This window comes from Rhizobium sp. SRDI969, assembly GCF_025152725.1.
GTDB lineage: Bacteria > Pseudomonadota > Alphaproteobacteria > Rhizobiales > Rhizobiaceae > Rhizobium > Rhizobium leguminosarum_I.
The window spans coordinates 3,673,943-3,789,285 of the sequence record NZ_CP104035.1 but is presented as its reverse complement, the minus strand read 5'-3'; the positions used below and the strand labels follow the sequence as shown (position 1 = coordinate 3,789,285).

The following is a 115,343-nucleotide window of genomic DNA, read 5'->3' as shown; positions in this document are numbered from 1 at the left end:
CGCGACACTACACAGACTTGTCGAGAGGTCAAAGGCAGGCTTCAACTGATCTGTGTAAATCAACGATGTAAACCTTTACACGATCTATGTAAAGGTTTACATAAGGCTTCAGAGCGGATGGGATGCCGCTTTGGGAGGGTCAGATGACTGTGGAAGCTGCCGACACCGCACCTGTGGTGCTGTCCGCCAGGCGCATATGCAAATCCTTCAGTGGAGTGCAGGTCCTCTTCAGCGTGAACTTCGATCTCCGCGCCGGCGAAATCCATGCCCTTATGGGTGAAAATGGCGCCGGCAAATCCACGCTCGTCAAGGTTTTGTCCGGTTTCGAGCAGCCGAGTTCCGGTGAAATCCTGCTCGACGGCAAGCCCGTCGTGCTGCCGCCTAATGGCGCCGCCGAGGCGCTCGGCATCGTCATCATTCACCAGGAATTCAACCTCGCCGAACATCTGACCGTGACGGAGAGCCTCTTTCTCGGGCGCGAAGTCACGCGCTTCGGCATGCTCGACCGCAAATATATGCGGTCGGAGACACGCAAGGTTCTCGACGTGCTCGGTTCGCATGTCGATGAGAACGCGCTGGTCAGCACGCTTTCCATCGCCGACAAGCAAATGGTCGAAATCGCCAAAGCGATCAGCCGCGACGCGCGGGTGGTGTTCATGGACGAGCCGACCGCGGTGCTGTCGCGAGAAGAGACCAATATGCTGTTCAAGCAGGTTCGCAAGCTTCGCGACCAGGGTACCAGCTTCGTCTTCGTGTCCCACAAACTCGACGAGGTGATGGAATTGACCGACCGCGTCACGGTGCTGCGCGACGGCCAATGGATCAAGACTTCGCCGACGTCCATTCTGGACGGGGAATCGATCGCGCAGCTGATGGTCGGCCGCGAACTCTCCAGCCTCTATCCCGCTAAGGTCGAGCCCGATGTCGACGAGGAGGTCGTCCTCAGCGTCGCCTCGGTGTCGACGGGTTATGTGAATGATGCGAGCTTCGAGGTGCGCAAGGGTGAGATCATCGGTTTCTCAGGCATGATCGGCTCCGGCCGCACCGAGCTGATGGAAGCGATCGCCGGGTTGCGAACCCGTCTCGAGGGCGAGGTGGTCATCAAGGGGGAAACGGTTCCCTCCGGCGACGTGCATGCCGCCAATCGCTGCGGGCTCGCCTACATGACCAAGGACCGCAAGTCGAAGGGCCTCTTGCTGCGCTCCGGCATGGTCACCAATCTGACATTGCAATCGCTCGGCAGGCACGCGCGTCACGGCTATCTCAGCCCGGGCAGCGAGGCGGCCGCGATGGCAAAGGCCAAGCGTCGTTTCGATATCAGGGTTCGCGACGGCAATATCGTCGCCGGCCGGATGTCGGGGGGAAACCAGCAGAAGCTGCTGCTCGCCAAGGTCATGGAGACCGATCCTGATATCATCATCATCGACGAGCCGACGCGCGGCATCGATGTCGGCACCAAGCAGCAGATCTATCATTTCATCTCGGCGCTCGCCCGGGACGGCCGGTCGATCATCGTCGTGTCGTCGGAGATGCCGGAGGTCATCGGCCTCTGCACCAGAGTGGCGGTGATGCGCGAAGGGCGTATCGTCGGCGTGCTCGAAGGAGACGAGATTTCCGAACAGGAGATCATGCGATACGCCGCCGGGCTCAAGAGGAAGGCGGCCGCCTGAGGGCTAGCAGGGCTTTGCCTGATCAGAACGATAGATAAGATTCCCAGAAAATATGGGACGGGAGGTTGGTTTTGGAAATGAGTGTCAACGAGGAGACCAGGGAAATCCGGCGCCGATCCTGGCGGGATGTCGACCTGCGTGCGGTCGCGCCCTTCGTCGCCCTGGCGCTGCTGCTGATCGTCGGAGCCCTGGTCAATCCCAATTTCATCGGCATCACCAACCTTGCCAATGTCGCGACGCGCAGTGCCTTCATCGCCATCATCGCGGTCGGTGCGACCTTCGTAATATCAGCAGGGGATCTCGATCTGTCGGTCGGCTCGATGGTGGCCTTCGTCGCCAGCCTGATGATCCTGCTGATGAATTCGGGCGCCATCGCAAACCCGGCTTTGATGCTCGTGGTCGCGGTCGTCTTCACCATCGTCGCCGGTTCGCTGTGCGGCCTGGCGAACGGCCTGATCACGACCGTCGGCAAGATCGAGCCGTTCATCGCAACGCTCGGCACAATGGGCATCTATCGCGGCCTGACGACATGGCTGTCGCAAGGCGGCGCGATCACGCTTCGCTCCGCCGATATCCAGACGCTCTATCGCCCTGCTTATTTCGGCAATGTCGCCGGCATACCAGTGCCGATCGTGGTGATCCTGGCGGTGACGGCAGTCGCGGCCTTCATCCTCTATCGCACCCGCTACGGGCGCCATGTCGTGGCTGTGGGATCAAACAGCGACGTTGCCCGCTATTCCGGTATTGCGGTCAACCGCGTGCGCACGATCGCGTTCGTCATCCAGGGACTGTGCGTTGCCATTGCCGTGCTGCTCTATGTTCCCAGGCTTGGGTCGACATCGGCGACGACGGGCATCCTGTGGGAGCTGCAGGCGATCACGGCCGTCGTCGTCGGCGGTACGGCGCTCAAGGGCGGCGCGGGCAGGGTCTGGGGCACGATCTGCGGCGCCTTCATTCTCGAACTGGTCGGCAACATCATGCTGCTTTCGAATTTCATCAGCGAGTATCTGATCGGCGCCATCCAGGGTGCGATCATCATTATCGCCATGTTCGTTCAGCGCTCGCTGGTGCGCAAATCATGAGTTGACCGGGCTTGCAATTGATCGGGCTTACAGGGCGTCCGGTCCCGATATGGAAAAGTCCCTGAAGTTATGGGAGGAAATAGCATGCGTAAATTAATGTTGGGCCTGGCGGTTGCGGCGGTGACGTTCGCCGGCGCCGCTCACGCCCAGGACAAGAAATTCACGATCGGCGTCTCCATTCCGGCCGCCGACCACGGCTGGACGTCGGGCGTGGTGTTCCATGCCGAACGCGTCGCCAAGCTGCTGATGGCCGAACATCCCGGTCTCAACGTCATCGTCAAAACTTCGCCGGACGCCGCAAGCCAGGCCAACGCCGTGCAGGATCTCGATACGCAGGGCATCGACGCCCTCGTCATCCTGCCGTCGGATCCGGATCCGCTCGTCAACGCCATCAAGGAAGTCAAGGGCAAGGGCAAGTTCGTCGCCCTCGTCGACCGCGCGCCGAGCAACAACGATAATTCCGTGCGCGACCTCTATGTCGCCGGCAACAATCCGGCTCTCGGCGAAGTCGCAGGCAAGTACATCAAGGACACCACGCCGGACGCCGAAGTGGTGGTCATCCGCGGTCTGCCGATCCCGATCGACCAGCAGCGCCAGGACGGCTTCGACAAGGGCATTGCCGGCTCGAACGTCAAGGTTCTCGACCGCCAGTACGGCAACTGGAACCGCGACGATGCCTTCAAGGTCATGCAGGACTACCTGACCAAGTACCAGAAGATCGACGTCGTCTGGTGCCAGGACGACGACATGGCCGTCGGCGTTCTGCAGGCGATCGAGCAGGCCAAGCGCACCGATATCAAGTATGTCGTCGCCGGCGCCGGCTCCAAGGACATGGTCAAGAAGGTCATGGACGGCGACAAGCTGATCCCGGTCGACGTTCTCTATCCGCCGGCAATGGTCGGCACGGCAATGGAGCTGACGGCTGCGGCCCTCTACGATCAGGTTCCGGTTCATGGCAGCTACATTCTCGATGCGACGCTCGTCACTAAGGAGAATGCCAAGGACTTCTATTTCCCGGATTCGCCGTTCTGATCGATTGACTGGAGATATGCGCCCATTCGAAAGGATGGGCGCATTTTATATGCTTCCACTACAGCGGCTAGCCGAAAATGCTGCACGTACCTCTTGCCCGTCAAAGCCCATCATGATTAGCTCGCAGCCATATCGCATTTGGCCTCGCGCCAAATTCGACGCAAGGGCGAGGAGGCGCCTTGCTCCCGCTAAATAGCGTGCTACAACACTTCAGAAACGTTTACGGTCGATATTCAGGGAGGAATCTGACATGAAGGCGATCAAGGGCCCCGGCCTTTTCCTTGGCCAGTTCGCGGGCGATACCGCGCCGTTCAACTCGTGGGACGCGATCACCAAATGGGCGGCCGACATCGGTTATAAGGGCGTCCAGGTGCCGACATGGGCCAGCCGGCTGATCGATCTCAAGAAGGCCGCCACGTCCAAGGATTATTGCGACGAATTCGCCGGCAAGGCCCGCGAAAACGGCATCGAGATCACCGAACTCTCTACCCATCTGCAAGGTCAGCTCGTCGCCGTTCACCCGGCCTATGACGAAGCCTTCGACGGGTTTGCGGCACCCGAGGTGCGGGGCAATCCGAAGGCGCGTCAGGAATGGGCGGTCGAGCAGGTCAAGATGGCGCTGACGGCATCCAAAAACCTCGGTCTCAAGGCGCATGCGACCTTTTCCGGCGCGCTTGCCTGGCCCTTCATCTATCCCTGGCCGCAGCGCCCTGCCGGTCTGGTCGAGACGGCCTTCGACGAACTCGCCCGCCGCTGGACGCCGATCCTCAATCATGCGGATGAGAACGGCGTCGACGTCTGCTACGAGATCCATCCGGGCGAAGACCTGCATGACGGTATCACCTTCGAGATGTTCCTCGCGCGCGTGAAGAACCATCCGCGCGCCAACATGCTCTACGATCCCTCTCACTACGTCCTGCAGTGCCTCGATTATCTCGACAATATCGACATCTACAAGGACCGCATCAAGATGTTCCACGTCAAGGATGCGGAGTTCAATCCGACCGGGCGCCAGGGCGTTTATGGCGGCTATCAGGGCTGGGTGGAACGCGCCGGCCGCTTCCGCTCGCTCGGTGACGGTCAGGTCGATTTTGGCGCGGTGTTCTCGAAGATGACAGCGAATAATTTCGACGGCTGGGCCGTGGTCGAGTGGGAATGTGCGCTGAAGCATCCGGAGGATGGCGCCCGCGAAGGCGCCGAATTCGTTGCCGCCCATATCATCCGCGTCACCGAGAAAGCGTTCGACGATTTCGCCGGCAGCGGTACGGACCAAGCGGCGAACCGGCGGATGCTGGGGCTCTAACGCATAGGGGTACCGTGATGCTGCCCCTCACCCTAACCCTCTCCCCGTTTGGCGGGGAGAGGGGACTTGCCACACCAGACGGCAGAGATGGGCATAGACATCGCGGCATATCCCTTCTCCCCTTTGGCGGGGAGAAGGTGGCGGCAGCCGGATGAGGGGCCGCGTCCGCACCAAATTAAATTTCAGGAGGAATCATGGCAATCGAAGCATCATCCGAACAGACCCGCGAGCCGCGCATCCGGCTCGGTATGGTGGGCGGCGGCGCGGGCGCGTTCATCGGCGCGGTGCACCGTATCGCGGCACGCATCGACGATCAGTACGATCTCATCGCCGGCGCGCTGTCGTCGACGCCTGATAAGGCGATCGCATCCGGCCGCGACCTCGGCCTCGATCCGTCGCGGACCTATTCCAGCTATCGCGAGATGGCGATCCGCGAGGCGAAGCTGAAGAACGGTATCGAGGCGGTGGCGATCGTCACGCCGAACCATGTGCACTACGATGCAGCCAAGGAATTCCTGAAGCGCGGCATCCATGTCATCTGCGACAAGCCGCTGACGTCAAACCTTGCCGATGCGAAGAAGCTGAAGAAGATCGCCGACGAGAGCGGCGCACTCTTCGTGCTGACGCATAATTACACCGGTTATCCGATGGTCCGCCAGGCGCGCGAGATGATCGCGAATGGCGAACTCGGCGATATAAGAGTCGTCCAGGCCGAATATCCGCAGGACTGGCTGACGGAAGCGGTGGAGCAAACCGGCCAGAAACAGGCCGCATGGCGCACCGATCCGGCGCAGTCCGGCGTCGGCGGCTCGACCGGCGATATCGGCACGCATGCCTATAATCTCGCCTCCTTCATATCGGGCCTGGAACTCGACAGCCTCGCCGCCGATCTCGATAGCTTCGTTCCCGGCCGCCGGCTGGACGATAATGCGCATGTCATGCTGCGCTTCAAGGCGAAGGGCTCGGAGAAGCCGGCCAAGGGCATGCTCTGGTGCAGCCAGGTGGCGCCCGGCCATGAAAACGGCCTGATGGTGCGTGTCTACGGCACCAAGGGCGGGCTGGAATGGACTCAGAAGGACCCGAACTACTTGTGGTACACGCCTTTCGGCGAGCCGAAGCGGCTGATCACTCGCGGCGGCGCCGGTTCAGGCGCGGCTGCCGGCCGTGTCACGCGCGTGCCATCAGGGCATCCGGAAGGTTATCTCGAAGCCTTTGCGACGATCTATACGGAAGCCGCGCATGCAATCAACGCCCGCAAGAAGGGTAAGGCCGTCGACAAGGTAGTGGTCTATCCCACAGTCGATGACGGCGTGAAGGGTGTGGCTTTCGTCGAAGCCTGCGTCGCGTCTTCCAAGAAGAACGGCGCCTGGGTCAAGGTCTGAATTGCCGATCTGGATTGCGCCATGAAAGCGCCGAGGCGGGGTCAAGCCGCCTCGGCATTTGCTTATTTGGTCAGGCAGTAGCAGTGCGGCCGCGCTTGAGCAGGCTGTCTACGCTCAACGGTCCGGCTCCCGCCGCCACCAGATAGAGAAACACGAAGCAGAACAGGATCGCCGCGACGCCGCCGTTCTGCGCAGGGTAGATGCCCTTCGATGCATGCCCGATGAAATAGGCGAAGGCCTCAGGCCCGAGAGCACGAAGGCTGCGATACGGGTCTGGAATCCGACGAGCACCAGGAAGCCGAAGGTGAGTTCGAGCAGTCCGGCAATCCAGGAGAGCGATCCCGCCGGCGGCACGCTTGCCGCAGCCGGAAAATGCAGGATCTTCTGTGTTCCGTAGCTGAAAAGCACGAGTGACGAGACGATGCGCAACAGGCTCAGCAGATGAGGCTGCAGCGAATGGACCGAAGAGAGCATTGGATTGCTTTCACATTTGTGATGCCATTTCCCGTGTAAGGATCTCGGTCTCAACGGCCAAGTCACGACTGCTGACATTGCCGTTTGATGTCGGCTGCGCGGTAAAGGAAGGGCGGTTGCAGCTGTTCTGGCTTCCCTCCTGCAACGTTGCAGTTTTTCTCGCCGTCAGCCTGTACTTTGCCTTCAGGCTTGGCTAAATCCGGCGCAAACGGCTCAACCTGAGAGATAGGACTTGCAGATGATCGATCCGAAGAAACTCGCGGAACGCTTTCCCGGCGACTTCACTTTCGGCGTTGCCACCGCTGCCTTCCAGATTGAAGGCGCCAGCAAAGCCGATGGCCGCAAGCCATCCATCTGGGATGCTTTCTGCAATATGCCCGGCCGCGTCCACAATCGCGATAACGGCGATATCGCCTGCGATCACTACAATCGCCTGGAACAGGACCTCGATCTCATCAAGGAGATGGGTGTCGAAGCCTACCGGTTCTCGATTGCCTGGCCGCGCATTATCCCCGACGGCACGGGTCCGGTGAACGAGGCCGGCCTCGATTTCTACGATCGGCTGGTCGACGGCTGCAAGGCGCGCGGCATCAAGACCTTCGCGACGCTCTACCACTGGGATCTGCCTCTGTTGCTCGCCGGCGAAGGCGGCTGGACGGCGCGCTCGACCGCCTATGCGTTTCAGCGTTATGCCAAGACGGTGATGAACCGCCTTGGCGACCGCCTCGACCGGGTCGCGACCTTCAACGAACCCTGGTGCATCGTCTGGCTCAGCCACCTCTATGGCATCCATGCTCCGGGCGAGCGCAACATGCAGGCCGCCCTTCACGCCATGCATTACATGAACCTCGCCCACGGCCTCGGCGTCGAGGCGGTTCGCTCGGAAGCCCCTGGCGTGCCCGTCGGGCTTGTGCTCAACGCCGCCTCGATCATTCACGGCTCCGACAGCCCGGCCGATCTTGCCGCCGGCGAGCGTGCGCATCAGTTCCACAACGGCGCGTTCTTCGATCCTGTCTTCAAGGGCGAATATCCGAAGGAATTCGTCGAGGCGCTCGGCGACCGCATGCCCGTCGTCGAGGATGGCGACCTGAAGCTGATCAGCCAGAAACTCGATTGGTGGGGCCTGAACTACTACAAGCCCGAGCGCGTCACCGACGACGCCGAACGCAAGGGCGATTTCCCCTGGACGGTGGAAGCGGCGCCGGCAAGCGACGTCAAGACTGATATCGGCTGGGAAATCTATGCGCCTGGCCTGAAACTCTCGATAGAGGATCTCTACCGTCGCTACGAACTGCCGGAATGCTACATCACAGAGAACGGCGCCTGCGACAACACCGATGTCGTCGACGGCGAGGTCGACGACACGATGCGCCTCGACTATGTCGGCGATCACCTCGACATCGTTGCCGGTCTCATCAAGGACGGCTATCCCCTACGCGGCTACTTCGCCTGGAGTCTGATGGACAATTTCGAATGGGCGGAAGGCTATCGCATGCGCTTCGGCCTCGTGCATGTCGACTATCAGACCCAGGTACGCACGGTGAAGAAGAGCGGCAAATGGTACCGCGAACTTGCGGCCCAATTTCCGAAGGGCAATCACACGCCGGGTTAGGGGCGCGCCTTCCGACGGCTGCAGGCACAAAAATAGCGCGTCAGAAAGCTGCAACAGGCGGTTGCTTAAACGTTTTTGAACCGTTGACTGGCAAAGTCCGACGGTCAGGGAGCCGTAATGCAGACAGTCGGAAAGTCGCAGAGCAAGGGATTGGGAATAGGCCGTCACATCACCGTTACCGGCGTGCTTTTCTCCTTCGCGGTCATCGTCGCCGTCGTCACCGTCATGGTGCTGACTGCGCTCGAACGCGTGACCGAAAACGCCAATCTCCTCGATGACGAGCGCTCGCGCGAAACGACGATCGGCGCGGTGAAGACATTCGAGGATCAGCTCGGCGCGACGCTGGACGATTATGCCGCCTGGGACGATGCCGCCGCCAACGTCTACGCGCCGGACGGTATGGCCTGGACGGTGAGCAATTACGGCGAGATGTCGGTCAATAGCTCGCTGTTTGACATGGCGATCGTCGTCGATGGCGAGAAGAAGGCGATCATGACCTATCGCGACGGCAAACCGATGGAGGAGCCGCTCACGGATTTCTTCGCGCCGTCGCTCTGGATCCTGCTCGACAGAGTGAAGGCGGTCGGCCCGGCCGATCGTCCTCAAGCGGTGGGTTTCGTTACCACCAAACGGGGCATTGCCGCTGTCGGCGTGGCATTGGTGCGGGAAAAGTCCGGTGCGCTGGATGCGCCCGCCGGCCAGCACCGCTATCTTATTTTCGCCCGCCATCTCGATGACGACAGAGTGACCGCGCTCGGCCAGACCTATGTCATCGGCGGGCTGAGGCTGGCGCCGCCGAGTTTTGCTGCCGACTATCGCGTACCCATCGTTGATCCGATGGGGGCAACGCTCGGCAAGCTCGTCTGGACTTCGCGTTCACCCGGCGATATCGCCTATGCGCAAGTGCGGCCGATGGTCATCCAGGCGCTCGGCCTCGTCGGATTGTTCTTCGTGGTGCTGCTGGTCATCGGCTGGCTTGCCGGCCGCCGCCTGAAAGCGGAGGAAAACAGCGCTCGCAAGGAAGCGCTGCGCGACAGACTGAGTGGTCTTTCCAATCGCGACGGCCTCGGGCTCGCCGTCGATCGTTTTGTCGTCGAGGCACGCCAGACCAAGCGCAACGTGCTGCTCCTCTACCTCGACCTCGATGGCTTCAAGGAGGTCAACGACAGCTATGGCCACGGCACCGGCGACCAGCTAATCCGGGCGGTCGCGGCCGGGCTCGCTGTGCTCATTCCGCAGGGTGCGGTTCTCGCCCGCATCGGCGGCGACGAATTTGCGATCGCCTTTCTCTCCGACAGCGAGAATGCCGCCGCTCTGCAGTTGGCCGAGCAGATCCTCGATTTTCTTGTCGAGCCGCTGGAGATCGGTCGCCGTGTCGTCGTCGTCGGGGCAAGCATCGGCATCGCCATGTCGCCTTCCGGCGCGATTGGGCGTGAGGAACTGGTGCGCCGCTCCGACCTTGCCATGTACAAGGCGAAGGAGGCCGGCCGCGCGCGCATGATGCTCTACGATCCGTCGATGGATGCGGATCGGGAGCAGCGCAATGCGCTGGAACTCGATCTCCGGATCGCTATCGAAAGCGGCGACCTGACGCTCGCCTACCAGCCGCTGATCGATGCGGCGACGCATGCGATGACCGGCGTCGAGGCATTGGTGCGCTGGAACCGTCCGGGCCATGGTCCCGTCTCGCCTGAGCTGTTCATCCCGATCGCCGAGACCAGCGGCCTCATCGAATCGCTTGGCTTGTTCGTGTTGCGCAAAGCCTGCGAGACGGCCAAACAATGGCCGAACCTCAACGTCTCGGTCAACGTCTCGCCCGGCCAGTTCCGCAATCCCGCGTTTACCGACTATGTGCGCTACGTGCTGAAGCAGACGGAGATCGAGGCCGGTCGCATCACGCTGGAGATCACCGAAGGCTACATGATCCAGAACCCGCAGCGCACCCGCCAGTCGATCGAACGGTTGAAGGGGCTGGGGGTCAAGGTGGCGCTCGACGATTTCGGTTCCGGCTTCTCCTCGATCGGTTATCTCAGGCAGTTCGGTTTCGACCGCATCAAGATCGACCGCTCGCTGGTCTTGGGCGTGAACGACAAACGCCAGCGCGAGATGCTGCAGGCGACGGTGGCGCTCGCCCGCTCGCTCGATATTCCGGTGACGGCCGAAGGCATCGAGACCGAGGAGCAGGCGATAGCCATGCGCCTTTTCGGCTGCGACTGCCTGCAGGGCTATTGGTTCGGAAAGCCTATGACATCAGATCTCATCACCGAGATGCTGAATGAGCAACGTGCAGCGCAGCCGGAAGCTCGGCGATGCATCGGCGCAGCCTGACCGGCGGCCCCGACCCTCAAACAGCAAGGCTGACCCCAACAGAATCCCGGCTCAACTGCCGATATGTCGCTGGCCGCGCTTTTTCGCGAGGGCTATCTGGTGCTGCCGCTGACGGTAACGCAGCCGGTCTTCTTCCGTGCGCGTATGATAGCAGTGACTGCAGGAAACCCCCTCTTCGTAAAGCGGGGAGGTGATTTCTTCCGCGGTGATCGGGTTCCGGCAGGCGTGGCACAGCCGGTGTTCGCCTTGCTTCAGCCCGTGCTCGACGGAGACGCGCTCGTCGAAAACGAAGCAGGCGCCGTCCCAGAGACTTTCCTCCTGCGGCACTTCTTCGAGATATTTCAGGATGCCGCCCTTCAGATGATAGACCTCGTCGAAACCCTCAGCCTTCATGAAAGCGGTGGCCTTCTCGCAACGTATGCCGCCGGTGCAGTACATGGCGACCTTCGGCTTGTTGTGCAGGCTGGTATTGTTGCGCACCCAATCGGGAAATTCACGGAAAGTCTTGGTCTTCGGGTCGAGCGCGCCGCGAAAGATGCCGATTGCCGTCTCGTAATCGTTGCGGGTGTCGATGACGATGGTATCAGGATCGGAAATCAAAGCGTTCCAGTCCTTGGCCGCCACATAGGTGCCGACCACCTTGTTGGGGTCGATGTCCTCGACGCCCATGGTGACGATTTCCTTCTTGAGCTTCACCTTCATGCGCAGGAAGGGCATTTTCGAGGCGCGGCTTTCCTTGTGCTCCAGGCCCGAAAATTCCGGCTGGACGCGCAGGAAGGCGAGCGCGGCGTGAATGCCGGCATCCGGGCCTGCGATCGTGCCGTTAATGCCTTCATGCGCCAGAAGCAGCGTTCCCTTGACGCCGTTCTCCTCGCAAAGCGTCTGCAGCGGCGCTTGCAGGCTGGCAAAGCGCGGCACGGAAACGAAATGGTAAAGTGCGGCCACGAGAAACGGGCTGGTGTGTGTCAGGCTGTCGGTCATGGGCCGGAAATACAGAAAATCGGCGGGCCGCGCAATTGCCTTCACCAGCGGCGGCCTTGATCCCTGACCGATTACGCTCGCGCCTGCCACGCGGAAAACGGCCGCACGCCGAAGCTCCGGTCGGGGATGTCGTCGAGAACGTTGATGAACTCGATCGAGTGCCCGTCCGGATCCTTGAAATAGATCGACAGCGCCGGCATCCAGCCGAGAACCACCGGTTCCGTCACCGGTTCACCGGCAAAGCCGAGAGGTTCCACACCTTTTGCCCTGAGAATGGCGGGCGCTTGCAGCACGCCGCTGGCGGTCATGCGGAAGGCGATATGCAGCCGCATCTTCATCGGTCCGGTTCCTGTTTCCCAAAGGCCGAGCATGCCGGTCTTCCTGTCGTCCACCCAGAGGAAAGCAACTTTACGCTCCTCGAATGAGGCGGCAGTTTCGAGCCCGACGACATCGCGGTAGAAATCCGCGGAGGTCTTGAGATCGGCAACGGTCAGATGGGTCTCGTAGAGCCCGAGCACCTTCGGCATCGTGGTATTTTCGGCGGTCATTTTTTCCTCGCGGATCAAGTCGTTAGCTTGTTCGACCACCGCAGGCTAGGACCTCAAGTTTGGTTGAGGTCAACGGGTTTCCTCGCGAAATCTTCAGATGCTGAAGCAATCGGAAATGCAGAGCAGCGCAGAAGCACTTCCGGTTTCGCCGCCTCTCAACTCCCGGCCATCAGCCAGAGAAGCTCGATGCGTTGGGCTTCCTCGTCGGCATCGTCGGCGAAGACTGCTTCGGCTTTGATCAGCGCTTGCCGTCGGTCTTCCTGCTGGCGGAAGATGATGATGTCGAGCAGATGCGCAAGATCATCATTGCGGGTGAAGAGCTGCGGTTCGGACTCGACCAGTTCGGAGAGCACGGTGAGATCGTGGATGTGGCCGAGATCCTCGACGAGCTCCTTGGCCGCATCGCGTTTGGCCTTCATCGCGCCCGGCCAGACGTCACGCAAAAGGGCATGGTAGAGCCGATAGTCGTAGGTGCGTTTGCGCAAAGTATGGAAATCATCGGCCGATGCCTCGCCGTGGCAAGCCGCAAGCGCGGCTTTGGCCTTGCGCGCAGTGCGGCGCCAGCTCTTCGCCAGCATGCGGGCATTCTTGCGATGGCCGCCATTGAACGAGACTTCATCCAGTGCGGCGATCGCCTCCTTCAGAGCGTCGGATGTTTCCGTCAGCCGCTGTTCCAGGCCGCTTTCGGCTTCCGCCATCCATTCACGGCGTCCTTCGAGAATGTTGACGATGCGGCCGAGCGCCTCGTTCTCCTCGTTCCCGCGTGCCGAGTGCTGCAGATATTGCCCGGTGCCGATCAGGGCGGCAGCGTCGCGGATCGCCGAAAGCGAATGTGCGGCATCGCGCAGCCTTGCATTTTCATGGGTCTGGAAATCCGGAACCTCGCGGGCCACGAGGCGGTAGAGCGACCGTAGTCGTTTCAGGTTCTTGCGGAAGGAATGGATTGCCTCGTGCGCGCCGTCCGGCCGCTTCTCGAGAACCGTGACGGCGTGTTCCAGCTGCTCGATGGCGACCTTGCGAAACGCCTCGGTAAAATCGGCGTCAGGCCGAATGCGATAGGCCATGCCTGTCGTGCCCGTATTCTGTGGCAAGGGCCTGATTGGAATATCGGAAATCGCCGGTCACCTCGCGGCCGAGCCAGGTGGGCAGCGCCGGACTGTCGGTCTCGGCCGTCATCTCCACCTCGGCGATCACCAATCCGCGGTGCTCGCCGGCAAAAACGTCAACCTCCCAGACGAAGCCCTCATGTGGAACGCGGTGGCGCGTCTTCTCGATGACGACGCCGATGGCTGCCTGCAACAGCTCCTCGGCGTCGGCGATCGGGATGTCGTATTCGAATTCGTCACGGGTGATGGCGCTGCGGCCGATCTTGATCGTCAGTTTCGCTTTCCTGCCGTCGAGGATGCGCACCCGCACGGAACGATCGTCCATCGACGCGATGTAACCCTGTCTGAGGACAGACTTCGTCTCGACGGCGGAACGCCATCCATCGCTGCGTACAAGAAACTTCCGCTCGATCTCTTTCGCCATACCGGTGAACCTTTTGTGACGATTGCGGCACGGTAGCCCAATTTCCACGCATTTCATACCCTTCTCGGCATGCGGTCCGGTTTTATCTCGACAAGGTTCCGCAGGGGCGTTATTCGGGTCCGAATTCAATCGTTTCAAGGAGGTCGCGTGACCATGGGCGAGAAAACAGAGAAACTCCTTTCCATCCTGAAACTCCAGCCTGTCGTTCCGGTCTTGATCGTCGACGATGCGAAGACGGCGGTGCCGCTGGCTCGCGCGCTCGTCGCAGGCGGTCTGAAGGCGATCGAGATCACCATGCGCACCCCGGCGGCACTCGAGGCCGTGCGCGCCGTCGCCGCAGAGGTCGAGGGCGCCGAAGTCGGCGCCGGCACGATCCTCAATGTCGCTCATTGGGAAGCCGCCGTCGCGGCCGGTTCGAAGTTCATCGTTAGCCCGGGTACGACGCAGGAACTGCTCGATGCCGCCGCCGATTCCGACGTGCCGCTGCTTCCAGGGGCTGCGACCGCCAGCGAAGTCATGGCGCTGCGCGAGGAAGGCTACCAGGTGCTGAAGTTCTTCCCAGCGGAGCAGGCCGGTGGCGCCGCCTATCTCAAGGCGCTGTCCTCACCGCTTGCAGGCACGCTGTTCTGCCCGACCGGCGGCATTTCGCTGAAGAACGCCAATGATTATCTCTCGCTGCCGAACGTTATCTGCGTCGGCGGCTCGTGGGTGGCGCCGAAAGAACTGGTCGCGGCCGGCGACTGGGCTGGCATTACCAAACTCGCGGCAGAAGCGGCGGCGCTGAAGGCCTAAACCTTTGTTCGGTGGGGGGACACCCCCTCTGTCCTGCCGGACATCTCCCCCACGAGGGGGGAGATCGGCAAGAGACCAGCTCTTTCTCCCGATCCGCCGCTTGAGCCAATTGTTTGAGGAAACCCTCACGCCCAGCCAATCTCCCTCCTCGTGGGGGAGATGCCCGGCAGGGCAGAGGGGGTGGCAACTCGGCACGTCGCATTTGTATTTCAGCCGTCGCAAACCTATGTTCTCCTCCAGCTTCAAACAGGGAGACGACGAGGAATGTTCGACGCAAAGAAGCTTCTCGACCAGTTCTTGGGTTCGCAGGTGCCGGGTCTCGGCGGCTCGGTCCGCGACAGGGCGGGCGATGCTATGCAGACGGCCAGGAACAATCCGCTGGCGACCGGCGCCATTGCTGCGGTGCTCCTCGGCACCAAGACCGGTCGTGGTCTTGCCGGCAATGCGCTGGCGGTTGGCGGTCTTGCCGCCATTGCCGGCCTCGGCTACCAGGCCTACAAGAATTACCAGGCGGGGCAGGCGCCCGCAGCCCCCTCGGATGCACCCTCGGCAAATAATCCGGTTCTCCTTCCGCCGCCTGCCGAATCCGGTTTCGGGCCGACGTCGCCTGCCGGCAGCAATGAATTCGTCCTGGTGCTGATCCGCGCGATGATCGCCGCCGCCAAGGCCGACGGCCATATCGACGATGCCGAACGCGCCCTCATCATGGAGAAGGTCAAGGCCGCCGACGTCAGCGGCGAGGCTGCGGCCTTCATCGAGAATGAACTCGCTTCGCCGACGGATATCGATGCGCTCGTTGCCGCCGCGACGACGGAAGAACAGCGCGTCGAGCTCTACACCGCCTCGCGGCTCACCATCGAGCCGGATTCGCGCGCCGAGCGCGGTTATCTCGATTTGCTTGCCGGCCGCCTCGGCCTTGCCGACCAGCTGGTCGACCATATCGAGGCGACGGTGTCGTCGGCCAAGACGACCTTGTCACAGTGACATCTAGGCCGGTTGCCTTTGCTGGGCGGCTGGCCTATCCACTCTTCGGAAAAGAGGAGTGAACATGCGCGATCTTGCAAATTTCAAGGGCTGCCCGGCGCCGAAGCCGGTCACGCTGAAGGGCCGCTTCGTTACCGTCGGGCCCTATCGGCGCGCGGAACATCTCGAGGCGCTGTGGGACGGGCTCGGCGGCATGGGCATCAACCCGCTGCTTCTCTATTTCGCACAGGATGATTTCTCCGGTATCGACGATTTCGCTAACTGGCTGGAAACCGTCAATACCAAGTCCGGCTGGCTCACCCACATCTTCCGCGACAACGCCACCGGCAAGATTGTCGGCATGGCGAATTACATGCGCGCCGACCCGGCAAACGGCGTCGTCGAGATCGGAGGGGTGGCGCACGGGGCCGAGATGAAGCGGTCGCCGCTGTCGACCGAGACGCATTACCTGATGGCCAAGCACGTCTTCGAGGATCTCGGCTACCGCCGCTACGAATGGAAATGCGACAATAACAACGAGGCGAGCAAGACGACGGCCGCGCGTTACGGCTTCAGCTTCGAAGGGGTCTTCCGCCAGCATATGATCTCCAAGCATCGCAACCGCGACACCGCCTGGTTCTCGATGATCGATGCCGAATGGCCGATGATCAACGATGCCTTCGAAGCATGGCTTTCGCCGGAGAATTTCGACGCCGAGGGCAACCAGATCCGTCGCCTGCAGGATATCCGCGCCGATCTCGAAAAGGAAAGGCTCGTATGAGCCCGGAAAGCCGCTCGCAGGCGACCGCCGCCGGCATCATCCTGCTCAGCGCCGCCCTCGTCATCTATTTCCTGCCGACCATCGTGCTGTGGATCGGCAATTTCTCGCCGACGCTGGCGATCGTCGTCGGCGTCTGCCTGATCATGGCGTTTTTTGCGGTCTTCTGGCTGCGGGCACGCTATCAGCGCGGCCGGGGAAAGTAAGTCTCCAGCATTGCGCAATTCCGGACGCAAAACCGCTGCGCACTTTTGCTGGAATTGCTCTAGCCCTGCAGCGAGGCCCCGAGCAGCAGGGCGCCCATCAGAATGACGAGCACGGCCCCGAGGATTTCGATGGCGTTGCCGATCCAGATCGAGGCGGTCGAGCCGCGTCCGGAGAGACGGACGGCTGCACTCTTGGCGGTGACGGCAAGTGTGGCAAGCAGGGAAACGGTGATCGCCGTGCCGAGCGACATGGCGGCGACCGAAAGCACGCCGCCGAGATAGAGCCCGTTCAAGAGCGAGAAGGTCATGACCAGAAGTGCGCCGGAGCAGGGGCGCAGACCAACGGCAACGATAGCCGACCAGGCCTCGCGGGCGCTGAATCTGTCGCCGCCAAGCAGGGCCGGGTCGGGCACATGGGCATTGCCGCAAGTCTCGCAGACCATGCCGGGAACGAAAGTGTGGCCGGCTTCCACAGCCTGCGCCTTGCCGTTGAAGGCATAGGCCTGGCGTTCGACGGCATTGTCCTTCCAGTCGAGCATCATGCTGACCGGGCCGGCAGGCGTCGCCATCAGCCGGCGGCGCGGCATATTGCCCGCCATCGAGCGCAGTTTTCGAAACAGCAGCCAGCCGCCGAACAGGATGACCATGACGAAGCTTGAGATCTCCATTGCGTGGGTCGCCTCCGTCAGCGTGATGCCGGTGCCGCGCAACACCAGCCAGGCGCCGCCGACCAGCGCCACCGCCACCAAGCCCTGGATGAAGGCAGAAATGAAGGAAATCACCACGCCGCGCTTCAGCTCGACCTCGTTGGCGATCATGTAGGAGGAGATGACCGCCTTGCCGTGGCCTGGGCCGGCGGCATGGAAGACGCCGTAGGCGAAGGACAGGCCGATCAGCGATGCCAGTTGCCATGGGTCTTGGCGCATCGCCTTCAAGGCGCCGGTCAGTGCCCGATAGAAGGTCTGCTGTTCATAATTCACATAGAGCAAAAGCGGTGCGAGCGGCCCGCCGGTCGGTTGGAAGCTCGGCTCTGCAGTGCCGATGCCGAGCGGCGACTGCGCATGGGCGAGGCTTGCAGCCGTTACCAGCGCAAGGATTGCAGCGGAAAGGATGAGGGACAGGCGTTTCGTCAGCATGTAACCTCCAGCCGGGTGGCGAAGAGTTTGGACATGTTGGTGCCGGTCGGATCGTTGAAGAAAGCGTCCGTCAGCGACTGTTTGTTTTGCGAGATCACCTCGTCGGCATCCGGCCGCACCACCTGATGTTTGCAGGATTTGAAGCCGTCTCCGACGATCGCCAGCTCGGTGTCGGTGGGAAAATCGATCGAGGTGTAGAGCGTCGGGTCATAGACGCCGAAGGTGAGCCTGCCCTTGAGCGGCATCTTCTCGACCGGCTTTACCGCGAAGAACATCAGCAGCTGGCCATCCTTGTAGTCGACATGGATGATGTCGGGCTTCTGGACGGTGATATTCTTCCCGTTGATCGTCAGGTTCATATAGTAATCGTAGTCGGCAAGCGATTGCTTCACCGTCTTTCCGACCTCAGCGAGTTCGTTCGGCTCCAGCTTCAGGTCGGTGTTCTTGTCGAAATCCATGACGACGGAGGACGAAAAGACCTCGTCGAAGCGCCAGACATTGCGCAGTTCCTCGACACTGCCGTCCTTGCCGGCCACGACTTCGAGGCGGGCTTCCACGAAGATGTGCGGATGGGCAAAGGCGGCGGCCGGCGCCAGCGAAAGAAGCGCGGCGATCAGTATCGTCGAATGTTTCATTTATTCCGCTGCTCTGTTCGGTGACCCTGACTTCTTGCCAGAAATTGGGACGGAATTGGGACCGGCTTCACTGTGGATCCCCGATCGTCGCCGTCCGATCGTCTCAGCCAGGTGGATCAACATGGAACCTGTTGTCGCATCATGGGTGCTTCTTGAACCAGTTGTGCAGGTAATCGACGAAGATCCTCACCTTGGCCGGCAGGTAGCGCCGGTGCGGATAGACGGCATAAATGCCGCGGTCGGTGGGGATGTAATCGTTGAACAGCGTGACCAGTTCGCCGCTCTCGATCGGCTTGCGGGCGATGAAATCCGGGATGAAGGCTACGCCGATGCCGGCAAGTGCCGCGCGTAACGTCGCATGCGGGCTGTTCACCTCTATCGGTCCGGAAACGGCGACGGCGAACGAGGTGTTGTCGGGGTTGTGGAAGCGGATGCTCGCCTGGGTGCGCGCATTGGTATCGACGATGAAAGGGACGTTGGAAAGGGCCGTCGGGTGATCGAGATCGGGATAACGCTCGAGAAAATCGGGGGTAGCGCAGATATGGATGCGGAAATCCGAGATCTTGCGGGCGATCATGCCGGAATCCTCGAGTTTAGTGATGCGGATCGCCACGTCGAAGCTTTCCTCGATCAGATCGACGAACCGGTCGTCGGCGGCAATCTCCAGCGTAAGATCCGGGTTCTCCTTGGCGAAATCAATCAGCGACTGGCCGACCTCGGCATCGACGAAGGTGCGCGGCACCGAGATGCGCAGCCGTCCCTTTAGCTGTGCATTGTTCTCACGCACGAGATCGGCGAGGTTGTCGATCTCCTTGAGGATATCGGAAGCGGTGCGATAATAGGTGTGGCCGGCTTCGGTCATGGAGAACTGCCGGGTTGTACGGTTGAGCAGCAGCGCGCCGAGTTCATCCTCCAGTTCACGCACATATTTGGAGAGCAGCGCCTTGGAGCGGCCGGTGCGCCGTGCGGCGGCGGAGAAGCCTTCGGCCTCGACGACATCGATGAAGGCGCGTATGCGGGTCAAGGTATCCATGGCACCCTTCGGGCTGTTTCGGAATGTTGAACAAATTGGCTTGTTTTGTTCAATTATTTTTTTAGCCCAAGGATCAAAAAATCGCTTGATTATGAAGGCGAATATTCTTATTTCCCACTCAGCCCAAAGTCGCACGTGCCCATGGGTGTCCGCCGAACCCTCGAATTGGTGAGGAAATCGGTAAGGTACCTGGAATTAACCCCTCCAGTCGCTATTCCGGCCAACCGGAAAATGCGAGGACGCCTGAAGCAACGACGGTGCGGGCCTTTTTGTTCTCTCCCTGCTTTCCATCAGCGGGGGTTACTGAAGAGGCACACCATCATTGCCGGAAGTGCGGTTGGGATTCTCCCTCCAATCCATGGCAGACAAAGCCGAACTTACACCGCACCGCGGCGTTGGTTCACTATTCGCGCATCGAGCGCTAGCTATGGTTCCGGGGTCTCCACCGGCTGGTTCCAATGCGAGCTATCGTATGCCCTTTGTCCTCCGGTTCATGCCGGAGCTCTGGAATTGGAAGAGGGAATCGATATGACCACCCAGCGCATCCGCGACTTTCTCGCAACCCGACGTCCCGATGGTCCCTGCCTTGTGGTTGACCTCGACGTCGTTCGCGACAATTTCCACGCCTTCCGTCACGCCATGCCGGACAGCGCCATCTATTATGCCGTCAAGGCCAACCCGGCCCCGGAAGTGCTGAAGCTGCTCGCAGGCCTCGGCTCCAATTTCGATTGTGCATCCGTTGCCGAAATCGAAATGGCGCTCGACGCTGGTGCGACCGCCGCCCGTATCTCCTATGGCAACACGATCAAGAAGGAGCGTGACGTTGCCCGCGCGCATGCGCTCGGCGTCAGCCTCTTTGCCGTCGACAGCCATGAGGAAGTCGAGAAGATTTCGCGCGCCGCTCCCGGCGCCCGTGTCTTCTGCCGCGTGCTCACGGATGGCGAAGGCGCCGAATGGCCGCTGTCGCGCAAGTTCGGCTGCGTTCCGCAGATGGCTGTCGACGTTCTCGTCTACGCCCATCAGCTTGGCCTGCAGTCCTATGGCGTCTCGTTTCATGTCGGTTCGCAGATGACCAAGGTCGACGCCTGGGATTCGGCGCTTGCCGATGCCAAGCGCGTCTTCGTATCGCTCGCCAAGCAGGGCATCCACCTGCAGATGGTCAACATGGGCGGCGGCTTCCCGACCAAGTACCTGCGTGACGTACCGTCCGCAGAAGCTTACGGCAAGTCGATTTACCAGGCGCTGCGCACGCATTTCGGCAACCAGATTCCGCAGACGATCATCGAGCCGGGCCGCGGCATGGTCGGCAATGCCGGTGTCATCAAGGCGGAAGTCGTGCTGATTTCGAAGAAGTCGGACAATGACGATGCCCGCTGGGTTTTCCTCGACATCGGCAAGTTCGGCGGTCTCGCCGAGACGATGGACGAAGCCATCCGCTATCCGATCCGCACGGAACACGACGGCGACGAGATGGAGCCCTGCGTCATTGCCGGTCCGACCTGCGATTCGGCCGACGTGCTCTACGAGAAGAACCTCTATCCGCTGCCGATCTCCCTTTCGATCGGCGACGAGGTCCTGATCGAAGGCACCGGCGCCTATACGACGACCTATTCGGCGGTCGCTTTCAACGGTTTCGACCCGCTGAAGGCCTACGTCATCTGAGGTCGTTTCCGCCGGCCCCGTAACCAGCCGGGGCGGCAAATTCACAATTTTCCTTCATCGCCGCTGATAACGGTATTGGGTACGGGAGGCCAAGATGGCCGCTGTTCTTGATTCTGTCCGCGCATTCTTTGCGCCCACCACTTTCACCATCGACGCCGAAAATCCCTCGGATGTCGTTGCTCGTGAAAATCTGCTCGACCGCGTCATGGGCGCGGGTCGCCGCAAGAAGTCGTCGGAGAAGATCCGCCGCAACCGCGTTCCGGCCGAGGGTCTTGCGCTCGTCGCGCGCGATCGCGACGGCCGTGTTATCGGTACGGTGCGGCTCTGGAACATCGAAGCCGGCGTCAATGATGAAGGCACGCCGATCAATGCACTGCTGCTCGGGCCGCTCGCTGTTGCCTCGCAGCATGGCGGCAAGGGCATCGGTGCGGCGTTGATGCGCGCGGCAATCCTTGAAGCGAAGAATCGCGGGCATGGCGCCGTCCTGCTCGTCGGCGATGTGGCCTATTACGAGCGTTTCGGCTTCTTTGCCGAAAAGGCCCGCCATCTCGTCATGCCGGGTCCGTTCGAACGCTCGCGCTTTCTTGCGCTCGAGCTCACCGAAGGCTGGCTTGACGGCGCGGCCGGCATGATCGTCCCCTCGGGACGTATGCTAGCCAGTGCGCCGGTTCGCCGCGCAGCCTAGAACGGGATTGGGCCGGGTCGGCTTGAAAAGACGCGCGGCGCTGTAAGGCTTGACCGGCCGGCCAGGTTGGGAATTCTTCCCCCGGCTGGTAATATTCGCGCCGTTTAATCACGCAGGCAGGCGGGTCTGGTGTGGTTGCGGCTTGTCTTTCTGGCGATGAAGCTGCGCGGTCGCTAGCTCCCCGACACACGGAAACACGATTGCGTGAAATGGGTCGCCGGCACGCGAACATATTGCGGCGATATCCTATCTTGCGCCGCATGATCCGCGTTCTTTCCCTTCTGCTTTTCTTCTACCTGCCGCTTGCCGCAACGGGGCCGGCGACTGCTCAGAGCACGGCTTCCGCCGTCGGCGCGCTTGGTCCGCGTCTCGATCACGCGGCGAGCGACCCTGCGATGGGGCCTCTCAAGACGGTGATCGTCGCTCGCGACGGACGCGTGCTCAGCGAACGCGCGTTCCATGGTCATTCGCCGTCGGAATCGACCAATATCAAATCCGCTTCGAAGTCGATCATTTCGGCGCTGGTTGGTATCGCCATCGACAAAGGTCTGCTCAACGGGCCGGATCAGAAGATCGCACCGATCTTGAAGGCCGATCTCCCTGCAACGCCCGACCCGCGCATCAACGACATCACCATCGGTAATCTTCTCTCCATGCAGGCTGGGCTCGATCGCATGTCGGGGCCGAACTACGGCCGCTGGGTCTCCTCGCGCAACTGGGTGCGTTTTGCGCTCTCGCAGCCTTTCGTCGATCAGCCCGGTGGCGAGATGCTTTATTCCACCGCATCCACGCATCTGCTTTCGGCCATTTTGACCAAGGTCAGCGGCCGGTCGACCCTGGCGCTGGCGCGCGAATGGCTCGGCCCGGTCGAGGGTTTCCACATCGGCGCATGGGAGCGTGACCCGCAGGGCATCTATCTCGGCGGCAATCAGATGGCGATGAGCGCCCGGTCGCTGCTTGCCTTCGGCGAACTCTACCGCAACGGCGGCAAGACCGCCGACGGTCGCCAGATCGTCCCTGCCGACTGGATCTCCCAGTCGTGGCAGCCGCGCACAAACTCGCGCTTCGCGGGCGATGAATATGGCTATGGCTGGTTCACGCGACTGATCGGCGGCGAGCAGGTGCATTTCGCCTGGGGTTTTGGCGGGCAGATGCTCTACATCGTGCCGTCGCTCGATCTCACCGTCGTCATGACTTCGGAAGAGAGCGGCCCGTCTGCCCGGAATGGCTACAGGGACTTGCTGCACGGTCTGTTGGCGGACATTATCGGCACCGTGCGGGCCGCCTGAAGACAGGCCGCGTGGCTTTGCAGACGCGCAAAGGACGCTGCAACGCTTGAATTGCTGCATTATGCAGCAGAAAAACCCCGCTATCGTTAAATTCGTAGCGAAGCGATGCCGCGGGCGACAACATGCTGCGGCTTTTCGCCAGCGTTTCGAGAGGCATCATGCGCTCCGACGACCTGCTTGCCCGCCAAGGTGGCGATGAATTCCTGGCGGTACTGAGAAATGTTTCCTGCGAAGATGCGGTGGCGATTGCCGAGCGCATCCGTTTCACTTTCGCCGCTGCCGTCATGCAACTGCCGGATCTGGCCGTCTTTCCAACGCTGAGCATCGGCGTTGCCGCGCGTGCGGAAAGCGGCGGAGATTTGAACGACTGATGCCGAAGGCAGACGAGGCGCTCTATCGTTCGAAGCGCGAAGGCCGCAACCGGGCCGAAGCCTTCTGCGAAAATCAGCAGGCCGCTTAGCGAAAAGGGCCGAACTCTTTATCTCGGAGCGATCCTAGAGCGGGATTGTTTTAGTCGGAATCGGAACAGGGATTCCCTTTCTGGTGCAAATCAGATTCACCATTCTGGCCGGTGCAGGAGGCCGGTCTGGATGGCGAAACCTTTTTCGGATGATCTTCGGGAACGCGTTGTTGGCGCAGTAACGCGCGAGGGCCTGTCGTGTCGAGCGGCGGCAAAGCGCTTCGGCATTGGCATCAGCACCGCGATCGACTGGGTCCGGCGCTTGCGTGAGACGGGCAGCGCGGCTCCCGGCCAGATGGGCGGGCACAAGCCACGGGCGATCTCAGGTAAACATCGGGTCTGGTTGATCGATCGCTGCCACATGCAGGCGTTCACCTTGCGCGGGTTGGTGGCGGAACTCGGAGAGCGCGGCCTGAAAGTGGATTACAGCGCCGTCCGGACCTTCGTGCATGAGGAAGGGCTGAGTTATAAAAAAAGACGTTGGTCGCCAGCGAGCGCGAGCGGCCCGATGTTGCCGCCCGGCGGGCGCGCTGGCTGAAGCATCGCCATCGCATCGATCCATCTCGCCTTGTCTTTATCGACGAAACCTGGACGAAGACGAATATGACGCCGCTCAGGGGCTGGGCGCCGCGCGGCGAACGGCTGTTGGGCCATGCGCCCTTCGGCCACTGGAATACCATGACTTTTGTCGCAGCCCTCAGGGCCGACCGCGTCAGCGCACCGTGGATCATCGACGGCCCGATCAATGGCGAACGCTTTCGCATCTATGTCGAGAGGGTGCTGGTACCGGAGCTCAAACCCGGCGACATCGTCGTCATGGATAATCTCGGCTCGCACAAGGCCGGCGCTATCCGTGCCGCCATCCGCAAGGCCGGCGCCAGATTGTTCTTCCTGCCGCAGTATTCCCCCGATCTCAATCCGATCGAAAAACTCTTCGCCAAGATCAAGCACGAGCTGCGCAAGGCGCAGGCTCGAACCCGACAGGCCATCGACGACGCGCTGGCAGCCACCCTTCAAACCGTCTCGCCGAAAGAGTGCCAAAACTACTTCAAGGAAGCCGGATATGAACGGACATAAAACAATCCCGCTCTAGATGTTCTGGTCCATCGTCTCGGCCGGGATTTCATCGGCGCGATGGATGCGTACGACGGCGGCTGGCACGCCGGCGACCGTGCAATGCTCGGGCACCGATTTCAGCACGACGCTGCCGGCGGCGACTTTGCTGAAGGCGCCGATTTCGATATTGCCGAGGATCTTGGCGCCGGCGCCGATCATAACGCCGTGGCGGATCTTCGGGTGGCGGTCGCCAGTCTCCTTGCCGGTGCCGCCGAGCGTTACGTTCTGCAGGATCGAAACTTCATCCTCGATGACAGCCGTTTCGCCGATGACGATGCCCGAACCGTGGTCGAGCATGATGGACGCGCCGATCCGCGCCGCCGGATGGATATCCGGGCCGAAGACCAGCGAAACGAGATTGGCGAGCCAGCTGGCGATCTCCGGACGGCCGGCGACCCAGAGCGCATGGGCGATGCGGTGCGTCTGCAGCGCATGAAAGCCCTTGAGGTTGAGAAGCGCGTGCAGAAATGTGGTGCAGGCCGGATCGCGTTCGCGCACGGCAACGAGATCGGCCTCGACCTTCCGCATGATGTCTGTGGTCAATGTGGACCGGATGAGATCAAACAGATCACCCGTCTCCACCTGCGCAACGGAGAGCCGCGCGGCCAGCACGCGGGCGATGATCTCATCATTGCCGGCAGTGTCCGTTACCTCAGCGGCAAGCCGCCGCTGCAATATCGGCTCGCGTGCGGCGAGCTCGGCCGCCTCGGCGCGGATCACGGTCCAGACCGATGCATCGCCCAAAGGCCGCGGCTGTTGCTCGGTCAAACCGAGGCCGGTCGATTTCGACATTCCCGTTTCCTCCGTCAGCCAGGGCGGCGCGCAAGGCGCGTCCTGCGTGCGTTTCATGTTTCGCCTGGGCAAGGCATTTGGCAGCCCTGATTCAGTCTAGCCGTCCGACGGTTGCAGGTCCGGTGTCAGCTTCGGAAGCCGGCGCCAGTGATAGAGCACATCGGGCTCCCGTTCTTCGTTGTCGGCGCCATCGGTCTCCTCCTCGGCGGCAAAACCGTGCCGTTCGTAGAAAGCGCGAGCGCCCGCATTACGCTGGAACGTCCAGAGCCTGATCTCGTTCATCTCCTCCTTGGCGCAGCCGAGGAGTGAAGAGCCGATGCCCATGCCCTGGAAATCGGGGAGAACGTAAAGCTGCTCTATCCAGTTGTCGCCATAGGCGATGACACCGACGAGCCGGTTGCCCATGGCTGCGCCGAGGATCGAGCAATTCGGCAGCAGATGCATGCGCCAGTACTGCTCCTCTTCCTCGGGCGTATGCACATTCGGCAGCCTGGGCAGCCGCTGCCAAAGGGCGACACGTCTGATATCGGCTGCGGCTTGCATGTGGTCGGTCGTCAGCGTCACGATTTCAGGTTTCGCCAGGGCGTCGTCCATTGCCGGCAGCGGGGCTCAGGCCGAAATATCGATGACGCCGCAGTCGCCGGCTTCGGAGCCGAAGGCGAGCAGCTTGCCGTTTTTGCTCCAGCTCATCGCCGTGATCGCGCCCTTACCAGGTCGGCGCAGCAGCGCTTCCTTGCTGTCGGCGATGCGCACGGCCAGAATCATGCCGTCGATGAAGCCGATGGCGAGGATGTCCTCGAGCGGATGGAATTTCACCGCGGTCGCCATGATATTGGCGCGAGTGCCGAGCTCCAGCGGCGCCTTGCCCATCGGCCCGTCCTTGCCCTGGAAGGGCCAGACGATTGCCGCAGGCGCGCCTGAAGACGCGAGCCACTTGCCCTTGACCGACCAGGAGAGTGATTTCACCTTGGAGGGGTAGCCGGTCATGCGCATATGGCGGGCCTCGGTCCCGGGCTTGATGTCTAGCTTCCAGCCGTGCAGTGCGTTTTCCTGCATCGAGGTGACGAGGAAATTACCATCCGGCGAGAAGGTGACGCCGGTATGCGCACCCTTCCATTCCAGATCGACCGGCTTGGCGTTCATGCCGATCCAATGCAGCGACACGCCGTTGTAGCGCGCCGCTGCGATGCGCAGGCCCTTCGGTGCAAAGGCAAGGCCTTCGACCGTGCGCTCCTCGGGGAATTCCTTGGTCGTGCCATCGGCCAGGCGCACGAGCGCACTCTTGCCGTAGGAATAGGCAACGGCACCCTGAGGCCCGGCTGCGACCTGCGAAATCCACTTGCGCGGCGCGGTCGCGATCTCGCTGACGCTGCCGTCGGCGGCAATGCGCAGTACCTTGCCATCCTCGCCGCCTGAGATCAGGCTCTCGCTGTAGGGGTCGCGGATGGCGGTGAGCATGCCCTGGTGGGCTTCGGAAACCCTGTCGCCGCCATCCAGCCGGTGGAATGTACCGTTTGCGCTTGCGAAGAAGGGAACATCACCTAAAAATTCGACGGCCAGAACGTGGCCGTCGAGATCAAGCGGTGCAACTGTCGGCATCAGGCGGCTGCCCCGCAGGCCTTGAAGGAGGCTTCGAGCTTCTCGCGGTCGAGTTCGCGGCCGATAAAGACGAGACGGCTCTCGTGCTTCTCGCCTTCCTTCCAGGGCCGCTGGTGATCACCCTCGATGATCATGTGCACGCCCTGAACGACGTAACGCTCGGGATCGTCCTTGAAGGCGATGATGCCCTTGAGGCGCAGAATATTCGGCCCCTGCGTCTGGGTGATCTTCTGGATCCACGGGAAGAAGCGCTCCGGATTCATCTCGCCGCCGCGCAGCGACACCGACTGCACCGTTACATCGTGGATCGCCGACATTGCGCCATGGTTATGGGCGCCACGGTGATGATGGTCGTGATGACCGTGATGATCATGGTCATGGTCATGATGGTCATGATCGCAATCGGGGCCGCAGACATGGTCATCGTGGCCGTGCTCAAGGAAATGCGGATCGTTTTCGAGCGCGCGTTCCAGGTTGAAGGCGCCCTGATCGAGCACGCGGGCGAGGTCGACGCCCGAGCGGCTGGTCTTGTAGACGCGGGCGGCCGGGTTGATGGCGCGGACGATATCCTCGATTACATCAAGTTCTTCCGGGGTCACGAGGTCGCTCTTGTTGATGATGACGACGTCGGCGAAGGCGATCTGGTCTTCGGCCTCGCGGCTGTCCTTCAAGCGCAGCGGCAGGTGCTTGGCATCGACGAGGGCGACGACGGCATCGAGCTCGGTCTTGGCGCGCACGTCGTCATCCATGAAGAAGGTCTGGGCGACCGGCACCGGATCGGCAAGGCCCGTCGTTTCGACGATGATGCCGTCGAAGCGGCCGGGACGGCGCATCAGGCCTTCGACGACGCGGATCAGGTCGCCGCGCACCGTGCAACAGACACAGCCATTGTTCATCTCGTAGATTTCTTCGTCCGACTCGACGATCAGGTCGTTGTCGATACCGATTTCGCCGAACTCGTTGACGATGACCGCATATTTCTTGCCGTGATTTTCGGAGAGAATGCGGTTGAGCAACGTCGTCTTGCCGGCGCCGAGATAACCGGTGAGCACGGTAACGGGAATAGGCTTCAGGGTGGAGATCGCGTCGGTCATGAGAACCTCTAGGATTAGGCGTGCGGCCGAGCGGCTTGGATCGGCTGCTTGAACGGTTGGTCTCATATAATGGCTTGAGCGTGGCAGTTCAAAGGGTTTTATAATGTTATAAGATCACATTGTCTGGCCAGTGCAGATGACCGTATTCACCGGAGTTGCGTGACGTCGAATGCATCGACATCGCTCAGCAATTCCACCAGCCCTTTTACCGCATGGGCAATCAGCGCCTCACCTTTCTCTGCCGTTGCGGCCGCGGCATTGCCTGCCACACCTTCGGCATTAAGGTCCGACATCTTCCAGCCGAAGGCGTGCGGCCCGTAGGCGCGCAGATGCTTGAAACGCTCGGCGAATTCCGTCTGTCGCGAGGAGAAGTCCGCCGCCTTCGCCATATCAACCTTATCGGGATGAAACGCCAGCATCACCGAGGTCTCGATTTCGCCGCCATGGATTCCGATCGCCTTTTCCTCCGGCGTGACCGCGCCATCCGGCACGCCGAAACGGGTCCAGCTCGTCGCCACCGCCAGCATGGCAAAGCGGACCCGCGCCTCGGTCGCGACGACCGATATGACCGGCGAATTGCCGCCATGGGCGTTCAGCATCACGAATTTGCGGATGCCCTGCTTCGCCAGACCTTCGGCGATGCCGAGCCAGCGGATTACAGCTTCGTCGAACGCAAGCGTCTTCGTTCCTTCAACATCCATATGCTCTATGGAATAGCCGATGGATTCGGCGGGCAGGAAGGTGACCGGCAGGCCGGCGGGCAAGGCTATCTTCAATCGCCCGGCGATGCCTTCGGCAATCAGAGTGTCGGTTTCGAAGGGCAGGTGGGGGCCGTGCTGTTCATGTGCACCGAGCGGCAACACGGCGATCGGATGACGCCCGTCAGGTGCAAAGGCCGGACTGCTGTCCTCGAAGCGCGGCGAAGGTGTCATCATCCGGTCGTTGCCTCTTGTTTATGACGAGATCCTGGGCAATGTCATATCGCAGCGGCGTCGGGGCTTAAAGATCAAAGGGATGGCTATGGGAAAGAAGCACAAGGACGGCAAAAAGAACAAGTCCAAGAAGAAGGACCAGACCGAGTATACGCTCGTCGATCTCTCCCCGGCTCTGACCCAGGCGGCGCGTTCCATGCGGACGGTGCTCTCGCGCAACCTGCTTGAAAGCGGCCTCTATGCCGGCCAGGATGGTGTCATCCTCTCGCTTGCCGAAAGTGACGGCATGACGGCAGGCGGCCTTGCCCAGAAGCTCGGCGTCAAGGCGCCGACGATGACGCGCACGATCGGCCGCATGGAGGCGCAGGGCTTTCTCGAGCGCAAGCCCGATGCCGAGGATGCACGCCTGACCAAGGTCTATCTCACCGACCTCGGCCGAGGCAGCGTGCAGGGGATCGAGATGGCGGCTTCGGCCTGCGACAGGCTGGCGACGCAAGAGTTCTCTGAGAAGGAAATCCGCAATCTGGTCCGCCTGCTGAAGGCGATCGATGCCAATCTGCAAGCCGAAGCCATTCCTGTCGAAGAACCGGACGAAGACTGAAATTTCCCGAAAGACGAATTGCTTCCACCGATTAAATCTTTTAATTAAACATTTTAAGGGCCGCGCCGGTTTGACGGCGGGGTCTTGTCGCTTGCGTGCTGCCTGGAGGAGGACACGTGGTCCAGAAGATCAAGCTTTCGACAATCGCCGAAACGCTCGGCATTTCAACGGCGACCGTATCGCTTGCCTTACGCGACAGTCCGCTCGTTGCCGGCAATACCAGGGAGAAGATCAAGGAACAGGCGCGCGCGCTCGGCTATATCTACAATCGCCGTGCCGCCAGCCTCCGTACCTCGCGCTCCGGCATCATCGGCGTCGTCGTGCACGACATCATGAACCCCTTCTATGGCGAGATCCTGAAGGCGATCGAAAGCGAACTCGACCGCAGCCGCCACACCTTCATCCTTTCCAACCATTACGACAATGTCGAAAAGCAGCGCACATTTATCGAGACGCTGCTGCAGCTCGGCGGTGACGGCGTCATCATGTCGCCGGCGATCGGTACGCCGCCTGAGGACGTGCAGCTGGCGGAAGAGAACGGCATGCCGGCGATCCTGGTCGCCCGCTCGATGGAAGGGCAGGACCTGCCGACCTATCGCGGCGACGACAGCTACGGCATTTCGCTCGCCACCAACCACCTGATCGGCCTCGGTCATCGCTCGATCGCCATGATCGGCGGCACGGACCAGACATCCACCGGCCGCGATCGCTACCAGGGCTATGTCAATTCGCTGCGCAAGGCCGGCATCGAAGTTGATCCGAACCTGCGTATTCCCGGTCCGCGCTCGAAACAGGGCGGTTTCGAGGCTGCAGTGCATTTCCTTTCGCTACCGCAGAAGCCGACGGCAGCCGTGTGCTGGAACGATCTCGTGGCGATCGGCCTGATGAACGGCATTGCGCGCGCCGGCCTCGTGCCGGGAGGCGATATTTCCGTCACCGGCTACGACGATCTCGAGGAGGCCTCGATCGCTACGCCGGCGCTGACGACTGTCTGGAACGGTCAGGCCGAGGTCGGGCGCCTGGCAGCCCGGGCGCTGCTCGATCGCCTTGCCGGCAGCCATGAGCCTGACGGCATGCATCTGATCAAGCCGGAAATGCGCATCCGCCAGTCCACCAGTCCCCATCGGCCCCGCGCCTGAATCAAGACCGCCATCCAAGAGGAAAGCCATGTCCCGCATCGCCATTCTCGTTCCTGGGAAGATACACGAGCGTGTTCTCGAAAGGTTGAAGGATCGTTTTGAGATTATTGCGGTCGCACGCGAGGAGAAGCTTGCGCTGGACAGCGAGACCGCCGGCCGTATCCGCGGCGTCGCCGTTTCCGGTTCCTTCCCGGGCGCCTGGATGGAGCAACTGCCGCATGCTGAAGTGATCGCCAATTTCGGGGTCGGTTATGACGGCATCGATGTGAAACACGCCGCAGAGAAAGGCATCGTCGTCACCAATACGCCTGATGTGCTGAATGACGAGGTCGCCGATACGGCGATCGGCCTGCTGCTGAACACGGTTCGCGAATTGCCGCGGGCCGAAGCTTGGCTGCGTGCGGGCAACTGGAAGCCGGGCACGGCCTATCCGCTGTCGCGCTTCTCGCTCAAGGGCCGCCATGTCGGGCTTTATGGCCTTGGCCGCATCGGGCTCGAAATCGCCAAGCGGCTGGAGCCGTTCAAGGTGAAGATCAGTTATCACACGCGTTCACGCCATGCCGATGTATCCTACGATTATCACTCGACGTTGAAGGGGCTGGCGGAAGCGGTGGATACGCTGATCGCCATCGTTCCGAAGACGGCGCAGACGCACAAGACGATCGATGCCGATATTCTGGCAGCACTCGGCCCTGACGGCATCCTCGTCAATGTCGGCCGCGGCTGGACGGTGGACGAGGAGGCGCTGAGTGCCGCGCTTGCTTCCGGCGCGCTCGGTGCTGCCGGTCTGGACGTCTTCTATGAAGAGCCCACGGTGCCGGCCGACCTGTTTGAGCCGGCCAATGCCGTACTGCTGCCGCACGTCGCCTCCGCGTCCGTGCCGACACGCAATGCGATGGCCGATCTCGTCGCCGACAATCTCATCGCCTGGTTCGAGAAGGGTGCGGCTTTGACACCGGTGCCAGAGACACCGCAGAAGGCTTAAGCGGGTTGGCTCGGCGGACGGTAGTTACCGAGTAACAGGCATAGCGCTTCGCGGGCGCCGCGCCGTCATGCGATCGCCTGTGCTGACATGAACGGTAGCTTGGCCGCGGCATAGCTGCGGACGGCGTCGCCGAAAGCGGCGAACAACTGGTTCGAAGACTTGTCGGTTTCAGCCCAATATTCCGGATGCCATTGCACGCCGACGGCAAAGGCCTTGGCGTCGATGACGGAAACGGCCTCCACCGTGCCATCCTCGGCGATCGCTTCCACCTGCAGGCCCGGGGCGGTCCTGGCGATTGCCTGGCGATGCAGTGAATTCACGCGGATCTCGCCCGGGCCGAGAATGCCTGCGATGCAGGAGCCTTCCTTGACATGGACGGTCTGGCGAATGGCGTACATGCCGTCCCGGTCGACACCTTCCGGTCGGCGATGGTCCCAGTTGCCGGGCTGTTCCTGGATCTCGCTTGCCAGCGAGCCGCCGAGGGCGACATTCAGCTCCTGGATGCCGCGGCAGATGGCGAGCAGCGGGATGGCGCGGTCGATGGCGCGGCGGATGAGCGGCAGGCTGGTGGCGTCGCGGGCGGGATCGAATGGGCCGTCCTTGTCATTCGCCTCGGCACCGTAGTGCGAGGGATGCACGTTGCTGGCCGAACCGGAAACCAGAAGGCCGTCGACGCGGTCGAGAATCGCGTCGGTATCGTAGCCCTCCTCGAAAGCGGGGATCATGAAGGCCATGACACCGGATGCGTTCAATGCGGCGCGCAGATATTGATGCTGTACGGCATGCCAGGTCGCGCCGTCGAAGCTGCGGATATCGGCAGGAATGGCAACGATCGGTTTCGTCATATCAGCCCCGGTCAAAATCTTTCTTCTCGTCGTTTCTTCCGCCTGAACGGCCGCCAAGTCAACGCTTGGCTGTATCAGGCGGCCAAATTGCGACGGAAGAGGCACCCCGCCTTTGCGGTTTACCGCTAAGCCGCTGATTCTGATGGATACGTGCACGTTGCCTTATTGCCCGTCTTGATGCCAAAGGCTAATAGACTAAAGCTTGAACCGCGGCTGGCGCCATGCTTAGCTTTGCCCTTGCTGCGGGTAGGGGTGAGATTGGCCGCGCAGTGTCATCTATTTGGGAGGTTTTTGATGGATCGTCGTTCGTTTTTCAAGAAGGCGGGAACCGCCAGCGCCGGTGCGGTCGCCGCAACGGCATTGGCAGCGCCTGCGATCGCGCAAGAGAATCCGAAGATCGCGTGGCGCATGACGTCGTCGTTTCCGAAGAGCTTGGATACGATCTATGGCGGCGCCGAGGATATTGCCAAGCATGTTGCCGCCGCGACAGACGGCAATTTCACGATCCAGCCCTTCGCTGCCGGTGAAATCGTCCCCGGCCTGCAGGCCGTCGATGCCGTCGCCGCCGGTACGGTCGAAGCAGCCCACACCACCTCCTATTATTTCGTCGGCAAGGACCCGACCTATGCCATCGGAACGGCCATTCCGTTCGGGCTGAACAGCCGCCTGACCAATGCCTGGTACTATGAAGGCAACGGCAATAAGCTGATGAACGAGTTTTATGCCACACAGGGCATGTATGCGCTGCCGGCCGGCAACACCGGTGCGCAGATGGGCGGCTGGTTCCGCAAGGAAATCAACACGCTCGATGACCTCAAGGGCGTCAAGATGCGCATTGCCGGCCTCGCCGGCCGCGTCATGGAGAAGGTCGGCGTCATCCCGCAGCAGATCGCCGGCGGAGACATCTATCCGGCGCTGGAAAAAGGCACGATCGATGCGGCGGAATTCGTCGGTCCCTATGACGACCTGAAGCTCGGCTTCCACAAGGTGGCGAAGTACTACTATTATCCGGGCTGGTGGGAAGGTGGCCCGACGGTGCATGGGTTCTTCAATCTCGAAAAGTGGAGCAGCCTGCCCAAGCATTATCAGGCAGCGCTGACTGACGCCTGCGCTTTCGCCAACACCAACATGCTGGCGAAGTACGACACGAAGAACCCGACCGCGCTGAAGCAACTCGTCGCGGAAGGCGCGACGTTGCGCCCGTTCAGCCAGGAGATCATGGAAGCCTGCTTCCAGGCGGCGACGGGCATCTATAGCGAAATCTCGGGCACGAACCAGTATTTCAAGAAGATCTACGACGACCAGGCCGCCTTCAAACGGGACGCCTATCTCTGGATGCAGCTTTCGGAATACACCTTCGATACGTTCATGATGATCCAGCAGCGGGCCGGAAAGCTTTAAGGCTTTCCGCCGTTGACGCTTTAGACGCGTGTAATACCAAAACCCCGGATTTCCGTCCGGGGTTTTGCTTTTTGCTGGACTATTTGGCGGGTGGCGGCGGTGCTCCCGGCAGGCCGTTCAGGGGCGGCAGGGTCAGGCCGGGGATCTGCGGCGAGCCATTGCCGCCGCCGCCCATCGGCGGCAGGCCGAGCTGGCCGCCGAAGCCCGGGATTTCGATCTTGATCGAGTTCGGGTCGACCTTCGGGCCGTGATCCAGCCAATAGGTTACCGATTGCGGCCAGAAGATCACGATCGCCACCAGGATCAGCTGCATACCGACCCAGGGGAGCGCGCCCATGTAGATGTCCGAGGTCTTGACGTCCTTGCTGGCGATCGAACGCAGGTAGAAGAGCGCGAAGCCGAAAGGCGGGTGCATGAAGCTCGTCTGCATGTTGACGCAGATCAGCACGCCGAACCAGATCAGGTCGATGCCGAGACTGGAGGCGACGGGAGCGAGCATCGGGATGACGATGAAGGCGATCTCGAAGAAATCGAGGAAGAAGGCGAGCACGAAGATGAAGATGTTGACGAAGATCAGGAAGCCGACCGGGCCACCTGGTATGCCCGTCAGCATGTGCTCGATCCAGCGCGAGCCGTCCATGCCCTGGAAGACCAGGCTGAAACAGGTGGAGCCGATCAGGATCATCACCACCATGGATGTGATGTGCGTGGTCGATGCCATGGCTTCACGGATCAGCGGCCAGGTGAGGCGACGGTTCATGGCGGCGAGCAGCATGGCGCCGACGACGCCGAGCGCTCCTGCCTCCGTCGGTGTCGCAAGGCCCATGAAGATCGTGCCGAGCACGAGGAAGATCAGCACGATCGAAGGCACCATGCCCATCAGCACCTTGACGAGCAGCGCCCAATTGAAATCGCCGCGCACCTCCTTCGGCAGCGGCGGCATCGATTTCGGCCGGACGATCGACATCACCAGGATGAAGAGCACGAAGATCGCCACCTGCAGGATCGAAGGGCCGATCGCGCCGAGATACATGTCACCGACCGACCTGCCGAGCTGATCGGCAAGAACGACGAGCACGAGCGAGGGCGGGATGACTTGGGTGATCGTGCCCGACGCGGCGATGACGCCGGTGGCAAGGCGCGGATTATAGCCATAGCGCAGCATGATCGGCAGCGAGATCACCCCCATGGTGATGACGGAGGCGGCCACCGTGCCGGTGATCGCGCCGAGCACGGCGCCGACGAGGATGACGGCATAGGCAAGGCCGCCGGGTATGCCGCCGAAAAGCTTACCGGTGCCTTCGAGCAGGTCTTCGGCCAGCCCGCAGCGCTCCAGCACCGCACCCATGAAGGTGAAGAAGGGAATGGCGAGCAGGAGGTCGTTGGAAAGAATGCCGAAGAAGCGCAGCGGCAGAGCCTGCAGGAAGACCTCGCCGAAATGGCCGGTGGCGATGCCGATGATGGCGAAAAACAGGCCGACGGCGGCGAGCGAAAAGGCGACCGGAAAGCCGTAGAGCATGAAGATGACCATGCCGAGGAACATGGCCGGCGGGATGATGCCGAAATCAAACAAATCCGTGTCTCCCAGCCCGCGTTACTGCAGCGGCTTTTCGTATTTCGTGTCGATGCTGATATGGCCGGCAAGCGCTGCGATCCGCTTGACCAGTTCCGAGAGGCCTTGAAGGGAGAGCAACGCGAAGCCGGCGACGAGGATGAGCTTGACGGGCCAGCGGATCAGCCCACCAGCATTGCCCGATATTTCCCCCTGGTGGAAGGAGAGCGCGAAGAAGGGCCAGCACAGCCAGGTGAGATAGACGCATGCGGGAAGGAGGAAGAGGATGAGGCCGACGATGTCGATCCAGATCTTCGCCTTATCGGAAACCGAACCATAGATCAGGTCGACGCGGACATGCTCGTTGTTGCGCAGCGCATGCGAGGCGCCGAGCATGACGACGAAGGCGAAGAGATACCACTGGATCTCCAGCCAGCCGTTCGAACTGTAGTTGAAGGCATAGCGGACGATGGCGTTTCCGGCGCTGATCAGACAGCAGAACAGCACCATATATTCGGCAAGTTTGCCCATGAACTGACTGATCGAGTCGATCAGCCGACTGGCGGCCAGAAGTACCGACATTCGCCTCCCCTTGTTCTTGTCCTGCCGGTTTTCCGACAGTTTTTCCCTCTTGCAATCGATGTAGACCACGGCCTTTGAAATTGGAAGGATAAATGGCTCGCGTTGGAGTATGGTCTTAGACGCATCCGCCAGTCCGTAGGGTCGTCAAATATTTCAACAACCCACGCGTGGATAAATTATTTCAGTAATCTCGCCAGTAGGCTGTATTAACGCGCGTAGGCTGTGCGGTTCACCCTATGGTTTTAGAAAATTTGACCAAATGTTTGATTCCATTGAAATCAATTTTTAAAGGGTTGGGCTTAGAATTCCCGCGCACAGGGAAAGTGTGGATGAAGCCAGATAACCCGAACAGGGTCCCTATTGATGTGTATCTGTCGTTTGTGAGTTCCCTTTCCGGGAACCGCATGACGCTGCTTGTTGGCGTGATCGTCCATGTCGCGACGTGCCTTGCAGTGGCTGCCAAGACGCAGTACTCCATCTACATCCTGCTGTCGGTCGCCTTCCTTCTGGTCTTCGGCGCTCGCATGGCCATCTTCCGGCAGTTCGATCGTGTCGACAAGCAGAGCCTGTCGCACGCCGGAATCGAGCGTTGGGAGCGGATTCTCGTTGCCAGTGGAGCCTGCACCACCGCGCTCCTCGGCATCGCCAGCGGCTACGCCATCTTCGTCGTCCACGATTCCTTTGCGGAGCTTGCCTGCATTTCCGTCACCATGGCGACCATGGTTTCCGTCGTCGGCCGCAACTACGGCTCGCGCTTCGCAGTCGACCTCCAGACCTTCTTCTGCTGCCTGCCGATGATCGTCTGCAGCCTGCTGGCGATGGACTTCTATCGCGGCGTGCTGTCGATCTTCCTCATTCCTTTCTGGCTGACGACGCGGGCCATGGCCAATGGCGTGCGCGAGTTCCTCTATGAGAACGTCATCGCACGCCGGGAAATCACCATCATCGCCGACCGGTTCGATACGGCGCTCAACAACATGCCGCACGGCCTGGTCATGGTCGATGCCGAGAACCGCATCCAGGTTGTCAATCGCAAGGCCTGCGAACTTCTGAAGATCGGCGCGCCGGAGCGGCTGAAGGATCGGGACCTCGGCGCCGTGCTGCGCTATGGCGCGCGCTACAGCTTCATGGACGCCTCGCAGCCGGAGCTCATTCTGCGCCAGCTCACCCAGGTGGCAGAGGGTAATCTGTCGCGCACGCTCATTCATTTTCCCGAGGGCCTGTCGCTCGAATTCTCCGCCAGCCGAAGGGCCGACGGCGGCGCTGTGCTGATCTTCGAGGACGTGTCGAGCCGAGTGAAGGCAGAGCAGAAGATCATGCACATGGTCCGCTTCGATGCGCTGACCGGCCTGCCGAACCGCCAATATTTCGGGCAGCTGGTGCAGGAGTATCTCGCCAAACATCAAAGGAAGTCCGGGCCGCTCGGCTTCATGGTTCTCGATATCGACGAATTCAAACATGTCAACGACATGCGCGGCCACGTTACGGGCGACCACCTGCTCTGCGCCATCGCCGCCCGCATCAAGCAGGCCTCCGGCAACGCCATCCTCGGCCGGTTGATGGGAGACCAGTTCATCCTGTTCTTCCCACATGCGAAGGAGCAGGCTTCGCTCGACGTCGAAATCCGCCGCGTGCACGCTGCAATCCAGGGCAATTACGCGGTCGACGAACTGACGTTCCTCGTTTCGCTCAGCGCCGGTTACGCGATTCTCGAAAGTACCGCGTTTGCGATGGATGAATGGAGCGTCAAAGCGGATCTGGCGCTGTTCGAAAGCAAGTCGCGCTTCAAGGGCGGCATATCAGGCTTCGAGCGGGAGATGGATGGCCGCTATATCGAGCAGCAGAGGCTGAAGGCGGATCTGCGCGAGGCGGTTTCGGCGCAAGCGCTGCATCTCGCCTTCCAGCCGATGTTCCGGGCCGACGGCTCGCGGATCGAGTGCGCCGAGGCCTTGGCGCGCTGGGTGCATCCGGAGAGGGGCTCGATCCCGCCCGACGTCTTTATCCGGCTCGCCGAGGATATGGGCATCATCTCCGACATTACCCGTTTCGTCCTGTTCAAGGCGTGCAGCGAATGCATGAACTGGCCGGAGCATATCGCCGTCTCGGTCAACCTCTCGGCGCGGGACCTGCGCGATGCCGATATTCTCTTTGTGGTCGCCGAAGCGCTTGCCCATTCCGGCCTCGACGCGGCGCGGCTGCATCTTGAAGTCACCGAGAGCTGCCTGATCGACGAGCCGGCGGCCGTGCGCGCCATCCTGGCGGAGCTCAGATCCCGGGGCATCACCATCGCCATCGACGATTTCGGCACCGGCTTCTCCAGCCTCAGCTATCTCGACACGCTGCCGCTCGATATCGTCAAGATCGACCGCTCCTTCGTGCGCAACATCGTCGAGGATGGGCGCCGCCTCAAGCTCTTGCGCGGCACGGTCAATCTCGCCCGCGAACTGGGCCTGAAGATCGTCATCGAGGGTGTGGAGACCGAGGAGCAGCTGACGCTGCTCAACAAGCACCGTAGTGCCGATCTGGTGCAGGGTTACGTTTTCTCGCAGCCGGTCCCTTCCCAGAATATCAGGCTGCTGCAAGAGGGCATCGGCCGCCGCACCGTCCAGCGCCGCCGCAACAAGGTCGCTTGAGCCGCCTGCAAGTGACTGGTTATCCAACCGAAAATCTTGCGCCCTGTTAACCTTAATAGTTTAAATTCGACGCAAACTCGTAGATTTTCTTGCCTATGTGTCGCTGGCATATGATTAATGATCCGTTAACGAGCGGATCGAGAGAATGTCAGACACACTTTTTACGCGTGGCGATTTCAGCAGGAAAATACTGGAAATTCTGGATCACGTCGAATATCGCCGTGTCGAAAGCGGTGAAGACATGGAGGAAGTGGAGCGGCTGCGCTACAAGGCCTACAAGGCCCGTGACGCGCTGTCGCTTGCCCCGGAAGGCCTATTGGACGATGTCGACTTCGACAGCCATGCCTATATCTTCGGCCTCTACTATTATGGCGAACTGGTCAGTACGATTCGAATTCACTATGTGACGCCGGAGCATCGTATCAGCCGGTCCGGAGAAGCCTTTCCCGAGGCGATGGATGAGCTTTTGGACGCCGGGCTAACCTTGATCGACCCGGCGCGGTTCGCGGCCGATCCGGAGTTCACCGCCGAGATGCCATGGGTTCCCTATCTGACGTTGAGACCCGCCATCGTTGCGGCAGCGCATTTCCGGGCGGACCGCGTTATTCAGTCCGTCCGGCCCCCGCATGCCGCCTTCTACAAGCGGGTCTTCTATGCCGATACCATCGTGCCCGGCCGACTGGCGGAGAGTTACGGGGTCGACGTGACGCTGATGGCGACGAATGTGATCGAGGTCGGGCGCAAGCTGTTGACGCGCTATCCCTTTTTCATCTCCAGCGCCAGCGAGCAGCGCATGATGTTTTCACGCAATCCCAACGATACGCTGCCGCCGCTCACCATCATTCCGACGGCGCGTTTCGTGCCGCCAGGCGAACTCGGCACCGATCTGCCGCTGTGATCTGCCTTGCCCCGAGGGGGAGACGACGTAGCGACGGAAGCAGGCAAAATCAGCCGTCCTTCAGGGCCCGTTCCGGGGCTTTGAGGTGACGGTTGCCACGTGCGCCTGCGGCATTCTCATGCATTGCGCTTTCGCCTGTCATTGTGTAATCCCTGCAGGCAGGGATTTCCCTCGCCTAGAGGGAAATTGGGCAGCGCAGAGGCATATCAGGGAGACGATATTTATGGCCGAACATCATACCGGACCGGTCGAGACCGGCGCGCCAATGGATTACAAAGAACATGAAAAGACCTACGACATGTTCATCGCCAGCGCGAAATACGGCTCGATGCTCCTCATCGTCCTCCTGCTTGCGATGACCGCCGGTTTCTTCGGCGGCGCCGGCCTTCTCGGTGGCCTCTTCGTCTTCATCATTCTTCTCGCCGCCGGCATCTTCCTGTTCCGCTGATCGCGTAGAATCAGAGGGTCAGAGCGTTCTTTGTGCGTCCGAAAGGACGCACGGCGCTCTGAGGGGGAGGAGAGACTTCTCCGAAGCTTTGTGAATGAGGTGCTTGGCCCGCGCAGGTGAGCCTGTGGCGGTCTGGCTGACCCGGAGGAGGGGCAGTTGGGCAATATCGTTTTCGTTGCAAGGGAAATTACGGGCGAGGAGACGCGTGTCGCCGCCTCCGTCGAGACCGTGAAGAAGATGAAGAATTTCGGCTTCGACGTCGTCGTCGAAGCCGGAGCCGGTGCGGCTTCCCGCATTCCAGACGGGGAGTTCGAGGCCGCGGGCGCCAGGATCGGCAGTTTTGCGGATGCAGCTTCCGCCGATGTGGTGTTGAAGGTGCGCCGGCCCAGCGGATCGGAAATCTCCGGCTATAAAAGCGGCGCCGTGATCATCGCCATCATGGATCCCTACGGCAATGACGAAGCGATCGCGGCACTGGCAAGTGCCGGGCTTTCGGCCTTCGCGATGGAACTGATGCCGCGCATTACCCGCGCCCAGTCCATGGACGTGATGTCGTCCCAGGCCAATCTCGCCGGTTACCAGGCCGTCATCGAGGCTGCAGCGGTCTATGACCGCGCCATGCCGATGATGATGACGGCGGCTGGTACCGTGCCGGCCGCCAAGGTCTTCGTCATGGGCGCCGGCGTCGCAGGTCTTCAGGCGATCGCGACCGCGCGACGTCTCGGCGCGGCGGTCTCGGCCACCGACGTTCGTCCGGCCGCCAAGGAGCAGGTCGCCTCGCTCGGCGCCAAGTTCATCGCCGTCGAGGACGAGGAGTTCAAGGCGGCGGAAACGACCGGCGGCTATGCCAAGGAAATGTCCGCCGACTATCAGGCGAAACAGGCGGCTCTGGTTGCCGAACACATCGCCAAGCAGGATATCGTCATCACCACCGCGCTGATCCCCGGTCGTGCGGCGCCGCGGCTCGTTTCGCAGGCCATGCTCGCCTCGATGAAATCAGGGGCGGTCGCCGTCGATCTCGCAGTCGAACGCGGCGGCAATATCGAGGGCGTCGTCCCCGGCGAGATCGCCGATGTCGAAGGCGTCAGGGTCATCGGTTTCGCCAACATGCCGGGCCGGGTTGCGGCCAGCGCCTCGGCGCTCTACGCCAAGAACCTCGTCACCTTCCTCGAGACCATGGTCAACAAGGAAACCCGGAGCGTCGTCGTCAATCTCGACGACGAGCTCGTCAAGGCGACGATGCTGACCTATGCCGGCGACGTCGTTCATCCTGCCTTCGGCGGCGCGAAGAAGGGAGACCTCTGATGGCCAGTGAAGCAATGGACAAAGCGCTGGAGCAGCTCGATCAGGCGGTGACCGCCGTGATCACGGCGGCGGCCCAGGCGCCGGAAGCGGCAAGCGCTGCGACCGGCGGGGCGATCGATCCCTTCGTTTTCCAGCTTGCCATCTTCGTATTGTCGATCTTCGTCGGCTATTACGTCGTGTGGTCGGTGACGCCGGCGCTGCATACGCCGCTGATGGCCGTCACCAATGCGATCTCCTCCGTCATCGTCGTCGGCGCGCTTCTGGCGGTCGGCATTTCGACCAGCGGGCTTGCGACCGGCTTCGGTTTCGTCGCCCTCGTACTCGTCTCGGTGAACATCTTCGGCGGTTTCCTCGTCACGCAGCGGATGCTTTCGATGTACCGCAAGAAGGACCGGTAAGGACTGATGACCAATATCGCAGCCTTCCTCTACCTCGTCTCCGGCGTGCTCTTCATCCTGGCGCTGCGCGGCCTGTCGCATCCAGCCACCAGCCGCAAGGGCAATCTCTACGGCATGATCGGCATGGGGATCGCGATCCTGACGACGCTGGTGCTGGCGACCCCGAATTTCGGCGGCTTCGTGCTGATCGTTCTTGGCCTTGCCATCGGCGGCAGCGTCGGCGCCTATGTCGCCCGCACCATCCCCATGACCTCGATGCCGCAGCTCGTCGCCGGTTTCCATTCGCTGGTCGGCCTTGCCGCCGTGTTGGTCGCGGCTTCCGCGCTCTATACGCCTGCCTCCTTCGGCATTGGCGAGATCGGCCATATTCACACCGAGGCGCGCATCGAGATGGCGCTCGGCGTGGCGATCGGAGCGCTGACCTTCACCGGTTCGATCATCGCCTTCCTAAAGCTCGACGGACGCATGTCCGGCAAGCCGATCCTGCTGCCTTACCGGCATATGATCAATGCGAGCCTGCAGGTGCTGATCGTGCTCTTCATCATCGGGCTTGCCGCCACCGAAAGCCATTTCGACTTCTGGGCCGTTGTGGCCTTGTCGCTGGCGCTCGGCGTTCTGCTGATCGTGCCGATCGGCGGGGCCGATATGCCCGTCGTCGTCTCGATGCTGAACTCCTATTCAGGCTGGGCCGCGGCCGGCATCGGCTTCACGCTCGGCAATCTGGCGCTGATCATCACCGGCGCGCTCGTCGGCTCCTCCGGCGCGATCCTTTCCTACATCATGTGCAAGGGCATGAACCGTTCCTTCGTCTCCGTCATCCTCGGCGGTTTCGGCGGCGAGACGGCGTCCGGCGGACCCGACACATCGGACAGGACGGTCAAGCTCGGCTCGGCCGAGGATGCGGCTTATCTGATGGCCAACGCATCGAAGGTCATCATCGTGCCGGGATACGGCATGGCGGTCGCCCAGGCCCAGCATGCGCTGCGCGAACTTGCCGACAATCTGAAGAAGAACGGCGTCGAGGTGAAATATGCGATCCATCCGGTCGCAGGCCGGATGCCCGGCCACATGAACGTGTTGCTCGCCGAAGCGAATGTTCCCTATGACGAGGTTTTCGAGCTCGAGGATATCAACTCGGAATTCGCCCAGGCCGACGTTGCCTATGTCATCGGCGCCAATGACGTCACCAATCCGGCGGCGCGCGACGACAAGACCTCGCCGATCTACGGCATGCCGATCCTCGACGTCGACCGGGCAAAGACCTGCCTCTTCGTCAAGCGCTCGCTCGGTTCCGGTTATGCCGGCATCGACAATACGCTGTTCTACAAGGATGGTACGATGATGCTGCTCGGTGATGCGAAGAAGATGACCGAGGATATCAACAAGGCGCTCGCGCATTGATCGACGCAGAAACAGCCGCCCTTTGGGTGGCTGTTTGATTCATGCTTGGCTGGCCGGCCGCTTTCATCAGGTCTCGCCGGGCACGAGTGTCATTTTCTCGACGCCGATCGCCAGGTTCAGACCTTCCTGAGCCTGGACGTTCAACGGCTGCAGCATGAAGGCCCTGTCGGTGCCGCCGGCGATGACCTTGGCGCCGGTGCCTGCACCGATGCTTGCGTCGGCGCCGATCCCGTAATATTCGCCGGCAAGGGCGAATTGCGGAATATCCGTGCCGGTCTTTGCCAGCACCTGCCAGATCATGACGCTCTTGCCGGTCTGGCCGATATCGAGGCCGAATTTCTCGATTTTGCCGGCATAGACCGCCTTGGCGCCGCCGGCCGCCGGCGTATAGGTGCAGATGAGGTTCTTCTGCGAGGTGACGATCAGACCCTGGCCGCCATCGGATCCGCAGACAAGACGGCCAAGCGTGACATAGTTTTCCGCGCCCGCCGGGCTCGCCCAGGCAGCGGCCGTCAATGCCGCGGCGATCATCGTTTGCTTGAACATGGTCTTTCTCCTTTGGAACGACCTGTCCGAAACGGGTGGAGGTAGCGATTGTTCCGGGACTTTTATTCCCGCTCCAGCGTGGCGCGCTGCGCCGTCAGCACCCATAATAGGCCCTCGGGCCGGAAGTCGATCTCAACCGTGCCGCGAAAGGCGGAGGCGGCATGGGCTTTGATGACGGTCGTGCCGAAGCCCGAGCGCGATGGCTGCTCGGTGACCAGTGGGCCGCCGCGCTCTTCCCAGGTGAAGCGGAGCAGGGCCTCCGGCTTGTCTTCCTCCTTGACGTCGCGCCATTCGAAGCGGACACGGCCTTGCGGTACGGAGAGCGCACCGTACTTCACCGAATTGGTGGCGAGTTCATGCAAGGCGAGACCGAGATTCTGCACGGCATCCGGTTTCAGCACGAAGTCTTCGCCGCTGATGTCGATCTGCTCGCGCGATTGCGGGAAGGCGTGCAAATGGATGTCGACGACCCGCCGCAGTGAGACGCCTCCCCATTGTTCGCTGGTCAGCAGCTCGATCGACCGAACCAACCCTTCGAGGCGGTCGGCGACGGCGGCGCGGAAGGTCTCGACGCTGTCGGACTGCTTGGCGAGCTGGCGCATCATTGCCTGGGCAAGTGTCAGAAGATTCTTGGTGCGGTGGACGAGCTCGTGCATGACGAAACGCAGCCGGTCTTCAGTCTGGCTACGGTCGAAAGAGGCATTCGAAAGGGCAATCGCCACTTGGTTCGCCTCGATGACGCTGGTCTCGACAGGCGAGACGATATGGCCTTCACCCATGCGGTTCGCCATGTCGGCGATATCGCGGATGGTAGTGCGCACCTGCCGTGCGACGGCATAGGCAGCCAGGACGGCGACAAGCACCAGTGCCACGCCACCGATGATGAGGAAACGCCAGGTGCTGAGGATCGACGCCTGGGCGATCGGTCCCCAGATCACCGTCTTCCACGACCAACCGGGAATTTGGGCATAACCGAGCAGCATGTGCGGCAGGATCTTCTCGTCTTGGAAGACGCCGCGGGGCGCGGTGAGCGCCGGCAGAATGCGTGGATCGAAGGGCGTGCCGGATTCGAGATTGGCAGGGCCGGTGGCTGCAACGACGTGGCCGCTCTCATCGATGACGGCCGCCGACCAGCCGGGCGCAAGGCCTTCGGTGGTCACGAGCTTGCCCAGATCTTTGGCGTCCTGCGTGATGATGAGGGCCGCAACCGGATCATTCTTACGTGGCAGGGTGACGTTGTAGACCCATTCGCCGCTGGTCCGGCCGCGAAAGACGTCCGATGCCTCGATGCGACCGGAAGCCATGGCCGCTTCGAGGGCTGTCATATTCGCCGTCTTGCCGAGCGGCGTGCCGAACGCCTGGCGCGTGTTCAGTAGCTGCTGGCCGGTGCGTTCGACGGCGATGACGAAAAGCGTGTTGTCTCTAAGGGCTGTTTCGGTGCGCTCGTGGAAGGAGGCGAGATTGCCGTTTTCAAGCTCCGGCGAACTCGAAAGCAGCCGCAGGGTCGTTGCCATGTCCTGAAGCTGGCGGTCGATGATGCGCGAAAGGGCAAGCGCATCCTGGGCCGTCTCGCGCTTCAGCGTCGAACGCTGGTTATCCTCCAGCTGCAGCAGAAGCAGCGCCACGAAGGCGAAGATCGGCACTGCGATCGCCACCGCCATGGCGACGAGGTAGGTTCCGATCGAGGCTTTCGGAAAGAACAGCGCGACGATCTTCATCTGCCGCAATTCAAAATGTCGCAATGTCCTTTGCGCGTCTGAAAAGACGCGCAGCGCTGTAATGCGCGTGGCCCGCAACGTTTTTCGCTTGCGGCCAGGACAGCAAAGATCCACATCTCTCGCAAACCGCCCCCAACACGTGTTCAAACGTCCGATAGCGGGCTATCGAAGCAGGTCCATGTTAGGGGGAGCAAGAGCAGGTTGCAACATACTATGACCGGCCATCGACGACGACAGACGCTTTTTCGGCTTCTCTTGGCAAGGCGGTGCGACTGACTTTGCGCCACGTCGCTTCCACCGCCTGGCGTGGCACAATATCACCTCGATGATATCCAAAGCCGGAAGATTCGTTTGAATCATCAGGGCCTTTGCCGGTGTCCGATGGTTGGTGCGACCGGTAAATGGCGGTTCCGGTCCGCGCGATGCTTCGGGCCGCTCAATTATGTCTTTAGCCGGCTGGGGCCACGCCGACGCGGGCAAGCCCGTCGCGAGCCGGCTGGTATTTGGCATCGAGGCCGACCGCGTGGCGATAGGAGCGGGCCGCCTTCGCCTTGTCGCCGCGGCGTTCGTAGACGAGCGCCTGGTTGGCCCAGGATTCGGCGATGTTGCCGTTGAGCTCGATCGCATGGTTGAAATCGGCAAAGGCGTTGTCATCGTCGTTCAGCGCGATATAGGAAATGCCGCGGCCATTATAGGGCTCTGGCGAATTCGGCGCGAGCGAGATCGCTTTCGAGAAATCGTCGATCGCCTTATCCTGCTGATTGCGCTTCTGATAGATCAGGCCACGATTGTGATAGGCGCGGCCATCGGTGGTGCCGAGCTGGATCGCCTTGTCGAAATCGTTGAAGGCCTGGTCGTCTTGGCCGGCCATGCGGTAGACATTGCCACGGCCGATATAGGCAACGTCGTAGCTCGGATTAATCTGCAGGGCGGCATTGTAGTCGGCAATCGCCTGGGCCTGTTGGCCCATATTGCGATAGACGAGGGCGCGGTTGGCGTAAGCCTGGAAAAACCGCGGATTGATCTGCAGCGCCGTATTGAAATCGTTCAGCGCCGGGCGGAACTGGCCGGCGCGGCCATAGGCGGAACCACGGACGTTGTAACCTTCGGGATCCCTCGGATTGGCGTTGATGACAGCCGTCAGCGAGGCGATGTTCTCTTCCGAACCCTGCGCCTTATCGATGCTGATCACGGCATCCGAGGTATTGGTCGTCTCGCAGCCGGCGAGGCCGAATATTGCCGCCAGCGCCAAAGCGGGCAGGAATGCCGTTTTCTGCAAGCGCAAAGCGCGGGACGGATTAAAGGTGTTGACAGCCATTCGGGCTCGCTTTCCCCATGCGGCATATCCGGTGCGCGGATATGCGATCTTCAGCGGCAAACTAAAAAAGGCGGCGGCGAACCCATCGCCCCCGCCACAATGCATCTGAAAACGTCGAAAAAACGACGGAAATGCTCAGCGCGCTGCAACCAGACCCTCGCGCTGAGCGCGCTTACGGGCCAGCTTGCGAACACGGCGAACAGCCTCGGCCTTTTCGCGAGCACGCTTCTGCGACGGCTTCTCGTAGTAGTCGCGCATCTTCATTTCGCGGAAAATGCCTTCGCGCTGCATCTTCTTCTTGAGAGCGCGGAGAGCCTGATCAACATTGTTATCGCGGACAAGTACCTGCACGAGAATCACGTTCCTTTGGTTGGTTGATGCCGGAGGCGGCGCAGCGGCCAGAGGCAAAACAATAACGTTCGCGCGGCCGCAGCCTTGCGATTGGTGATGCGGGATAGCAGATTGAGCACGGCAAGTCCAGATGGATATGGGAGGCGCACGGAAAAATCATGCTTGCCCGATATCCGGTCACGATCCGGCGGTTTCGGGCAGGGTTTCGTCCAGCGCGGCGATCGCCTCCTTGAGAGCCGTCCTGACCCGGAGGCGATCGGAAGGCTCCAGCCGGCTCATATCCAAATGCAGGTCAAGGCCCGAGAGGTGCTCGCTGAGAACTCGGCTTTTGTGGTCCGCACCGAGCGTCAACCCATCCACCGCATAGGGCACGATCTCGCGCTGTATGCCCTTCATGGTGATCGGCGGCAGGGGATGGGCGTCGACGATTTCGTTCACCAGCGCGTAGGTTTCGTAGCTGATGACGATCTCTCCTCCCTGGGCGATCGATTGCAGCCGGGCTGCGAGATTGGCCTCCGCCCCGATGATCGTGTAGTCCATGCGGTCGTTGCTGCCGAAATTGCCGACGTTGCAATAGCCGCTGTTTACCCCCATGCGGACGACGAAAGGCTCTTCGGTGCCGTTTCTGCGCCATCTGTCCTTGAGTTCGCCGAGACGGCGCTGCATGTCGACGGCCATGCGCAGACATGCTTTCGCATCCTCTTCGGGGCCTCTGGTGTCGGGATCGCCGAAGAAGACCAGCATCGCGTCGCCGATGAACTTGTCCACCGTGCCGCCATGCTCCAGGGCAATGTTCGACATCTCGGTCAGATATTCGTTGAGCATCTCCGTCAGGGCTTCCGGTTGCAGGCGCTCGGTCGTCGCCGTGAAGTCCTTGATGTCGGAGAAGAAAATCGTCAGGCGCTTGCGCTCTGTATGGACCACCACGTCCTTCTGGCCGGAGAAGATGCTCTTGTAGATCTGCGGCGAGAGATAGCGCGAAATCTTCATCGAAACGCTGGCGAGGAATTCGTTCGCCGCTTCCAGATCTTGGTTGGCGCTGTGGATCGCGCGCGTCTGCTGCCGCTGGAGCACAATGAAGCTGATGCCGATGACGGCGACGAAAAGAAAATAGCAGAGCAGGTATTTGAAGGCGAAGACGTTGCTAGCGTAGGGATGCCTGATGATGACTTCCTGAATGCCGCGCACGTCGCCCACCTTCCAATCGGTCTTCGGGCTTTCGGGGTGGGTATTATGGCAGGCAACACAGGCCTGGCCCATAACGACGGGGGTGATGAACCGCAAGGTATCGGTCAATCCGACGCGGGTGAGCTCGTTCAGGGTCTGCTGCGGATTGGCGCGCAACGCGGCGAGCGCTTTTTTCTCGAAGTCGTCGAGCTCGTGGGATGCGCGGCTTTTGAACGGCAGGTCGGAGACGAAACGATAGGTGATATTGGCCTGCTGCTCCTTGATGACGTCGCCGAGCTCCAGGGAAAGCGTGGCCGGCAGCGGGATGGCGCCTGATATATTCGCATAGTTGTGGGAGACCACCGTGCCCTCGGTCGCGCCGCTGGCATGGGCGGCGAGAACGCGCCCCACGACATTCGTGGAATAATAGGAGCGGATGCTCGATATCAGCGAGCTCATGTCACCGGCCTGGCGCCGTAGGGTGTTGCCCGAGAGATCGCTGATATCAAGCCAGACGGCAAGCGGCAGCCCGGCGAGCATTGCCAGCACGACGATAATCAGCCAGTAGCCGCTTCGGCGTGCGGCGGATTCGGAAATCACGGCGACCTTCACCCTTCTCGAAAGAGCATTCGATTTTCGATCGTTACAAGAGCATTTCACCGCGCGCCGGGCAATGTTGAAGCCTTTTCATCCAGGCAAAAGCCCGGCGAAATCCGGAGGCGTGGCCGTATTGAAGACGGTTCCCTGCCGGTCCCCGGAAAACGAAATGCGGGAGGCTGAAAAGAGAGCGCCCGGGATGCATCTGCGAATGGCGTTTGGGAGGAAAGCGGCGTAGCTTGTCTGCCGGCAGGTGCGGATCGCCCTGCCGGCCGTGGGAGGGGACACCCGGTGAGATCATGACGCGCGCGCAGCAAATCGGTGTCGTTCTCGGCCTGGCGATCGTGACTGCGCTGACGATCCTTCGAGCAAGTGATCCCGGGATCTTCAAGTTGATCCGCGGCGTGACCTTCGACGAGTACCAGCGGCTGGTTCCCAGAACCTTCGAGCCAATGCCGGTCCGCGTGATCGACATCGACGAGGCCTCGCTGCACGAATTCGGCCAATGGCCCTGGCCGCGCGACCGGATGGCCTTGCTGGTGAACCGGCTTTCGGAGATGGGCGCCTCGGCCATCGCCTTCGATATTCTTTTCGCCGAGCCGGACCGGCTGTCACCGCGCAACGTTGTCCGCGAGGTCGCGGGGATAGACCCTGCGCTTGCCGAGAAACTGCCCGACAATGACGAGATATTCGCTCGATCGATTGCCGAAAAACCCGTCGTGCTCGGCTTCGGCCTTTCCAATGAAGGCAATTACCGGCCGCCGGTGAAGGCGGGCTTTGCCTTTACAGGCGAAAGCCCGGTTTCGGCTCCGCCCCATCTTGGTGCCTCGACGCCGCTGCGGCCGCAATTGGAGACCAACGCGGCGGGACTGGGCCACATCAGCCTCAATCCCGGCAATCCCTCGCCGGTGGTACGGGCGGTCCCTCTGTTCCTGACCGACGGCGAGCAGCTCTATCCGAATCTCGCGATCGAGGCGCTGCGTGTCGCACAAGGGGCATCGACTTATGTGCTATCAGGCGCGCCCGATCGCGCCGGCATCATGACATCGGTAAAGATCGGGGATTTCGTCGTGCCGCTAACCGCGGCGGGCGAGCTCTGGCTCTATGTCACCCCCGACCGGGCGGAGCGTTATATATCCGCCAGGCAGGTGCTTGCGGCCGAAGGGGTCTCTCCAGATGTCGCCGCCGCCATCGACGGCAGTATCGTCTTCGTCGGGACATCGGCGGCCGGCCTGCAGGACATCCGCGTCACCGCGCTCGGCGAGAACGTTCCAGGCGTTTCGCTGCATGCACAGGCCGTCGAGCAGATCCTCTCCGGCCGCTTTCTCTCGCGGCCCGACTGGGCGGACGGTCTGGAAATCCTGATGATCGCCGTGCTTGGATGCCTGCTCGTCGGGGTGACGACCTTCGTCAGTCCCGCCGTCGCGCTGGCCTGCGGCCTGCTGATCACGGCCATGGCGCTGGTGGCGTCTTGGCTTTCGTTTCTTTATGCGGGGCTTCTCCTCGATCCGCTGGCTCCGATCATCAGCGGGTCGATCACCCATTTCGCATCGACCTCGTTCCGGATCCTGGTGATCGATAGAGAGCGGCGCGAGGTGCGGCGTGCCTTCGGGCATTATCTTTCCCCGTCGCTGCTCCATCGCATCGAGCATTCCCGCGACGCGTTGCGCCTCGGCGGAGACGATCGCGAGCTGACGGTCATGTTCGTCGATGTCAGGAGCTTCACCGAGATCAGCGAGCGGCTGGCGCCGACTGCCGTGGTCGCATTCCTGAATACGTTGCTCGATGCCCTGAGCCGCCATGTAGTGGCCAATGAAGGCACGCTCGACAAGTTTATCGGTGATTCGATCATGGCGTTCTGGAATGCACCCGTCGATGTGGCGGATCATGAAACCAAGGCCGTTCGCGCAGCGCTTGCCATGCGCGAAACGCTGGCCGAACTGAACGCCGGCGACGCTTTCGGCTTCGGATCCGGACAAGAAGTCGGGATCGGTATCGGCATCCATACCGGCCTTGCCTGCGTCGGCAATATGGGCGCCAAGACGCGCTTCAACTATTCGGCGGTCGGCGATGCCGTCAACATTGCGGCGCGGCTGGAATCATCCTGCAAAGAGGTCGGTTTCGATATTCTGATATCAGACAGCACGGCGAGATCGGTGCCGGGAATGGCGCTGATCGAGGCCGGCGCCATTCCGCTCAAGGGGAAGAGCAGCCGAACGCAGATTCTCGCCGTCGTCGGCGACGAACGCGTTGCAGCCTCTGCGGAGTTCGCCGCGCTTGCGGTCGTTCACGAGCAGCTGACGCAGGCGCTGCATTCGCATTCGAAAAACACGCGCAAGCTTATCGGCACGGCAAAGCTCAGGGCGGCGAAAGTGATCGGCGGGCTGGCGGAATTCTACCGGCGGATATCCAGCAGAAGCGATCACTTCCGCGAGGTGGCGGATGGTTTCGAGAAGAGCGTCGCCGATTGACGGCATCATCGGTTGCGATTGAAATTCCGGGCCCTGTCGTGGTTTGTGTCCCCATCACGATCGCGATCTCTATCGTGATCACGATCGCGATGATGCCCTTGATCGTTATAGTCGTGATCATCGTGCTGATCGTGATGTTCATGCCGACCGTGGCCATCATGCTTGTCGGGTTTATCCGGTTCGTCGTGATGCGGCGTGTCAGGCTTGGTCGGCCGTTCCTTCTGCGGCTCGGCCTGTTTCTGCGGCGGATCCTGCCTCTGGGGCGCGGGCGAAGCCGGAGGCGGGGGCCGTTTTCTGTCCTTTCTTTCCGGCGCGACGGAGGCCATATTGCAGCCGCCGAGCATGCCGATGCCGCCCGCAAGCCGCTGATTGCCGGAGAGGAAGGGCAAGGCGCGCTCATTTCCGAGCGTCGCGAAGATGCTCGGATCGACCCGGCGCGCCGCCGACATATTGCCGTTCGGCTTGGCCACCACGCAATCGCAGCGCTGCTGCAGCTGCCGGCAGCCGCCCGGACCGCAGAAACGGGCAGCACCGTTCAGCAGCACGACGGCGGTCGTGCCGTCAGGGCCGACGTAGAAATCGAAAGCGGTGCCGCGTACGCCAATCGTGCCGGCCGGCGTCAGGATCTGGTAGGCCGAGGAGTTGGAACTGCCGCTGACCCAGCGAAATGTGCCCTTTGCCGCCCTGATGGTCAGTTTCTTGACCGATTGGGAATCATCGAAGACATATTTGTCGATGACGACCGACGAACCCCAGCCGACGGCGAGCTTTGTGCCGTCACGAAACAGGAACTGGCCAAGCCCCGATTGCGATGTCTTGATGCGCTCGTTGCGATGAACGCTGGTGTCGACCTCGATAGGACCGCTCTGTCCCGTCACCTCTGTCTTGATGACGACAGCCTGGCCGACCGGCTCGGCGGCGGGTGCCGGCCATGCGCTGCTTAACGCGATGCAAAGCGTCGCGACTGATACTGAGCGCCAACCCCACATGATACACATACCCCACAACATGTGATGGTTAACATTTTAGTAATTGCTTGTCTTCTAACCCTCTTGGGTTAGGCCACCGGTCGATGGACAAGCAGAAATGCTGCCGCTTGCGTCATTCGCCTGAAGCGGCATTCTCTTCAGCGTGTCGAAACCAAAGCTCTCGCGCGTCGCAAAAGAACCGTTGTGCCGCATTTGGATTTGCGATTTGTATGAGCGCGGAGAACAAGCCCTTTCCCGAAGGAGAAGAAGGCGGATGCGGAAATATTCGGTTTTTGCCGTGGCACGGGAGGCCCTTCGCGGCCACAAGGGCTGGGAGAAGCAGTGGACGTCACCGGAGCCGCGCGCCGAATACGACGTCGTCATCATCGGCGCCGGCGGCCACGGGCTGGGTGCTGCGTACTATCTCGCCAAGGAGCACGGCATCACCAATGTGGCGGTGATCGAGAAGGGCTGGCTCGGCGGCGGCAATACCGGGCGCAACACCACCATCATCCGCTCGAACTATCTCTACGAAGAGAGCATGCACATCTACGAGCATTCGATGAAGCTCTGGGAGGGGCTTTCCCAGGAGCTCAACTACAATGTGATGTATTCGCCGCGTGGCGTGATGATGCTCTCGCACAATATTCACGACCAGCAGTCCTTCAAGCGGCATATTCATGCCAACCGGCTCTACGGCATCGACAATGAATGGCTGACGCCGGAGCAGGCGAAGGCCTATTGTCCGCCGCTCGATATCTCGGCCAGCGCGCGCTACCCGATCAACGGGGCGGCACTGCAGCGGCGCGGCGGTACGGCGCGGCACGACGCGGTTGCGTGGGGTTATGCGCGGGCCGCCTCAGACCGCGGTGTGCACATCATTCAGAATTGCGAAGTGACCGGCATCCGGCGCGGCGCAGATGGACGGGTGACCGGGGTCGAGACCTCGCGTGGCTTCATCGGCGCCAGGAAAGTGGCGGTGTCGGCGGCCGGCCATACGACCACTGTCATGCAGATGGCTGGCGTGCGCGTGCCGCTGCAATCGAGCCCGCTACAGGCGCTGGTTTCCGAACCGCTGAAGCCGATCTTTCCCTGCGTCGTCATGTCGAACACGGTGCATGCCTATATCTCCCAGTCCGACAAGGGAGAGCTCGTCATCGGCGCCGGAACCGACCAGTACAATTCCTATTCCCAGACCGGCGGGCTGCAGATCATCACGCACACGCTCGACGCCATCTGCGAACTCTTCCCGATGTTCCGGCGCGTCAAGATGATGCGGCAATGGGGCGGCATCGTCGACAATACGCCGGATCGTTCGGCGATCCAGTCGAAGACACCGGTTCCCGGACTCTACGTCAATTGCGGCTGGGGCACCGGCGGCTTCAAGGCGACGCCGGGTTCGGCCAATCTCTTCGCCCATCTGATCGCCCGCGACGAACCGCATAAGTTCAACGCCGGCCTGACGCTGGAACGTTTCCGCAGCGGCCGGCTGATCGACGAGGCTGCTGCGGCGGCGGTGGCGCACTGACGATGGGCGTTTTCGTGCTAACGCTCGCTCCATTCGTCGCTCACCCCCTCATCTGTCTTTCAGGCACCTTCTCCCCGCTGGGGAGAAGTGGAGGAGAAGGAAATCCTACATGCTGCTGATCCATTGCCCTTACTGCCAGGAAGAGCGCTCCGAGCTCGAATTCCGCGGCGCGGGTGACGCGCATATTGCGCGGCCCGCAGATATTGCCTCGATCTCGGACGCGGAATTCGAAGCCTATTTCTTTCTGCGCGACAATCCGAAGGGGCTGATATTCGAACGCTGGCGGCACATCCATGGCTGCGGACGTTTCTTCAATGCAGTCCGCGACACGGTAAGCGACAAGTTCCTCATGACCTATAAGGCCGGTGAGCCGAAGCCGGTGGTCGGCGCTGCTGCCGAGAAGCACGCGCCTGTCGAGACTTATGAAGCCCTGGAAGGAGAGGCGCAATGAGCGGCGTGAACCGTATCGCCGGCAAGGGGCGCCTGACGCCGGCCAAAACTGCGCGCTTCAGCTTCGACGGCAAGAGCTATACGGCGCTTGAAGGGGATACCGTCGCCTCGGCGCTGATTGCCAATGGCGTGCATCTGATCGGCCGCTCGTTCAAATATCACCGAGCTCGCGGTATTCTGTCGGCTGGCGCCGAGGAGCCAAATGCGCTGATCGACGTTTCCCGCGATACGGCGCGCAAGCAGCCGAACGTACGCGCCACCGTGCAGGAAGTCTTCGACGGCATGATCGTCAGCTCGCAGAACCGCTGGCCTTCGCTTGCCTTCGATGTCGGCGCTGTCAACAATCTGATGTCGCCGTTCTTCGCCGCCGGTTTCTACTACAAGACCTTCATGTGGCCACGCGCCGCCTGGAAACACGTCTACGAACCGCTCATCCGCCGCGCCGCCGGCCTCGGCGTCGCACCGACGGAGGAGGATCCGGACCATTATGCCAGCCGCTATGCCCATTGCGATGTGCTGGTGGTCGGCTCCGGCGTCGCCGGGCTTTCGGCAGCGCTGGCCGCGGCCGAGACCGGTGCCCGGGTGATCCTTTGCGACGAGCAGGCGGAAGCCGGCGGGGCATTGCGTTACGATACCGGCGTAACGATCGACGGACAGGACGGGCATCGCTGGGCGCAGATGGCCGTGGCGCGGCTGAAGGCGATGGACAATGTCGAAGTGCTGGTCCGCACGACCGCCTTCGGTTACTACAACCACAATTTCGTCGGTCTTGCCGAGCGCGTCACCGATCATATCGCCAAACCTTCCCGCGATCTGCCGCGCGAGCGATTGTGGCAGGTTCGGGCCAAGCGGGTGATCCTCGCCACCGGCGCGATCGAACGGCACATGGTATTTCCGAACAACGACCGGCCGGGCATCATGCTGGCCTCGGCAGGACGGATGTATCTCAATCATTACGGCGTCGCCGTCGGGACCAAGGTCGGCATCTACACGGCGCATGACTCGGCCTACGAGGCGGCCTTCGATCTGAAACGATCGGGTGTTTCGATCGCCGCCATCGTTGACAGCAGGCAGGCGCCGGGAGCAGCGGTGCTGGAAGAGGCGCGTGCACTCGGCATCGATGTTCTGGCCGGCCAATCGGTCGTCAATACGTCGGGGCGGCTACGGATCTCATCGATGACGGTAGCGCGCAACGGTGGCGGTTCGCCGCGCAAGATCGCGGTCGATGCGCTCTTGGTTTCGGCCGGCTGGACGCCGTCCGTGCATTTGTTCTCGCAGTCGCGCGGCAAAGTGGCCTTCGATACCGAAAGCCAGCGTTTCCTCCCCGGCTCCTATGCCCAGGACTGCCTCTCGGTCGGTGCCTGCAACGGCACCGACGACCTGCAGCGGACGATCGAGGAATCGCTTGCCGCCGGCGAACTGATGGCGCAGGCCACCGGCAAAAGCAGCGGCGAGAAGATCGCAATTTCGGCCGAGCAAGCCTATGACTGGACGGGCGGCATGATCGGCGCTGCCGAAGGCGCGGGACCGAAAACCAACGCCAAGGCCTTCATCGATTTCCAGCACGACGTCTGTGCCAAGGATATCCGCCTTGCCGTGCGCGAGGGCATGCATTCGATCGAGCATATCAAACGTTTCACGACCAACGGCATGGCCTCGGACCAGGGCAAGCTCTCCAACATGCATGGCCTGGCGATTGCCGCCGAGATGCTCGGCAAGGAAATCCCGCAGGTCGGGCTCACCACTTTCCGCGCGCCCTATACGCCGGTCACCTATGGTACGCTGGTCGGCCATTCGCGCGGAGAGCTGTTCGATCCAACACGCAAGACGCCGCTGCACGACTGGGAGGAAGCTCATGGGGCGGTCTTCGAGGATGTCGGCAACTGGAAGCGTGCCTGGTTCTATCCGCAGGCCAGCGAGACCATGCACCAGGCGGTCTCTCGCGAATGCCGGACGGCACGCGAGGCGGCCGGTATCTTCGACGCATCGACGCTCGGCAAGATCGAGGTGGTGGGGCCGGATGCAGCGGAATTCCTCAATCTCATCTACACCAATGCCTGGGACACGCTGAAGCCCGGCAAGGCCCGCTACGGCATCATGACCCGCGAAGATGGTTTCGTTTATGACGACGGCGTTGTCGGACGCCTGGCGGACGACCGTTTCCATGTGACGACGACGACCGGCGGCGCGCCGCGCGTTCTCCACCACATGGAAGATTACCTGCAGACGGAATTCCCGCATCTGAAGGTCTGGTTGACCTCGGTAACCGAACAATGGGCTGTCATCGCCGTGCAGGGCCCGAAGGCGCGCGAGATCGTCGCGCCGCTGGTCGAAGGGCTCGATCTTTCGAACGAGGCCTTCCCGCATATGAGCGTTGCCGAGTGCACGGTCTGCGGGGTGCCCGCACGGCTCTTCCGCGTCTCTTTCACTGGCGAAACCGGCTTCGAAATCAACGTGCCGGCCGATTACGGCCAGTCGGTGCTCGAAGCGGTCTGGGCCAACGCCGAACCGCTCGGCGCCTGCGTCTACGGCACGGAGACGATGCACGTTCTTCGCGCCGAGAAGGGCTACATCATCGTCGGGCAGGATACGGATGGGACCGTGACCCCGGATGACGCCGGACTTTCCTGGGCGGTTTCGAAGAAAAAGACGGATTTCGTCGGCATTCGCGGGTTGAAACGGCCGGATCTCGTCAAGGACGGGCGCAAGCAGCTCGTCGGCCTCGTCACCAAGGACCCGAAGCTGGTGCTGGAAGAAGGCGCGCAGATCGTCGCGAGCCCGAACGAGCCGAAGCCGATGACCATGCTCGGCCATGTCACATCAGCCTATTGGTCGGACAATTGCGACAGGTCGATTGCCTTCGCGCTGGTCGCCGGCGGCCGGGCGCGGATAGGCGAGACACTCTTTGTGCCGATGCCGGACCGGACGATCGCCGTCGAAGTGACGGATCTGGTATTCTTTGACAAGGAAGGTGGCCGCATCCATGGCTGATGTCGCAATTCGCAAGCCGGCGCTTGCCGGCCGTTTCGGTGGCTCCGCAACGGTGCGGCTGACGACCGCACCCACTGCCAGCCGGGTGGCGCTACGTGCGCCGGCAGAATCGCTCGCAGCACTTTCCGCTGCTCTCGGCCTGTCTCTGCCGGCCGCCCCGAAAACATCCGGCCGGGCTGGCGCCCGATCGGCGGTCTGGCTCGGGCCGGACGAATGGCTGGTGATCGACGAGAATGGCACCGACCTGATGGCGGCATTTTCCAGTGCCGGTGCGCTGCATTCGGCGACCGACGTGTCCCACCGCAATATCGGGATCATCGTCTCGGGACCGGGTGCGGAGGCGACGCTTTCGGCTGGTTGCCCGCAGGACCTGTCGCTTGCTTCCTTCCCGGTCGGAGCCGCATCGCGTACGATCCTCGGCAAGGCGGAGATCGTGCTTTTGCGTACGGAAGAAGACACGTTCCGGGTGGAGTGCTGGCGGTCGTTTTCGGATTATGTCTTCGGGCTGTTGAACGAGGCGGCCGAAGACGCGGGGCACTGAGTCTCATCAAATCGTGTGCGTGCGCTCGTTCACGGGGTAAGCAAATGCTGCACCATGCCTCCCTAGGCGTTTCCGACATCGAACGGTCGGCGGCGTTTTACGATGCCGCCCTTGCGGCGCTCGGTTATATCAGGGTCTGGGATGATATCAGGCCGGGGGAAACAGGGCAGGCAATCGGCTACGGCAATCCCGGCGGCGGGGACAAATTGGCGATCAAGCATCGGCCGGATGGCCAGCGGCCGCCCGGTCCGGGCTTTCATCTGGCGTTTGCCGCTCCGAGCCGCCAGGCGGTCGATCGGTTTTATGCGGCAGCAATCGCGCATGGCGGCAGTGATAATGGCCCTCCCGGCCTGCGATCCCATTACGGCGAGCACTATTACGCGGCGTTCGTCATCGATCCCGACGGACATGCTCTCGAAGCCGTGTTCAATTCGGCCGAGTAGCAAAAGCAGTTTTGCTCAGACGTCCTCAGGACGGTCCTTCGGGTCGAATTGGATGATAGTGATCCATTTTGCCGTCAACGCCGGCTTCTTCTCGTTTTCGATCTCGATTGTGACATCATAAGTGGTCATCAGCATGCCGGCGCCGCGGAAGCGGGCGTCGGAGAGCAGGAAGCGGCCGCGGACGCGGGCGCCACTCTTCACCGGCGTCATGAAGCGGACGCGCTCGAAGCCGTAGTTGATGCCCATGGTCTGCTCGCGCACTTTCGGCAGGCAGTTGTAGTTCATCGTCGACAGCAGAGACAGTGTCAGGAAGCCGTGGGCGATGGTGCCGCCGAAGGGGCTCTCGGCGGCCGCGCGCGCGGGATCAACGTGGATGAATTGATGGTCGTCAGTCGCCGCCGCGAAAGCGTCGATCGTCGACTGGTCGACGGTGATCCAATCCGATAGGCCGGTTTCCATGCCGATCAATCCCCGCACGTCGGAGAGTGAAATTTCCGTGACCATGAATTCCTCGTGAAACAAGCCGCCGCGGCAAAGCCTTATCGTGCATTTGTGACGATTGCGACAAGGATTTGCGCAAGCGAGGGCAGGCGGTCAATTTTCTACGAAAAAGGCGACGGAGCGTGGCTCGACGGCTGCACCATTGCCGGCTTTCTTCGTTCCATCCCGCGTCAACTGGCGCCAGCCCGGTTCGCCCCGGGAAGGCAGCGTGAAAAATTGGCGGCGCTGCGAGCGGTTGAAAAGCACGCCAAGCCGGGTCTGCCTGCCGCGTGCGGAGCGGTCCCCGGTCGTCAGCAGCATGCCGAGGATGGACAGCGACGGCGTCTCCCATTCGGCGACGGTCATCGGTTCGCCGGAGAGCGAAATCCATTCGATATCGCCGTTTCCTGACAGGAAACCCGTTTCGGAGAAGACGGTGAAGCGGCGGCGCAGCTCTGCAACGAAGGCGGTGTGGGCGATGAGATCCCCGTCCAACGCCTCCCAGTCCAGCCAGGTGATCTCGTTGTCCTGGCAATAGGCGTTGTTGTTGCCGCGCTGGCTGCGGCCGCCCTCGTCGCCCGCTGTCAGCATGAGGCTGCCGCGGGTGGCAAAGAGGGTTGATATCAGCGCCATCACATCGTCGCGGCGACGCTTCCGGATCGTCGGATAGACGGTTTCCCCCTCGACGCCATTGTTCCAGGAGTGGTTCTCGTTATGGCCGTCGCGATTGTGTTCGCCGTTGGCCTCGTTATGCTTTCCGGCGTAGGACACGAGATCGATCAGCGTGAAGCCGTCATGGGCGGCGAGGAAATTGACACTGCGCGTTTCCTTGCCGTCGTTGCGGGAGAAGATGTCGGAGGAGCCGGCGAGTGCGGTTGCCAGCGCGCCGGTCTTCCAATCGTCGCCGCGCCAGTAGCAGCGCAGGTCGTCGCGAACCCGGTCGTTCCATTCAACGAATGGCGCTGGGAAATTGCCAAGTTGGTAACCGCCCGGGCCGATATCCCAGGGCTCGGCGATCATGATGCGGTCGGCAAGCACATCGTCGGAGAGGATCGCGGCCAGTGTTCCCCCGTCGCGCTCGAAGCCTGTCGCGGTGCGGCCGAGCACTGGGGCCAGATCGAAGCGAAAACCGTCGACCCCGGCATTGAGCACAAAATGGCGCAGGCTGTCGATGACGAGACGGCGGACCTCGGGATGATCGCAGGCGATCGTGTTGCCGGTGCCTGTGTCGTTGACGAGTTCGCTCGGCCAATTCTGGGCGTGGCGATAATAATGCAGGTTGTCGAGGCCGCGCAGCGACAGCGTCGCGCCGTAACGGTCGCTCTCGCCGGTATGGTTGAAGACGAGGTCGAGGATGACGGCGATACCTTCGGCATGGAGGGTCGCGACTGTCTCGCGCAACTCCGTCATGCCGCTGGGGGCGAGCCGCGGATCGAGCGCCATGAAGGCAACGGGATTGTAGCCCCAGCCGTTGGTGAGGCCGAGTGGCGGCAGGTGGCGTTCGTCGATCCAGGCAGTGATCGGCATCAGTTCAACGGCATCGACACCGATCCGCTTCAGGTGCGCGACGACGGAGGGATGGGCAAGCGCTGCGACCGTGCCGCGCTGGGCCTCCGGCACGTCGGGATGGAGAATGGTGAAGGGCCGCACCGCCACCTCATAGATAAAACCGCCCGGCTTGAAGAGCGGCTTGCTGATCGCGGCTGGGGTATCGGTGGTGACGATCGCCTTCGGCATCAGATCCTGGCTGTCCTCGCCATAGATGCCGAGGCGTGGATCGTAGCGGAACGGCCTATCGATCTCCTTGGCGTAGGGATCGATCAGCAGTTTGGAAGGATCGTACCAGAGGCCGTTATCAGGCGCATAGATACCATCGGCGCGATAGCCGTAGCGCGCGCCGTGCTTCAGTCCGTCGACAAACAGATGATGGAAGTAGTTACTGTCGCGCGCCATTGGCAGGCGCGCGAATTCCCTGTTGCCGTCACCCTCGAAGAGGCAGAGTTCGATCTGTGCGGCATGATGCGACCACACGGCAAATTCGACGCCGGTCTCGAAGACGATCGCGCCGGCTCGCGCCGAACTGCTTCCCCGCATGTTTCCCCCGGATCAGGTGATCACGGTTGGCGCATCGCGTCCCGTGCGTTCCTGAATGCTGGCAATGCTTTCGGCGGCCGCGATCAAATCGGCGAGCGCTTCCTGCGTTTCGATGTTGTGGCGAGTCGAATCCGGCTCGTAACGCTCGATATAGACACGCAAGGTTGCGCCAGACGTGCCGGTGCCGGACAGGCGGAAGACGACGCGGGAGCCGCCCTCGAAGAGCACACGGATACCTTGATGTTCGCTCACCGACTTGTCGATCGGATCGTGATAGGCGAAGTCGTCGGCCTTCTCGACCTTCAGGTTGCCGAAGCTCTTGCCGGGCAGGGTGGACAGTTGGCTGCGAAGATTGTCCACCAGGCCGTTCGCCGCATCGGTGTCGAGGCCTTCGTAATCATGTCGCGAATAATAATTGCGGCCATAGGTCTGCCAGTGCTGGGTGACGATATCGGCGACGCTCTCGCCGCGCACGGCAAGAATGTTCAGCCATAGAAGCACGGCCCAGAGGCCATCCTTTTCGCGGACGTGATTGGAACCCGTGCCGGAGCTTTCCTCGCCGCAGATCGTCGCCATGCCGGCGTCGAGCAGGTTGCCGAAGAACTTCCAGCCGGTCGGCGTTTCATACATGCCGATGCCGCGCTTTTCGGCGACGCGGTCGGCCGCACCCGATGTCGGCATCGAGCGGGCGATGCCGGCAAGGCCGCCGGAATAGCCGGGGGCGAGATTGGCGTTGGCGGCAAGGATCGCCAGGCTGTCGGAAGGCGTGACGAAGATGCCGCGGCCGATGATCAGGTTGCGGTCGCCGTCGCCGTCGGAAGCGGCGCCGAAATCGGGCGCGTCATCGCCCATCATCTCATCGAAGAGTTCCTTGCAGTGGACCGGGTTCGGGTCCGGATGATGGCCGCCAAAATCCGGCAGCGGCATGAAGTTGCGCACCGAGCCCGAGGGAGCGCCAAGCCGATTTTCGAAGATTTCCTTGGCATAGGGACCGGTGACGGCGCTCATCCCATCGAAAGCAATGCGGAAGCCGAGGCTGATCAGGTTGCGGATAGCGCCGAAATCGAACAGCTCTTCCATCAGCGCGGCGTAGTCCTCGACCGGGTCGATGACCGAGAGGATCGTGCCGCCGGGAAGCTCGTCCTTGCCGATGCGGTCGAGATTGACGTCGGCGAAATCGGCGATCTTGTAGCTGTCGATCGTCTTGGAGCGCGCATAGATCGCGTCGGTGATCTTTTCCGGCGCCGGGCCGCCGTTGTTGATGTTGTATTTGATGCCGAAGTCTTCGGTCGGGCCGCCGGGATTGTGGCTGGCCGAGAGGATGATGCCGCCGAAAGCCTTGTATTTGCGAATGATGTGGGAGGCGGCCGGCGTCGACAGGATACCGCCCTTGCCGACCATGACCTTGCCGAAGCCATTGGCGGCGGCCATCTTGACTGCCTTCTGGATGACCTCGCGATTGTAGTAGCGTCCGTCGCCGCCGATGACCAGGCACTTGCCCTGATAGCCTTCCAGCGAATCGAAGATCGACTGGATGAAGTTCTCCGCATAGTTCGGCTGCTGGAAGACCGGAACCTTCTTGCGCAGGCCCGACGTGCCGGGTTTCTGGTCCAGATAGGGCGTGGTGGGGACGGACTTGATCATTTTAGGTCACATGCCTTTCGAGACGAGGCTTGAATAGAGGGCAGCGTAGCGTTCGGCGCTCTTCTCCCAGGAGACATCCGATTTCATGCCCTGCTTTTGCAATTGGGTCCAGAGTTTTCGGTCCTGGTAAAAATGCATCGCACGGCGGATTGCCTGTAGCATGCCCGTTTCTGTCACGGGGGCAAATTGTATGCCGGTTGCCACTTTCGCCGCAAGTGCGGCATGATTGGCGTCGATCACTGTGTCATTCAACCCGCCGGTGCGGGCGACGATCGGCACGCAGCCGTAACGCAGGCCGTAAAGCTGGGTGAGGCCGCAGGGCTCAAAACGCGAGGGGATGATGATCGCATCGCAGCCGGCCTGCATCAGGTGCGACATCGGCTCGTTATAGCCAATCGAGACGCCGATGCGACCGGGGTGACGGCTGGCGGAGGCGAGCAGCGCGCCTTCAAGTGCGGCTTCGCCGGAGCCGAGCACGACGAGCTTGCCGCCCATGGCGACGATCTCGTCGGCGACGTTGGCGACGATATCCATGCCCTTCTGCCAGGTGAGACGGCTGATGACGCAGAAGATCGGGGCGTCGTCGTTGTCGAGACCGAAGAATTCGGCAATCGAGCGACGGTTCTCCTCGCGGTTCCTCAGCGTCGTCGGGCCGTAATGGGTGTGAACGACAGGGTCGGTCGCCGGATTCCAGATATCGGTGTCGATGCCGTTGACGATGCCGTGGAGGTCGTCGATGCGGCTGGCGATGACGCCTTCGAGCCCCATGCCGAATTCCGACGTCAGGATCTCATCGGCATAGGTGGGGCTGACTGTCGTAATCGCATGGGCGGTCTTCAGCCCGCCCTTGAGGAAGCCGACGGTGCCGTAATATTCGATGCTTTCGGTGGCGAAAGCATGGGCGGGCAGGCGCAGGCCGGGGAAGATCTCGGAACCGAACTGGCCCTGGAAGGCGATGTTGTGGATGGTCAGAACGCTCGGCAATTCCGGCGTCGGGTAGTAACGCATATAGACCGAGGTCAGCGCCGCCTGCCAGTCGTGGGTGTGGACGAGATCCGGCCGCCAGCCGGGCAGCAGACCGGCGGCGATCTCGGAGGCGGCAAGCGACAGGGCGGCGAAACGGCGCCAGTTGTCGGGATAGTCCTTGCCGAGCGGATCGAGATAGGGTCCGCCCGGCCTGTCGTAATAGGCCGGCGCATCGAGGATGAGCAGATCGAGGCCCTCGTGCTCAACCTCGAGCACGGTCGCCCGCTCACCGAGCAGGTCGGGGAATTCGAGCCTGACGACGGGGTCGCGAATGACCTTCATGACGGCGGGATAGCCGGGCAAAAGGGTCTTGGTCTCGACCCCGAAAGCTTTCAGAGTAATCGGCAGGGCGCCGGACACATCGGCCAGACCCCCTGTCTTGATCAAAGGGAAGACTTCGGACGAAACCGAAAGAACTTTCATAAATCAGATATCCAGCTTGTCGATCATCGGTTGCGTGATCAGGCAGATGCCGCTTTCCGTCCGCCGGAAGCGCTTGGCATCGAGCTCGGCATCCTCGCCGACAACCAGGCCTTCCGGAATGATGACACCATGGTCGATCACCACATTCTTGAGCTGCGCGCGCCGTCCGATCTTCACGTTCGGCAGAATGACCGCTCCTTCCATCTTGGAGAAGGAGTTCGCCCTGACACCGGTGAAGAGCAGGCTGTTGTTGAGCATGGCGCCCGAGATGATGCAGTCGCCAGACACAACGGAGGAGGTGGCCGAGCCGCGGCGATCTTCGTCGTCATGGACGAATTTTGCCGGTGGGGTGATCTCGGCATAGGTCCAGATCGGCCAGGACTTGTCGTAGATGTCGAGCTCTGGAACGATCGCCGTCAGGTCGATATTGGCCTGCCAATAGGCGTCGATCGTGCCGACGTCGCGCCAGTAGGGCTCGTGCTCGAAATCGGAACGGACGCAGGACTTGGCGAAGCGGTGGGCGACCGCCTTACCGTTGTTGACGATATAGGGGATGATGTCCTTGCCGAAGTCGCGGCTCGACGTCGGGTCGGCGGCGTCGCGGCGCAGCGCATCGAGCAGGAACTTGGTGTGGAAGACGTAGATGCCCATCGAGGCGAGGGCGAAATCCGGCTTGTCGGGAATGGGCGGCGGATCGGCCGGTTTCTCGACGAAGGCGATGATCTCGTCCTTGTCGTTGACATGCATGACGCCGAAGCCCACCGCTTCCATGCGCGGCACTTCCAGGCAGCCGATGGTGACGTCGGCGCCGGAATCGACGTGCTGCTGCAGCATCCATTCATAGTCCATCTTGTAGACGTGGTCGCCGGCAAGAATGACCATGTATTCGACGCCGTAATCCTGGATGATGTCGATGTTCTGATAGACGGCGTCGGCCGTGCCTTCATACCATTGCGTCTCGGAGACGCGCTGGCTGGCCGGCAGAATATCGAAGCTTTCGTTGCGCTCGGGGCGGAAGAAGTTCCAGCCGCGCTGCATGTGGCGGATCAGCGAATGCGCCTTGTATTGCGTGGCAACGCCAATGCGGCGGATGCCGGAATTCAGGGCATTCGACAGGGCGAAATCGATGATGCGGGCCTTGCCGCCGAAATAAACGGCCGGCTTGGCACGCCGGTCGGTGAGTTCCTTGAGACGGCTTCCCCTGCCGCCCGCCAGAACATAAGCCATTGCATCGCGGGCAAGTGGCTGAACGCGCTTTTCTACCATTTTCTCCTCCCACCAGTCACTAATTTTCAGGTTCAAGCATGATTGTCGCCAAGGGCGGCAAGGTAATCGAGCAGGTGATGTTGCCGCCGGCATCGACGGCCTGCACGCGCCCGCCATTGCCCTTGCCGCTGCCGCCGTAGATGTCGGCATCGGTGTTCAGGATTTCCCGCCAGCGCCCTGCGGACGGCAGGCGGATCGAGTAGTTCTCGCGGTAGACAGGGGTGAAATTGGTAATGACGGCGACCGGCTTCTGGCCTGGCGCCTTGCGCAGCCAGGCAAAGACGGAATTCTGGTGGTCGTCGGCGACCAGCCATTCGAAACCTTCGCCCTCGCAGTCACGCGCATGCAGCGCCGGCTTGCTGCGATAGGTGAAATTAAGATCGCGGACCAGGCGCCGCATGCCCTCGTGCATGCGATACTGAAGCAGGTTCCAGTCTAGTGCCTTATCTTCGCTCCACTCGCTCCATTGGGCGAATTCCTGGCCCATAAACAGCAGCTTCTTGCCCGGATAGCCCCACATATAAGCGTAGTAGGCGCGCAGATTGGCGAACTTCTGCCAGTCGTCGCCCGGCATCTTGGCGATCAAAGAGCCTTTTCCATGGACAACCTCGTCATGCGAGAGCGGCAGGACGAAATTTTCCGAATAGGCGTAGAGCAGGCCGAAGGTGAGCTCGTTGTGATGGTGCCCGCGATAGATAGGATCGCGGCTCATGTAGCTCAGCGTGTCGTGCATGAAGCCCATGTTCCACTTGAAGCCAAAACCGAGGCCGCCTTCATGAACGGGCTGCGAGACTTTCGGCCAGGAGGTCGATTCCTCGGCGATGGTCATCACGTTGGAATTTTTGCCATAGATGCGGATGTTGAGATCCTGCAGAAAACGGACCGCTTCGAGGTTCTCGTTGCCGCCGTATTCGTTCGGGATCCACTCGCCGTGCTTGCGGGAATAATCAAGGTAGAGCATCGAGGCGACGGCATCGACACGCAGACCGTCGAGATGGAATTTTTCGGCCCAGTAGAGCGCGTTGTTGACGAGATAGGAAACGACCTCGGTGCGGCCGAAATTGTAGATCGCCGTGCTCCAGTCGGGATGGAAGCCCTTGCGCGGGTCCTCGTGCTCGTAGAGAGCCGTGCCGTCGAACCAGCCGAGGCCGTGCTCGTCGGTCGGGAAATGCGCCGGCACCCAGTCGAGGATGACGCCGATGCCGACCTTGTGGCAGCCGTTGACAAAACGGGCAAAACCCTCGGGCTCGCCGAAGCGCGCGGTCGGCGCGTAAAGGCCGGTCGTCTGGTAACCCCAGGAGGGATCGTAGGGATGCTCGGTGATCGGCAGGAATTCGATATGGGTGAAGCCCATGTCGGCGCAATAGGGGATGAGGCTGGAGGCGAGCTCGTCCCAGGACAGCATCGTGCCGTCCTGCCGGCGCTGCCAGGAGGCGGCATGCACCTCGTAGATCGAGATCGGCTGCCGGCGCTTGTCGGTCTCGCGCCAGTGTTTCAGATGGGCTTCGTCTTCCCACTCCTGCTCCAGCTCGGCGGCGGTGATAGAGGCTGTCTTCGGCCGGAGCTCGCTGCGGCGCGCGAAGGGATCGGCCTTTAGCGGCAGCAATACGCCGTCCTTGCCGCGGATCTCGAACTTGTAGGCAACGCCGATCGGTACATCAGGGGCAAAGATTTCCCAGATGCCGCTGTCGGCGCGGAAGCGCATCACGTGGCGGCGGCCGTCCCAATTATTGAAATCACCGACGACGGAGACGCGCTGCGCATTCGGCGCCCAGACGGCGAAATGGATGCCTTGGGCGCCGTCATGCTTGATAAGGTGGGCGCCCATCTTGTCGAACAGCCGCAGATGCGAGCCTTCGCGGGCGAAATAATCATCCATCGGTCCGAGCACCGGACCGAAACTGTAGGGATCGGTGACAGCCCATTCGGCATCGCCGCGCCGGGCGCGGTAACGCACCGGCTGGAGTTTGGTAAGGGAAACCGGGCCGGCGAAGACGCCGTCGGCATGGAGCTGTTTCAGTTCGCCGATGACGCCGCCGTCGAGCGTCATGGCGGTCACCTCCTCCGCGCCCGGGATGAAGCACCGGGCGACGAAAACGTCGCCGGCCTGGTGCACACCTAGGACGGCAAAGGGATTTGAATGCGAGCCGGCAAGGATCGCCGTGATTTCATCTGCCGAAATTTCCCAGGAAAGCTTTACTTCAGGGACGGTTTTCGGCGTTTTCATCCGGCTCTCCAGATTTCGTCTGCATATTGCCTGATCGTACGGTCGGAAGAGAACCAGCCCATCCGCGCCGTATTGTTGATCGTCTTGGTGTACCAGGCGGACTGGTTGGTCCAGATCTGGTCGACCTCGCGCTGGGCTTGGGCATAGGCGTCGAAATCGGCGGCGACCATGAACCAATCGTGCGAATAGATGCCGTCGATCAGCGCCGTGTAACGGTTGCGGTCATCGGGCGAGAAGACGCCGGAGCTGATGGCGGCGAGCGCCTGAGCGAGTTCGCGCGATCCTTCGATGATGGCGCGGGGATTGTGGCCATCGCTGCGGACCTTCGAAACTTCGTCGGCCTTGAGGCCGAAGATGACGATGTTGTCCTCGCCGACATTGTCGCGCATCTCGACATTGGCGCCATCGAGCGTGCCGATCGTCAGCGCACCGTTCAGGCCGAACTTCATGTTGCCGGTGCCGGATGCTTCCATGCCGGCGGTCGAGATCTGCTCGGAAAGGTCGGCGGCCGGAACCATGACTTCGGCGAGCGAGACATTGTAGTTCGGGACGAAGACGATCTTCAGCAGGCCGCGCACCGACGGGTCGTTGTTGATCGTGCGGGAGACGTCGTTGATCAGCTTGATGATGAGCTTGGCATTGTAGTAACTCGGCGCCGCCTTGCCGGCGAAGAGTTTCACGCGCGGCACCCAGTCGAGCTCGGGATGCGAGCGAATCTGGTCGTAGAGCGCGACGGCCTCGATGATGTTCAGCAGCTGGCGCTTGTATTCGTGGATGCGCTTGATCTGGATGTCGAACATTGCCGACGGATCGAGCTTCACGCCCATGCGGCTGGCGACGAGGTTGGAGAGCGCCACCTTGTTGGCGCGCTTTACCGCCGCGAATTTCTGCTGGAAAGCCGGATCGGAGGAATGCGCGTCGAGCGCACGCAGCTTCTCGGCATCATCGAGGAATTCGTCGCCGATCGCTTCGCGGATCAGGCCGGTGAGACCGGGATTGCACTGCTGCAGCCAGCGGCGCGGCGTGATGCCGTTGGTCTTGTTGTTGATGCGGTTGGGATAGAGCTTGTGCAGGTCGGCGAAGACCGTGACCTTCATCAGGTCGGTGTGCAGCGCCGAGACGCCGTTGATCGAATGCGAGCCGACAAAAGCGAGGTTGCCCATGCGCACGCGGCGATCGCCACTTTCATCGATCAGCGAGATCGAGCGGATTTCCGCATCGGAGAAATTCTTGCCCTTGCGAGCGTCGATCAGGATCTTGGCATTGATCGCATAGATGATCTGCATGTGACGCGGCAGCAGGCGCTCGAACAGCGGCACCGCCCAGCTTTCAAGCGCTTCGGGCAGAAGCGTGTGGTTGGTATAGGAAAAGGTATGGCGGGTGATTTCCCAGGCCTGGTCGAAATCCATCCCGTGTACGTCACAGAGCAGGCGCACGAGTTCGGCGACCGAGACGGCGGGGTGAGTGTCGTTCAGCTGGATCGCCACCTTGTCCGGCAGCGAGGTGAAGTCGTCATATTGCTGCAGATGGCGGCGCAGGATGTCCTGCAGCGAGGCCGACGAGAAGAAGAATTCCTGGCGCAGGCGCAGCTCTTGGCCGGCCGGGGTGGCGTCGGCTGGATAGAGAACCCGGGTCAGGCTTTCGGCCTTGTTGCTTTCGCGGAGCGCGCCGATGTGGTCGCCGGCGTTGAAGGCATCGAGCAGGATCGGATCGATCGGTTGCGCCGACCAGAGGCGCAGCGTGTTGACGCGCTTGCCGCGCCAGCCGACGGCCGGCGTGTCGAAGGCGGCGGCAATGACGCGCTCGGCTGGTTTCCAGACGTAGCGTGGCTGGTCGTCATGGGTGGTGATGAATTCGACGGCGCCGCCGAAGCCGATTTCATAGGAGCTTTCGCGGCGCTCGAATTCCCAGGGATTGCCATGGGCGAGCCAGTTTTCCGGCAGTTCCACCTGCCAGCCGTCGGCCAGCTGCTGGCGGAAGAGGCCGTGGACATAGCGGATGCCGTAGCCATAGGCCGGAACGTCGACCGTCGCCATGCTTTCCATGAAACAGGCAGCCAGGCGGCCGAGGCCGCCGTTGCCGAGTGCGGCGTCCGGCTCCAGGCCGGCAATGACGTTGACGTCGACGCCGAGAGAGGCGAGCGCATCGCGCACCTCCTCCATCAGGCCGAGGTTGGAGACGGCGTCGCGCATCAGGCGGCCGATCAGGAATTCGAGTGAAAGATAATAGACGCGCTTGGCGCCGGTCGCATAAACCTCGCGGGTGGACGCCATCCACCTGTCGATGATGCGGTCGCGCACCACCAGGATCGTCGCCGTCAGCCAGTCATGCGGCTTTGCCACCTTGGCATCCTTGCCGATGCGGTAGGTCAGACGTTCGATGATTTCTTCAGCGAGAATTTCCGGCCTTGAACTGCGAGGGGCGGGGGAGGGGATGATCGGCTTGGAAACAGTGTTCATCGTCAGGTCTCGCCAATTTTAATTTGGTTTCAGGATGTTATGCCTGATTCAATCAATTCGTCGCTTGTGCAGCCGACAGTTTATGCATCGTTACTAAGCACTTGCAACAAAGGATTTGGGCAAACGAAAAATTTGCGAAACCTTCATATTCACGGGGGTCGAGGGGTTGATTTCAATCGCTTTTCCCGATCAGATGGGTGGGATAGCGATAACGAAAAGCCGCTCCCGATTGTTCCGGAGCGGCTTATTGTTCGGCTTTTCGAGGGGACCGATCGTCAGTTCGTCAGACGCGTCAGCTGCGCGGAGGCCTTCGCTCCGATCGCGTTGAAGGCGGCAAGCAGGTCTTCCATCTTTTCCGCCTGGAAATAATGTGAGTCATCGGAGGCGCAATAATGCAGCAGCGCCTGTCCGCCCGCGGGTGCCATGAAGGCGATCGTATAGATTTCGATGCCCTTGGACTTCGCTGTGTCGCATGTCTTCTTCGTCGCGGTATCGTAGGAACGGCCGCCGCTGCTATCATCGTTATTGTCGCCGTCGGTCATGAAGACGATGTACTTCTTCGGCACTTGCCCGGTTTTCTGCTGGTGGGCGGCGTCTTCGGCGTCATTGCCCGCGGCGTTCTTAGCCGTCAGGGACGAATAGGCCGTGTTCATTGCGCCGCTTGAATTCGTGCCACCGCCCGACTGAAGCGCGTTGACATAGTTCGTGACAGCGGTAGTTCCCCAAGCCAGACTGCTGGCTGGGTATTCAATGATATCGTAGGATACCGCGCCTGTGCGTACATATTCGGCATTGGGATCGGCGCTATTGAGTTGGTCAAAAAGATTGCCAGCGGCGAGCTTCAGCGCTTCTATTTTTGTGTAATAACGCGTACGCGTGCCGGTGCAGGTATCGTAGATTGTCTTACCGTTTTTGTTGAGGTGAGGGTTGCATTTGTAGGTGTATGATTCCGTCATGACGGTGGCGGTAGGATCTCCCATCGACCCCGACTTATCGAGGGCGAGATACATCGAGATGGAACCCTGGGTTTGCGATTGGCCGCCGATCGTTGTGCTTGATGTCGAAAGATGCTGCGTGCTGAAGCCGACCGCCTGCATGAGTGGGTTGACCGCTAGGTCGTAACTTGGTGAAACCGTCACCTGGTACGATATCGACTTTCCCGATGTCGTTGTCCGGACGTCGACGCCTGTCGCGCTCTTGATATCGATGCTGCTCTGCAGGTAATTCGCCATTTGTCCGGCGACGAAATCCCGCGCAAAGGCTTCGGCCTGCGAGGTTTGGATCGTGCCGTTTGCCAGGGCGGTCGCGGTTGCCAGCGCGGCTGAATCGGCGGCTTCCTGCAACTGCTGTTTCGAAAGCAATATATCGCCCATCTGGATCGCCATGCCGGCGGCGCCAAAAAGGACGGGCAGTACGATCGCCGTCATTATACCGAAATTACCGCCACGGTCGCCAAGCATGCGACGCAGGCAGGGATGCAAAAAGGAGGTGCTCATCATGTTCACCCGTGTATGGAGGCCCTGTCGAGGTGATATTGGGCACGCTCTCCTTTCCACCGTCCTTACGGCGTCAATACAATTTTAACGAATCGTCGGATTTTTCCAGTTTTGGGATTATTTCAGCGGAATGACGTCGACCGCCTGGACGGCGCGGTGGCCGCCATAGCTCTTCAAGACGCCGATGACGGGGACGACATCGGAATAGTCCCGGCCGTAGGCGACGACGATGTGGTCCATGCCGGCGGGAATGTTGTTGGTCGGGTCCAGTTCGATCCAGCCGATCGTCTCGCCGCACCAGATGCGCACCCAGGCATGCATGGCGTCTGCCCCTTCCAGCCGTTCCTTGCCGGGTGGCGGGATCGTGCGCAGGAAGCCGGAGACGTAGCCGGCCGGAATGCCGAGGCTTCTGAGAGCCTGGATCATCACATGGGTGAAATCCTGGCAGACGCCGCGCTTCAGCTTGAACGCCTCGAGCGGCGTGGTGTCCACCGTCGTCGCCTCCGGGTCGTAGGTGAAATCCTTGTTGATGCGGGCGCAGAGCGCATGAGCGATCTGCATGGCCGTCAGATCAGGCGTGGCGCAGCTTCGCGCATAGTCGGCGATCTCGCGCGCTTCGGTGAGGCGCGGGCTGTCACCGAGGAAATGGTGCGGCGAATCCGGCGCCAGCGACCACATGCCTGATACCTCCTCCGGCAGGTCGGCAAGCAGCGGCGAGAAATCGGCGGCGATCGGCTGGCTTTCCACCTGTACCCGGGCCTGCATGCGAATGTCGAGCGTCTCGTGCGGCGCGCGCAGCAGGAAGGAGGTGGTGGGGTGATGGAAGAAATCGACGAAATGCGACTGCTCGTCCGGCGAGGGCGATATGGTGATCGAGCCGGCGATCAGCCGCTGCCGATTGGTCAGCGACAGGGGCATCAGGCGCATGATGTGGCGGGCGCCGGAGGCCGGCGCGTCGTAGCTGTAACCCATGTGGAGGGAGAGATCGTAGAGCACGGCCGTCACCCGAGATAGGTCTGGGCGAGCAGATCGGAGAGCTGTTCCAATTCGCGTTCCAGCCGCTGATAGACTTCGACGCCCATGCCCTCCGGCGTCATCACCGCTAGGCCGGAATGGAGCCGCATCGCCTCGCGGTAGAAAGGCGACATCTGGCCGTTGATCATGGCATTCGGCAATTGTTCGACCTCGTGATGGATCTCGTTCACCTGGAAGAGAACCGAACGCGGGTTGAGCGGGTCGAGCGCCAAAAGGTCGGTGACGGTCAGCCGCGCGGTGTTGACGTTATAGCGGCGGCGATGGGTCATGACGCTGTCGCCGATCTCCAGCAGCATGTCGAGCGCGCCGTCAGGCGCTTCCGGGCCCGACATGTGGCCGAGCAGGCGCGTCATGTGCAGGCCGCGTTCGATATAACGGCCGAGCGAAAGGAACCGCCAGCCGGTGAAGCGGTACATGTTTTCATGCATGAGACCGGCGAAGCCTGCAAGCTTCCGCAAGAGGATCGTCATCGCGTGGCTGGCATCGTCGCCGGCGGCGACGGTGACGTGGAAGCGGCGGGCGGTCTTGGCGAGATCGTTGAGCGCCAGCCAGCCGTCCGGCGAGAAACGGTCGCGGATGTTGCTGGCCGAATAAACGGCGCTGTCGATGTTGCGCATCAGCGTTTCCGGTACGGCGTCGGCAGTATCGATATCGACGGCTGAGAGATAATCGGAGACGTCGGCGAGCAGCGGTTGGTTCGGATCGGCAGCTTCGGCGTAACGCGCATGCCAGGCGCGCAGGATGCGTAGTGCCCCTTCGGCGCGTTCGATGTAGCGGCCGAGCCAGAACAGGTTGTCGGCCGCCCGACTTGGCAGGCTGCCCGGCATGTTGCGGGTGAAGCTGCCTTCGGCGGGCAGCAGCGTGTGGCGCTCGACCGGCTTGTCGCTGACGATCCAGACATCGGCGGCCGCACCGCCGGACTGCATGGCGATCGCCGCGACATCGGCGCCGGAGCCGATGCGGGCAAAACCGCCGGGCATGATCTGCCAGCCGTTTGCGGTACGCGCGGCGAAGACGCGCAGCGACATCGGCCGCGGCACGAGCTTGCCGTCCACCCAGGCGGGTGTGGTCGACAGCGTGACGACCTCCTGGCCGACGAGCTTCGGGCCGTCCGAACTCAGCCAGTCGGTGATCGAATCCTTGGCGGCCGCGCGCAGCGATGAGCCGAGCACGGATTCGCCGTTATCGTCGAAGAAGGGGGCACGGGAATAGGCAGGGCCGATGACCATCTTTTCGATGTTTTTTGCCACGTGCTCGCGCTCTTCCTCCTGACCGCACCACCAGGTAGCGATCGAGGGCAAATGCAGATCCTCGCCAAGCAGATGGTGACAGATGGTCGGCATGAAGGCGAGAAGCGCCCGGGTTTCAAGAATACCGGTGCCGAGCGCATTGACGATGGTGAGGCTTTCGGCGCGCAGCGCTTCCACGAGGCCGGGCGTGCCGATATGCGAATTTTGGTTCAACTCCAGCGGGTCGGCAAACGCCGAATCGAGACGGCGCCAGAGCACGCCGATCGGCTTCAAGCCGGCGACGGTGCGCACCATGACACGGCCCTTGACGACGGTCAGATCCTCGCCCTCGAGCAGCATGAAGCCGAGATAGCGGGCGATGTAGGCGTGTTCGTAGTAGGTCTCGTTGGCGGGGCCGGGTGTCAGCACGGCGATGCGGTCGTCGCCCGAATGTTTCATACCCTGTAGCGCGTCGCGGAAGGCGCCGAAGAAGGAGGCGAGGCGATGGACCGGGGTTTCGGCATAGATATCCGAGAAGGCGCGAGTCGTCGCGACGCGGCTTTCCAGCGCGAAACCAGCGCCTGAGGGAGCCTGCGTCCTGTCGGCGAGCACCCACCAGTTGCCGTCAGGACCGCGGCCGATCTCGAAGGCGCAGAAATGCAGATAATGACCGGATGCCGGCTTGATGCCGGCGAGCGGGCGCTGGAATTCGGGATTGGCGGCGATCAGTGCCGGCGGCAGGAAACCTTCCTCCACCAGCCGGTTGTCGCCGTAGATATCGGCGATGATCGCTTCCAGCAGGTCGGCGCGCTGGACGAGGCCTGCCGAAAGCGTCTGCCATTCGCGCTCGTCGATCAGCACGGGGATATGCGAGATCGGCCAGGCTCGCTCTCCAGTGCCCTTGCTGCCATAGGCGCGATAGAAGACGCCGGCATCACGGAGGTAGCGATCGGCGCGGGCGAAACGCTCGGCGAGATCCTTTTCCGGCATTGCGCTCAGATGCGAGAGGAAATTTTGCCAGACGGGGCGGACGGCGCCGTCGTTGTCGACCATCTCATCGGCCGTATCGGGATGCGGCGCATAGTCGAAGGCCGCATTCTTGGCGATGCGGTCCTCTGCCTCTTCCCTGCGCTCCACTGCCGGCTTCTTGCCCATCAAAACCTAAGCCTCAAACCCTCGGCCTCAAACCCCGGCGGGCCGCCTCAGATCCAGCGTCAGCGGAAATTCCGGCGAACCCGTCTCGACGCGCGGAATGTATCCGCCCGCCGTATGCCCCCACGGTTCGAACCGGGTGAGCCGTCTTGCTTCCGCCTCGTTACCGTTGACCGGGAAGGTGTCATAGGTCCGGCCGCCCGGATGGGCAACATGATAGATGCAGCCGCCGATCGAACGTTTCGACCATGTATCATAAATGTCAAAAGTCAAAGGTGTGTTGATCGGCAGGACGGGATGCAGGCCCGACGCCGGCTGCCACGCCTTGTAGCGGACGCCGGCGACCGACACGCCCGATGTGCCGGTCGGCGCCAGCGGCAGGGTGCGGCCATTGCAGGTGACGGTATAACGCGAGGTGTTGTTGGTTTCGAGCCGCACCTGCAGGCGTTCGACGGAGCTGTCGACGTAGCGGGCGGTGCCGCCCGGCGCGCCTTCCTCGCCCATGACATGCCAGGGCTCCAGCGCCTGGCGCAGTTCCAGCTTCGAGCCCTCGTATTCGACCTCGCCGCAGAAGGGGAAGCGAAATTCGAGCTGGGCCTTGAACCATTCCGGGCTGACGTCGAAGCCGTTTTCGCGAAGATCGGCGAGCACGTCGAGGAAGTCGGCCCAGACGAAATGCGGCAGCATGAAACGATCGTGCAGGGTCGTGCCCCAGCGGACGAACTTGCCGTCGACCGGATTGACCCAGAAACGGGCGATCAGCGCGCGCACCAGCAATTGCTGGGCAAGCGACATGCGCGCGTTCGGCGGCATCTCGAAACCGCGGAACTCGATGAGGCCGAGCCGTCCTGTCGGGCCGTCAGGCGAGAACAGCTTGTCGATGCAGATCTCGGCGCGGTGGGTGTTGCCGGTGACGTCGGTCAGAAGATTGCGGAACAGGCGGTCGACGAGCCAAGGCAGCGGTTGCTGGCCACGGCCGGGGGCTCCGATCTGCGCCATGGCGATCTCCAGCTCGTAGAGGCTGTCGTGACGAGCCTCGTCGATACGCGGCGCCTGGCTGGTCGGGCCGATGAACATGCCGGAGAAGAGGTAGGAGAGCGCGGGGTGACGCTGCCAGTGGAGGACGACGCTCTTTAAGAGATCGGGACGGCGCAGGAAGGGGCTGTTGTTCGGATTGGCGCTGCCGACGACGACATGGTTGCCGCCGCCGGTGCCGGTATGGCGACCATCGATCATAAACTTGTCGGCGCCGAGCCGGGTCGCGCGCGCCTCCTCGTAGATCGCCGTGGTGATGTCGACGCAGTCCTTCCAGTTGGAGGCCGGATGGATGTTGACCTCGATGACGCCGGGATCCGGGGCGACGCGGATGACGTTGATGCGCTCGTCCTGCGGCGGCGGATAACCTTCGATATGGACGGGAAGCTTGAGCTCGGCGGCGGCGTTTTCGGCGGCGGCGATCAGCTCGAGATAATCCTCGATGCGCTCCACCGGCGGCATGAAGATGCAGAGCCTGCCGTCGCGCGGCTCGACCGACATGGCGGTGCGTACGGCGCCGCGAAGCTCGCCGAGCGTCTGTTCGATCCGGCCGCGATTGCTCTCGTCGGCATGGAAGGAGGCTTCCGGCATGGCGCGGCCGGCCGGCACGAAGACATCAGGCAGAGGTCCGCGCGGGATCGTTGGATCGGCGGGGTGTATATAGGGGTAACGCGCCGGGGGAACATAGGGCAGCGTGCCGAGCGGCAGGCGGTATCCGATCGGACTGTCGCCTGGGACGAGGAAGATCTTGCCGCGGCGGGTGCGCCATTTCTCGCTCACCCAGACCCGTGTTTCGGCTGCCTTGGCGTTCCATGCCTGAACCGGAAGGACGTAACCGGTCGGGGTCGTGAGGCCGCGGGCGAAGACGCGGGCGATACGGCTGCGCTCTTCGGGATCCTTCAGCTTCGAATTCGACGGATCGACATTTTCGGGAAGGCTGCCTTCCTTGATGATCCAGTCAGCGGGGTCCTCATAGGCCGGCTGCACCATGTCGGGCTTGATCGCCAGCTCCTTTGCGATTGCCGTCAAGAGCTTTTCAGCATCCTCGGCTTTGACGCCGGTATCCTTGCCTTCGGCGGCGACCAGATCGAGATTCTGCCAGACCGGCTTGCCGTCGCGGCGCCAGTAAAGCGAGAAGGTCCAGCGCGGCAGGCTTTCGCCCGGATACCATTTGCCCTGGCCATAATGCAGGAAACCGCCGGGGGCGAAGCGTTCGTGCAGTTTGCGGATCAGGATGTCGGCCTTTTCGCGCTTGGTCGGGCCGACGGCGGCGGTGTTCCACTCCTCGGACTGGAAGTCGTCGATCGAAACGAAGGTCGGTTCGCCGCCCATCGTCAGATGCACGTCCTCGGCCTCGAGGACGCGGTCGACCTTCTCGCCGAGTTCGTTGAGCTCCTCCCAGCTTTCATCGGAAAAGGGCTTGGTGATGCGCGGGTGCTCGGCGACGCGCGAGACCTTCATGTCGAAGGCGAACTCGGTTTCGGCCTCGCCGAAATAACCGCCGGAAATCGGCGCGGCGTTGCGGTAATGCGGCGTGGCGGCAAGCGGGATGTGGCTTTCGCCGGTCAGCAGGCCGGACGTCGGATCGAGGCCGACCCAGCCGGCGCCGGGCAGATAGACCTCCGCCCAGGCATGCAGGTCGGTGAAATCGACTTCGGTACCGGAGGGGCCGTCGAGCGCCTTCAGGTCCGGCGTCAGCTGGATGAGGTAACCGGAGACGAAGCGGGCGGCGAGGCCGAGATGGCGAAGGATCTGGACGAGCAGCCAGCTGGTGTCGCGGCAGGAGCCCTTGGCAGTTTCCAGCGTTTCTTCCGGCGTCTGCACGCCGGTTTCCATGCGGATGACATAGCCGATCTGCCGCTGCAAGCGGGCATTCAGGCCGACGATCATATCGACCGTCGGCTGGTCGGGCGACCAGTCGAGCGTCGGCAGCAGCGCCTTCAGGCGCGGACCGGCCGGCTCCGGCGTCATGTAGATCGACAGATCCTCCTGGATCGTTTCAGGGTATCCGAAGGGCCACTTGGTCGCCTCTTCCTCGACGAAGAAGTCGAAGGGATTGTAGACCGTCATGTCGGCGACGAGATCGACCTCGATCTTGAATTCGGTCACAGGGTCCGGAAAGACATAGCGGGCAAGGTAGTTGCCGTAAGGGTCCTGCTGCAGGTTGACGAAATGGTTGGCGGGCGTGACCTTCAGCGAGTGGCTGAGCACCCGTGTCTTCGAATGCGAGGCAGGTTTCAGCCGGATGATCTGTGGGCCGAGGCGGACCGGCTTGTCATAGGTGTAATGCGTCAGATGATAGATGCTGGCTTTGATCGACATATTTCTCTTTTTATCCGGCTCGCATCGTCGTGCGGCTTGCTGTTCCCGAAAATCAGTGTGTGCAATGCAGCGAAAGAAAGCAAGGCGGAAAGGCAGGCAGCTTTTATGCCGCCTTGGCAAAGGTGACAGCCGCCTTCAGGCCCTTGCCGCCGGTGCCCGGCTCCAGCGTCAGCGCGGCATTGAAAAGATTGGCGATTTCTTCGACGATCGGCAGGCCGAGGCCGGCACCGGGCGCACCGGAATCATTGCCGCGCGAAAAACGCCGGCGCACTGCTTCCAGCTTCTCGCGCGGAATGCCGGGGCCATTGTCCTCGACTTCGAGGCGGATTGTCTCCGAGGCGGCGATGATCCGGACGGTGACCTCAGCTCCCTTGCCGGCATAGGCGATGGCATTGCCGGCAAGGTTGCGCAGCATTTCGCCGATCAGCAGCGGCTCGGCGCGGACCATCGCCGGGCTCTCGCCCTCGAAGCCGAGATCGATGCCAGCGACGGCGGCCGTCGGGATCTGTTCGCCGGTGATCTCCTGGGCAATGGCGGCGAGATCGATGGCGGAGGCGGTCAGCGCCTCCTTGGCGGTGGCGGCGTCGATCTTGGCCATCAGGAGAAGCTGGGCGAGGATGCGTTCGGCATGTGCGACCGCCTGGTCTCCCTTCAGTGCTGCCGCCTGGGCCTCATCGAGCGAGCCGGCGCGGGCGGAAAGGGCGAGCTGAGTGCGGATGATCGCCAGCGGCGTGCGCAGCTGATGGCTGGCATTGCCGGTGAAATGGCGGAGCGCATCCAGCGCCGATTGCAGGCGGACCATGAAGGAATTCACCGTATCGACCAGCGGCTCGACCTCGCTCGGTACGGTCTGCTTGATCGGATGCAGATCATCGGGGCTGCGTTCGCCGATGGCGTCGCCGAGCTTGTAGAGCGGGCGGAGCGCCACCGTGACCGAGATCCAGACGATGACGGCCGCGCCCGCGATCATGAAGGCGAGGCGGAGTGCGGAGCGGACAAGGATTGCCCGCGCCAACTGCCGGCGGGCGATGGCGGTTTCAGCCACCGTCACGACGAAGGGCACGGAGCGGATTCCTGTCGATGCCGAACGTTCAAGTGTGGCGACGCGGATCGGTTCGCCGCGGAAGGTGTTGTCGGCGAAGGAGGCGGCATCGCCCGGCGTCTTCTTCAGGACCGGCAAGGACTGGTAGCCGGTGATGAATCGGCCCGGCGGGCCGTCGACGCGGTAGAAGACGCGATCCTGCGCGGCCGAGGTCAGCATCTCGAGTGCGACATAGGGGATATCGACCTGCAGCGTGCCATCCTCGGCGACGACGACGCGCTCGGCGATTGCCAACGCGGAACCGGCGAGGACGCGGTCGGAGACGATATTGGAAGTCTGGACCGCCTCGCGGTAGGTATCGGCGAGTGCCAGCGCGCCGATGACGGCTGTCGAGACCAGCAGCCAGAAGAGCAGCCGGCGTCTGAGGGAATAGGCGGCTTTCATGAGGCCTCGGGCAGCTTGTCGAGATAATAGCCGATCCCGCGAGCAGTCTTCACGGTCAGTCCGTGCGGCGACAGGCGCTTTCGTAGGCGGCTGACATATTGCTCGATGGCGTTTGCGGAAATGTCGTCGTCGAAGGCCGTCAGCGATTGAATGATCGCCTCCTTGGCGACGACCTTGCCGGCCCGCATGAAGAGGATTTCGAGCAGGCCGAGCTCGCGGGCGGGAATATCGAGGGGCGTGGCGCCCGATGAAAAGGTGCGGGAATTGAGATCGAAGGAGATGCCGCCGAAGCTGACGGTCGCCGAGCGCAGCCCGGCCTGGCGGCGCAGCAATACGCGCACGCGGGCTTCGAATTCGGCGATGTCGAAGGGCTTGATCAGATAGTCGTCGGCGCCGAGATCGAGGCCCTTCACCCGTTCTTCCGGCGTGCCGCGCGCGGTCAGGATGAGAACGGCCGCCTGGTTCTGCCGGGCGCGCATGGCGCGCAGCACGTCGAGCCCGTCCATCTCGGGCAGGTTGAGGTCGAGGATCACCAGATCGAAACTTTCCGCGGCGATGACCGCATCGGCAGACGCCCCGTCATGGACGACATCGACAGCATGGCCCGTGCCGCGCAAGATCACCGACAGGCCATCGGCCAGCGCGATATTGTCTTCGGTGAGCAGGATGCGCACGGATGTTTCCCCTGTTTTTCAAAGGAGATTACAGAGGTGAAGGAGGGATGTCACAGCGATTTTGAAGCTTACAGCGCCGCGCGCCTTATCAGCCGCGCAAAGGGCGCTGTAACACTTTGAATCTACGCAACGTGCTTTCCGAAAATCGATTGCGATTTTCTGGCCGATGCGCCAGTGAACGGCCGGGAAAGGCTCGACCTCAGCTCCCGGTTCTTTCGATCCGCTCGCGCTGCGTCATCGCGGCGGCGAGGAGTTTCTGGAAGCGGGGATCGTCGCGGATGTTGTCGAGGTCGGAATCATTATCGAACCATTTGATATGGTAGACGGAGCTGTTCGGCAGCAGCTTCTGCAGCAGATCAATCGCTTGGTCGAGGTCGCCGAGGACGGAGTAGACGCAGGCGAGATTGTACTGCGCGACGATGTCGTCGGGATCGATGGCGATCGCACGAGCCGCCCAGTCGCGTGCCCTTGCCGCATCGCCGAGATGGGCAAGCGCCAGCGCGCCGCGATGGGCCGGGCCGGAATTTTCCGGATTGAGGTTGAGGGCGCGTTCGGCGCGGAGCAGGCCGAGGCGCGCCCAGTTTTCCGTATCCAGCACCCGGCCGAGCGAGCGGTAGGCGGACATCAGATGGATCGGCGAGACGTAATCATCCGGGCGGATTGCGGCGGCGCGGGTGAAATATTGCACGGATTCGGCGAAGTTGCCGCGCATGAAGAAGAACCGGGCATAGTGGAAATTCGCCTCGAAGAGATTCGGGTCGAGCGCCAGGGCACGCTCGAAGGCCGCCGCCGCCCTGTCGTCGTAGCCGCTCTGGTGCAGGGCGAGACCATGGGAGGCGTGGGCTTCGGGAAGGTCAGGATCGAGCTCCAGGGCGCGGGCGCTCATGTCGAGGATCCGCCTCAGCGGCACGTCATCAGGCGCCCAATCGCGGATCGCCGCGTCGCAATCGGCGATGCCGGCATAGGCGCGCGCATAATCCGGATCGAGCTCGACCGCCTTGCAGAACATGCGCCTTGCGAGCTGCAGATAAGATTTGGTCCAGGTGTGGGAGAGCTGGCGGCCCCTGAGATAGTAGGTATAGGCCTCGACATTGGCGGTTGGCTCATTGGCGATCGCCTTCTTCTCTTCCGGCAGCAGGCGCACCTTCAGCTGGCCGACGATCGCATGGGTGATCTCGTCCTGGATGGCGAAGATGTCGGTCATGTCGCGGTCGTAACGCTCGGCCCAGAGATGGTCGCCATTGGCGGTGTCGATCAACTGACCGGAAATGCGCACCCGATTGCCGACGATGCGCACACTTCCCTCGAGCACGTAGCGCACGCCAAGCTCCTGAGCCAGCCGCTTCACCTTCACCGATATGCCCTTGTAGGTGAAGATGGTATTGCGCGGCACGACGTGCAGGCTGGAGATCTTGGAGAGATCGGTGATGATGTCTTCGGTGATGCCGTCGGAGAAATAATCCTGGTCGGCATCACCGCTCATATTGGTGAAGGGAAGCACCGCGATGAAGCAGGTGTTGCGGTTCTGCGCGACCAATCTGGCGGAGGAAGGCGGTGCCAAGCTGACGGTATAGACCTGAACGGGCTGCCGGATGTTCTTCAGCATATGTTCGCCGATGAATTGAAGCCGAGATTGAGGCGCGAGCCGACCTGATCGCGCACCGAGGCCGACACGGCGATGCCGCCCGGCGTTGCGATGCGCTCGAGCCTGGCGGCGAGATTGACCCCATCTCCGAATATGTCGCCGTTCTCGACAACGACGTCGCCGAGATTGATGCCGATGCGGAATTCAACGCGTTCGTCCTTGGGCACGTTCTCGTTGCGGGCCGCCATGCTGCGCTGGATTTCGGCGGCACAGGCGACCGCATTCACCACGCTCTGGAATTCGGCAAGGATGCCATCGCCGGTGAGTTTGACGATCCGGCCCTTGTAATCGGAAATGCGAATGTCGACCAGCTCGCAGCGATGGCGGTTCAGCGCCTGCAGGGTGCCGGATTCATCGATGCCCATCAGTCGGCTGTAGCCGACGACATCCGCAGCGAGAATAGCGCTCAGTCGTCGTTCCATGACCCCTCCATGGATCTTCCCAGATTAACCTAGCTATTTATAGAGTTTTTGTCGCATAGAGTCGTCCCCCGAAAAAGAAATTCGGGCGGTTTCGACGTCTTTACGCGGCAGCGGACCGTATAAACCCCGTTGATCTTCATCAATACTCTAAAAGGGTGAAGGATGGAACCGATCCCTAATCCTTTATGATGAAAGGACAATTCACATCGGAGAAAAACGGAATGTTCTGCTTTGGTCGACAGTTTCTGAATCGGCATCATAAAACCAATCGCCGAGCGATTTAAGGCTTGAACCGGAGCTGGAGGCATAGCCTGAAAGACGAATCGGGAGGGAATCAAAAACCGGATGAAATGGTGATTTGCGCTTGCCTCAACTGTTGCCGTGAGGTGGGGGCTGGTTATTGTGGCGACGGTTTCAAGCGCAACGAGGGTAGGAATGACAGGTCCGGTCCGGAATTTTCTGGAGTTTCGTGATATTCCGGAGGCTGGGCTTCGGTCGATCATGGGTCGCGCCGGTGAGCTTGCCAAAGCCTGGGACGAGCGCACGATGCCGCAGAGCCTTGCGGGCAAACGCGTCGCGCTGATTGTCGATGATGGCGGCTGGCGCAATACGACCGCCTTCGATCTCGGCATCCAGGCGATGGGCGGTATCTGCGTGCACGTGCCGATCGGCTTCAATGCCAGGGAGGACACCGGCGATCTCTCGGGTTATCTTGGCAACTGGTTCGACATGGTGGTGATCCGCACGAAGGAATTTGCGACATTGAAGGCGGTGGCTGCAGCCTCGCCGGTGCCTGTCATCAATGCGCGCACACGCTCCAACCACCCCTGCGAGACGCTCGGCGACCTTGCCTATATCAAGAGCCGGCGCGGCTCGATCGATGGGTTGAAGGTCGCCGGCGTGGCGGCGGACGCCAATATCTTCCGCTCCTGGGTCGAAGCGTCGATTGCGCTGCCGATCGAGGTGGTCCAAGTCTATCCCGAACGCTGGCACGTCCGAGACAGCGCGTGGCTCAATGGGCGCTTCCGCGCGAGCACCGACATGGGCGAGCTATCGGATGCCGAGGTCGTCATCACCGATTCATGGCCGAGTGACGTTGCGGGGGAGGCGCTCGCCGGCTACCGGATTGGGACCGTCGTGCTCGATCGTTTGCGAGAGGATGCAATCTTCCTGCCGTGCCCGCCGGTTACGCGCGGCCAGGAGGTGACGGCTGGGGCGATGGAGCATCCGCTTTGCCAAAGTCGCGCCGCCAAGGCCTTTCTGCTGCACGCGCAGAATGCGTTGATGGAGTGGATCCTCGCCTAGTTCCGGCCTTCGATCTCCACTGCGCAGAATGTTCATGATAGAAGCGGCGAGGGATCGGGAGGTTTGACAGATGGCGGGACTAACGATCGAACTCGCTGACAGCGAGACGGAGATGATCGCCGTACGGGGCCTCTGCCGATCATTCCGGCAATGGCTCTATGACAATTACCCCCAGCATCGGCCAGTGATCGATCTCTATTACAACCCGCAAAAATTCGAGGCGCTGCTCGTCGACCTGCCGCAGATTCACGCAAGGCCGAAGGGCGCGATCTTCCTGGCGCGGATCGATGGAGAGCCTGTCGGCTGCGTCATGCATCACGCGCAGGCGCCTGACATTGCCGAGATGAAAAGGCTTTTCGTCTCGGCCGCCGCTCGCGGTCGTGGTGTTGCCGTCGCGCTCTGCGAGGCATCGATCGCCCAGGCGAGAGCTGACGGCTATCACTCGATGCGGCTTGATACCGGCATTTTTCAGACGGCAGCGCAGGGGCTCTATCGCCGCCTCGGCTTCCGGGAGCGGGATGCTTATTATCCGGTTCCGCCGGAGCTCCAGCAGATCCTGCTCTTCTTCGAGCGGGAACTGTGATCCCGTCACGCACCGCGTGCCGCCTCGGCCGCGCCTTGCTCCTCCCGGCGCGCTCAGGCATTGTTGCTGCATGAGGAGAGTTTTCATCTTGCTGCTGGCGTTCTGGCCGGGTTTTGCCCTGGCGGATCAGGCCTTCTATCCGGCAAAATCGGGCAATGCCGATGCGCCGGTGCTGACGGTTTATTCCTCGCTCGACGAACCGTTGGCGCGGCCGATGATCCGGGGTTTTCAGGCGGCCAATCCCGACGTCGCGGTCAAATACGAGGACATGCTGACGGGCGACATCTACGACCGGATCGTCCGGGAGACGGATGCCGGCAAGAAGACGGCGGACTTCGCCTTTTCCTCGGCGATGGACCTGCAGGTGAAGCTTTCCAACGACGGCTATGCGCAGGTCAGCAACCTGCCGATGAGTGCGCCATGGCCGAAATGGGCGAACTGGCGTAACACCGCCTATGCGCTCACCTTCGAGCCGGCGGTGTTCGTCTATCACAAGCCGAGCTTCGCGCATGAGCCGGTGCCGAGCTCTCGGGCTGAATTCGTCGATTATCTGAAGCGCAAGGGCAACGACGTCCATGGGCGGATCGGTACCTACGATATCGAGCGCTCCGGCGTCGGCTTTCTTTTCATGGCGCGCGACCAGGAGCAGTTCGGCGACATCTGGTCGGTGATCGGGGCGATGGGGGCTGCCGGCGTCAAGCTTTATTCGACGAGTTCGGCGATCCTCGAACGTGTTGCCGACGGGCGCTTCGTGCTCGGCTACAATATTCTCGGCTCCTATGCTGCCGACTGGGCCTCGCGCTATCCCGATGTCGGCATCGTGCTGCCGAAAGATTATACGGTGGTGATGTCGCGGATCGGCCTGGTGCCGCAGGCCGCCGCCGAGCCGGAGCTCGGGCGGCGTTACCTGACCTTCTTCATGTCGAGGGAAGGGCAGACGATCATGGCGCGCGAGCTGCAGATCCCGGCCGTGAGCCCCGAGGTGGCAGGGGAAAATACCGCCAATACGCTGCAAGAACTGCTCGGTGCCCAACTGCGGCCGGTGCCTGTCAGCCCCGGGTTGATGGTCTATCTCGACCAGGTGAAGCGGGCGCGGCTGATCGCGCACTGGAACGAGGTTCTGCGGATGCAGTGAAGGCGGGATTTGGACCGGCACCTGCCAATTACGGCAAAAAAGTGTCCGCTGCTTCTGGATATCTCGCCGATGTCAGCTAGATGACAGGTTGTTATGGTCGCTTTGGCTACTTCTTCTCCGTGGAGGCGGAGAGCTGAAGCCTTGGGAGGTATTCCGCTCGTCATTCAGGACTCTTGCGTCCGCTGGCCGGCCATTCCTCCCGATTCCCTTGAGAATAACAGGCGGTCTGCTCAGCCGCCGACGGAGGACACATCGTGAAGCATACGTTCATCGCAACCCTTTTTGCAGCGACCATCGCGCTGCCGGCCTATGCGGCCGACTACACCATCATCGCGCCGGCCGCGCCAGGCGGCGGCTGGGACCAGACGGCCCGTTCGCTGCAGACCGCGCTGCAGCAGGAGAAGATCTCCGGCAACGTGCAGGTCCAGAACGTCCCCGGCGCCGGCGGCACCATCGGCCTTGCGCAGTTCAGCAGCCAGGCTGCCGGCAACCCGAACTCGCTGATCGTCGGCGGCTATGTCATGGTCGGCGCGATCCTCACCAACAAGTCGCCGGTGACGCTCAAGGATGTCACGCCGATCGCCCGTCTGACCGGCGAATATGAGGCCGTCGTCGTTCCTGCTGCATCCGAGATCAAGACCATGGCTGATCTCGTTGCGGCGCTGAAGAAGGATCCGGGTTCGGTTTCCTGGGGTGGCGGTTCGGCCGGCGGCACCGACCATATCACCGTCGGCCTGATCGCCAAGGCTTCCGGCGTCGATCCGACCAAGATCAACTATGTCGCCTTCTCCGGCGGCGGTGAAGCGCTCGCCGCCATTCTCGGCGGCCAGGTCACGGCCGGCGTCTCGAGCTATAGCGAGTTCGAATCGCAGGTGAAGTCAGGCACGCTTCGTCTTCTCGCAGTCTCCAGCGATAAGCGCATCGACGGCGTCGATGCCCCAACACTGAAGGAAGCCGGCACCGACGTCACCATCCAGAACTGGCGAATGGTCGCCGCTGCCGCAGGCCTCACGGCAGAGCAGGTCGCAGCCATCACCGCCGATTTCGAGAAGCTGCATACCTCCGCCACCTGGCAGGAAACCCTGAAGACCAAGGGCTGGGCCGACACCTATCTGTCCGGCGATGCCTTCAAGGCGCAGCTCGAGAAGGATGTCTCGGCCACTGAAAGCATACTCAAAGACATCGGACTTGTTCAATGAGCGAGGATAACACCTCCTCGGCAACAATACGCCGCCCTGATTGGGCGGCGTTCATCATTGCCGTTTTCCTCTTCGTCGTCGCCGGCGTGATGGCCTGGGATGCCTTGCATCTGAAAACGATCGCGCAGTACGACCGCATCGGTCCTGCGACAGTGCCTCAAGTGGTGGCGTTCGGCCTCTTCTGTCTCGGGATCTGGACCGCCTTCGAAGCCTGGCGCGGCGATTTTCCCGAACGTGACCGGCAGGAAGTCGCACCCGTCATCTGGATCGTCGCCGGTCTTGCCGGCCAGATGCTGCTTTTGCGCGTCGCCGGTTTCTCGATCGCGACCGGCATTCTCTTCGCGCTGACGGCACGCGGCTTCGGCAAGCGTAAGCTCTGGATCTCGCTGCCGCTTGGCATCGTCATCAGCTTCGTCGTCTGGGCGATCTTCTCGCAGCTGCTGCAACTGACGCTGCCGGCCGGCCCGCTCGAACATCTGTTCTTCTGACCGCGCCGACGCGCTGTCAGCTGTTTTGATTTTGCGCGGCGCCTGACCCCGAAATCGGATGGTCGGGAACGCCGCTTGGGACACCAAGATGAACACATTCGAATTCCTATGGCAGGGTATCCTGGTTGCGATGCAGCCGATGAACCTGGTTTATGCGCTGGTCGGCGTGACGCTCGGCACCGCCGTCGGCGTGCTTCCCGGCATCGGCCCGGCACTTACCGTGGCGCTGCTGCTGCCCGTCACCTACAAGCTCGATCCCGGCGGCTCGCTGATCATGTTCGCTGGCATCTATTACGGCGGCATGTATGGCGGCTCGACGACCTCGATCCTGCTCAATACGCCGGGCGAAAGCGCCTCGATCGTCACCGCGCTCGAGGGTAACAAGATGGCGCGCGCCGGGCGCGGCGGACCGGCGCTGGCGACAGCGGCAATCGGCTCCTTCGTCGCCGGGCTGATCGCCACGCTCGGGCTCGCCTTCATCGCGCCTTACATCGTCAAGCTGGCGCTGGTCTTCGGGCCGCGCGAATATTTCGCGCTGATGGTGCTTGCCTTCGTCACCGTCTCCTCGGCGTTCGGCGACTCCGCCTTGCGGGGCCTGACCTCGCTGTTCATCGGTTTCGCGCTCGCCATGGTCGGCATCGACCAGCAGACAGGGCAGGCCAGGCTTTCCTTCGGCATCCCCGACCTGCTCGATGGTGTCGAGGTGACGACGCTTGCTGTGGCGATGTTTGCGATCGGCGAGACGCTTTATATCGCCGCGCAGGGCGACCGGATCGCGGAGAAGGTCGAGGCGGTCAAGGGTTCGCTCTGGATGACCGCTGAGGACTGGGCGCGTTCGTGGAAGCCCTGGCTACGCGGCACGCTGATCGGTTTCCCGATCGGCGCGATGCCGGCGGGCGGCGCCGAAATCGGCACTTTCCTCTCCTATGCGACCGAAAAGCGGCTGGCGAAAAACCCGGAAGAGTTCGGCCATGGCGCGATCGAAGGTGTGGCCGGCCCCGAGGCCGCAAACAACGCATCGGCCGCCGGCACGTTAGTGCCGCTTCTGACGCTCGGCCTGCCGACGACGGCAACGGCGGCGATCATGCTTGCCGGCTTTCAGCAATACGGCTTGCAGCCGGGACCGCTGCTGTTTGCCACCAATCCGCAGCTCGTCTGGGGGCTGATCGCCAGCCTGCTCATCGCCAATGCGATGCTCTTGGTGTTGAACCTGCCGATGATCGGGCTCTGGGTAAAGCTGCTGACCATTCCGAAGCCATGGCTCTATGCGGGCATCCTGCTGTTTGCGACGCTCGGGACGATCGGCGCCAATCCGTCGGTGTTCGAGCTCGGCATGCTGCTCGCCTTCGGTCTGCTCGGTTATGTGATGCGGCTCTTCGGCTATCCAATCGCGCCAGCCGTCGTCGGCCTGATCCTCGGCCCGCTTGCCGAGCAGCAGCTGCGCCGGGCGCTGGCGATCAGTCAGGGCGACGTCACGACGCTGGTGATGTCGCCGATCGCGGCGGGCCTGCTCATTGTTGCAGCCGCCGCCTTCCTCATCCCGTTGATCCTGCGGCTGCGCGGCAGGGGACAGGTGCTCTCGCAACTGGCGGCAAACGAAGACTAGCGCATCGGCCCGAAAATCGGAATCGATTTTCGGAAAGCGCGAGGCGCAGATTTCAAAGTGTTAGAGCAAGAAAAAGACCACCCACCCCCGCCTTGAGGCCGGCCATGGAGACATGCGCCGGCCTCCTGTTTTTGCATGGCTGCGGTGATTTTCCGAGCATTGTTGATGTGTATGCGCGATGCCATCTGCGAGTAGGCAATCAACGAGCAAGAGGAAAAGGACAATGTCCGCACTCCGCAATTCAGTCCGTACTGGCTTCTTTGGCCGTGCATTCGCCGTCCTTGGCGCTGCAAACGCCGTCAGCGCTGCTGTCGAAGCAGGTCGCCGCCCGCGCCCCAACGACCTCACGAAACTCGGCATCGACCCGACCTCCTTCGAGCACGTCACCCGCTAAGACCTTCAAGTCATGCATGAATGAATTAGCCCGCAACCGGATGGTCGCGGGCTTCATTTTTATCCCACCGGGTGCAACAGCGCGACGCCCTGTGACACCCGACGTCAGGCTTGAAGCTCTTTCCGCTGGGTGTCGTGATCCTCCACCTTTTCGCGCCTGTTGTGGCGGATGGACGACCAAAGGGACAGGCCGATCAAGGCCGCGCCGCCGAGCCCGGTGATAACCTCGGGGATGTGTACCAGGGTCTGCGCATACATGATCACCGAGAGGATCAGGATGGCGTAGAAGGCGCCATGTTCGAGATAGCGATATTCGGCAAGCGTTCCCTTCTCCACCAGCATGATCGTCATCGAGCGCACATACATGGCGCCGATGCCGAGGCCGATTGCGATGACGAAGAGGTTCTGCGTCAGCGCAAAGGCGCCGATGACGCCGTCGAAGGAGAAGCTGGCATCCAGCACCTCCAGATAGATGAAGGCGCCGAGGCCGCCCTTGGCGGCAGCACTCATCGTCTGCTGCGAGGCATCGAGCAGCCCGCCGACCACCTCGACCGCGAGGAAGGTGAGCAGGCCATAGATGGCGCAATGGACGAAGACAGTGGCTTCCTCGCCACCGATCAGCCAGGAAAAAACCAGCATCAGCGCCAGCACGAAGGCGATCTCGATGCCCTTGATGGTGGCCGAACGCGCCATCATCTTCTCAAGACCGCCGATCCAGTGCACCTGCTTCTCGTGATTGAAGAAGTAGTTGAGGCCGACCATCATCAGGAAGGTGCCGCCGAAGGCTGCGATCGGCAGATGTGCGTCGTTCATGATGCGGGCATATTCGGCCGGCTCGCGTGCGGCAAGCACCAGAGCATCCCAGGGACCGATCTGGGCCGCGATCGCGACGATTGCCAGCGGGAAGACGATGCGCATGCCGAAGACGGCTATGATGATGCCCCAGGTGAGGAAGCGCTTCTGCCAGACCGGCGTCATCTCCTTCAGCTTGTTGGCGTTGACGATGGCATTGTCGAAGGAGAGCGATATCTCCAGCACTGCAAGCACTGTGCAGATGAAGAAGACGGTCGCCATGCCGCCGATCGTGCCGGTCGTCTGCCAGCCGAGCATGGCGCCGAGAACGAGGCCGAGGGCAGTAACGATGAAAGCCCAGCGGAAATAGCTGAGCGAAGATTTATGGGTCACGGACTGGTTCATGGCCGCACCTCGCGGCCGCAAATTGCATCGAAGCGGGCTGAAATATTGGAAAAACGCGACATGCCACAACGGGCATGCGGGTCAGGCATGGTGAGTCTGTTCATTGATGAAAAATCCGCCGGCTAAGCTGCAGGCGGTACCGACATCACGAGAGCGCCGTAAAAACTCTCGCCAGAGGGGCCCGGCACCAAAGTTCCCCCGTCAGCCGATGTCTGGAAGGCTGCGGGATAGGCTCTAGGTAATGAGCTTCCCCGGCCAGTCAAGGCTGGTCGCCACACCGGGATTGGGTAATTTTTTTGGAACCATCCTGATGCCCACCCGTTAGGCACTGTTGAGCTTAAAAAAGGAGGCCGATGATGCACACTTCGACCCATATTCCAGATAAACGCACGGAGGCGTCCGACCGCATGAAGCGGGCGAAGCCAAACCGCATGCAGAAGGCGCAGGTGCTGCCGCCGCATCAGGTCGATCTGACGCTGACGCCCGGCGTCTATCACGACATTCACGTGCCGGCCCATGTTAGCGGTGCCGATCTTTCCAAGGGTGGACCCGACATTAAGGCCCCCGGCGTGAAAGCCAATGCAGAGACCAAGAAATAACGGCTATTCCGGATGCCTCTTTGGCGCGCTGACGCTAGATTTAAAACAGGATGAGAAACATATGACGATCAACTTTGTGCCCCGCGAGATCTTCATCCGGCACGAAAATGAATGGCAGGCTGTCCGCGAGGCGGCGGACGAGCGCGTCAATATCGGCAAACGCCAGAAGCCGTTCTCGTGCATTGCCGGCACGGCATCGGTTGGGAAAAACGATCCTTCGGCCGCACGCTCCGAATAACCAACCAGTCACGCTGGCGTTAGCGACGTTAGCGCCCGGCATGATGCCGGGCAGTCGCGTGCCTCACGCTCGAAGCCGATCAGCTCGCCGAAGACGTTCCATGGATTTTCCCCAGAGGAATTTTTCGCTGGCCAAAATCTGGGCGTGGAATTTGTTCAGCTTTTCCCCTCATGGGTTTAAGCAGGCGCACCGGCCCCACCGATGCACCTCGGCGCTTCCATGTTATTGGAGGGGAAGATCGGCCAACCATGCATCATCCTGTCGCCGCGCCAACCTTTCGGAAAGGATTGGGCAGCGATAATCCCGCCTCACGGGAATCGGACAGATGGCCAAGACAGCGACACGCGGCCGCCGCAAGGCGCCAGCCAGAGGAAAGAGCAAAGCGCGCAGCAGCGGTGGCGGATTGCTGCCCTGGGCGGTGATCGGCATTGCCGCGTTCGGCGGCATCGTCGCCCACGACCATTGGAAGAGCATCCAGCCGATGCTTGCAAGGCAATCGCCGTCGATCACGCCGGAAACGGCGGAGCCGAGGCCCGTCGTCAGGAAGGACGTGCCGCCGAAGCAGGTGGCGCTTGCCGCCCCCATGCCCAAAACCGCAGCGTCGGTGCCTCAGTCGCAGCCGCTGCCGCCAGCCGCGATCCCGACGCCGATGATCCAACCGATAAAGACAGTGCCGTCCCCGGCCTTGCCTGCCGTTTCGGAAACCGGGGCGGTCGCCTTCGGCTATTGCGGGCAGGGCGCGCATATCAATTGCGTCGGCGACGGTGGTGTCTTCTGGTACAAGGGCGAGAAGATCGTGATTGCCGACATGGCAAGCCCCGTAGTCGATCAGGCGCGCTGTGACGGCGAGCGCCGGGTGGCCTTCGCCGCCAAGTCGCGGCTGCTGGCGCTTCTGAACGCCGGGCCCTTCACCATGAATGCCGCGGGCAAGAGCGAGCCCTCTGGCGCGCCGCGCGTCGTCTCGCGCGACGGGCGCTCTTTCGGCGCGCAGCTGATCAATGAGGGACTGGCACGCAAGCCAGGGGCTGTCGGCAGCGCCTGGTGCGCCTGAGAGCGGCTACTTACCCTTCTTCACCAGCTTGCCGCCGGTGCGGAAGCTGCCAGTGAAGGAAGAATCCTTGCTTTCGGCGGTGCATTCGATCGCGATCGGCTGGCCGGCATAGGGATTGCCGAAGGTGCAGAAGCCGGCGACCTTGACCTCTCCGGTCATCTTGTTGCCGACACCGGTGGTGACGAGGCTGAGCGGCAGGCGGGCATTGCCGTTGGAGGCGGGCTTGATGCCGCTGCCGTCGCCCTGGAAGCCGAGCGCCTTGCCGTCTGAAGTGAAGATGAAGGTCACCAAGCCATTGGCCAGCGTGACGCTGGCAAGCTCGTTCTTGCAGCCCTTGGTGGCGTCGAATTTGGCGACGACCAGCTTGGCGCATTTGCCGGAAAGCGTAATGACGCCGGGAGCACCGGGAAAGGTCTCGGCAGGTGCGGCCGGCGCGGCAGAGGCCGGCAAGGCGAGGGCAATGGAAAAAATTGCGGCAGCGGCAAGCACGGATAACTTCATTTCGATCTCAAACCCCATGTCGTGGCGAGGCGAATCACAACCTCACCCTCGGTCCGCCATGGCATGGTTCTGTGTCCGAATTTGGCTCCGCTATTCCTGAAGCACAAAAATTTCACCGGCCACCAGGCTGGCTCGGCGATCGGCGGCAGATGAGTGAAAAGTTGGTTGAGCTTGCCGGTTGCAAGATCCGGCAATGGCATAGGCTGCAGGACATCGGCAACGAACCGATGTGACACGACAGTGGCAAGGAACTGATCGAGCGTGCCGTCGTGGACGCACTTCTGGTCAAGGGGAATGGGCCCAGGCAGGGAAGTCCAGGCCCATTCGTTCCCGATCGGAGGTCAGTCAGATCAGGAATTTGTAGCTGCCGGATAATTAGAACAGGATTCAGATTTTAGGCCGACCCGGCCTAAAATCATCCTATTCCAGCCGGCAGCCCTTTATCAGAACGCGCGCTGCAGGCGGAAGAAGCCCGAGGTGACGTCGTCAGCATCTTCCGGATCGAGGTACTGAATCGAAATCTTCGTGGAGAGGTTCTCGACGATCTGGTAGTCGATCGTCACGCCGGCCTTCCAGGCATCGCCGTCGTTGAACTCGCCGGCAGTGACGCCGTAGTCGCCGTAGTACTGAACACCAGGGGTAATCTTCAGCTTGTCAGTCGCCTTGATGGCGTATTCAGCAGCGACCGCCCATTCAGCCTTGTTGTAGTAGGCGTTCGGGTTGGTCGCGTAGACAACTGCGAGGCCGAGCGTGCCCGGACCAACAGCAACCGTACCCATTGCGCGGACGGCACCTTCTTCGTTGTCGGTGTCGTAACCGGCAGTGATCTGGTAGCTGAAGGCACCAGCCTTGCCGCCGAGACCAACTGCAACGCCGAAGTTGTTAGCGGTTTCGCCATGATAGAACGGGCTGTCTTCCAGTTCGTCGACGCTGATGCCAGCATAGAAGTCGCTGGTTTCGTACTGATAACGGATCGAGTTATGCAGCGTTACCGGCGAACCGATATCGTCCGTTTCGCCGGAGAGGCCATCGTCCCACCAGCTGTAGAACAGACCGGCGCGGAAACCGGCGATGTCGAGGTATGCGGAGTCCAGCTGGGCCTTCTGGGCCGTAGCGTTGTCAGCATTGAACTGCATGACGATAACGCCGGTCAGCGGACCATATTCGGTGTCGCTCTTGGCCGTGAACTGGACCTGGCCACGCGTGCGGGCATCCCAGTCCGAGTCGTTGGGGACAGAACCACCGCCGGCAGCGCCGATCGAGCTGGCGTGCGGAGCAACGTCAACCTGGAAACGGATGTAACCGTTGATCTTGAGGCAGGTTTCGGTGCCCGGGATATAGAAGTAGCCGGTGCCGTAAGCGTCGCAGACGCGAACATATTCAACCGGTTCCGGCTCGGCAGCAACGATAGCGTCAGCAGCCTGAGCGCCGGATACTGCTGCAAGCGCAGCAGCGGAGCCGAGAAGAAGGCTCTTGATGTTCATGGAATAACCTCCAGTTCAGATGCAGAAGGATGAAGACCGTTGCCATCGGCAGTCCCTACATGTCTTCACCCCGTGTGACCGAAGCGGCACCTTTTTGGCTCGGTGCCTGCCTCGCCGCGGAAGTTACATAGGGGATGTTGCACTGCAACGACATTGTCGATCGTGACAGCAGGCTGGCACAGCTATGTTGCTGAAATCACACGCATTTTGTCATAAACTCGTCATCTATCCGTCACAAAACCGCGCCTCAGGATGCGTGAGCAACGAGGGGCTGAACTTCGGTGGCGGTATACAATTGATGATCGCGTGAGCATGTCCTCATGTGCGAACGCGCCGTCACTGCAATTGCACGAATCGGCAAAGAGCCGACAACCGCCATGGTTTGCCAGGACATGTGGATTTCGTGCCACGGGTTCTCACTGGCCGTGATCGACGAATGTCGCCTCGGCGAGAAGCGAAGAAGATCTGGCACGCACTTTTGCTGGAATTGCTCTATTCGCCTTTTTCACCAGCTTGCCGGCGGCCGCTCAGGCGTCGAACGGGGAGAGCAATCGTCTCACTCGGGATTTTTGAAATCGTCCCAGAGGATTGCTGCCCCGGCCGCGAAAATGGTGATCGGTATCAGCCAAAGCTTGATGCTAATGGGTTCGACGACATGAAACAGCATATAACCGAAACCGAAGAAGCCAGCCCCAACCAGGGTGAGGCCGAGGATTATGGATATTGCTTTACGTGTCCGCGTCCGTTGCGTCATGCCTTTCCAGATGACAGAAGACCGAAATGTTCTTCCTTTTCAGGGTTTCGGCGGCGGTGGAAGCGGGCTCCCTGCCCCCAACAAAGACACCAGGGCCAACAGACCGTAGATTACAGTCGCCATGCCAAGGATCAGCAGCGCTAGACCGATCACATTGAACCACATGGGAAACTGCCGCGTCGGCAGCATCATAAATGGTTTGGCGATACTGTTCTTGCTTCGAACATTGATTATCTCTGGCAAGGGCCCAGTTGACAAAAGGGCCACGGAGAAAAACTCCTTGCCCGCAAGCGTCGGCACCTTCAGCGAAAACCTTCCATTGGGAAGATGAGCCTCCGAATATTCACGCGGGTTCCAAATTTCAAAATGCTGCGGCTCCCAATTGAATACAATTTCGATCTCCTCGACTGCGGCGCGGCCGGTGTTGATCACCCAGATCTCCAGTGTATTAATCAAAAGCTGCGTCCCATTCGGACCTGCATTCGGAAGCAGGAACGAATGTTGATGCCTGTTAGCCCACCTCAAACGTCCTTTCGCCAGCGCGAACTGCGTCAACACAATGGTCACGATTGTTATTATCGCTGTCTGTGCAAACGGTGAGCTGAGAATTTTCAACAGCACTGTGACGGCTCTTTCTCGACAGGGTCATGGGCCGATCCCGCCGAGACTTTTTTGTTTCGGCGGGGCGGTGTTTAAGCAAGGGGATTTGGTAAATCACCCGGCCTAGTGAAGATCGCGCTTTTCCCGAGCGATCCGCTCGCTACCAGGATGGCGCTTACCCTTCAGCACTTCGTTGACGCGTCCCTGATTGACGCCGAAGCGGAAGGCGATCTCATGCTGATACTCGCCGTTCCAGCTGTGCAGCCATACCTGTACGGCGTCGTCGAGGGTGAGACTGTGGTGTGTATGCTTCATTTTCGGGTTTCCTACTGGTTAAGAAACCTCGATCAGCTTGACAGGTCATCCTCCCCAAGTATCCTTGGGATTGTTAAGGGGTGAGCCGCTTTGCCGATCGAGGCATTCGGTTTATTCGACACGAGGCCGGGGTTGCACCCCCGGCCTTTTTCGCGCCCTGCTCGCCCGATTGGCGATCAGTGACGAAAGTAAAGTTTGAAACCGCTGATTCCGTCAAGGGGTTGAAAATTAACTCCTGTGGAACGGGTGCATGCGATAAGCATCTGCACCAAATGGGTTTTTCCCCATCCACAATTAAAAGCTGTTTAAAAACATGGCCTTCTCCCTGAAACACTAAGGCCATGAAAAGACTTGCGAAAACCGGCCGTTGACCTGCTGCTTTCCATATAATCCACAGTTTGCACTTGTCGGCGGCCGCATTTAGTGGGCGCGACTTAGAATCGCGACGGCGCGTTTCGGCAAAAGTCCATCACAAGATTTGTCGGAAGTGATTCTCTGGGTGAAGGCTGTTGATAGTCAATAGATCCCCATCGACGACGGCAACGAGGCAAGCTTCGCCCGTTCCCGCCGGATAGTTCCGGCGGCATCTGCTGGCGCAAAGGGGGCGGGGGGCGCGATAGTCGCGACTGCCTTTTGCGGGTGGTTCGGAAGATCTGCGCTGACCTAGGAAAAGCGCAAGGCTGCCCATTCCAGGAAACGACCGGCGTCGCCACCCCAAACGATCAAGAATAATGTGAAAAGGAAAACGGCGCCTGTAAGCAGCAGCAAAATCATCGCCGGATAGCTATAGGCCATGAACACTTTTGCCGATTTTTCAAATCGGTCGAAGCGATTCATTATGTACTCTTTTGGGTATTGGAGCTGATAGCGGTAAAAATCGACGTCGTCGTGATTGATGGAATACTTCTGCAGCACCGCGTCGTAGCGATGTGAAAGAGTTGAAAATAACTCCTGTGTAACATTGTCACCGGCAAAACGAAGTTCGCGGCGGATCTCCTGAATCTCCAGTGAACCGCGTGACCGCTTGCGTAAGATAGCACCGATGACGCCAAGAGTAGCACCGACAGAGCCGTCGAAAACAGGTTTGTGATCGGCTGCGAAGCCGCCGAGGCTCCCATGAGCGATGGTCCGACAGACAGCAATATCAGGTATGCGGAAGAGAACGACGTGAGCGGTCATGCGCTTATCGATATATGCTCGAGGCGCTTTGCCGCTTTGAAGCGCGCCCCAGCCGTCGCTTTGAGCGAACGGTTGAAATCCGTAATCGTGTCACTCATGCTCTGGCCTTCGTTGCGATAGTTGGAGCGTTTTTTGCTGCGCAAAGGGGGCAGGGGAGGTAGGCTTTCAGCCTGAGTTGTTTCTTGCCAGGCCCAAGCCGTATCGTGTGGCGATGGTCTCTATCTACTTAAGCAGCGCCTCGTCGTATACCGGATCAGCCGGCTTCCGCATTGGTTCGGGATCAGGGAATGGCACGTCCGCGGCGTTCCTGGCCGCCGGCTCGCGGTGCGGCTTGCCGGGAAGATCGATAGACGAGTCGTCAAGACAGGAACGGCGGGGCGGGAGCTGGAAACACTTGGTGCCGCCCTCAGTTTCGCTCTCAAGGAAAAGAAGCTGGTTATCGGTACCAGTCTTTCTTCCGCAAAAATCAGCGGCGCGTGAGCGTTGGCTTACACGCTCGGAGGGCCCCGGTTTGTTTACCGGCGTGCTCGGCATCACGGCAACGAACCTTCGATATCGAAACGCGAAAATCGGCGATTGGGGCAGGCTCTTTCGCCCCTCCTGCCACGTCGCCAGACTTATCCTGATCAGCCTCTATTCGGACACCAGGTATGAGGCAATCCTCAAGCATACTTGCATCACGTGGATGATAGAGGGCAGGGTTCCGATCTGGGAAGTTACCGGCTTCTCCGGAGCCTCCTAGAAGATCATCCGCAGCGTCTATGGGCATCACCATCCTGAGCACCTATCCGCTGCAAAGCCGCGGTTTCGTGGGCGTTAATTGGGCGAGGCTATGAAGAACGGAAAAACAGCAATCAGCTACTTTTCTAATCCCCCTGCGGGGCAGGAGATCGGATGGTGGGCGTGACAGGGATTGAACCTGTGACCCCTACGATGTCAACGTAGTGCTCTCCCGCTGAGCTACACGCCCATCCGATGGCGGCGCATAGATCACAAAACCTTCGGAGCCGTCAATAGGCTTTTTCAGTTTTGTGACGCGCTGCTCGTCACGCCTTATGCGGCAAGCATTTTGTTGACCTCATCGACGAGGTCGCGCAGGTGGAAAGGCTTGGAAAGGACCTTGGCATCCTTCGGCGCCTTCGAATCAGGGTTCAGCGCCACGGCGGCAAAACCGGTGATGAACATTACCTTCAGGTCGGGGTCGAGTTCGGTGGCGCGGCGCGCCAGCTCGATGCCATCCATCTCGGGCATGACGATATCGGTCAGCAGCAGGGAAAACGGCTCCTCGCGCAGCCGGTCATAGGCGCTGGCGCCATTGTCGTAGGAAAGGACCTTGTAGCCGGCCTTTTCGAGCGCTTTCACCAGGAAGCGGCGCATGTCGTTATCGTCTTCGGCGAGAAGTATCTTCTGAGTCATCAATCCAGACCGCGATCCATAAGTTTTTGGTGGGCTACCAGCCGTTTACACTAGTCTTTACCCGGTAAACAACCGGTGAATTGCCTGTGCCTGACCGCCATCCCTTCTACATAGTATGGACTTGCGGCCGGGCAACTGGCAACATGGGCAAAGCAGTCAGTTCATGACATGGTAAAGAGGGCCGAAAGTGCCGGAAATACGCGAATACGAGCTTTTTGAGGTCCATGAGCCCGTGTCGCAGACCATTCCCTTCGTCTACAACTCCCCCCATAGCGGCCGTATTTATCCACCGGAATTTATTGCCCAGTCCAGGCTGGAGGGAATCGCCATCCGCCGTTCCGAGGATCACTATGTCGACGAGCTCTTCGGCTCGGCCGTCGCACTCGGCGCGCCACTCCTGGCGGCCAACTTCCCGCGCGCCTATCTCGACGTCAATCGCGAGCCCTACGAGCTCGATCCGCGGATGTTCGACGGGCTGCTGCCGCCCTATGCCAACGTCAATTCGCTCAGGGTCGCCGGCGGGCTCGGCACCATTCCGCGCATCGTCGCCGAGAACATGGAGATCTATGCGCGGCGCCTGCCGGTGCAGGAGGGGCTCGACCGCGTCGAAGCCGTCTACAAGCCCTATCATGCGGCGCTGCGCCGGTTGATTGCGCGAACGCATGTGCAGTTCGGCTTCGGCGTGCTGATCGACTGCCATTCGATGCCCGGCAATGTGCGGGTCGCCGGCAGCACTTCGCGACCTGATTTCATCATTGGTGATCGCTACGGCACCAGCGCTTCGGCCGAGCTTTCGCGCGCGGCCATCGCCATCCTCGAGGAAATGGGTTTTGCGGCTATCCGCAACAAGCCTTATGCCGGCGGCTTCATCACCGAACATTACGGCAGGCCTTCGCGCGGCCTGCACGCGCTGCAGATTGAGGTGAATCGGGCGATCTATGTCGACGAGCTGACGCTGGAGAAGCACGAGGATTTCGCCGCGGTGGCCAATGCCGTCACGGACTTCATGGAGCAGATGGCGGACTACGTCGAGAAATTCGCCGGCGATCGGGCGCTGGCCGCCGAATGAATCCATTTTCGATTTCGCTGATATCTGGCCTCCCGGCCAAAAAAAACCGCGCTTGTGAGCGCGGCTAAGTCTAGGGAGGAAACACCCAAGGAGGGTATTTACAGTCAGAAGACTGTATGAAGACGCTACTATTGCATTGCACAAATGTCAAGCAATTTATTGCGCTGCGACATCTTTGGGCAGTTAAACCCAAATTGCCTGATGCGATTGCATTCCCGTTGCTTTTCGCTATGAAAAGCGCCATTCCCGCCAGCCAAACGGATCCATCATGTTTCCTGACCGTTCGTTCTTCAACCGCCTGGCGGAAGCCGCCCGGGCCGAGACGCTGCCGCGCTTCCGCTCCGGCCTCGATGTCACGAACAAGCTTTCCTCCGGTTTCGATCCGGTAACGGAGGGCGACCGGGCGGCCGAACTCGCCATCCGGGCGCTGATCGAGGAGAATTTCCCCGGCCACGGCATTCTCGGCGAGGAACATGGCGATGTCGGGCTCGACCGTGAATATGTCTGGGTGATCGATCCGATCGACGGCACGCGCGCCTTTATATCCGGTGTGCCGGTGTGGGGAACGCTGATCGGCCTGCAGAAGGATGGCAGGGCGATCATGGGCATGATTGAGCAGCCCTTTACCGGCGAGCGTTATTTCGCCGACCAGAACGGTTCGATCTATACCGGGCCGGAGGGCGAACGGCGGCTGGCGACGCGCCAGTGCGACGCGCTGTCGAACGCCATCCTGTTCACCACCTCGCCGCATCTCTTTGCCGGCGAGGAGATGGAGAAATACCGCGAGATTGAGAGCCAGGTACGGCTCTTCCGCTACGGCTGCGACTGCTATGCCTATGCGCTGCTCGCCGCCGGCCATATTGATCTCGTTGTCGAAAACAGCCTGAAGCCTTATGATGTCGGCGGCATCATTCCCGTCATCGAGGGGGCGGGCGGCATCATCACCACCTGGGACGGTGGACGGCCGGAAAACGGCGGCTCGATCATCGCCGCCGGCAGCCAGGCGGTCTACGAAGCGGCGGTCGCCATCCTGCAGCGCTGATCCCCCAGTCAGCAGCGCTGATCCCCCGGTCGGCAAAGCCGATCCGGCTCACGTACCTAGGGCAGCAATGTCCTGGTTTTCTTCGGCATCGCTGCCGGGAATGAAGGCGTGGAAGGCCGCAAGGGCGGCGGCGCGATAGATATCCCGTTCCTGGAATATCTCGTGCCGGGCGCCGTTGATCGGCACCAGCTGGCCGGCGCGGAAATAACGCGAAAGGCGCTCCTGCGCCGTATAGGGCACGACACCGTCACGCGTTGGGGCGATGACGATGGTCGGGATGGTGATCGAGAAGAGATGGTAGGGCGAGGTGACCCGGTCCATCGTGCGAAAGGCCTCGGTCAGCCAGCGGGCTGTCGGTGGCCCCAGTGTCAGCTCCGGATGGGCCTTCATCATCGCCACATTGCGCTCGAAGCGGTGCTCGTCCGAGGTCAGCGGATTGTCGCGGAAATCCGGCTCCTTCAGTTTCGAGGTCAGCGGCAGGAAGCCGAGGCCGACGGCGTTCAGCGTGCCGGCAAGGGTGCGAATGACGCGGGGCGAAGCCGCCTGGCCGGTAAGGCCGATGAAGGGCGCCGACAGCACCATGCGATCGATACGAGTGGTGAGATAGGGGGCGGCCGAGAGCGCGATCAGGCCGCCTGTGGAATGCGCGAGCAAGTAGAAGGGCAGGCGGGTATCCGGCAGCACCACCTTTTCGAGGAAGGTGTCGAGATCGCGCTCGTAATCGACGAAGCGGCGGATGTGGCCGTGGTTGCGGCGTTTGAGGAGCCGCTGCGAGCCGCCCTGGCCGCGCATGTCGAAGGTCGCGACCCAGAGGCCCCTAGCCGTCAGGTCGCGGATCGTCTCAAAATATTTCTCGATATATTCGTTTCGGCCGTGCAGGATGACGACGGTGCCCTTGGCAACCTGTCCGCTAGAGCGGAAGACGGCGTAACGCAGTTGGTGGCCGTCATGGGTTTCGAAGAACCCCTCCGTGCGGTTTTCCGGAGCGGGATTGTCGGGCGTCGAATAGAGAACCTGATCCATGACTTTGCCAATGCGCCACTGCTGACTGCTTCCACCTTCAGGGATAGCGCATGGCACCCGGCTTGGAAAGCGGTGGGGGAAAAGGGCCGGCAGGAGCATGAGGGTGCTCGCGGCCGGCCGAAGTTGAGACTGAAGAAGAAGGGACGATGCACTTCAGCCATCGGGACCAGATTCACCCGACGCCGAAATTTCTAGGCGAATGCGCCTGAACGCGCTCCGAACCGGTCGTTCATGCGGGGTTCACGGGCCGATCAAGGCGATTCCGGAAAGGTCTTGAACTCGTCAAATCCCATCACCATCTCCTTTCTGCGGGTGCCGGAAAGGGCCTGCGCAACCGCCCCGAGGCCGCCAAAGATGGGGTTTCAGGGGCATTTCATCGCAACACGTCGCTTCCACAGGAGGACATCATGCGTCACGTAGACTTCTCTCCCCTTTATCGTTCGACCGTCGGTTTCGACCGGCTCTTCACCATGCTCGACAGTCTTGCCCAGCCGGAGCAGGCGCAGACCTATCCGCCCTATAATATCGAGCGCACCGGTGAAAACACCTATCGCATCACCATGGCCGTTGCCGGTTTCGACGAGACCGAACTTTCGATCGAAGCCCATGCCCATGTCCTGTCCGTGAAGGGTGAAAAGCACGAGGAACCTGCCGAAAGCGGCGAATTCCTCTACCGCGGTATTGCCAAGCGTGCCTTCGAGCGCCGCTTCCAGCTTGCCGACCATGTCGAGGTGACCGCTGCTTCGCTGAAGAACGGCCTGCTGCACATCGACCTTCTGCGCAATATTCCCGAGGCCATGAAGCCCCGCAAGATTACGATTGCTGCAGAACCGGTCGAGGCTCCGAAGGCCATCGAAGCGCAGATCATCAACGGCTAATCAGATCCTTGTAGGATGAAACGGACGGCGCTCCATCGGGGGCGCCGTTTTTTATTGCCGCTTGGCGCGACATGCTTCATGCCGGGCTGGCGGCTTCGTCGATTTCCTCGTCCGTTGCGCGGCGGGCCGCGGCGGCGGCGTATTTCTGGGCGATGACGGCGCAGACCATCAACTGGATCTGGTGGAACAGCATCAGCGGAAGCACGATCGCGCCGATCGACTGGCCTGCGAAGATGACGTTCGCCATCGGCACGCCGCTTGCAAGGCTCTTCTTCGAGCCGCAGAAGGTGATGGTGATCTCGTCGGCCTTGTTGAAGCCCAGCCAACGGCTGCCGAACATCGTCAGTACCAGGACAATTGCCAGCAGAACCATGTCGGCGACGATGACGACGGCGATATCGGCGATCGAGAAGGTGTGCCACAGACCTTCGACCACAGCCGTGCTGAAGGCGAGATAGACGACCATCAGGATCGAGCCGCGGTCGACAGGCATCAGGATCTTCTTCTTGGCGCGAATCCAGTCGCCGATCCAGGGCTGCAGAATCTGGCCGACGATGAACGGGGCGAGCAACTGCAGCAGGATCTGCTCTAATGCGTCGAAGGAGAAGCCGCCGTGGCCGCCGACGGAAAACAACAGGCCGACGAGCAGCGGTGTCAGGAACATGCCGAAGATGTTGGATGCCGAGGCCGAGCAGATGGCGGCCGACACGTTGCCGCCCGCCATCGAGGTGAAGGCGATCGACGACTGCACCGTCGAGGGCAGCACGCAGAGGAAGAGGATGCCGAGATAAAGCGGCTGCGGCAGGATCGTGTCGGGGATCAGTCCGAGCGCCATGCCAAGCAGCGGGAAGATGCCGAAGGTCGTCAGCAGAATGACGAGATGCAGGCGCCAGTGCAGCAGGCCTGATATGACGACGTCGCGCGACAGGCGGGCGCCGTGCAGGAAAAACAGCAGCGCGATGGCAAGGTCGGTGGCGATACCGAAATAATGCGCGAATGTGCCGCGCGCCGGCAGCAGCGAGGCGAGGATGACGGTGCAGACAAGCAGGATGGTGAATGTATCGGGCAGAAAGCGGCGCATGGCGATCTCGCGGCGTGATAAAACAATCATTGTTCTGTCGTCCATTATGATCCAGGATGCAAGGAATAACAGTTATCGAGAAACTGGATCATGCTAGACCTTTCGCAATTGCGCAGTTTCGTTGCTGTCGAACAGATGGGCAGTTTCACGCTCGCGGCAGAGAGGCTCGGCCTCGGTCAGTCGACCGTCAGCCAGCACATCCAGCGGCTGGAGACGGCACTCGGGCGCAAGCTGCTGGCGCGCGACACGCATAAGGTGATGCTGACCGGCGATGGCGAGGCGCTGCTGTTGCATGCGCGCGCCATGCTTTCGATCGAGGGGCAGATACAGTCGCTGTTTAAGAACAACAGCCTGCGCGGCAGCCTGCGGCTCGGCGTGTCGGAAGATTTCGTCACCAGTCAGTTGCCGGCGGTGCTCGAGGATTTCGTTCGTTCGCACCCCTCCGTCGACCTTGAGCTGACTGTGGCGCTTTCCGGCGTTCTCTACGAGATGCAGGACAATGGCGAGATCGATCTGGTGCTCGCCAAGCGCCGGCTCGGCGATGCGCGCGGAAAGCTCGTCTATCGCGAGCCGCTCGTCTGGCTGGCGCGTGATCCAGAGCGTGTGCTCGCCTCCGGCCCTCTGCCACTGATCGCCTTTCCGCCGCCGAGCGTCACGCGAGTGATCGCGCTCGAAGCGCTCGGTCGAAACGGGGTGCCGTGGAGGATCGTCTGTACCTGCGGCAGCTTGAGCGGGCTGACGGCAGCGGCCCGGGCCGGGATGGGGGTGCTGGTGCAGCCGCGCAGCATGGCGCCCTCAGGGCTGAAGGAAATCACTGCGGGAAGACTTCCGGTGCTGGAGGATGTGGAATTCGTGCTGGTTCCGCGCAAGGGCGCGAACCAGGCGCTGGTCTCGGCCCTGTCGGAGGATATTCTGCAGAAGGTGAGGGGGCTGAGGTCGGCGTGAGTCCTTGCCGGCAGCGAAAGGCCCGCCGGGCCGGCAAGCCTTTCGCGCCGGCGATCAAGCGGCCAGGCATTTCAGGAAACCATCGACATCCGCTTCGGTCGTCGCGAAGCTGGTGACGAGGCGGATCAGGGTTTCGCTTTCGGAAACGAGTTCGGGCGTTGCCGCCGGGACCGGCCATTCGTAAAATTTCGCGCCCTTTTCCTCCGCGGTTTTTACGGCACTTTTGCTGACGACGGCAAAGACTTCGTTGGATGCGGTCGGCCAGGCGAGGCGGGCGGAATTGCTCGTGCCGATGCCGGCGCGCAGCCGGTCGGCCATGCCGTTCGAATGACGGGCAAGATCGAGCCAGAGGCCGTTTTCGAAATAGGCGTCGAACTGGGCGGCGATGAAACGCGACTTGGAGAAGAGCTGGGCGGCGCGCTTGCGGATGAAGGGCATTTCCCGCGCCTGATCCGGATTGAAGAAGACGATCGCCTCGGCGCACCAGCAGCCGTTCTTGGTGCCGCCGAAGGAGAGCATGTCGACGCCGCGCTTCCAGGTCATCTCGGCCGGGGTGGCGCCAAGTGCGACCAGGGCGTTGGCAAAGCGGGCACCATCCATGTGGAGCGGCAGGCTGCGCTTTCTGGCGATGGCGGCGATCTCGCCGATCTCCGGCAAGGAATAGACGGTGCCGATCTCGGTCGCCTGGGTGATGGTCACGGCGCTGGCGCGGCCGTGATGGACGGCGTCCTCGGGAAAGGTTGCGATCTTTTCAGAAAGCTTCGCCGGATCGATCTTGCCGGCTTCGCCGTCAACGGCAACGAGACGGGCGGCGCCGGAGAAAAATTCCGGCGCACCGCATTCATCCTCGATCACATGGGCTTCCGAATGGCAGAAGGTGATGCCGCCGGGGCGCTGGACGCTTGCGAGCGACAGCGAGTTGGCGGCTGTGCCGGTGGCGACGAAGAAGATCGAAACCTCACGCTCGAAGATCTCGGAAAAACGAGCTTCGACCTTTCTGTCGAGATCGCCGGCGCCATAGGCGGCGGCAAAGCCGGTCGATTCCGTCAGCAGACGTTCGGCAATGGATTTGTGGGCGCCGGCCCAGTTATCGGAAGCAAAGAACATGTGGGGAAACCGTTGGAAAGGAAGGGGTTGGCAAGTCCGCAGCGGACATTACGCCAAAGCTTCGCAGGATCAAGGTTGTCGCCGGCGACACATCACGGAAATTGAACTACGCAATCAATAAACAAAATAATACGTTACAACGTAATTTTCTTTCGTCATCGCCGCTACATAGGCAATCTTCCGTCGCAAATTGACGTTTTTTGACGGAGCGCTCTTGCAGAGCCGAATGCTTTCTGGCATAGAACTGATGAATTAGGACAGTGTTGCTGTCCTATTCTGGCCTTTATGACCGAAGAGGCGCCGAAAGCCCTGGAACAGACCGGCTTTCACGCTATAGTTCTTCCGAGCGTCAAGCCTTAAGGGGTGGCGCGCGGAGGCGAATGGCAGGCGCGGAACGCGACGGTTTGCTTTCCTTTAAAGCAGATGTCTGCGGCCGATCTTCACAATGCAACAGCGCTGTCATGCGCCGAACCTATCTTCGGGTTGCGGCGCGGGACGAAAAGCCGCCCGCGACCGCGCGGGCTTCGACAGGAGGAAAGATGATGACGAAGACGCCATCCATGGAAGTTGACCGGTTTGCTGCTGCTGAGCTGCGCGCGACGGCCAATATGTCCAAATCCGCCTCCGGCCTGCCGAAGAAGCAGGGCCTCTACGATCCGCGCAACGAACATGATGCCTGCGGCGTCGGCTTCGTCGCCCATATGAAGGGTGAGAAGTCGCACCAGATCGTCAAGGATGGCCTTTTCATCCTCGAGAACCTGACGCATCGCGGCGCCGTCGGCGCCGATCCGCTGATGGGTGACGGCGCCGGCATCCTGGTGCAGATCCCCGACCGTTTCTTCCGCGAGGAGATGGCCGAGCAGGGCATCACCCTGCCGCCGGTCGGCGAATATGGTGTCGGCCATATCTTCATGCCGCGCGATGAAAAGCAGATCGAGCATTTCAAGAAGGTGATCAAGGACGTCATCACCGAGGAAGGTCAGGTCTTCATCGGCTTCCGTGACGTGCCGGTCGACAATTCCTCGCTCTCCAAGGCGCCGGCCATTGCCGCAACCGAGCCGCATCATGTGCAGGTCTTCATCGGCGCCGGCGAGGACGCCGAAAACAACGACGAGTTCGAGCGCCGGCTGTTCACGCTGCGCAAGGTGATCTCCAACCGCATCTATGACGAGTTCGACGGCGAGGAGAGCAATTTCTATCCGGTATCGCTGTCGTCGGCGACTGTGGTCTACAAGGGCATGTTCCTGGCCTATCAGGTCGGCGTCTACTACAAGGACCTGTCGGATCCGCGCTTCGAAAGCGCGGTCGCCCTGGTGCATCAACGCTTCTCGACCAACACCTTCCCGTCGTGGAAGCTCGCGCATCCCTACCGTATGGTCGCCCATAACGGCGAGATCAACACGCTGCGCGGCAACGTCAACTGGATGGCGGCGCGCCAGGCGTCGGTCTCCTCGCCGCTGTTCGGCGAGGACATTTCCAAGCTCTGGCCGATCTCTTACGAGGGGCAGTCGGACACGGCCTGCTTCGACAATGCGCTCGAATTCCTAGTGCGCGGCGGTTATTCGCTGGCGCATGCCGTGATGATGCTGATCCCGGAAGCCTGGGCCGGCAACCAGTCGATGACGGCCGAACGCAAGGCGTTCTACGAATATCATGCGGCGCTGATGGAGCCCTGGGACGGGCCGGCTGCCGTCGCCTTCACCGACGGCAAGCAGATCGGCGCGACGCTCGACCGCAACGGCCTGCGGCCGGCGCGCTACCTGGTCACCGATGACGACCGCGTCATCATGGCGTCCGAAGCCGGCGTGCTGCCGGTTCCGGAGGAGAAGATCATCCAGAAGTGGCGCCTGCAGCCGGGCAAGATGCTGCTGATCGATATGGAAGAAGGCCGCATCATCTCCGACGATGAGGTGAAGTCGCAGCTGGCGACGGCGCATCCCTATCGCAGCTGGCTCAACCGCACCCAGCTGATCCTCGAAGACCTGAAGCCGGTGGAGCCGCGGGCGCTGCGCCGCGACGTGTCGCTGCTCGACCGCCAGCAGGCCTTCGGCTATACGCTCGAGGATACACGCATCCTGATGTCGCCGATGGCGACGACGGGCCAGGAGGCGATCGGCTCGATGGGCACGGATACGCCGATCTCGGCGATGTCGGAAAAGCCGAAGTTGCTCTACACCTATTTCAAGCAGAACTTCGCGCAGGTGACCAACCCGCCGATCGACCCGATCCGCGAGGAACTGGTTATGAGCCTGGTTTCCTTCATCGGCCCGCGGCCGAACATTCTCGACCACGAGGGGGCGGCGAACGCCAAGCGGCTCGAGGTTCGTCAGCCGATCCTGACCAATGGCGATCTCGAAAAGATCCGCTCGATCGGCCACACGGAAGATCGTTTCGACACCAAGACGCTCGATTTCACCTATGACATCGAGCGTGGTGCCGAAGGCATGCCCGAGATGCTCGACCGGCTCTGCGAGCGCGCAGAGGCGGCCGTCAAGGGCGGCTACAACATCATCGTGCTCTCCGACCGCCAGATCGGGCCGGACCGGATCGCGATTCCCGCGTTGCTCGCCACCGCTGCCGTGCATCACCATCTGATCCGCAAGGGGCTGCGCACCTCGGTCGGTCTCGTCGTCGAGACCGGAGAGCCGCGCGAGGTCCACCATTTCTGCCTGCTCGCCGGCTACGGCGCCGAGGCGATCAACCCTTATCTTGCCTTCGACACGTTGCTCGACATGCATGCCAAAGACGAATTCCCGAAGGAAGTGGATGCTTCCGAAGTCGTCTACCGCTACATCAAGGCAGTCGGCAAAGGCATCCTCAAGGTCATGTCGAAGATGGGCATCTCGACCTACCAGTCCTATTGCGGCGCGCAGATCTTCGATGCGATCGGCCTGCAGTCGGAACTGATCGACAAGTATTTCTTCGGAACCGCGACGATGATCGAAGGCGTCGGCCTCGAGGCGATCGCCTCAGAAACCGTCGCCCGCCATAACGCGGCCTTCGGCACCGATCCGCTTCTTGCCACGACGCTCGACATCGGCGGCGAATATGCCTACCGCATGCGCGGCGAAAGCCATGCCTGGACGCCGGATGCGGTCGCGGCCCTTCAGCATGCCGTGCGCGGCAATGCCGAGGACCGTTACCAGGAATTCGCGGAGATGGTGAACAACTCGGCGCTGCGGATGAACACGATCCGCGGGCTGTTCAAGATCAAGAGCGCCGAAGCGCTCGGCCGCAAGCCGGTATCGGTCGACGAGGTCGAACCGGCGGCCGATATCGTCAAGCGGTTCTCGACGGGCGCAATGTCCTTCGGCTCGATCTCCAGAGAGGCGCATACGACGCTGGCGATCGCCATGAACCGGATCGGCGGCAAGTCGAACACCGGCGAAGGTGGTGAGGAATCCGACCGCTACATGCCGCTGGCCGATGGTTCGATGAACCCGGAACGTTCGGCGATCAAGCAGATCGCCTCCGGCCGCTTCGGCGTCACCACCGAATATCTTGTCAATGCCGACATGCTGCAGATCAAGGTGGCGCAGGGCGCCAAGCCCGGCGAAGGCGGCCAGCTGCCCGGTCACAAGGTCGATGCGACTGTTGCCAAGACCCGCCACTCGACACCGGGTGTCGGCCTGATCTCGCCGCCGCCGCACCACGACATCTATTCGATCGAAGATCTGGCGCAGCTGATCTACGATCTGAAGAACGTCAACTCGACCGCCGATGTTTCGGTCAAGCTCGTCTCGGAAGTCGGCGTCGGCACGGTTGCCGCCGGTGTCGCCAAGGCACGCGCCGACCATATTACGGTCGCCGGCTTCGACGGCGGCACGGGTGCGTCGCCGCTGACGTCGCTGAAACATGCCGGCAGCCCCTGGGAAATCGGCCTTGCCGAGACCCAGCAGACGCTGGTGCTGAACGGGCTGCGCTCGCGTGTCGCCCTGCAGGTGGACGGTGGGCTGAAGACCGGCCGCGACGTCATTATCGGCGCGCTGCTCGGAGCCGACGAATTCGGCTTTGCCACCGCGCCGCTGATTGCCGCCGGCTGCATCATGATGCGCAAGTGCCATCTCAACACCTGTCCGGTGGGTGTGGCGACCCAGGATCCGGTGCTGCGCAAGCGCTTCAAGGGCGCGCCGGAGCACGTCATCAACTATTTCTTCTTCGTCGCCAACGAAGTGCGTGAAATCCTCGCCTCGCTGGGCTTCACCCGGCTCGACGAGATCATCGGCGCCTCGGAGCTTCTGGAGAAGGACGAGATGCTGAACCACTGGAAGGCAAAGGGCCTCGATTTCAGCCGTATCTTCCACAAGGTCGACGCTCCCAAGGAAGAGACCTTCTGGACGAGCCGGCAGAAGCACCCGATCGACGATATTCTCGACCGCGTGCTGATCGAGCAGGCGCAGCCGGCACTGACGGCCAAGACGCCCGTCGCCTTCGAAGTCGGCATCAAGAACGTCGACCGGTCGGTGGGCGCGATGCTTTCCGGCGAGGTCGCCAAGCGTTATCGCCATCGCGGTCTGAAGGAAGACACGATCAACGTGACGCTTCGCGGCACGGCGGGGCAGAGCTTCGGCGCCTTCCTGGCGCGCGGCGTCACTTTCAACCTGATCGGCGACGGCAACGACTATGTCGGCAAGGGCCTTTCGGGCGGCAAGATCATCATCCGGCCGCCGGAGAATTCGAGGATCGTGGCCGAGGACTCGATCATCGTCGGCAACACCGTGCTCTATGGTGCGACTGAGGGCGAATGCTATTTCCGCGGCGTGGCGGGCGAACGTTTCGCCGTGCGCAATTCAGGCGCGATCGCCATCGTCGAAGGTGTCGGCGACCATGGCTGCGAATACATGACCGGTGGCGTCGTCGTCGTGCTCGGCGCCACGGGCCGTAACTTCGCAGCCGGCATGTCCGGCGGTGTTGCCTACGTGCTCGATGAAGCCGGCGATTTCGCCAGCCGCTGCAACATGGCGATGGTCGAGCTCGAGCCGGTGCCCGAGGAGGACGACATGCTGGAGAAGCTGCACCACCACGGCGGCGACCTCATGCACAAGGGACGCGTCGACGTCTCTGGCGACATGACGCGCCATGACGAGGAGCGCCTCTACCAGCTGATCTCCAACCATCTGCACTATACCGGCTCGGCCCGCGCCACTGAGATACTCGACAACTGGGCCGACTACCGTCCGAAGTTCCGCAAGGTCATGCCGGTCGAATATCGTCGTGCGCTCGAGGAAATGGAGCGCAGCCGGATGGGCATCGCCGCGGAATGAATGGCACCGGGACATCCGTCACCTGCTGACTGCAGGTGACGGATGACGACAATATCTCAATGACCCGTGACGATCACGCCGACGACGAAGGCTGTTCAGATCGCACGGATGTCTTGCAGGGGATATGATCCAATGACGGTCAAGACAAGCAACTTGCCCCGGGTACCGGGACTGACGATAGACAGATTGGCTGCGGTGAGGCAGTCATGAGGGTAAGGGACGAAAACATGGGTAAGGTAACAGGGTTTCTGGAAATCGACCGGCAGGTGGCGAAGTACCAGCCCGCGTCGGATCGTATCCGTCATTTCCGCGAGTTCACGATCCCGATGTCGGACCCGGAAGTGCAGAAACAGGCCGCGCGCTGCATGGACTGTGGCATCCCCTATTGCCACGGCCCGACCGGCTGCCCTGTTCACAACCAGATTCCCGATTGGAACGACCTCGTCTACAACAACAACTGGGAAGCGGCGATCCAGAACCTGCATTCGACCAACAACTTTCCAGAGTTCACCGGTCGCGTCTGCCCGGCGCCCTGCGAGGAAGCCTGCACGTTGAACCTCGAGGATGCGCCGGTCGCCATCAAGACGATCGAACAGGCGATCGCCGACAAGGCCTATGAGCTCGGCTTCATCCGGCCTCAGCCGGCCACGGTCCATACCGGCAAGAAGGTCGTCGTGATCGGCTCCGGCCCGGCGGGTATGGCGGCCGCCCAGCAGCTCGGCCGCGCCGGCCACGAGGTGCATCTCTACGAGCGCGAGACGAAGCCGGGCGGACTGCTGCGTTACGGTATTCCGGATTTCAAGATGGAGAAGAACTTCATCGACCGCCGCGTCGAGCAGATGAAGGGCGAGGGTGTCACCTTCCATTGCGGCGTCAATGTCGGCGTCGACGTCAAGGTCGAGCAGTTGCTCGCCGATCACGACGCCGTCCTCTACTGCGGCGGCTCCGAGACGCCGCGCGAGGCGGGTATCCCAGGCACCGACCTTGCGGGCGTGCATGATGCGATGCCCTATCTCGTGCAGCAGAACCGCCGCGTCGGGCGCGAGAACATCGACAGCGTCGGCTGGCCGTCGGACCCGATCCTTGCCGGCGCCAAACATATCGTCGTTGTCGGCGGCGGCGATACGGCTTCGGACTGCGTCGGCACGGCCTTCCGCCAGGGAGCCGTCAAGGTTACCCAGCTCGACATCCGGCCGCAGCCGCCGGAGAAAGAAGACAAGCTTGCCGTCTGGCCTTTCTGGGCGACGAAGATGCGCACCTCCTCCTCGCAGGCCGAGGGTGCGGTGCGTGAATTCCAGGTGGCCACTCTTGAATTCGTCGGCGAAGACGGAGTGCTGACCGGTGTCAAATGCTGCGAGGTCGATGAGCGCCGGCGGCCGGTTCCAGGCACGGAATTCGTCATCCGCGCCGATCTCGCCTTCATCGCCATCGGTTTCCGCGGCCCGTTCACAACAAGCGTGCTGAAGGAGCTCGACGGCAAGCTGACGCTCAACACCGACAAGCGCGGCTCGACCAACGTCGTCGCCAACGACCGCGACTACAAGACTTCGGTCGACAAGTTCTGGACGGCGGGCGACGTGCGCCGCGGCCAATCGCTGGTGGTTTGGGCGATCCGTGAAGGCCGCCAGGCAGCGCGCGCCATCGACGAGGAATTGATGGGCTCGACCGTACTGCCGAACTGACCATCGGCTGCGCACACTTCCCGAAGACACGAACTCCGCCTTTCCGGCGGAGTTTTTTGATTTTGGCGCGAAAGCCAGAACATGCGAAATGGGCTAGGTTGGTCTGCGCTTAAACCGCGCCTCCAAGTCCATTTCCATCACGACGTCGGTCTGCAAGTCGTCGCCGACCGCAAACGTGGTGCTCCCGGTTGCCGCAAATCCGGCCCGCTTATAGAACGCTATTGCTCGCGCGTTTCGCTCGAACACGGTTAGTTCAAGTCGCGTAACGCCGCGCTGTGCCGACTCACTCACAACCGTATCGAGAAGATCGTTCGCCAATCCGCTTCCTCTCCATTCGGCATCTATGTAAATCCGGTTGAGAAGAGCCGAGCGACTTTCGGTTGACCCCACAACGACTTGTGCAAATCCGATGATGAGATCATCGGTCGTCGCCAGGAAAACAGCGGCTGAGAGATCGACAATCTCCGCTTCCTGACGTTCCCTGTTGAAATTCTAATAGATATAGGCGTCAAGATCGGCGGCTGCCGTGTTGCTGCTGTAGGTTGCACGGAATAGCCTTGCGGCGAATTTGGACAAGGCTCCCGCATCCGATTGGCACGCACGTCTGATCACGAAAGAGCCCATCAACCCAATGCCTGCCAATGCTTGATTGAATTTCGGCGACGTCACGAAAGTGGATGTCCTGAGACGATCGAGGCATAAAATGTCTTACGCAGACGTTCTTTGCAAGGATGCCGCCCGCAAAGTCCCGCTGCGAGCACGTTTGGACCTCAGACGGCGCTTTTCACTTGACCGAGACTTCGGCCGGCGCTTTTGCCACAGGCAGGCGGTAATCATCGACGCGGCCGGGAGGTGCTGGCGTCATTTCGCCCTGCTCGACCAGGAGATCGCGCGGCGATCGCGTCAAAGTCGGCGGCGGCGGCCTGGCGCCGAGAAGCTCGGCGCCGCCGTCGAGATTGGGATCGGAGAGACTGATCGGCACGGTATGTTCGACCGGATTGGCTGGAAGGCCGAGACCGGGCAGATTGCTGGAGTCGAGCCGGACCAGGTCGGGGCTTGCCTGCGTACCGAGAAGACGCCGCGCCGGTTTTTCCACATAGAAGGCAAGTTTGCGCCGGCCGGCCTGGGTCAGGTTGATGCCATCGGAGGTGCGCAGGCGCACCTGCTGACCGTTCACATCCGAACCGGTGACGATGAAATTGCCGTTTTCATCGACGAAACCATCCCAGATATCGACGAATTCGCCGCCGATGCTTTCGACCTGGTTGCGGTAAAGCTGATTCATCTGGACGGCATCGGCCGTCATCGAATCGGATTCGAAGGCGGGGAGGCCGACCCAGAGCAGCGGGATCTTGCGGCCGGTGACTTCCTTGCCGAAGGAAAGGACACGACGGCGGTATTCACTGAACCAGCCGTCGGTACGGAATTTTTCCTTGGCGGTGTCGGTCACCATCTGCTGGCGGTCGTTGGCGCCGATCATGACGACGACCATTGCCGGCTTCAGCTCGTCGATCATCTTCGGCAGCTGTTCCGGCCAGTCGTAATAATCGTCGCGGACAAGACCCGAGGAGACGTTGCCGCGGGCTTCGACGACCACACCCGGTGAGGTCTCGAAGGCGGCGGTGAGGCCGTCGCCGAGGCCGCTGGCCAGGAAATCGCCGACGATCAGGATCGTCCGGGCGTCGCCGAGCTTTTGCACCGCCGGCTCCTCCTGTATGGGAGCGCGGACCGGCGGCGCGGTGCGGGTACTGATGATGGCCTTCGGCGCCGGCAGGCGTTTGCGCTGCTGGCGTCTCGGCTGCTGGACGTCAGGGGCTTGCGGCCCGTCATCGAGATAGCGCCGGCCGAGAAAGAAATCGAGGATCGATCGGCGTTGATAGCGCTGCTCCTGGGCTTCGGCGACATGCACCGGCGCAAGGGCGCCAAGGCATAGCGAAGCCGCCGTCAAGGCGAGCACGAGCCAACGGATTTTACGGGTCCGATCAGTTTTCTCAGTCATGGGCAGTTCCGCATCTGCCGGCATCTTGCACGTGGGTAGGCCAGCGTCCACCCCCGCTCTTATCTAGGTCACGGTTCTGCCTGTTGTAGAGCATCATGCCGAAAAGTGTGTGGGGTTTTCGGGCGGTATCATGCCCTATTTCCTTGATTCAAATGCGGATTGAGATTTCCGGCCAATTCGGCCGGATCATCCCGATCTAGCGGCGCAATGCGTTCAGAAGCGGCAAGGAGGGCTCGCCGTCCGGCTGCATGCCGATGCGCGACTGCACGGCCGATATCGCCGCCTTCGAACCCGAGCCGAAATTGCCGTCGACCTCGCCATTGTAGTAGCCGAGTGTCTTCAGGCGGGTCTGCAGCTCAAATTTCTCGGTGATATCGAGGGCACCGTCCGGGCGCGGCCAGCGCTGCTGCATGCCGCCGTAGCCGGCGATCTGGTCGGCCAGCAGACCGACGGCAAGCGCGTAGCTGTCCGAGGCATTGTAGTTTTTGATGGTGAAGAAGTTGGCGGTCATCAGGAAGCCCGGGCCACTGGGCCCGGCCGGCATCTTCAGCACGGCCTTGGCGGCGCTCTCGCGGAAGGCCTTGCCGTTCGGGCGGATCAGGCCGAGTGCTGCCCATTGGGCCAGCGTATGGGTCTTGCCGGCCTGCTGGGCGACTGCGGCGGGAACGACGACCTCGTAGCCCCAGGTCTTGCCTGCGTCCCAG

95 protein-coding genes, 1 tRNA gene and 3 pseudogenes (1 of these 99 cut by a window edge) are annotated in these 115,343 nt (G+C 61.5%); 48 read left to right on the top strand and 51 right to left on the bottom strand.

What is annotated here, in order from left to right; translation table 11 throughout:
- Positions 1-143: 143 nt before the first annotated feature.
- The 5 genes from N2A41_RS18800 (at position 144) to N2A41_RS18780 (ending at position 6,469) form a co-directional block, all read left to right on the top strand.
- Positions 144-1,670, top strand: a complete 1,527-nt coding sequence (locus N2A41_RS18800) for a sugar ABC transporter ATP-binding protein (protein WP_170259864.1) — start codon at positions 144-146, stop codon at positions 1,668-1,670.
- Positions 1,671-1,747: 77 nt separating this feature from the next.
- Positions 1,748-2,752 (top strand): ABC transporter permease, encoded by a 1,005-nt coding sequence (locus N2A41_RS18795; protein ID WP_162119369.1) that lies wholly within the window; start codon positions 1,748-1,750, stop codon positions 2,750-2,752.
- A gap of 84 nt (positions 2,753-2,836) precedes the next feature.
- Positions 2,837-3,784, top strand: coding sequence for a substrate-binding domain-containing protein (locus N2A41_RS18790; RefSeq protein WP_017967943.1), 948 nt, complete (start codon positions 2,837-2,839; stop codon positions 3,782-3,784).
- Between the two features lie 250 nt (positions 3,785-4,034).
- Complete coding sequence (locus N2A41_RS18785; protein ID WP_260109451.1) at positions 4,035-5,087, top strand: sugar phosphate isomerase/epimerase family protein; 1,053 nt, start codon at positions 4,035-4,037, stop codon at positions 5,085-5,087.
- A 194-nt stretch (positions 5,088-5,281) separates the two neighbouring features.
- Positions 5,282-6,469: a Gfo/Idh/MocA family protein gene (locus tag N2A41_RS18780; protein ID WP_170259862.1), complete on the top strand. Its 1,188-nt coding sequence runs from the start codon at positions 5,282-5,284 to the stop codon at positions 6,467-6,469.
- A 70-nt stretch (positions 6,470-6,539) separates the two neighbouring features.
- On the opposite strand, the pseudogene N2A41_RS18775 reads toward N2A41_RS18780, so the two are convergent.
- Positions 6,540-6,943, bottom strand: a pseudogene (locus tag N2A41_RS18775) (DoxX family protein).
- A 238-nt stretch (positions 6,944-7,181) separates the two neighbouring features.
- Here N2A41_RS18775 and N2A41_RS18770 point away from each other — a divergent pair.
- Positions 7,182-8,555, top strand: coding sequence for a GH1 family beta-glucosidase (locus tag N2A41_RS18770; RefSeq protein WP_170259861.1), 1,374 nt, complete (start codon positions 7,182-7,184; stop codon positions 8,553-8,555).
- A gap of 117 nt (positions 8,556-8,672) precedes the next feature.
- Positions 8,673-10,883: a bifunctional diguanylate cyclase/phosphodiesterase gene (locus tag N2A41_RS18765; protein WP_170259860.1), complete on the top strand. Its 2,211-nt coding sequence runs from the start codon at positions 8,673-8,675 to the stop codon at positions 10,881-10,883.
- Positions 10,884-10,934: 51 nt separating this feature from the next.
- On the opposite strand, the gene trhO is transcribed toward N2A41_RS18765, so the two are convergent.
- The 4 genes from trhO to N2A41_RS18745 all read right to left on the bottom strand — a co-directional run bounded on the left by trhO (position 10,935) and on the right by N2A41_RS18745 (position 13,942).
- The gene (gene trhO, locus N2A41_RS18760) at positions 10,935-11,864 is read right to left on the bottom strand and encodes an oxygen-dependent tRNA uridine(34) hydroxylase TrhO (protein ID WP_170259859.1); all 930 of its coding nucleotides are present in this window, start codon (positions 11,862-11,864) and stop codon (positions 10,935-10,937) included.
- Positions 11,865-11,935: 71 nt separating this feature from the next.
- Entirely contained in the window at positions 11,936-12,412 is a 477-nt protein-coding gene (locus N2A41_RS18755; RefSeq protein WP_170259858.1) for a VOC family protein, read from the bottom strand.
- Between the two features lie 155 nt (positions 12,413-12,567).
- Entirely contained in the window at positions 12,568-13,476 is a 909-nt protein-coding gene (locus tag N2A41_RS18750) for a CHAD domain-containing protein (RefSeq protein WP_170259857.1), read from the bottom strand.
- Positions 13,454-13,942, bottom strand: coding sequence for a CYTH domain-containing protein (locus N2A41_RS18745; protein WP_170257572.1), 489 nt, complete (start codon positions 13,940-13,942; stop codon positions 13,454-13,456). The genes N2A41_RS18750 and N2A41_RS18745 overlap by 23 nt, the downstream gene beginning before the upstream one ends.
- Positions 13,943-14,095: 153 nt before the next feature.
- On the opposite strand from N2A41_RS18745, the gene N2A41_RS18740 reads away from it, so the two are divergent.
- The 4 genes from N2A41_RS18740 to N2A41_RS18725 all read left to right on the top strand — a co-directional run bounded on the left by N2A41_RS18740 (position 14,096) and on the right by N2A41_RS18725 (position 16,681).
- Positions 14,096-14,734, top strand: coding sequence for a 2-dehydro-3-deoxy-phosphogluconate aldolase (locus N2A41_RS18740; protein ID WP_018483505.1), 639 nt, complete (start codon positions 14,096-14,098; stop codon positions 14,732-14,734).
- 264 nt (positions 14,735-14,998) lie between these two features.
- Positions 14,999-15,718, top strand: coding sequence for a tellurite resistance TerB family protein (locus N2A41_RS18735; RefSeq protein WP_170259856.1), 720 nt, complete (start codon positions 14,999-15,001; stop codon positions 15,716-15,718).
- 64 nt (positions 15,719-15,782) lie between these two features.
- The gene (locus N2A41_RS18730; protein WP_170259855.1) at positions 15,783-16,478 is read left to right on the top strand and encodes a GNAT family N-acetyltransferase; all 696 of its coding nucleotides are present in this window, start codon (positions 15,783-15,785) and stop codon (positions 16,476-16,478) included.
- Positions 16,475-16,681, top strand: coding sequence for a hypothetical protein (locus N2A41_RS18725; RefSeq protein WP_017967931.1), 207 nt, complete (start codon positions 16,475-16,477; stop codon positions 16,679-16,681). Before N2A41_RS18730 ends, N2A41_RS18725 begins: the two co-directional genes overlap by 4 nt.
- Before the next feature lie 59 nt (positions 16,682-16,740).
- Here the strand turns inward: N2A41_RS18725 and N2A41_RS18720 are convergent, their stop codons facing one another.
- The 3 genes from N2A41_RS18720 to N2A41_RS18710 all read right to left on the bottom strand — a co-directional run bounded on the left by N2A41_RS18720 (position 16,741) and on the right by N2A41_RS18710 (position 19,485).
- Positions 16,741-17,817, bottom strand: coding sequence for a nickel/cobalt transporter (locus N2A41_RS18720; RefSeq protein WP_260109450.1), 1,077 nt, complete (start codon positions 17,815-17,817; stop codon positions 16,741-16,743).
- Positions 17,811-18,452, bottom strand: coding sequence for a DUF1007 family protein (locus N2A41_RS18715; RefSeq protein ID WP_170259854.1), 642 nt, complete (start codon positions 18,450-18,452; stop codon positions 17,811-17,813). Before N2A41_RS18715 ends, N2A41_RS18720 begins: the two co-directional genes overlap by 7 nt.
- Before the next feature lie 139 nt (positions 18,453-18,591).
- A complete protein-coding gene (locus N2A41_RS18710) occupies positions 18,592-19,485 on the bottom strand; it encodes a LysR family transcriptional regulator (protein ID WP_017967928.1) in 894 nt (297 codons plus the stop codon).
- Positions 19,486-20,013: 528 nt separating this feature from the next.
- Between N2A41_RS18710 and odc2 the strand changes: the two genes are divergently transcribed.
- The 5 genes and pseudogenes from odc2 to N2A41_RS18685 all read left to right on the top strand — a co-directional run bounded on the left by odc2 (position 20,014) and on the right by N2A41_RS18685 (position 24,658).
- The gene (gene odc2 / locus N2A41_RS18705; RefSeq protein ID WP_017967927.1) at positions 20,014-21,147 is read left to right on the top strand and encodes an ornithine/lysine decarboxylase; all 1,134 of its coding nucleotides are present in this window, start codon (positions 20,014-20,016) and stop codon (positions 21,145-21,147) included.
- Between the two features lie 94 nt (positions 21,148-21,241).
- The gene (locus N2A41_RS18700) at positions 21,242-21,832 is read left to right on the top strand and encodes a GNAT family N-acetyltransferase (RefSeq protein ID WP_017967926.1); all 591 of its coding nucleotides are present in this window, start codon (positions 21,242-21,244) and stop codon (positions 21,830-21,832) included.
- A gap of 260 nt (positions 21,833-22,092) precedes the next feature.
- Complete coding sequence (locus N2A41_RS18695; protein WP_026154545.1) at positions 22,093-23,121, top strand: serine hydrolase domain-containing protein; 1,029 nt, start codon at positions 22,093-22,095, stop codon at positions 23,119-23,121.
- Between the two features lie 107 nt (positions 23,122-23,228).
- Positions 23,229-23,581 (top strand): annotated as a pseudogene (locus N2A41_RS18690) (GGDEF domain-containing protein); the annotation flags it as partial.
- Positions 23,582-23,711: 130 nt separating this feature from the next.
- Positions 23,712-24,658, top strand: a protein-coding gene (locus N2A41_RS18685; RefSeq protein WP_222282285.1) for an IS630 family transposase whose coding sequence is annotated in 2 segments (ribosomal slippage) — positions 23,712-24,050 and positions 24,053-24,658 — 945 coding nt in all. Because the reading frame shifts where the segments join, the coding sequence is not laid out codon by codon here.
- A gap of 12 nt (positions 24,659-24,670) precedes the next feature.
- Here the strand turns inward: N2A41_RS18685 and cysE are convergent.
- The 5 genes from cysE to N2A41_RS18660 all read right to left on the bottom strand — a co-directional run bounded on the left by cysE (position 24,671) and on the right by N2A41_RS18660 (position 29,117).
- Positions 24,671-25,489, bottom strand: coding sequence for a serine O-acetyltransferase (cysE, locus tag N2A41_RS18680; protein ID WP_260109449.1), 819 nt, complete (start codon positions 25,487-25,489; stop codon positions 24,671-24,673).
- A 96-nt stretch (positions 25,490-25,585) separates the two neighbouring features.
- Positions 25,586-26,083, bottom strand: a complete 498-nt coding sequence (locus tag N2A41_RS18675; RefSeq protein WP_260109448.1) for a GNAT family N-acetyltransferase — start codon at positions 26,081-26,083, stop codon at positions 25,586-25,588.
- Between the two features lie 15 nt (positions 26,084-26,098).
- Positions 26,099-27,088 carry a WD40 repeat domain-containing protein gene (locus tag N2A41_RS18670; protein ID WP_018072749.1) on the bottom strand — a complete coding sequence of 330 codons (990 nt, stop codon included), beginning with the start codon at positions 27,086-27,088 and terminating at the stop codon, positions 26,099-26,101.
- Positions 27,088-28,182, bottom strand: coding sequence for a CobW family GTP-binding protein (locus N2A41_RS18665; RefSeq protein ID WP_260109447.1), 1,095 nt, complete (start codon positions 28,180-28,182; stop codon positions 27,088-27,090). The genes N2A41_RS18670 and N2A41_RS18665 overlap by 1 nt, the downstream gene beginning before the upstream one ends.
- 146 nt (positions 28,183-28,328) lie before the next feature.
- Complete coding sequence (locus N2A41_RS18660; protein ID WP_017967920.1) at positions 28,329-29,117, bottom strand: creatininase family protein; 789 nt, start codon at positions 29,115-29,117, stop codon at positions 28,329-28,331.
- Positions 29,118-29,202: 85 nt separating this feature from the next.
- Between N2A41_RS18660 and N2A41_RS18655 the strand changes: the two genes are divergently transcribed.
- The 3 genes from N2A41_RS18655 (at position 29,203) to N2A41_RS18645 (ending at position 31,839) form a co-directional block, all read left to right on the top strand.
- A complete protein-coding gene (locus N2A41_RS18655; RefSeq protein ID WP_017967919.1) occupies positions 29,203-29,715 on the top strand; it encodes a MarR family winged helix-turn-helix transcriptional regulator in 513 nt (170 codons plus the stop codon).
- A gap of 116 nt (positions 29,716-29,831) precedes the next feature.
- Positions 29,832-30,854, top strand: coding sequence for a LacI family DNA-binding transcriptional regulator (locus N2A41_RS18650; protein WP_017967918.1), 1,023 nt, complete (start codon positions 29,832-29,834; stop codon positions 30,852-30,854).
- A gap of 28 nt (positions 30,855-30,882) precedes the next feature.
- The gene (locus N2A41_RS18645) at positions 30,883-31,839 is read left to right on the top strand and encodes a 2-hydroxyacid dehydrogenase (RefSeq protein ID WP_017967917.1); all 957 of its coding nucleotides are present in this window, start codon (positions 30,883-30,885) and stop codon (positions 31,837-31,839) included.
- A 65-nt stretch (positions 31,840-31,904) separates the two neighbouring features.
- Here N2A41_RS18645 and N2A41_RS18640 read toward each other — a convergent pair whose 3' ends face one another.
- Complete coding sequence (locus N2A41_RS18640) at positions 31,905-32,684, bottom strand: gamma-glutamyl-gamma-aminobutyrate hydrolase family protein (protein WP_017967916.1); 780 nt, start codon at positions 32,682-32,684, stop codon at positions 31,905-31,907.
- A gap of 294 nt (positions 32,685-32,978) precedes the next feature.
- Between N2A41_RS18640 and N2A41_RS18635 the strand changes: the two genes are divergently transcribed.
- Positions 32,979-34,085 (top strand): TRAP transporter substrate-binding protein, encoded by a 1,107-nt coding sequence (locus N2A41_RS18635; RefSeq protein WP_017967915.1) that lies wholly within the window; start codon positions 32,979-32,981, stop codon positions 34,083-34,085.
- A 79-nt stretch (positions 34,086-34,164) separates the two neighbouring features.
- Here N2A41_RS18635 and N2A41_RS18630 read toward each other — a convergent pair whose 3' ends face one another.
- Positions 34,165-35,658 carry a TRAP transporter large permease gene (locus N2A41_RS18630; RefSeq protein WP_017967914.1) on the bottom strand — a complete coding sequence of 498 codons (1,494 nt, stop codon included), beginning with the start codon at positions 35,656-35,658 and terminating at the stop codon, positions 34,165-34,167.
- Between the two features lie 21 nt (positions 35,659-35,679).
- A complete protein-coding gene (locus N2A41_RS18625) occupies positions 35,680-36,219 on the bottom strand; it encodes a TRAP transporter small permease subunit (RefSeq protein WP_026154543.1) in 540 nt (179 codons plus the stop codon).
- 329 nt (positions 36,220-36,548) lie between these two features.
- Here N2A41_RS18625 and N2A41_RS18620 point away from each other — a divergent pair, with 329 nt between their 5' ends.
- The 6 genes from N2A41_RS18620 (at position 36,549) to N2A41_RS18595 (ending at position 43,302) form a co-directional block, all read left to right on the top strand.
- Positions 36,549-38,852 (top strand): putative bifunctional diguanylate cyclase/phosphodiesterase, encoded by a 2,304-nt coding sequence (locus N2A41_RS18620; protein WP_162116942.1) that lies wholly within the window; start codon positions 36,549-36,551, stop codon positions 38,850-38,852.
- A gap of 145 nt (positions 38,853-38,997) precedes the next feature.
- Positions 38,998-39,750 carry an N-acyl amino acid synthase FeeM domain-containing protein gene (locus N2A41_RS18615; RefSeq protein WP_017967911.1) on the top strand — a complete coding sequence of 251 codons (753 nt, stop codon included), beginning with the start codon at positions 38,998-39,000 and terminating at the stop codon, positions 39,748-39,750.
- 223 nt (positions 39,751-39,973) lie between these two features.
- Positions 39,974-40,198 carry an aa3-type cytochrome c oxidase subunit IV gene (locus N2A41_RS18610; RefSeq protein WP_003552834.1) on the top strand — a complete coding sequence of 75 codons (225 nt, stop codon included), beginning with the start codon at positions 39,974-39,976 and terminating at the stop codon, positions 40,196-40,198.
- A gap of 156 nt (positions 40,199-40,354) precedes the next feature.
- Complete coding sequence (locus tag N2A41_RS18605) at positions 40,355-41,503, top strand: Re/Si-specific NAD(P)(+) transhydrogenase subunit alpha (RefSeq protein WP_260109446.1); 1,149 nt, start codon at positions 40,355-40,357, stop codon at positions 41,501-41,503.
- Positions 41,503-41,901 (top strand): proton-translocating transhydrogenase family protein, encoded by a 399-nt coding sequence (locus N2A41_RS18600; protein WP_017967908.1) that lies wholly within the window; start codon positions 41,503-41,505, stop codon positions 41,899-41,901. The genes N2A41_RS18605 and N2A41_RS18600 overlap by 1 nt, the downstream gene beginning before the upstream one ends.
- A 6-nt stretch (positions 41,902-41,907) precedes the next feature.
- Positions 41,908-43,302 carry an NAD(P)(+) transhydrogenase (Re/Si-specific) subunit beta gene (locus tag N2A41_RS18595; protein WP_260109445.1) on the top strand — a complete coding sequence of 465 codons (1,395 nt, stop codon included), beginning with the start codon at positions 41,908-41,910 and terminating at the stop codon, positions 43,300-43,302.
- Positions 43,303-43,368: 66 nt separating this feature from the next.
- On the opposite strand, the gene N2A41_RS18590 is transcribed toward N2A41_RS18595, so the two are convergent.
- From N2A41_RS18590 to N2A41_RS18570, 5 genes are all read right to left on the bottom strand, one after another.
- The gene (locus N2A41_RS18590) at positions 43,369-43,848 is read right to left on the bottom strand and encodes a DUF992 domain-containing protein (RefSeq protein WP_260109444.1); all 480 of its coding nucleotides are present in this window, start codon (positions 43,846-43,848) and stop codon (positions 43,369-43,371) included.
- A 62-nt stretch (positions 43,849-43,910) separates the two neighbouring features.
- On the bottom strand, positions 43,911-45,566 hold the full coding sequence (locus N2A41_RS18585) for a sensor histidine kinase (protein WP_260109443.1): 1,656 nt from the start codon (positions 45,564-45,566) through the stop codon (positions 43,911-43,913).
- A 448-nt stretch (positions 45,567-46,014) separates the two neighbouring features.
- Positions 46,015-46,884: a tetratricopeptide repeat protein gene (locus N2A41_RS18580; protein ID WP_162116946.1), complete on the bottom strand. Its 870-nt coding sequence runs from the start codon at positions 46,882-46,884 to the stop codon at positions 46,015-46,017.
- A 135-nt stretch (positions 46,885-47,019) separates the two neighbouring features.
- Positions 47,020-47,235, bottom strand: a complete 216-nt coding sequence (gene rpsU / locus N2A41_RS18575; protein WP_003542939.1) for a 30S ribosomal protein S21 — start codon at positions 47,233-47,235, stop codon at positions 47,020-47,022.
- Between the two features lie 177 nt (positions 47,236-47,412).
- Entirely contained in the window at positions 47,413-49,014 is a 1,602-nt protein-coding gene (locus N2A41_RS18570) for an adenylate/guanylate cyclase domain-containing protein (protein WP_260109442.1), read from the bottom strand.
- Between the two features lie 284 nt (positions 49,015-49,298).
- Between N2A41_RS18570 and N2A41_RS18565 the strand changes: the two genes are divergently transcribed.
- The gene (locus N2A41_RS18565) at positions 49,299-51,470 is read left to right on the top strand and encodes a CHASE2 domain-containing protein (protein WP_260109441.1); all 2,172 of its coding nucleotides are present in this window, start codon (positions 49,299-49,301) and stop codon (positions 51,468-51,470) included.
- Positions 51,471-51,475: 5 nt separating this feature from the next.
- Here the strand turns inward: N2A41_RS18565 and N2A41_RS18560 are convergent, their stop codons facing one another.
- Entirely contained in the window at positions 51,476-52,459 is a 984-nt protein-coding gene (locus tag N2A41_RS18560; RefSeq protein WP_170279851.1) for a FecR family protein, read from the bottom strand.
- A gap of 253 nt (positions 52,460-52,712) precedes the next feature.
- Between N2A41_RS18560 and N2A41_RS18555 the strand changes: the two genes are divergently transcribed.
- The 5 genes from N2A41_RS18555 (at position 52,713) to N2A41_RS18535 (ending at position 58,391) form a co-directional block, all read left to right on the top strand.
- Complete coding sequence (locus N2A41_RS18555; protein ID WP_018072777.1) at positions 52,713-53,966, top strand: sarcosine oxidase subunit beta family protein; 1,254 nt, start codon at positions 52,713-52,715, stop codon at positions 53,964-53,966.
- 109 nt (positions 53,967-54,075) lie between these two features.
- Positions 54,076-54,417 carry a sarcosine oxidase subunit delta gene (locus N2A41_RS18550; protein ID WP_017967899.1) on the top strand — a complete coding sequence of 114 codons (342 nt, stop codon included), beginning with the start codon at positions 54,076-54,078 and terminating at the stop codon, positions 54,415-54,417.
- Positions 54,414-57,407 carry a sarcosine oxidase subunit alpha gene (locus N2A41_RS18545; protein ID WP_260109440.1) on the top strand — a complete coding sequence of 998 codons (2,994 nt, stop codon included), beginning with the start codon at positions 54,414-54,416 and terminating at the stop codon, positions 57,405-57,407. Before N2A41_RS18550 ends, N2A41_RS18545 begins: the two co-directional genes overlap by 4 nt.
- Positions 57,400-57,948, top strand: a complete 549-nt coding sequence (locus tag N2A41_RS18540; protein ID WP_260109439.1) for a sarcosine oxidase subunit gamma — start codon at positions 57,400-57,402, stop codon at positions 57,946-57,948. Before N2A41_RS18545 ends, N2A41_RS18540 begins: the two co-directional genes overlap by 8 nt.
- Before the next feature lie 44 nt (positions 57,949-57,992).
- On the top strand, positions 57,993-58,391 hold the full coding sequence (locus N2A41_RS18535) for a VOC family protein (RefSeq protein WP_017967896.1): 399 nt from the start codon (positions 57,993-57,995) through the stop codon (positions 58,389-58,391).
- 15 nt (positions 58,392-58,406) lie between these two features.
- On the opposite strand, the gene N2A41_RS18530 is transcribed toward N2A41_RS18535, so the two are convergent.
- From N2A41_RS18530 to N2A41_RS18465, 14 genes and pseudogenes are all read right to left on the bottom strand, one after another.
- Positions 58,407-58,895 carry a MaoC family dehydratase gene (locus N2A41_RS18530; protein WP_017967895.1) on the bottom strand — a complete coding sequence of 163 codons (489 nt, stop codon included), beginning with the start codon at positions 58,893-58,895 and terminating at the stop codon, positions 58,407-58,409.
- 90 nt (positions 58,896-58,985) lie between these two features.
- Positions 58,986-60,965, bottom strand: coding sequence for a glycogen debranching protein GlgX (gene glgX, locus N2A41_RS18525; RefSeq protein ID WP_260109438.1), 1,980 nt, complete (start codon positions 60,963-60,965; stop codon positions 58,986-58,988).
- A gap of 12 nt (positions 60,966-60,977) precedes the next feature.
- On the bottom strand, positions 60,978-62,609 hold the full coding sequence (locus tag N2A41_RS18520; RefSeq protein WP_166480801.1) for an alpha-D-glucose phosphate-specific phosphoglucomutase: 1,632 nt from the start codon (positions 62,607-62,609) through the stop codon (positions 60,978-60,980).
- A 6-nt stretch (positions 62,610-62,615) separates the two neighbouring features.
- Positions 62,616-64,058: a glycogen synthase GlgA gene (gene glgA, locus N2A41_RS18515; protein WP_260109437.1), complete on the bottom strand. Its 1,443-nt coding sequence runs from the start codon at positions 64,056-64,058 to the stop codon at positions 62,616-62,618.
- A gap of 3 nt (positions 64,059-64,061) precedes the next feature.
- On the bottom strand, positions 64,062-65,324 hold the full coding sequence (glgC, locus tag N2A41_RS18510; RefSeq protein ID WP_017967891.1) for a glucose-1-phosphate adenylyltransferase: 1,263 nt from the start codon (positions 65,322-65,324) through the stop codon (positions 64,062-64,064).
- 19 nt (positions 65,325-65,343) lie between these two features.
- Positions 65,344-67,551: a 1,4-alpha-glucan branching protein GlgB gene (gene glgB / locus N2A41_RS18505; protein ID WP_260109436.1), complete on the bottom strand. Its 2,208-nt coding sequence runs from the start codon at positions 67,549-67,551 to the stop codon at positions 65,344-65,346.
- Positions 67,548-70,010: a glycogen/starch/alpha-glucan phosphorylase gene (locus N2A41_RS18500; RefSeq protein ID WP_017967889.1), complete on the bottom strand. Its 2,463-nt coding sequence runs from the start codon at positions 70,008-70,010 to the stop codon at positions 67,548-67,550. The genes glgB and N2A41_RS18500 overlap by 4 nt, the downstream gene beginning before the upstream one ends.
- Before the next feature lie 275 nt (positions 70,011-70,285).
- Positions 70,286-71,506 (bottom strand): TadE/TadG family type IV pilus assembly protein, encoded by a 1,221-nt coding sequence (locus N2A41_RS18495; protein ID WP_260109435.1) that lies wholly within the window; start codon positions 71,504-71,506, stop codon positions 70,286-70,288.
- Between the two features lie 117 nt (positions 71,507-71,623).
- Positions 71,624-72,511: a transglutaminase family protein gene (locus tag N2A41_RS18490; RefSeq protein ID WP_260109434.1), complete on the bottom strand. Its 888-nt coding sequence runs from the start codon at positions 72,509-72,511 to the stop codon at positions 71,624-71,626.
- The gene (locus N2A41_RS18485) at positions 72,508-74,925 is read right to left on the bottom strand and encodes a circularly permuted type 2 ATP-grasp protein (protein ID WP_260109433.1); all 2,418 of its coding nucleotides are present in this window, start codon (positions 74,923-74,925) and stop codon (positions 72,508-72,510) included. The genes N2A41_RS18490 and N2A41_RS18485 overlap by 4 nt, the downstream gene beginning before the upstream one ends.
- 27 nt (positions 74,926-74,952) lie before the next feature.
- Positions 74,953-78,279, bottom strand: a complete 3,327-nt coding sequence (locus tag N2A41_RS18480; protein WP_162116957.1) for a transglutaminase family protein — start codon at positions 78,277-78,279, stop codon at positions 74,953-74,955.
- A gap of 103 nt (positions 78,280-78,382) precedes the next feature.
- Positions 78,383-79,765 (bottom strand): sensor histidine kinase, encoded by a 1,383-nt coding sequence (locus N2A41_RS18475; RefSeq protein WP_260109432.1) that lies wholly within the window; start codon positions 79,763-79,765, stop codon positions 78,383-78,385.
- Entirely contained in the window at positions 79,762-80,439 is a 678-nt protein-coding gene (locus N2A41_RS18470; RefSeq protein ID WP_260109431.1) for a response regulator, read from the bottom strand. The genes N2A41_RS18475 and N2A41_RS18470 overlap by 4 nt, the downstream gene beginning before the upstream one ends.
- A 199-nt stretch (positions 80,440-80,638) precedes the next feature.
- Positions 80,639-82,506, bottom strand: a pseudogene (locus N2A41_RS18465) (TPR end-of-group domain-containing protein).
- A gap of 435 nt (positions 82,507-82,941) precedes the next feature.
- On the opposite strand from N2A41_RS18465, the gene N2A41_RS18460 reads away from it, so the two are divergent.
- The 7 genes from N2A41_RS18460 to N2A41_RS18430 all read left to right on the top strand — a co-directional run bounded on the left by N2A41_RS18460 (position 82,942) and on the right by N2A41_RS18430 (position 89,216).
- Entirely contained in the window at positions 82,942-83,811 is an 870-nt protein-coding gene (locus tag N2A41_RS18460; RefSeq protein WP_003552767.1) for an ornithine carbamoyltransferase, read from the top strand.
- Between the two features lie 70 nt (positions 83,812-83,881).
- Positions 83,882-84,394, top strand: a complete 513-nt coding sequence (locus N2A41_RS18455) for a GNAT family N-acetyltransferase (RefSeq protein WP_003552765.1) — start codon at positions 83,882-83,884, stop codon at positions 84,392-84,394.
- 88 nt (positions 84,395-84,482) lie between these two features.
- Positions 84,483-85,529, top strand: a complete 1,047-nt coding sequence (locus tag N2A41_RS18450; protein WP_003552762.1) for an ABC transporter substrate-binding protein — start codon at positions 84,483-84,485, stop codon at positions 85,527-85,529.
- A gap of 254 nt (positions 85,530-85,783) precedes the next feature.
- A complete protein-coding gene (locus N2A41_RS18445) occupies positions 85,784-86,728 on the top strand; it encodes a Bug family tripartite tricarboxylate transporter substrate binding protein (protein ID WP_003552759.1) in 945 nt (314 codons plus the stop codon).
- A complete protein-coding gene (locus tag N2A41_RS18440) occupies positions 86,725-87,216 on the top strand; it encodes a tripartite tricarboxylate transporter TctB family protein (RefSeq protein ID WP_017967878.1) in 492 nt (163 codons plus the stop codon). The genes N2A41_RS18445 and N2A41_RS18440 overlap by 4 nt, the downstream gene beginning before the upstream one ends.
- Before the next feature lie 88 nt (positions 87,217-87,304).
- The gene (locus N2A41_RS18435) at positions 87,305-88,822 is read left to right on the top strand and encodes a tripartite tricarboxylate transporter permease (protein WP_003552756.1); all 1,518 of its coding nucleotides are present in this window, start codon (positions 87,305-87,307) and stop codon (positions 88,820-88,822) included.
- A 223-nt stretch (positions 88,823-89,045) separates the two neighbouring features.
- A complete protein-coding gene (locus N2A41_RS18430) occupies positions 89,046-89,216 on the top strand; it encodes a hypothetical protein (protein ID WP_017967876.1) in 171 nt (56 codons plus the stop codon).
- A 104-nt stretch (positions 89,217-89,320) separates the two neighbouring features.
- Here the strand turns inward: N2A41_RS18430 and N2A41_RS18425 are convergent, their stop codons facing one another.
- Complete coding sequence (locus N2A41_RS18425; RefSeq protein WP_260109430.1) at positions 89,321-90,412, bottom strand: DUF475 domain-containing protein; 1,092 nt, start codon at positions 90,410-90,412, stop codon at positions 89,321-89,323.
- A gap of 353 nt (positions 90,413-90,765) precedes the next feature.
- On the opposite strand from N2A41_RS18425, the gene N2A41_RS18420 reads away from it, so the two are divergent.
- The 3 genes from N2A41_RS18420 to N2A41_RS18410 all read left to right on the top strand — a co-directional run bounded on the left by N2A41_RS18420 (position 90,766) and on the right by N2A41_RS18410 (position 92,300).
- Positions 90,766-91,011, top strand: a complete 246-nt coding sequence (locus tag N2A41_RS18420) for a hypothetical protein (RefSeq protein ID WP_162116967.1) — start codon at positions 90,766-90,768, stop codon at positions 91,009-91,011.
- Positions 91,012-91,072: 61 nt separating this feature from the next.
- Positions 91,073-91,249 (top strand): hypothetical protein, encoded by a 177-nt coding sequence (locus N2A41_RS18415; RefSeq protein ID WP_168724777.1) that lies wholly within the window; start codon positions 91,073-91,075, stop codon positions 91,247-91,249.
- Positions 91,250-91,574: 325 nt separating this feature from the next.
- Positions 91,575-92,300 (top strand): hypothetical protein, encoded by a 726-nt coding sequence (locus N2A41_RS18410; RefSeq protein WP_170259823.1) that lies wholly within the window; start codon positions 91,575-91,577, stop codon positions 92,298-92,300.
- 6 nt (positions 92,301-92,306) lie between these two features.
- Here the strand turns inward: N2A41_RS18410 and N2A41_RS18405 are convergent, their stop codons facing one another.
- The 8 genes from N2A41_RS18405 to cpdR1 form a co-directional block, all read right to left on the bottom strand.
- Positions 92,307-92,819 carry a hypothetical protein gene (locus N2A41_RS18405; RefSeq protein ID WP_170259822.1) on the bottom strand — a complete coding sequence of 171 codons (513 nt, stop codon included), beginning with the start codon at positions 92,817-92,819 and terminating at the stop codon, positions 92,307-92,309.
- 425 nt (positions 92,820-93,244) lie between these two features.
- On the bottom strand, positions 93,245-94,285 hold the full coding sequence (locus N2A41_RS18400) for a porin (protein WP_260109429.1): 1,041 nt from the start codon (positions 94,283-94,285) through the stop codon (positions 93,245-93,247).
- 556 nt (positions 94,286-94,841) lie between these two features.
- A complete protein-coding gene (locus N2A41_RS18395) occupies positions 94,842-95,039 on the bottom strand; it encodes a hypothetical protein (protein ID WP_003552742.1) in 198 nt (65 codons plus the stop codon).
- Between the two features lie 39 nt (positions 95,040-95,078).
- Positions 95,079-95,660 carry a hypothetical protein gene (locus tag N2A41_RS18390; protein WP_260109428.1) on the bottom strand — a complete coding sequence of 194 codons (582 nt, stop codon included), beginning with the start codon at positions 95,658-95,660 and terminating at the stop codon, positions 95,079-95,081.
- A 102-nt stretch (positions 95,661-95,762) separates the two neighbouring features.
- Positions 95,763-95,954 carry a hypothetical protein gene (locus tag N2A41_RS18385; RefSeq protein ID WP_170277093.1) on the bottom strand — a complete coding sequence of 64 codons (192 nt, stop codon included), beginning with the start codon at positions 95,952-95,954 and terminating at the stop codon, positions 95,763-95,765.
- 663 nt (positions 95,955-96,617) lie between these two features.
- A complete protein-coding gene (locus N2A41_RS18380; RefSeq protein WP_260109427.1) occupies positions 96,618-97,133 on the bottom strand; it encodes a hypothetical protein in 516 nt (171 codons plus the stop codon).
- Positions 97,134-98,028: 895 nt separating this feature from the next.
- Positions 98,029-98,103: transfer RNA gene (locus N2A41_RS18375), tRNA-Val, on the bottom strand.
- Between the two features lie 83 nt (positions 98,104-98,186).
- A complete protein-coding gene (cpdR1, locus tag N2A41_RS18370; RefSeq protein WP_003542883.1) occupies positions 98,187-98,549 on the bottom strand; it encodes a response regulator CpdR1 in 363 nt (120 codons plus the stop codon).
- Positions 98,550-98,736: 187 nt separating this feature from the next.
- Here cpdR1 and N2A41_RS18365 point away from each other — a divergent pair, with 187 nt between their 5' ends.
- Both N2A41_RS18365 and hisN read left to right on the top strand, forming a co-directional pair.
- Positions 98,737-99,618, top strand: a complete 882-nt coding sequence (locus N2A41_RS18365; protein WP_260109426.1) for an N-formylglutamate amidohydrolase — start codon at positions 98,737-98,739, stop codon at positions 99,616-99,618.
- Positions 99,619-99,886: 268 nt separating this feature from the next.
- The gene (gene hisN, locus N2A41_RS18360; RefSeq protein ID WP_003552738.1) at positions 99,887-100,660 is read left to right on the top strand and encodes a histidinol-phosphatase; all 774 of its coding nucleotides are present in this window, start codon (positions 99,887-99,889) and stop codon (positions 100,658-100,660) included.
- Between the two features lie 48 nt (positions 100,661-100,708).
- Here hisN and N2A41_RS18355 read toward each other — a convergent pair whose 3' ends face one another.
- On the bottom strand, positions 100,709-101,683 hold the full coding sequence (locus N2A41_RS18355) for an alpha/beta fold hydrolase (RefSeq protein ID WP_170277097.1): 975 nt from the start codon (positions 101,681-101,683) through the stop codon (positions 100,709-100,711).
- Positions 101,684-102,090: 407 nt separating this feature from the next.
- On the opposite strand from N2A41_RS18355, the gene N2A41_RS18350 reads away from it, so the two are divergent.
- Positions 102,091-102,561 (top strand): Hsp20 family protein, encoded by a 471-nt coding sequence (locus tag N2A41_RS18350; protein ID WP_017967865.1) that lies wholly within the window; start codon positions 102,091-102,093, stop codon positions 102,559-102,561.
- A gap of 76 nt (positions 102,562-102,637) precedes the next feature.
- Here N2A41_RS18350 and N2A41_RS18345 read toward each other — a convergent pair whose 3' ends face one another.
- The gene (locus N2A41_RS18345; RefSeq protein ID WP_032985735.1) at positions 102,638-103,687 is read right to left on the bottom strand and encodes a bile acid:sodium symporter family protein; all 1,050 of its coding nucleotides are present in this window, start codon (positions 103,685-103,687) and stop codon (positions 102,638-102,640) included.
- A 45-nt stretch (positions 103,688-103,732) separates the two neighbouring features.
- Here N2A41_RS18345 and N2A41_RS18340 point away from each other — a divergent pair, with 45 nt between their 5' ends.
- The gene (locus N2A41_RS18340; protein ID WP_222384556.1) at positions 103,733-104,587 is read left to right on the top strand and encodes a LysR substrate-binding domain-containing protein; all 855 of its coding nucleotides are present in this window, start codon (positions 103,733-103,735) and stop codon (positions 104,585-104,587) included.
- 54 nt (positions 104,588-104,641) lie between these two features.
- On the opposite strand, the gene N2A41_RS18335 is transcribed toward N2A41_RS18340, so the two are convergent.
- Positions 104,642-105,694, bottom strand: a complete 1,053-nt coding sequence (locus N2A41_RS18335; RefSeq protein ID WP_222280394.1) for a threonine aldolase family protein — start codon at positions 105,692-105,694, stop codon at positions 104,642-104,644.
- Positions 105,695-106,233: 539 nt separating this feature from the next.
- Here N2A41_RS18335 and gltB point away from each other — a divergent pair.
- On the top strand, positions 106,234-110,958 hold the full coding sequence (gltB, locus tag N2A41_RS18330; RefSeq protein ID WP_260109425.1) for a glutamate synthase large subunit: 4,725 nt from the start codon (positions 106,234-106,236) through the stop codon (positions 110,956-110,958).
- Between the two features lie 227 nt (positions 110,959-111,185).
- Positions 111,186-112,640: a glutamate synthase subunit beta gene (locus N2A41_RS18325; RefSeq protein ID WP_260109424.1), complete on the top strand. Its 1,455-nt coding sequence runs from the start codon at positions 111,186-111,188 to the stop codon at positions 112,638-112,640.
- 93 nt (positions 112,641-112,733) lie between these two features.
- Here N2A41_RS18325 and N2A41_RS18320 read toward each other — a convergent pair whose 3' ends face one another.
- The 3 genes from N2A41_RS18320 to N2A41_RS18310 form a co-directional block, all read right to left on the bottom strand.
- Positions 112,734-113,051, bottom strand: coding sequence for a GNAT family N-acetyltransferase (locus N2A41_RS18320; protein ID WP_260111071.1), 318 nt, complete (start codon positions 113,049-113,051; stop codon positions 112,734-112,736).
- Positions 113,052-113,424: 373 nt separating this feature from the next.
- Positions 113,425-114,663, bottom strand: a complete 1,239-nt coding sequence (locus tag N2A41_RS18315; protein WP_260109423.1) for an SGNH/GDSL hydrolase family protein — start codon at positions 114,661-114,663, stop codon at positions 113,425-113,427.
- Between the two features lie 172 nt (positions 114,664-114,835).
- On the bottom strand, positions 114,836-115,343 hold the end of the coding sequence (locus tag N2A41_RS18310; protein ID WP_260109422.1) for a lytic murein transglycosylase. Its footprint extends 716 nt past the window's final position; only the last 508 of its 1,224 coding nucleotides appear in the window; the start codon falls outside the window, past its right edge — the gene reads right to left on this strand; it ends in the stop codon at positions 114,836-114,838.

Coding starts and splice junctions, on each gene's coding strand:
- N2A41_RS18800 (WP_170259864.1), top strand. CDS start 144: ATGACTGTGGAAGCTGCCGACACCGCACCTGTGGTGCTGTCCGCCAGG.
- N2A41_RS18795 (WP_162119369.1), top strand. CDS start 1,748: ATGAGTGTCAACGAGGAGACCAGGGAAATCCGGCGCCGATCCTGGCGG.
- N2A41_RS18790 (WP_017967943.1), top strand. CDS start 2,837: ATGCGTAAATTAATGTTGGGCCTGGCGGTTGCGGCGGTGACGTTCGCC.
- N2A41_RS18785 (WP_260109451.1), top strand. CDS start 4,035: ATGAAGGCGATCAAGGGCCCCGGCCTTTTCCTTGGCCAGTTCGCGGGC.
- N2A41_RS18780 (WP_170259862.1), top strand. CDS start 5,282: ATGGCAATCGAAGCATCATCCGAACAGACCCGCGAGCCGCGCATCCGG.
- N2A41_RS18770 (WP_170259861.1), top strand. CDS start 7,182: ATGATCGATCCGAAGAAACTCGCGGAACGCTTTCCCGGCGACTTCACT.
- N2A41_RS18765 (WP_170259860.1), top strand. CDS start 8,673: ATGCAGACAGTCGGAAAGTCGCAGAGCAAGGGATTGGGAATAGGCCGT.
- trhO (WP_170259859.1), bottom strand. CDS start 11,864: ATGACCGACAGCCTGACACACACCAGCCCGTTTCTCGTGGCCGCACTT.
- N2A41_RS18755 (WP_170259858.1), bottom strand. CDS start 12,412: ATGACCGCCGAAAATACCACGATGCCGAAGGTGCTCGGGCTCTACGAG.
- N2A41_RS18750 (WP_170259857.1), bottom strand. CDS start 13,476: ATGGCCTATCGCATTCGGCCTGACGCCGATTTTACCGAGGCGTTTCGC.
- N2A41_RS18745 (WP_170257572.1), bottom strand. CDS start 13,942: ATGGCGAAAGAGATCGAGCGGAAGTTTCTTGTACGCAGCGATGGATGG.
- N2A41_RS18740 (WP_018483505.1), top strand. CDS start 14,096: ATGGGCGAGAAAACAGAGAAACTCCTTTCCATCCTGAAACTCCAGCCT.
- N2A41_RS18735 (WP_170259856.1), top strand. CDS start 14,999: ATGTTCGACGCAAAGAAGCTTCTCGACCAGTTCTTGGGTTCGCAGGTG.
- N2A41_RS18730 (WP_170259855.1), top strand. CDS start 15,783: ATGCGCGATCTTGCAAATTTCAAGGGCTGCCCGGCGCCGAAGCCGGTC.
- N2A41_RS18725 (WP_017967931.1), top strand. CDS start 16,475: ATGAGCCCGGAAAGCCGCTCGCAGGCGACCGCCGCCGGCATCATCCTG.
- N2A41_RS18720 (WP_260109450.1), bottom strand. CDS start 17,817: ATGCTGACGAAACGCCTGTCCCTCATCCTTTCCGCTGCAATCCTTGCG.
- N2A41_RS18715 (WP_170259854.1), bottom strand. CDS start 18,452: ATGAAACATTCGACGATACTGATCGCCGCGCTTCTTTCGCTGGCGCCG.
- N2A41_RS18710 (WP_017967928.1), bottom strand. CDS start 19,485: ATGGATACCTTGACCCGCATACGCGCCTTCATCGATGTCGTCGAGGCC.
- odc2 (WP_017967927.1), top strand. CDS start 20,014: ATGACCACCCAGCGCATCCGCGACTTTCTCGCAACCCGACGTCCCGAT.
- N2A41_RS18700 (WP_017967926.1), top strand. CDS start 21,242: ATGGCCGCTGTTCTTGATTCTGTCCGCGCATTCTTTGCGCCCACCACT.
- N2A41_RS18695 (WP_026154545.1), top strand. CDS start 22,093: ATGATCCGCGTTCTTTCCCTTCTGCTTTTCTTCTACCTGCCGCTTGCC.
- cysE (WP_260109449.1), bottom strand. CDS start 25,489: ATGTCGAAATCGACCGGCCTCGGTTTGACCGAGCAACAGCCGCGGCCT.
- N2A41_RS18675 (WP_260109448.1), bottom strand. CDS start 26,083: ATGGACGACGCCCTGGCGAAACCTGAAATCGTGACGCTGACGACCGAC.
- N2A41_RS18670 (WP_018072749.1), bottom strand. CDS start 27,088: ATGCCGACAGTTGCACCGCTTGATCTCGACGGCCACGTTCTGGCCGTC.
- N2A41_RS18665 (WP_260109447.1), bottom strand. CDS start 28,182: ATGACCGACGCGATCTCCACCCTGAAGCCTATTCCCGTTACCGTGCTC.
- N2A41_RS18660 (WP_017967920.1), bottom strand. CDS start 29,117: ATGATGACACCTTCGCCGCGCTTCGAGGACAGCAGTCCGGCCTTTGCA.
- N2A41_RS18655 (WP_017967919.1), top strand. CDS start 29,203: ATGGGAAAGAAGCACAAGGACGGCAAAAAGAACAAGTCCAAGAAGAAG.
- N2A41_RS18645 (WP_017967917.1), top strand. CDS start 30,883: ATGTCCCGCATCGCCATTCTCGTTCCTGGGAAGATACACGAGCGTGTT.
- N2A41_RS18640 (WP_017967916.1), bottom strand. CDS start 32,684: ATGACGAAACCGATCGTTGCCATTCCTGCCGATATCCGCAGCTTCGAC.
- N2A41_RS18635 (WP_017967915.1), top strand. CDS start 32,979: ATGGATCGTCGTTCGTTTTTCAAGAAGGCGGGAACCGCCAGCGCCGGT.
- N2A41_RS18625 (WP_026154543.1), bottom strand. CDS start 36,219: ATGTCGGTACTTCTGGCCGCCAGTCGGCTGATCGACTCGATCAGTCAG.
- N2A41_RS18620 (WP_162116942.1), top strand. CDS start 36,549: ATGAAGCCAGATAACCCGAACAGGGTCCCTATTGATGTGTATCTGTCG.
- N2A41_RS18615 (WP_017967911.1), top strand. CDS start 38,998: ATGTCAGACACACTTTTTACGCGTGGCGATTTCAGCAGGAAAATACTG.
- N2A41_RS18610 (WP_003552834.1), top strand. CDS start 39,974: ATGGCCGAACATCATACCGGACCGGTCGAGACCGGCGCGCCAATGGAT.
- N2A41_RS18600 (WP_017967908.1), top strand. CDS start 41,503: ATGGCCAGTGAAGCAATGGACAAAGCGCTGGAGCAGCTCGATCAGGCG.
- N2A41_RS18595 (WP_260109445.1), top strand. CDS start 41,908: ATGACCAATATCGCAGCCTTCCTCTACCTCGTCTCCGGCGTGCTCTTC.
- N2A41_RS18590 (WP_260109444.1), bottom strand. CDS start 43,848: ATGTTCAAGCAAACGATGATCGCCGCGGCATTGACGGCCGCTGCCTGG.
- N2A41_RS18585 (WP_260109443.1), bottom strand. CDS start 45,566: ATGAAGATCGTCGCGCTGTTCTTTCCGAAAGCCTCGATCGGAACCTAC.
- N2A41_RS18580 (WP_162116946.1), bottom strand. CDS start 46,884: ATGGCTGTCAACACCTTTAATCCGTCCCGCGCTTTGCGCTTGCAGAAA.
- N2A41_RS18565 (WP_260109441.1), top strand. CDS start 49,299: ATGACGCGCGCGCAGCAAATCGGTGTCGTTCTCGGCCTGGCGATCGTG.
- N2A41_RS18560 (WP_170279851.1), bottom strand. CDS start 52,459: ATGTGGGGTTGGCGCTCAGTATCAGTCGCGACGCTTTGCATCGCGTTA.
- N2A41_RS18555 (WP_018072777.1), top strand. CDS start 52,713: ATGCGGAAATATTCGGTTTTTGCCGTGGCACGGGAGGCCCTTCGCGGC.
- N2A41_RS18550 (WP_017967899.1), top strand. CDS start 54,076: ATGCTGCTGATCCATTGCCCTTACTGCCAGGAAGAGCGCTCCGAGCTC.
- N2A41_RS18545 (WP_260109440.1), top strand. CDS start 54,414: ATGAGCGGCGTGAACCGTATCGCCGGCAAGGGGCGCCTGACGCCGGCC.
- N2A41_RS18540 (WP_260109439.1), top strand. CDS start 57,400: ATGGCTGATGTCGCAATTCGCAAGCCGGCGCTTGCCGGCCGTTTCGGT.
- N2A41_RS18535 (WP_017967896.1), top strand. CDS start 57,993: ATGCTGCACCATGCCTCCCTAGGCGTTTCCGACATCGAACGGTCGGCG.
- N2A41_RS18530 (WP_017967895.1), bottom strand. CDS start 58,895: ATGGTCACGGAAATTTCACTCTCCGACGTGCGGGGATTGATCGGCATG.
- glgX (WP_260109438.1), bottom strand. CDS start 60,965: ATGCGGGGAAGCAGTTCGGCGCGAGCCGGCGCGATCGTCTTCGAGACC.
- N2A41_RS18520 (WP_166480801.1), bottom strand. CDS start 62,609: ATGATCAAGTCCGTCCCCACCACGCCCTATCTGGACCAGAAACCCGGC.
- glgA (WP_260109437.1), bottom strand. CDS start 64,058: ATGAAAGTTCTTTCGGTTTCGTCCGAAGTCTTCCCTTTGATCAAGACA.
- glgC (WP_017967891.1), bottom strand. CDS start 65,324: ATGGTAGAAAAGCGCGTTCAGCCACTTGCCCGCGATGCAATGGCTTAT.
- glgB (WP_260109436.1), bottom strand. CDS start 67,551: ATGAAAACGCCGAAAACCGTCCCTGAAGTAAAGCTTTCCTGGGAAATT.
- N2A41_RS18500 (WP_017967889.1), bottom strand. CDS start 70,010: ATGAACACTGTTTCCAAGCCGATCATCCCCTCCCCCGCCCCTCGCAGT.
- N2A41_RS18495 (WP_260109435.1), bottom strand. CDS start 71,506: ATGAGCACCTCCTTTTTGCATCCCTGCCTGCGTCGCATGCTTGGCGAC.
- N2A41_RS18485 (WP_260109433.1), bottom strand. CDS start 74,925: ATGGGCAAGAAGCCGGCAGTGGAGCGCAGGGAAGAGGCAGAGGACCGC.
- N2A41_RS18480 (WP_162116957.1), bottom strand. CDS start 78,279: ATGTCGATCAAAGCCAGCATCTATCATCTGACGCATTACACCTATGAC.
- N2A41_RS18475 (WP_260109432.1), bottom strand. CDS start 79,765: ATGAAAGCCGCCTATTCCCTCAGACGCCGGCTGCTCTTCTGGCTGCTG.
- N2A41_RS18460 (WP_003552767.1), top strand. CDS start 82,942: ATGACAGGTCCGGTCCGGAATTTTCTGGAGTTTCGTGATATTCCGGAG.
- N2A41_RS18455 (WP_003552765.1), top strand. CDS start 83,882: ATGGCGGGACTAACGATCGAACTCGCTGACAGCGAGACGGAGATGATC.
- N2A41_RS18440 (WP_017967878.1), top strand. CDS start 86,725: ATGAGCGAGGATAACACCTCCTCGGCAACAATACGCCGCCCTGATTGG.
- N2A41_RS18435 (WP_003552756.1), top strand. CDS start 87,305: ATGAACACATTCGAATTCCTATGGCAGGGTATCCTGGTTGCGATGCAG.
- N2A41_RS18430 (WP_017967876.1), top strand. CDS start 89,046: ATGTCCGCACTCCGCAATTCAGTCCGTACTGGCTTCTTTGGCCGTGCA.
- N2A41_RS18425 (WP_260109430.1), bottom strand. CDS start 90,412: ATGAACCAGTCCGTGACCCATAAATCTTCGCTCAGCTATTTCCGCTGG.
- N2A41_RS18420 (WP_162116967.1), top strand. CDS start 90,766: ATGATGCACACTTCGACCCATATTCCAGATAAACGCACGGAGGCGTCC.
- N2A41_RS18415 (WP_168724777.1), top strand. CDS start 91,073: ATGACGATCAACTTTGTGCCCCGCGAGATCTTCATCCGGCACGAAAAT.
- N2A41_RS18410 (WP_170259823.1), top strand. CDS start 91,575: ATGGCCAAGACAGCGACACGCGGCCGCCGCAAGGCGCCAGCCAGAGGA.
- N2A41_RS18405 (WP_170259822.1), bottom strand. CDS start 92,819: ATGGGGTTTGAGATCGAAATGAAGTTATCCGTGCTTGCCGCTGCCGCA.
- N2A41_RS18400 (WP_260109429.1), bottom strand. CDS start 94,285: ATGAACATCAAGAGCCTTCTTCTCGGCTCCGCTGCTGCGCTTGCAGCA.
- N2A41_RS18395 (WP_003552742.1), bottom strand. CDS start 95,039: ATGACGCAACGGACGCGGACACGTAAAGCAATATCCATAATCCTCGGC.
- N2A41_RS18385 (WP_170277093.1), bottom strand. CDS start 95,954: ATGAAGCATACACACCACAGTCTCACCCTCGACGACGCCGTACAGGTA.
- N2A41_RS18380 (WP_260109427.1), bottom strand. CDS start 97,133: ATGACCGCTCACGTCGTTCTCTTCCGCATACCTGATATTGCTGTCTGT.
- cpdR1 (WP_003542883.1), bottom strand. CDS start 98,549: ATGACTCAGAAGATACTTCTCGCCGAAGACGATAACGACATGCGCCGC.
- hisN (WP_003552738.1), top strand. CDS start 99,887: ATGTTTCCTGACCGTTCGTTCTTCAACCGCCTGGCGGAAGCCGCCCGG.
- N2A41_RS18355 (WP_170277097.1), bottom strand. CDS start 101,683: ATGGATCAGGTTCTCTATTCGACGCCCGACAATCCCGCTCCGGAAAAC.
- N2A41_RS18350 (WP_017967865.1), top strand. CDS start 102,091: ATGCGTCACGTAGACTTCTCTCCCCTTTATCGTTCGACCGTCGGTTTC.
- N2A41_RS18345 (WP_032985735.1), bottom strand. CDS start 103,687: ATGGACGACAGAACAATGATTGTTTTATCACGCCGCGAGATCGCCATG.
- N2A41_RS18340 (WP_222384556.1), top strand. CDS start 103,733: ATGCTAGACCTTTCGCAATTGCGCAGTTTCGTTGCTGTCGAACAGATG.
- N2A41_RS18335 (WP_222280394.1), bottom strand. CDS start 105,694: ATGTTCTTTGCTTCCGATAACTGGGCCGGCGCCCACAAATCCATTGCC.
- gltB (WP_260109425.1), top strand. CDS start 106,234: ATGATGACGAAGACGCCATCCATGGAAGTTGACCGGTTTGCTGCTGCT.
- N2A41_RS18325 (WP_260109424.1), top strand. CDS start 111,186: ATGGGTAAGGTAACAGGGTTTCTGGAAATCGACCGGCAGGTGGCGAAG.
- N2A41_RS18315 (WP_260109423.1), bottom strand. CDS start 114,663: ATGCCGGCAGATGCGGAACTGCCCATGACTGAGAAAACTGATCGGACC.